The sequence below is a fragment of the Streptomyces tritici genome (assembly GCF_048500665.1).
GTDB lineage: Bacteria > Actinomycetota > Actinomycetes > Streptomycetales > Streptomycetaceae > Streptomyces > Streptomyces tritici.
In genome coordinates this window covers 2,131,506-2,246,848 of sequence record NZ_CP183183.1, presented here as the reverse complement: position 1 = coordinate 2,246,848, position 115,343 = coordinate 2,131,506, and the positions used below count along the sequence as shown (strand labels likewise).

Annotated in this window: 90 protein-coding genes and 3 tRNA genes (2 of these 93 cut by a window edge); 62 read left to right on the top strand and 31 right to left on the bottom strand. The window is 72.1% G+C overall.

Annotated features, from left to right (window positions below; translation table 11 throughout):
- From ACNJ93_RS10410 to ACNJ93_RS10380, 7 genes are all read right to left on the bottom strand, one after another.
- Positions 1–74 carry the start of a carbohydrate ABC transporter permease gene (locus ACNJ93_RS10410; protein WP_418957091.1) on the bottom strand. The gene continues 835 nt to the left of window position 1, outside the view, so only the first 74 of its 909 coding nucleotides appear in the window; its start codon is at positions 72–74; the stop codon falls past the left edge of the window.
- Positions 71–1,024 carry a carbohydrate ABC transporter permease gene (locus ACNJ93_RS10405; protein ID WP_418957090.1) on the bottom strand — a complete coding sequence of 318 codons (954 nt, stop codon included), beginning with the start codon at positions 1,022–1,024 and terminating at the stop codon, positions 71–73. Before ACNJ93_RS10405 ends, ACNJ93_RS10410 begins: the two co-directional genes overlap by 4 nt.
- A 7-nt stretch (positions 1,025–1,031) precedes the next feature.
- Positions 1,032–2,381, bottom strand: coding sequence for an ABC transporter substrate-binding protein (locus ACNJ93_RS10400; protein ID WP_418957089.1), 1,350 nt, complete (start codon positions 2,379–2,381; stop codon positions 1,032–1,034).
- Between the two features lie 61 nt (positions 2,382–2,442).
- Positions 2,443–3,651 (bottom strand): ROK family transcriptional regulator, encoded by a 1,209-nt coding sequence (locus ACNJ93_RS10395; RefSeq protein WP_418957088.1) that lies wholly within the window; start codon positions 3,649–3,651, stop codon positions 2,443–2,445.
- A gap of 79 nt (positions 3,652–3,730) precedes the next feature.
- Positions 3,731–4,252, bottom strand: a complete 522-nt coding sequence (locus tag ACNJ93_RS10390; RefSeq protein WP_418957087.1) for a hypothetical protein — start codon at positions 4,250–4,252, stop codon at positions 3,731–3,733.
- Positions 4,253–4,263: 11 nt separating this feature from the next.
- Positions 4,264–6,357, bottom strand: a complete 2,094-nt coding sequence (locus ACNJ93_RS10385; protein WP_418957086.1) for a PrsW family intramembrane metalloprotease — start codon at positions 6,355–6,357, stop codon at positions 4,264–4,266.
- Between the two features lie 347 nt (positions 6,358–6,704).
- Positions 6,705–7,742: a mechanosensitive ion channel family protein gene (locus ACNJ93_RS10380; RefSeq protein WP_418957085.1), complete on the bottom strand. Its 1,038-nt coding sequence runs from the start codon at positions 7,740–7,742 to the stop codon at positions 6,705–6,707.
- 246 nt (positions 7,743–7,988) lie between these two features.
- Here ACNJ93_RS10380 and ACNJ93_RS10375 point away from each other — a divergent pair, with 246 nt between their 5' ends.
- On the top strand, positions 7,989–8,564 hold the full coding sequence (locus ACNJ93_RS10375) for an HNH endonuclease (RefSeq protein WP_418957084.1): 576 nt from the start codon (positions 7,989–7,991) through the stop codon (positions 8,562–8,564).
- An 87-nt stretch (positions 8,565–8,651) separates the two neighbouring features.
- On the opposite strand, the gene ACNJ93_RS10370 is transcribed toward ACNJ93_RS10375, so the two are convergent.
- Entirely contained in the window at positions 8,652–11,705 is a 3,054-nt protein-coding gene (locus ACNJ93_RS10370; protein WP_418957083.1) for a beta-N-acetylglucosaminidase domain-containing protein, read from the bottom strand.
- 244 nt (positions 11,706–11,949) lie between these two features.
- On the opposite strand from ACNJ93_RS10370, the gene malQ reads away from it, so the two are divergent.
- Together malQ and ACNJ93_RS10360 are read left to right on the top strand one after the other, a co-directional pair.
- Entirely contained in the window at positions 11,950–14,010 is a 2,061-nt protein-coding gene (gene malQ / locus ACNJ93_RS10365; protein WP_418957082.1) for a 4-alpha-glucanotransferase, read from the top strand.
- 58 nt (positions 14,011–14,068) lie between these two features.
- On the top strand, positions 14,069–14,296 hold the full coding sequence (locus ACNJ93_RS10360; RefSeq protein WP_418957081.1) for a hypothetical protein: 228 nt from the start codon (positions 14,069–14,071) through the stop codon (positions 14,294–14,296).
- Between the two features lie 83 nt (positions 14,297–14,379).
- Here ACNJ93_RS10360 and ACNJ93_RS10355 read toward each other — a convergent pair whose 3' ends face one another.
- Entirely contained in the window at positions 14,380–14,901 is a 522-nt protein-coding gene (locus ACNJ93_RS10355; RefSeq protein ID WP_418957080.1) for a MarR family winged helix-turn-helix transcriptional regulator, read from the bottom strand.
- 117 nt (positions 14,902–15,018) lie between these two features.
- On the opposite strand from ACNJ93_RS10355, the gene ACNJ93_RS10350 reads away from it, so the two are divergent.
- The 4 genes from ACNJ93_RS10350 to alc are packed head-to-tail and all read left to right on the top strand — an operon-like array spanning position 15,019 to position 19,106.
- Positions 15,019–15,975, top strand: a complete 957-nt coding sequence (locus ACNJ93_RS10350; RefSeq protein WP_418957079.1) for an EamA family transporter — start codon at positions 15,019–15,021, stop codon at positions 15,973–15,975.
- A 4-nt stretch (positions 15,976–15,979) separates the two neighbouring features.
- Positions 15,980–16,963 carry a DMT family transporter gene (locus ACNJ93_RS10345; protein ID WP_418957078.1) on the top strand — a complete coding sequence of 328 codons (984 nt, stop codon included), beginning with the start codon at positions 15,980–15,982 and terminating at the stop codon, positions 16,961–16,963.
- Positions 16,964–16,986: 23 nt separating this feature from the next.
- Positions 16,987–17,907 (top strand): LysR family transcriptional regulator, encoded by a 921-nt coding sequence (locus ACNJ93_RS10340; RefSeq protein ID WP_418957077.1) that lies wholly within the window; start codon positions 16,987–16,989, stop codon positions 17,905–17,907.
- 59 nt (positions 17,908–17,966) lie between these two features.
- Complete coding sequence (gene alc / locus ACNJ93_RS10335; protein WP_418957076.1) at positions 17,967–19,106, top strand: allantoicase; 1,140 nt, start codon at positions 17,967–17,969, stop codon at positions 19,104–19,106.
- 132 nt (positions 19,107–19,238) lie between these two features.
- On the opposite strand, the gene pepN (ACNJ93_RS10330) is transcribed toward alc, so the two are convergent.
- The 5 genes from pepN (ACNJ93_RS10330) to ACNJ93_RS10310 form a co-directional block, all read right to left on the bottom strand.
- Positions 19,239–21,815 carry an aminopeptidase N gene (pepN, locus tag ACNJ93_RS10330; protein ID WP_418957075.1) on the bottom strand — a complete coding sequence of 859 codons (2,577 nt, stop codon included), beginning with the start codon at positions 21,813–21,815 and terminating at the stop codon, positions 19,239–19,241.
- A gap of 52 nt (positions 21,816–21,867) precedes the next feature.
- The gene (locus tag ACNJ93_RS10325) at positions 21,868–23,436 is read right to left on the bottom strand and encodes a TerD family protein (RefSeq protein ID WP_418957074.1); all 1,569 of its coding nucleotides are present in this window, start codon (positions 23,434–23,436) and stop codon (positions 21,868–21,870) included.
- A 157-nt stretch (positions 23,437–23,593) separates the two neighbouring features.
- Complete coding sequence (locus ACNJ93_RS10320) at positions 23,594–24,613, bottom strand: aspartate-semialdehyde dehydrogenase (protein ID WP_418957073.1); 1,020 nt, start codon at positions 24,611–24,613, stop codon at positions 23,594–23,596.
- Between the two features lie 156 nt (positions 24,614–24,769).
- On the bottom strand, positions 24,770–28,090 hold the full coding sequence (locus ACNJ93_RS10315) for a S8 family serine peptidase (RefSeq protein WP_418957072.1): 3,321 nt from the start codon (positions 28,088–28,090) through the stop codon (positions 24,770–24,772).
- A gap of 188 nt (positions 28,091–28,278) precedes the next feature.
- Positions 28,279–28,821: a CGNR zinc finger domain-containing protein gene (locus ACNJ93_RS10310; protein ID WP_418957071.1), complete on the bottom strand. Its 543-nt coding sequence runs from the start codon at positions 28,819–28,821 to the stop codon at positions 28,279–28,281.
- 139 nt (positions 28,822–28,960) lie between these two features.
- On the opposite strand from ACNJ93_RS10310, the gene ACNJ93_RS10305 reads away from it, so the two are divergent.
- From ACNJ93_RS10305 to ACNJ93_RS10285, 5 genes are all read left to right on the top strand, one after another.
- Entirely contained in the window at positions 28,961–29,416 is a 456-nt protein-coding gene (locus ACNJ93_RS10305; RefSeq protein ID WP_418957070.1) for a VOC family protein, read from the top strand.
- Between the two features lie 63 nt (positions 29,417–29,479).
- On the top strand, positions 29,480–30,388 hold the full coding sequence (locus tag ACNJ93_RS10300; RefSeq protein WP_418957069.1) for a pyridoxamine 5'-phosphate oxidase family protein: 909 nt from the start codon (positions 29,480–29,482) through the stop codon (positions 30,386–30,388).
- Positions 30,376–30,984 (top strand): HPP family protein, encoded by a 609-nt coding sequence (locus tag ACNJ93_RS10295; protein WP_418957068.1) that lies wholly within the window; start codon positions 30,376–30,378, stop codon positions 30,982–30,984. The genes ACNJ93_RS10300 and ACNJ93_RS10295 overlap by 13 nt, the downstream gene beginning before the upstream one ends.
- Before the next feature lie 23 nt (positions 30,985–31,007).
- Positions 31,008–31,466, top strand: coding sequence for an NUDIX hydrolase (locus ACNJ93_RS10290; RefSeq protein WP_418957067.1), 459 nt, complete (start codon positions 31,008–31,010; stop codon positions 31,464–31,466).
- Between the two features lie 91 nt (positions 31,467–31,557).
- Entirely contained in the window at positions 31,558–32,757 is a 1,200-nt protein-coding gene (locus ACNJ93_RS10285; protein ID WP_418957066.1) for a serine hydrolase domain-containing protein, read from the top strand.
- A 24-nt stretch (positions 32,758–32,781) separates the two neighbouring features.
- On the opposite strand, the gene ACNJ93_RS10280 is transcribed toward ACNJ93_RS10285, so the two are convergent.
- Together ACNJ93_RS10280 and pepN (ACNJ93_RS10275) are read right to left on the bottom strand one after the other, a co-directional pair.
- Positions 32,782–33,636 carry a hypothetical protein gene (locus tag ACNJ93_RS10280; protein ID WP_418957065.1) on the bottom strand — a complete coding sequence of 285 codons (855 nt, stop codon included), beginning with the start codon at positions 33,634–33,636 and terminating at the stop codon, positions 32,782–32,784.
- Positions 33,637–33,808: 172 nt separating this feature from the next.
- A complete protein-coding gene (gene pepN / locus ACNJ93_RS10275; protein WP_418957064.1) occupies positions 33,809–36,361 on the bottom strand; it encodes an aminopeptidase N in 2,553 nt (850 codons plus the stop codon).
- 148 nt (positions 36,362–36,509) lie between these two features.
- On the opposite strand from pepN (ACNJ93_RS10275), the gene ACNJ93_RS10270 reads away from it, so the two are divergent.
- Positions 36,510–37,142 carry a DsbA family protein gene (locus ACNJ93_RS10270; RefSeq protein WP_418957063.1) on the top strand — a complete coding sequence of 211 codons (633 nt, stop codon included), beginning with the start codon at positions 36,510–36,512 and terminating at the stop codon, positions 37,140–37,142.
- Positions 37,143–37,266: 124 nt separating this feature from the next.
- On the opposite strand, the gene ACNJ93_RS10265 is transcribed toward ACNJ93_RS10270, so the two are convergent.
- The 3 genes from ACNJ93_RS10265 to ACNJ93_RS10255 form a co-directional block, all read right to left on the bottom strand.
- Positions 37,267–37,911, bottom strand: a complete 645-nt coding sequence (locus tag ACNJ93_RS10265) for a superoxide dismutase (RefSeq protein WP_418957062.1) — start codon at positions 37,909–37,911, stop codon at positions 37,267–37,269.
- Between the two features lie 176 nt (positions 37,912–38,087).
- Positions 38,088–39,491, bottom strand: a complete 1,404-nt coding sequence (locus ACNJ93_RS10260) for an amino acid permease (protein ID WP_418957061.1) — start codon at positions 39,489–39,491, stop codon at positions 38,088–38,090.
- 166 nt (positions 39,492–39,657) lie between these two features.
- Entirely contained in the window at positions 39,658–41,043 is a 1,386-nt protein-coding gene (locus tag ACNJ93_RS10255; RefSeq protein WP_418957060.1) for an amino acid permease, read from the bottom strand.
- 266 nt (positions 41,044–41,309) lie between these two features.
- Between ACNJ93_RS10255 and ACNJ93_RS10250 the strand changes: the two genes are divergently transcribed.
- Positions 41,310–41,906, top strand: a complete 597-nt coding sequence (locus ACNJ93_RS10250; protein ID WP_418957059.1) for a biotin transporter BioY — start codon at positions 41,310–41,312, stop codon at positions 41,904–41,906.
- Positions 41,907–42,009: 103 nt separating this feature from the next.
- On the opposite strand, the gene ACNJ93_RS10245 is transcribed toward ACNJ93_RS10250, so the two are convergent.
- The gene (locus ACNJ93_RS10245; RefSeq protein WP_418957058.1) at positions 42,010–43,455 is read right to left on the bottom strand and encodes an amino acid permease; all 1,446 of its coding nucleotides are present in this window, start codon (positions 43,453–43,455) and stop codon (positions 42,010–42,012) included.
- A 171-nt stretch (positions 43,456–43,626) separates the two neighbouring features.
- On the opposite strand from ACNJ93_RS10245, the gene ACNJ93_RS10240 reads away from it, so the two are divergent.
- Both ACNJ93_RS10240 and ACNJ93_RS10235 read left to right on the top strand, forming a co-directional pair.
- Positions 43,627–44,121, top strand: a complete 495-nt coding sequence (locus ACNJ93_RS10240) for a ribose-5-phosphate isomerase (RefSeq protein WP_418957057.1) — start codon at positions 43,627–43,629, stop codon at positions 44,119–44,121.
- Positions 44,121–44,927, top strand: a complete 807-nt coding sequence (locus ACNJ93_RS10235; RefSeq protein ID WP_418957056.1) for an Fpg/Nei family DNA glycosylase — start codon at positions 44,121–44,123, stop codon at positions 44,925–44,927. Before ACNJ93_RS10240 ends, ACNJ93_RS10235 begins: the two co-directional genes overlap by 1 nt.
- Before the next feature lie 22 nt (positions 44,928–44,949).
- On the opposite strand, the gene ACNJ93_RS10230 is transcribed toward ACNJ93_RS10235, so the two are convergent.
- Positions 44,950–46,179, bottom strand: a complete 1,230-nt coding sequence (locus tag ACNJ93_RS10230; RefSeq protein ID WP_418957055.1) for a GNAT family N-acetyltransferase — start codon at positions 46,177–46,179, stop codon at positions 44,950–44,952.
- 107 nt (positions 46,180–46,286) lie between these two features.
- Here ACNJ93_RS10230 and ACNJ93_RS10225 point away from each other — a divergent pair, with 107 nt between their 5' ends.
- The 3 genes from ACNJ93_RS10225 (at position 46,287) to ACNJ93_RS10215 (ending at position 48,258) form a co-directional block, all read left to right on the top strand.
- Positions 46,287–47,432: a PP2C family protein-serine/threonine phosphatase gene (locus tag ACNJ93_RS10225; RefSeq protein ID WP_418957054.1), complete on the top strand. Its 1,146-nt coding sequence runs from the start codon at positions 46,287–46,289 to the stop codon at positions 47,430–47,432.
- A gap of 3 nt (positions 47,433–47,435) precedes the next feature.
- On the top strand, positions 47,436–47,894 hold the full coding sequence (locus ACNJ93_RS10220; protein WP_418957053.1) for an HD domain-containing protein: 459 nt from the start codon (positions 47,436–47,438) through the stop codon (positions 47,892–47,894).
- Between the two features lie 169 nt (positions 47,895–48,063).
- Entirely contained in the window at positions 48,064–48,258 is a 195-nt protein-coding gene (locus tag ACNJ93_RS10215; protein WP_393642633.1) for a hypothetical protein, read from the top strand.
- A 58-nt stretch (positions 48,259–48,316) separates the two neighbouring features.
- Here ACNJ93_RS10215 and ACNJ93_RS10210 read toward each other — a convergent pair.
- Positions 48,317–48,390: transfer RNA gene (locus tag ACNJ93_RS10210), tRNA-Gly, on the bottom strand.
- Between the two features lie 131 nt (positions 48,391–48,521).
- Here ACNJ93_RS10210 and ACNJ93_RS10205 point away from each other — a divergent pair.
- From ACNJ93_RS10205 to clpX, 5 genes are all read left to right on the top strand, one after another.
- Positions 48,522–48,598: transfer RNA gene (locus tag ACNJ93_RS10205), tRNA-Pro, on the top strand.
- Positions 48,599–48,771: 173 nt separating this feature from the next.
- A complete protein-coding gene (tig, locus tag ACNJ93_RS10200; RefSeq protein WP_418957052.1) occupies positions 48,772–50,154 on the top strand; it encodes a trigger factor in 1,383 nt (460 codons plus the stop codon).
- Between the two features lie 220 nt (positions 50,155–50,374).
- Positions 50,375–50,980 carry an ATP-dependent Clp protease proteolytic subunit gene (locus ACNJ93_RS10195; RefSeq protein ID WP_418961361.1) on the top strand — a complete coding sequence of 202 codons (606 nt, stop codon included), beginning with the start codon at positions 50,375–50,377 and terminating at the stop codon, positions 50,978–50,980.
- 44 nt (positions 50,981–51,024) lie between these two features.
- The gene (locus ACNJ93_RS10190; RefSeq protein WP_418957051.1) at positions 51,025–51,711 is read left to right on the top strand and encodes an ATP-dependent Clp protease proteolytic subunit; all 687 of its coding nucleotides are present in this window, start codon (positions 51,025–51,027) and stop codon (positions 51,709–51,711) included.
- Positions 51,712–51,870: 159 nt separating this feature from the next.
- Positions 51,871–53,154 (top strand): ATP-dependent Clp protease ATP-binding subunit ClpX, encoded by a 1,284-nt coding sequence (gene clpX / locus ACNJ93_RS10185; protein WP_318106826.1) that lies wholly within the window; start codon positions 51,871–51,873, stop codon positions 53,152–53,154.
- A 76-nt stretch (positions 53,155–53,230) separates the two neighbouring features.
- On the opposite strand, the gene ACNJ93_RS10180 is transcribed toward clpX, so the two are convergent.
- Entirely contained in the window at positions 53,231–54,202 is a 972-nt protein-coding gene (locus ACNJ93_RS10180; protein WP_418957050.1) for a hypothetical protein, read from the bottom strand.
- A 138-nt stretch (positions 54,203–54,340) separates the two neighbouring features.
- Between ACNJ93_RS10180 and ACNJ93_RS10175 the strand changes: the two genes are divergently transcribed.
- From ACNJ93_RS10175 to ACNJ93_RS10125, 11 genes are all read left to right on the top strand, one after another.
- The gene (locus tag ACNJ93_RS10175) at positions 54,341–56,965 is read left to right on the top strand and encodes a valine--tRNA ligase (RefSeq protein ID WP_418957049.1); all 2,625 of its coding nucleotides are present in this window, start codon (positions 54,341–54,343) and stop codon (positions 56,963–56,965) included.
- Positions 56,966–57,088: 123 nt separating this feature from the next.
- A complete protein-coding gene (gene folC, locus ACNJ93_RS10170) occupies positions 57,089–58,600 on the top strand; it encodes a bifunctional tetrahydrofolate synthase/dihydrofolate synthase (protein ID WP_418957048.1) in 1,512 nt (503 codons plus the stop codon).
- Positions 58,601–58,605: 5 nt separating this feature from the next.
- Positions 58,606–58,962 carry a DUF4233 domain-containing protein gene (locus tag ACNJ93_RS10165; protein WP_418957047.1) on the top strand — a complete coding sequence of 119 codons (357 nt, stop codon included), beginning with the start codon at positions 58,606–58,608 and terminating at the stop codon, positions 58,960–58,962.
- A 64-nt stretch (positions 58,963–59,026) separates the two neighbouring features.
- Positions 59,027–59,440, top strand: a complete 414-nt coding sequence (ndk, locus tag ACNJ93_RS10160; RefSeq protein WP_418957046.1) for a nucleoside-diphosphate kinase — start codon at positions 59,027–59,029, stop codon at positions 59,438–59,440.
- Positions 59,441–59,712: 272 nt separating this feature from the next.
- Positions 59,713–60,732: a rod shape-determining protein gene (locus ACNJ93_RS10155; protein WP_418957045.1), complete on the top strand. Its 1,020-nt coding sequence runs from the start codon at positions 59,713–59,715 to the stop codon at positions 60,730–60,732.
- A gap of 90 nt (positions 60,733–60,822) precedes the next feature.
- Complete coding sequence (gene mreC, locus ACNJ93_RS10150) at positions 60,823–61,845, top strand: rod shape-determining protein MreC (protein WP_418957044.1); 1,023 nt, start codon at positions 60,823–60,825, stop codon at positions 61,843–61,845.
- A 4-nt stretch (positions 61,846–61,849) separates the two neighbouring features.
- Complete coding sequence (gene mreD, locus ACNJ93_RS10145) at positions 61,850–62,512, top strand: rod shape-determining protein MreD (RefSeq protein ID WP_418957043.1); 663 nt, start codon at positions 61,850–61,852, stop codon at positions 62,510–62,512.
- 19 nt (positions 62,513–62,531) lie between these two features.
- Positions 62,532–64,742: a penicillin-binding protein 2 gene (mrdA, locus tag ACNJ93_RS10140; RefSeq protein ID WP_418957042.1), complete on the top strand. Its 2,211-nt coding sequence runs from the start codon at positions 62,532–62,534 to the stop codon at positions 64,740–64,742.
- Between the two features lie 4 nt (positions 64,743–64,746).
- Positions 64,747–65,946, top strand: a complete 1,200-nt coding sequence (rodA, locus tag ACNJ93_RS10135; RefSeq protein WP_418957041.1) for a rod shape-determining protein RodA — start codon at positions 64,747–64,749, stop codon at positions 65,944–65,946.
- A gap of 42 nt (positions 65,947–65,988) precedes the next feature.
- Positions 65,989–67,617 (top strand): CHAD domain-containing protein, encoded by a 1,629-nt coding sequence (locus ACNJ93_RS10130; RefSeq protein ID WP_418957040.1) that lies wholly within the window; start codon positions 65,989–65,991, stop codon positions 67,615–67,617.
- 68 nt (positions 67,618–67,685) lie between these two features.
- The gene (locus tag ACNJ93_RS10125; protein ID WP_418957039.1) at positions 67,686–69,614 is read left to right on the top strand and encodes a TIGR03960 family B12-binding radical SAM protein; all 1,929 of its coding nucleotides are present in this window, start codon (positions 67,686–67,688) and stop codon (positions 69,612–69,614) included.
- Here the strand turns inward: ACNJ93_RS10125 and ACNJ93_RS10120 are convergent.
- Complete coding sequence (locus ACNJ93_RS10120; protein ID WP_418957038.1) at positions 69,604–71,265, bottom strand: recombinase family protein; 1,662 nt, start codon at positions 71,263–71,265, stop codon at positions 69,604–69,606. The genes ACNJ93_RS10125 and ACNJ93_RS10120 overlap by 11 nt on opposite strands.
- A gap of 186 nt (positions 71,266–71,451) precedes the next feature.
- On the opposite strand from ACNJ93_RS10120, the gene ACNJ93_RS10115 reads away from it, so the two are divergent.
- The 9 genes from ACNJ93_RS10115 to ACNJ93_RS10075 all read left to right on the top strand — a co-directional run bounded on the left by ACNJ93_RS10115 (position 71,452) and on the right by ACNJ93_RS10075 (position 87,319).
- Positions 71,452–72,618 (top strand): hypothetical protein, encoded by a 1,167-nt coding sequence (locus tag ACNJ93_RS10115; RefSeq protein WP_418957037.1) that lies wholly within the window; start codon positions 71,452–71,454, stop codon positions 72,616–72,618.
- A gap of 127 nt (positions 72,619–72,745) precedes the next feature.
- Positions 72,746–73,525 (top strand): TIGR03936 family radical SAM-associated protein, encoded by a 780-nt coding sequence (locus ACNJ93_RS10110; protein WP_418957036.1) that lies wholly within the window; start codon positions 72,746–72,748, stop codon positions 73,523–73,525.
- A gap of 234 nt (positions 73,526–73,759) precedes the next feature.
- The gene (locus tag ACNJ93_RS10105; RefSeq protein WP_418957035.1) at positions 73,760–77,566 is read left to right on the top strand and encodes an Rne/Rng family ribonuclease; all 3,807 of its coding nucleotides are present in this window, start codon (positions 73,760–73,762) and stop codon (positions 77,564–77,566) included.
- Positions 77,567–77,984: 418 nt separating this feature from the next.
- A complete protein-coding gene (locus ACNJ93_RS10100; RefSeq protein WP_418957034.1) occupies positions 77,985–79,103 on the top strand; it encodes a DegT/DnrJ/EryC1/StrS family aminotransferase in 1,119 nt (372 codons plus the stop codon).
- Complete coding sequence (locus ACNJ93_RS10095) at positions 79,100–80,116, top strand: Gfo/Idh/MocA family protein (RefSeq protein WP_418957033.1); 1,017 nt, start codon at positions 79,100–79,102, stop codon at positions 80,114–80,116. The genes ACNJ93_RS10100 and ACNJ93_RS10095 overlap by 4 nt, the downstream gene beginning before the upstream one ends.
- 99 nt (positions 80,117–80,215) lie before the next feature.
- On the top strand, positions 80,216–82,804 hold the full coding sequence (locus ACNJ93_RS10090; protein ID WP_418957032.1) for a glycosyltransferase family 4 protein: 2,589 nt from the start codon (positions 80,216–80,218) through the stop codon (positions 82,802–82,804).
- Positions 82,805–82,824: 20 nt separating this feature from the next.
- The gene (locus ACNJ93_RS10085; protein WP_418957031.1) at positions 82,825–84,411 is read left to right on the top strand and encodes a glycosyltransferase family 4 protein; all 1,587 of its coding nucleotides are present in this window, start codon (positions 82,825–82,827) and stop codon (positions 84,409–84,411) included.
- Between the two features lie 44 nt (positions 84,412–84,455).
- Entirely contained in the window at positions 84,456–86,039 is a 1,584-nt protein-coding gene (locus ACNJ93_RS10080) for a glycosyltransferase family 2 protein (RefSeq protein ID WP_418961360.1), read from the top strand.
- Positions 86,036–87,319 (top strand): nucleotide sugar dehydrogenase, encoded by a 1,284-nt coding sequence (locus tag ACNJ93_RS10075; RefSeq protein WP_418957030.1) that lies wholly within the window; start codon positions 86,036–86,038, stop codon positions 87,317–87,319. The genes ACNJ93_RS10080 and ACNJ93_RS10075 overlap by 4 nt, the downstream gene beginning before the upstream one ends.
- An 80-nt stretch (positions 87,320–87,399) precedes the next feature.
- On the opposite strand, the gene ACNJ93_RS10070 is transcribed toward ACNJ93_RS10075, so the two are convergent.
- From ACNJ93_RS10070 to ACNJ93_RS10055, 4 genes are all read right to left on the bottom strand, one after another.
- Positions 87,400–88,995 carry a N,N-dimethylformamidase beta subunit family domain-containing protein gene (locus tag ACNJ93_RS10070; RefSeq protein WP_418957029.1) on the bottom strand — a complete coding sequence of 532 codons (1,596 nt, stop codon included), beginning with the start codon at positions 88,993–88,995 and terminating at the stop codon, positions 87,400–87,402.
- A 164-nt stretch (positions 88,996–89,159) separates the two neighbouring features.
- Complete coding sequence (locus ACNJ93_RS10065) at positions 89,160–90,323, bottom strand: acyltransferase family protein (protein ID WP_418957028.1); 1,164 nt, start codon at positions 90,321–90,323, stop codon at positions 89,160–89,162.
- Positions 90,324–90,540: 217 nt separating this feature from the next.
- The gene (locus ACNJ93_RS10060) at positions 90,541–91,137 is read right to left on the bottom strand and encodes an acyltransferase (RefSeq protein ID WP_418957027.1); all 597 of its coding nucleotides are present in this window, start codon (positions 91,135–91,137) and stop codon (positions 90,541–90,543) included.
- Positions 91,134–92,774, bottom strand: coding sequence for a glycosyltransferase (locus ACNJ93_RS10055; RefSeq protein WP_418957026.1), 1,641 nt, complete (start codon positions 92,772–92,774; stop codon positions 91,134–91,136). The genes ACNJ93_RS10060 and ACNJ93_RS10055 overlap by 4 nt, the downstream gene beginning before the upstream one ends.
- A 376-nt stretch (positions 92,775–93,150) precedes the next feature.
- Between ACNJ93_RS10055 and rplU the strand changes: the two genes are divergently transcribed.
- From rplU to ACNJ93_RS10025, 6 genes are all read left to right on the top strand, one after another.
- Positions 93,151–93,471: a 50S ribosomal protein L21 gene (gene rplU, locus ACNJ93_RS10050; protein WP_010476312.1), complete on the top strand. Its 321-nt coding sequence runs from the start codon at positions 93,151–93,153 to the stop codon at positions 93,469–93,471.
- A 14-nt stretch (positions 93,472–93,485) separates the two neighbouring features.
- Positions 93,486–93,740 carry a 50S ribosomal protein L27 gene (gene rpmA / locus ACNJ93_RS10045; protein WP_010476314.1) on the top strand — a complete coding sequence of 85 codons (255 nt, stop codon included), beginning with the start codon at positions 93,486–93,488 and terminating at the stop codon, positions 93,738–93,740.
- Positions 93,741–93,855: 115 nt separating this feature from the next.
- Positions 93,856–95,295, top strand: a complete 1,440-nt coding sequence (gene obgE, locus ACNJ93_RS10040; protein WP_418957025.1) for a GTPase ObgE — start codon at positions 93,856–93,858, stop codon at positions 95,293–95,295.
- A gap of 262 nt (positions 95,296–95,557) precedes the next feature.
- The gene (locus tag ACNJ93_RS10035; RefSeq protein ID WP_418957024.1) at positions 95,558–97,057 is read left to right on the top strand and encodes an SDR family NAD(P)-dependent oxidoreductase; all 1,500 of its coding nucleotides are present in this window, start codon (positions 95,558–95,560) and stop codon (positions 97,055–97,057) included.
- A gap of 151 nt (positions 97,058–97,208) precedes the next feature.
- A complete protein-coding gene (locus ACNJ93_RS10030; RefSeq protein ID WP_418957023.1) occupies positions 97,209–99,317 on the top strand; it encodes a hypothetical protein in 2,109 nt (702 codons plus the stop codon).
- 155 nt (positions 99,318–99,472) lie between these two features.
- Positions 99,473–100,636, top strand: coding sequence for a glycosyltransferase family 2 protein (locus tag ACNJ93_RS10025; RefSeq protein ID WP_418957022.1), 1,164 nt, complete (start codon positions 99,473–99,475; stop codon positions 100,634–100,636).
- A 189-nt stretch (positions 100,637–100,825) separates the two neighbouring features.
- On the opposite strand, the gene ACNJ93_RS10020 is transcribed toward ACNJ93_RS10025, so the two are convergent.
- A complete protein-coding gene (locus tag ACNJ93_RS10020) occupies positions 100,826–102,799 on the bottom strand; it encodes a hypothetical protein (protein WP_418957021.1) in 1,974 nt (657 codons plus the stop codon).
- Positions 102,800–103,033: 234 nt separating this feature from the next.
- On the opposite strand from ACNJ93_RS10020, the gene proB reads away from it, so the two are divergent.
- The 5 genes from proB (at position 103,034) to ACNJ93_RS09995 (ending at position 108,028) form a co-directional block, all read left to right on the top strand.
- On the top strand, positions 103,034–104,161 hold the full coding sequence (gene proB, locus ACNJ93_RS10015) for a glutamate 5-kinase (protein WP_418957020.1): 1,128 nt from the start codon (positions 103,034–103,036) through the stop codon (positions 104,159–104,161).
- 162 nt (positions 104,162–104,323) lie between these two features.
- Positions 104,324–104,806 carry a hypothetical protein gene (locus ACNJ93_RS10010; protein ID WP_418957019.1) on the top strand — a complete coding sequence of 161 codons (483 nt, stop codon included), beginning with the start codon at positions 104,324–104,326 and terminating at the stop codon, positions 104,804–104,806.
- A gap of 123 nt (positions 104,807–104,929) precedes the next feature.
- Positions 104,930–106,213 carry a glutamate-5-semialdehyde dehydrogenase gene (locus tag ACNJ93_RS10005; RefSeq protein WP_418957018.1) on the top strand — a complete coding sequence of 428 codons (1,284 nt, stop codon included), beginning with the start codon at positions 104,930–104,932 and terminating at the stop codon, positions 106,211–106,213.
- 76 nt (positions 106,214–106,289) lie between these two features.
- Positions 106,290–106,859, top strand: coding sequence for a hypothetical protein (locus tag ACNJ93_RS10000; protein ID WP_418957017.1), 570 nt, complete (start codon positions 106,290–106,292; stop codon positions 106,857–106,859).
- An 86-nt stretch (positions 106,860–106,945) separates the two neighbouring features.
- Positions 106,946–108,028, top strand: coding sequence for a hypothetical protein (locus tag ACNJ93_RS09995; RefSeq protein ID WP_418957016.1), 1,083 nt, complete (start codon positions 106,946–106,948; stop codon positions 108,026–108,028).
- 98 nt (positions 108,029–108,126) lie between these two features.
- Here the strand turns inward: ACNJ93_RS09995 and ACNJ93_RS09990 are convergent, their stop codons facing one another.
- Entirely contained in the window at positions 108,127–109,245 is a 1,119-nt protein-coding gene (locus ACNJ93_RS09990; RefSeq protein WP_418957015.1) for a M48 family metallopeptidase, read from the bottom strand.
- A gap of 244 nt (positions 109,246–109,489) precedes the next feature.
- Here ACNJ93_RS09990 and ACNJ93_RS09985 point away from each other — a divergent pair, with 244 nt between their 5' ends.
- The 6 genes from ACNJ93_RS09985 (at position 109,490) to ACNJ93_RS09960 (ending at position 113,396) form a co-directional block, all read left to right on the top strand.
- Positions 109,490–109,651 carry a hypothetical protein gene (locus tag ACNJ93_RS09985; protein WP_418957014.1) on the top strand — a complete coding sequence of 54 codons (162 nt, stop codon included), beginning with the start codon at positions 109,490–109,492 and terminating at the stop codon, positions 109,649–109,651.
- A gap of 53 nt (positions 109,652–109,704) precedes the next feature.
- Positions 109,705–110,322 carry a nicotinate-nucleotide adenylyltransferase gene (gene nadD / locus ACNJ93_RS09980; protein ID WP_418957013.1) on the top strand — a complete coding sequence of 206 codons (618 nt, stop codon included), beginning with the start codon at positions 109,705–109,707 and terminating at the stop codon, positions 110,320–110,322.
- Positions 110,323–110,341: 19 nt separating this feature from the next.
- Complete coding sequence (locus ACNJ93_RS09975) at positions 110,342–112,024, top strand: LCP family protein (RefSeq protein ID WP_418957012.1); 1,683 nt, start codon at positions 110,342–110,344, stop codon at positions 112,022–112,024.
- Positions 112,025–112,165: 141 nt separating this feature from the next.
- Complete coding sequence (gene rsfS / locus ACNJ93_RS09970) at positions 112,166–112,603, top strand: ribosome silencing factor (protein WP_418957011.1); 438 nt, start codon at positions 112,166–112,168, stop codon at positions 112,601–112,603.
- Positions 112,600–113,250: a histidine phosphatase family protein gene (locus ACNJ93_RS09965; protein WP_418961359.1), complete on the top strand. Its 651-nt coding sequence runs from the start codon at positions 112,600–112,602 to the stop codon at positions 113,248–113,250. The genes rsfS and ACNJ93_RS09965 overlap by 4 nt, the downstream gene beginning before the upstream one ends.
- 73 nt (positions 113,251–113,323) lie before the next feature.
- Positions 113,324–113,396 (top strand) — tRNA-Ala (locus ACNJ93_RS09960).
- A gap of 52 nt (positions 113,397–113,448) precedes the next feature.
- Here the strand turns inward: ACNJ93_RS09960 and ACNJ93_RS09955 are convergent.
- Complete coding sequence (locus ACNJ93_RS09955; RefSeq protein ID WP_418957010.1) at positions 113,449–114,300, bottom strand: helix-turn-helix transcriptional regulator; 852 nt, start codon at positions 114,298–114,300, stop codon at positions 113,449–113,451.
- A gap of 94 nt (positions 114,301–114,394) precedes the next feature.
- Here ACNJ93_RS09955 and ACNJ93_RS09950 point away from each other — a divergent pair, with 94 nt between their 5' ends.
- Positions 114,395–115,343, top strand: partial view of an MFS transporter gene (locus tag ACNJ93_RS09950; RefSeq protein ID WP_418957009.1) — the 5' portion only. 485 nt of this gene lie beyond the right edge of the window; the window shows 949 of its 1,434 coding nt (coding positions 1–949); it begins with the start codon at positions 114,395–114,397; the stop codon falls past the right edge of the window.

Sequence of the window (115,343 nt, the reverse complement as noted above, 5' to 3'; positions counted from 1 at the left end):
CGTACGGGCGCGGTGGGGCCGGCCGGGGCGCCGGGCGCGGCCGGGGCGGCTCGCTTCTCGGTCACGGCGGTCATGAGGTCGGGTCACCTGCCTGGATCAGCCCGCCGCGCCGCCGCATCAGCAGCGCGGTGAAGGCCATCGCGAGGGCGAACAGGACGAGGGCGAGCACGCACGCCGCCCCGTAGTCGAAGCGCTGGAAGCCCAGGTTGTAGACGAGCTGGGGCAGGGTCAGCGTGGACTTCTCCGGGTACCCCGGCTCGAACTGCTGGCCGCTGTTGCCGATGACGCCGGAGGCGACCTTCCCGGCCACCAGCGGCTGGGTGTAGTACTGCATGGTCTGGATCACGCCGGTGACCACGGCGAACAGCACGATCGGGGAGATGTTCGGCAGGGTCACGTACCGGAACCGCTGCCACGCCGACGCCCCGTCCAGCTCGGCCGCCTCGTACTGCTCCTTCGGCACGTCGAGCAGCGCCGCCATGAAGATCACCATCAGGTCCCCGACGCCCCAGACCGCGAGCGCGGTCAGCGCCGGCTTGGACCAGGCGGGGTCCGTGAACCAGCCCGGCGCCGGCAGGCCCGCCTCCGCGAGGAGCGCGTTGACCGGGCCGGTGCCGGGGTTGAGCAGGAACACGAAGGCGAGCGTCGCGGCCACGGGCGGCGCGAGGTACGGCAGGTAGAAGAGCGTACGGAAGACGTTCGTGCCGGTCCGGAGCTTGGTGACGAGCAGCCCGACGCCGAGGCCGAACACGACCCGGCAGGCGACCATCACCACGACCAGCCACAGCGTGTTGCGCATGGCGGGCCAGAAGGCCGGGTGGTCGGTGAAGACGTAGCTCCAGTTCTCCAGGCCGTTGAAGACGGGGGGCCGGAAGCCGTCGTACGCCGTGAAGGAGAAGTACACGGTGGAGACCAGCGGGTACGCGAAGAACACGCTGAACCCCACCAGCCAGGGCGACAGGAACGCCGTGGTACGGAGCGACGAGCGCCGGCGCTTCGCCCGCAGGGTGTGAGCGGCGGTCATGCGGCGCCTACTTGGCCTTCTCGATGTCCGTGTCGATCTGCCGCGCGGTCCGTTCGAGGCCGGCCTTCAGATCGCGCTCCTTGCCGGACTCGTAGAGGTAGCCGAACTCCTGCAGCGTCACCTGGTACACGCCGCCGTTGACGGACGCCGGGGTGGTGTTGGACTTCGGGTGCCGGGCGATGTCGAGGAAGACCTTGAACCGCGGGTCCAGCTTGAGCTTCGGGGAGGCGAGGGCCTCGTGGGTGGAGGGCACGTTGCGCAGCTCGTTGGCGAAGTTCACCACCGCGTCGGTGTCGGTGGTCATGTACTTCACCAGCTCCCAGGCGGCGTTCTGCTTCTTGCTGGTGGCGGCGATGCCGACGATCGTGCCGGACAGGTAGCCCTTGCCGTAGTCGGCGGCCTGGTCGTCCGGGACGGGCAGCGGGGCCACGCCGATCTCGAAGGGCAGCTCGGCGTCGACGGCCATGCCGAGCCGCCACTCGCCGTCGAGCTGCATGGCGACCTGGCCGGTGTGGAAGGGGTGCTTGGCGCCCCACTCGTCGCCGAAGGTGTTGCGGTACTTCTCCAGCCTGGCGAAGCCGCCGAGCTTGGCGATCAGGTTCTTCTGCCAGGTGAACATGTTCGCGAAGGCCGGGTCTTTGGCGATGTTGGACCTGCCGTTCGCGTCGAAGTACGTCGGGCTCCACTGGGCGACGAGATGGCCGGGCGTGGACTCGTAGCCGTGGAACACGGGCATGAAGCCCAGCTGCTCGTACGAGTCGCCCTTCGCCTTGGTCAGTTTGACGGCGGCGGCGTCGAACTCGCTCCAGGTGCGGGGCGGTGCGGTGATGCCGGCGGCCTTGAAGGCGTCCTTGTTGTAGTAGAGCCCGTAGGCGTCGCCGAGGAGCGGCAGTGCGCAGCGCCTGCCCTCGAACTCGGTGTAGTCGAGGCGGGGTTCGGGGAAGGTCTTCGCCAGGTCGACCTTCGACTTCTCGATGAACGGCTTGAGATCGGCGAAGGCTCCGGAGGAGCAGAACTTGCCGACGTTGTCGGTGGTGAAGGACGAGACGACGTCGGGGGAGTTGGAGCCGCCGGCGCGCAGGGCCTGCTGGATCTTGTCGTCGGTGACGTTGGGGACGACCTTGACGGTGATGTTGGGGTGGTCCTTCTCGAACCGCTTGATGTTGTCGTTGACGGCCTTCACCTCGGAGGGCGCGGACCAGCCGTGCCAGAAGGTGAGCGTGGTCCTCGCCTTCGGATCGTCGGTGGCGCCGCCGGAGGCCTGTCCGGTGCAGGCCGAGGCGAGCAGGGCGGTGGCGGTGGTCGCGGCGAGCAGGAGCGCGCTGCTGCGGGTGCGGTGACGTGCGCGTGCGGGCATGGCGAAGGCTCCCTTGGCGGGTGAGGGGCTGGAGGGGGACGGGGGTGCGGCCCTGGGGGTGTTACGAGCGGGAGGTGTCGAAGACTTCGTCGCGGGTGGTGGCGAGGGCGCTCTCCAGCGCCCCGCGCAGGACCGGCCGCCGGGGAACGGAGGCCAGGACGAGGGTCGGCCGCGCGGCGGCGAGCTCGGTCAGCTCGGCCTGGACGCGGGCGCGCAGCGGCTCGCCGCCGGGGACCACGGCCTCGCCGGACAGGACGACGAGCTCGGGGTCGAGGACGGCGACGAGGGAGGCGAGCCCGGTGGCGAGCCGGACGGCGTACGCGTCGAGCAGCGCGGCGTACCGGGGGTCGGTGCCGTGCCGTTCGGCGGCGGTGGCGAGCAGGGCGGAGGCGGTGGCGACGTACGGCTGGTCGGGCGTGTCGATGCCGGCCTCGCGGGCGAGCCCGGGGACGGTCTGGGCGCCGGCGAGCTCCTGGTAGCCGCCGCTGTTGGCCTTGGTGACGCCGCGGACGAGCGGGGCGCCGGGCACGGGCAGGAAACCGACCTCGCCGGCGCCGCCGGTGAAGCCGCGGTGCAGGCGGCCGCCGAGGACGAGGGCGGCGCCGAGGCCCTCCTGGTTCCACAGCAGCACGAAGTCGCCGTGGCCCTTGGCGGCGCCGAGGCGCTGCTCGGCGACGGCGACGAGGTTGACGTCGTTCTCGTACTCGAACGGCATCGGGAGGGCGGCGGCCAGCTCGTCGAGCAGCGTGGGCGAATGCCACCCCGGCAGGTGCGAGGCGTACCGCAGCCGCCCGGTGGCGGGGTCGAAGGCCCCGGGCGTCCCGATGACGAGCCGCCGCACCTCGCTCACGTCGATCCGAGCGTCCTTGACGGCCCCGTCGAGCGCGGCGCGCACCTGCCCGACGACGTCCTGGCGCTCGCGCCCGGGGGTGGGCAGCTCGAACTCCCCGACGACGGCCCCCGTCACGTCGGCGACGGCGGCGAGGATCCGCTCCGGGTTGACGTCGAGCCCGGCGGCGTACGCGGCGCGCGGGTTCAGCGAGTAGAGCTGCGCACTGGGCCCCGGCCGCCCCTCGGTGGCCCCCGTGACCACGACGAGCCCGGCGGCCTCGAGCCGCGCGAGGAGCTGCGAGGCGGTCGGCTTCGACAGCCCGGTCAGCTTCCCGATCCGCGTCCGGGACAGCGTCCCGTGCTCCAGCAGCAGATCGAGCGCCGCCCGGTCGTTCATTGCCCGCAACACCCGCGGCGTCCCCGGCACGACCCCACTCATCCCGCGCCCCCCTTCCCACCACTGTTAGGAAACTTTCCTACCAGGCTGCCGGGAAGGTAAGTCCGCACGGATGCCGTCGTCAACCCCCTGAGCGCCGCACCGCACCCCAGGGCCGGTCGCGGTCGCGCCGGATCAGAGAGTCGTAGGCCCCGAACTCCGGCACGGGCTCCCAGTGCAGCGAGACATCGAGCCCGTCCCGGCTTTCCTCGGTGACCTCGTCGTCCACGTCGACGGTGCGAGTGCCGACGCCGTCGGGAGCGAACGTGTAGGTCTCCACCCGCTCGGCCGAGGCGTACCCCCCGCGCTCCTTCGCGTCGCCGTAGTCGTAGATCGTCACTTCTTCGAGGAAGAGCGAGCCGTCGATGACGGAGAACGTGTAATCCAATGCGTCGCGGGCCAGCTCGTCCATGAAGATGACGGCGGCGTAATCCGTCTCCCACCGGACCTCCACCCGCAGCTCCGGGTGCGGCTCGTCCTCGGTGTACAGGATTGCGGTGTACAACTCCCCGCCGACGTGACGGGCCTGGGCCTCCGCGACCGTCAGCGGGCCCATGGGCCGTTCGGTGAGTTCGTTCCACTCTTCGCAATAGATCCAGGTCATGGTTGCTCAGGCTATCCCTTCGGGATGCGGTGGACGAGGCCGTTCACGTCCCTGATGATCACGCGGCTCTCCGCTGCCTGCTTGAGCGCCCATTCGGGTACCGGACTGTTCTGTACGGGAACTTCCAAATAGTAGTTTCCCCTGAGGCGTTGCCCGATGAGCTGTGGATATTCTCTGCGCGCCTTGTCGGTGTCCGGAATCCTGGTTCCCCTCTTGTACTTCGACGTGAATTCCCCCAGATACTTCTTGAAGGTGGCTTCACTTATCTCGGATATCTGCGTGTCCTTGCGGGACACGATCTCCTTCTTCGGACGGTACGAGTCCAGGTACTTGCCGTTCTCGAGATAGACCTCGTTGGCGGGGTAGCGGGGCCAGTTGTCCTCGTTGAACTGTCGTCCCTTCCTCCACTTCTCGCGCAGCCAGGGCGGCGCCTCTCCCTTGCCGCCTCCCGCGCCACCCGTGCTCGCCCCCTCCGCTCCGGCTGCCATGAGGACGACGCCTGCGGTGCCGAGGAGGGCGGCGTTGAGGGCCGCTTCGGCGGTGATCGCCGCGCCGACCGTGCCGACGCCGGCCAGGGCCAGCCCTGGCGGGAACAGGGCGACGAGGGACAGCAGGAGGAGGGCGAAGCCGAGGTGGACGAGGAAGGTGTCGAGCGCATCGATCAGGTAGGACGTGGAGATCGCCGCGCCGCCCGGGCCGGCGTCGCCGAGGCCGCGGGAGAGGAGGAACACACCGGTCGCCGCCGCGCCCAGGGCCGTACCGAGACGGAAGCGGTGGACGGCCAGCGGCTCGGCCAGGGGCTGAGCCGCCGCCCTCCGCCAGGTGCGGAGCAGCACTGCCGACAGCCAGGCGATCCACACCACTGCCCCGACGCCGAACCCCAGCAGGATCTTCGGGCCCGCGCCGGTGCGGAAGAACTCCTGAAGCGCGGCGGTGGAGGTGAACGAGCCGACGCCGAGGAACAGCAGGGACGGGAGCATGAGCACGCAGGGGACGACGAAGAGCCACTTCTGCCGGGCCGCCCGCGCCCGCGCCGCCTTCAGCCGCGCGCGGATGTGCTCCCTCTGCCAGGCCTGTGCGTGGTCGGACGCATCCATCAGCGCCGTGATGTCCCCGACCGCTCGGCGCAGTTGCTCGCTTTCCTCAGGCGGTCCCGCGGCGACCGCGTACCGCAGGGAGCGGCGTAACCGCACGTAGCGCAGGGCGATGACCAGGCTCCATGGCAGGTGCCAGGCCGCGTAGCGCAGGAGGGCGGCGAAGGAGTCCCCATCGGCCCGCTCCGCGGTGAGCAGCACGTCCGGCACGGCGCGTGTGCCCCGGTGGAGCCGGCGCAGGTCGACGGCCACGGCGATCGCCAGGCCGACGAGCGGCGCCACCCAGGCATGAGCGTCCAGCGTCTCGCTCCACCCGGTCGTCGGCTCGCCCGGATTCTGCGCGGCGTAGTTGCCCACCGCGTGGTGCACGGAGGCGGCCGCGAACGGCACCACCCCCAGCAGCCGCACCCAGCCCCGCGTCCGGAACAGCCATCCGACGCCCAGACCCACGACGGACGTCCACACCAGGTGGGAGGACGTCTCCGCCACCGCCCCGCCGATCAGCCGGAGTTGCCCGGACGGTGCGGGGAACCACGCCGTGAACACCTGGCCCGGCCCGGGTATGTACGGCGGGAAGAGACTGTCCGGGACGACCCAGCCCCCGGCGTCGTGCACGAGGGCGCGGTCGGCGTCCAGACCGTAGCGCAGCATCGACTCCAGAAGCCCGAACCCCGCGCCCAGCGCCCCGCCCAGCACCACGAAGTCGGCCAGCCCCCACTGCCGGCGGACCTTGAGGCTCAACCCGGCCAACAACAGGGGAGACACCTTGACGAGTTCCTCGACCCACGGCCCCACGGCGTAGCTCGTGGTCTCCGCCACCTCCGTCAACGACCGCCCGGAACTGCCGGCGTAGAAGCGCGTGTACGCGAGCTGGACCAGCGCCGTCGCCACGCCGCACCCGTACACGCCCACAACGATCGCCAGCAGCACCGTCGACAGCCGGACCGTGCGCGTCGGCCACGACAGGGCGAACAACTGCAGCACACCCCAGACGGCCGCAGCCGCCATCATCAACGCCACCCCTGCCCCCGAAGTCTGCAGCGACATTGCATTCGCTAAAGCGAACGAAAGCGTATGGCGCTCGACTCTGCTTCAGCAACGGGGTTTGCGGCAGATCGTCAAGTGGGCGAGGCGCAGCCTGTGCATTCGGGATGCGTGATGCACGCTGAAGCGCCCCGATCCCGGAGTGCCAGGCGGGGTGCTTCCGTGTGGGCGCAGGGCGGCCGGGCCGCCGGTCAGCCGAAGACGAGCGCGAGCCCGACGACCGCCAGGAGCAGCCCGCACAGCAGCGCCACGCCGCCCGTCAGCCGGCCGGCCAGGGTCGCAGAGCGCGCGGCATCGTGCACGCCTCAGGCGCGCTACTTGTTCAGTTCCGGCTTCGGCAGGGGGGTGGCCGCGGCGGACTGGGGGGAGGTGGTGCTGGCGAAGGCCGAGGGGGCGGACATTCCGGCGGTGGGGTCCGCTTTCGACTCCTCGGGCTGGGGCGGGATGCCGCCGACGATGCGGATGCCGGCCTGGTCCAGGGCGCGCTTGATGCGCCAGCGCAGTTCGCGTTCGACGCCCAAGGCCTTGCCCGGCATCGTCTTCGCGGAGACGCGGACCGTCATCGAGTCCAGCAGGACCTCCGTGAGGCCGAGGACCTCCACCGGGCCCCACAGGCGCTCGTTCCACGGCTCGTCCTTGGCCATCGAGGCGCCGACCTCGGCCACGATGCCGCTGATGCGGTCCAGGTCCTCCGTCGGGCGGACCGTCACGTCCACGCCCGCCGTGGCCCAGCCCTGGCTCAGGTTGCCGATCCGCTTGATCTCGCCGTTGCGGACGTACCAGATCTCGCCGTCGACCCCGCGCAGCTTCGTCACGCGCAGGCCCACCTCGATGACCTCGCCGGACGCCACGCCCGCGTCGACCGAGTCGCCCACGCCGTACTGGTCCTCGAGGATCATGAATACGCCGGACAGGAAGTCCGTCACCAGGTTCCGCGCGCCGAAGCCGATCGCCACGCCCGCCACACCGGCCGAGGCCAGCAGCGGCGCCAGGTCGATGTCGAAGGCGCCGAGGATCATCAGGCCGGCCGTGCCCATGATCAGGAACGACGTCACGGACTTCAGGACCGAGCCGATCGCCTCCGAGCGCTGGCGGCGCCGTTCCGCGTTCACCAGCAGACCGCCGAGGGCCGTGCCCTCCACCGCCTGCGCCGAGCGGTTCATCCGCTCTATCAGCTTCGTCAGGGCTCGCCGGACCGCCATCCGGAGCAGGAACGCGACCACCAGGATCAGCAGAATGCGCAGGCCCGTGTTCAGCCAGTCGGCCCAGTTCTGCTCGACCCAGCCCGCCGCGTTGCTCGCCTTCTGGGCCGCCTCGTCGAGGGTGCCCGTAGCGGGCGTCGGGTCGGACACGTGAAGACCTCCATGCTTCGTGTTCAGCCCCTCCACACTAACGGGGCGTCGGACGCGCCCCGGCCGCCCCGAGCCCCGGAGAGACCGACCTCACCCGCGCACGATCCCGCGCCCCGTCCTCCGTGTGGCCGAGAACACCCTCAGCCCGTTACCCGTACGTGGTGGCGCCGCGACCAGGCATGAGGAGAAACTGAGAGCAGATCGTCCCGGCGCGAGCCACGCGCCGCCGGCGTATAGGAGGCATCCGTGCCACATGTCCTGGTCCTCAACGCGTCGTACGAGCCGCTCGGCGTCGTACCGCTCCGCCGCGCGCTCGTCCTCGTCCTCGAGAACAAGGCCCTCTGCCTGGAGGAGTCCGGCGCCTTCCTGCACAGCGAGACCCGCGTCGTCCCCGCACCGAGTGTGGTCCGACTGAAGCGGTTCGTGCGGGTCCCCTACCGGGGGCCCGTTCCCTTGACCCGCAGAGCCCTCTTCGCCCGCGACGGCGGGCGTTGCATGTACTGCGGTGGCGTCGCAACCAGCGTCGACCACGTCGTTCCGCGCAGCCGCGGCGGGACGCACGCCTGGGACAACGTGGTGGCCGCCTGCCGCCGCTGCAACCACCTCAAGGCCGACCGTCACCTGCGCGAGCTGGGCTGGCGGCTGCGCCACCAGCCCGCGCCGCCGACCGGCCTGGCCTGGCGCATCATCGGCACGGGTCACCGGGACCCGCGCTGGTTGCCGTATCTCAAGCCGTACGGCGCGGACGACGCGATGGCCCGGATCGACGCCGTGAGCCCACCCCGTGAAGGGGCGGCCACGGTCTCGGCTCCGGGCCTTTGACGTAGCAGGGCCTGGGCACGGGGCCCGGGGCGCCCGCCCGCCGCGCGGCGCCCCGGCCCGTCACCGCCGCGCGGCGCCCCCGCACCGTCACTCGTCCAGGGCCTCCGGGTCCTGGCCCTCCCGGGCCTCCCGCGCCGGCGGCTCCTCCGGCGTGCCCTCCGGAGCCGGAGGCTCCTGAGCCGGGTCCTCCGCCACCGCGTACGCCTCCACCGACCACAGCGAGTACCCGTACTCCGTCGCGCGCGCGTCCCCCTGCACCCGCAGGAACCGGGTGTCCGGCGCGTCCATCCGGACCGACTCGCGCCCGCCGCGCCCGTCGCGTACGGTCGCCGCGGTCCGCCAGGTGCGGCCGTCCGCGGAGACCTGCACCCGGTACCGGCTCGCGTGCGCGTCCTGCCACTGCAGCACCACCCGGCCGATCCGGGCCGGCTCCGCCAGCTCCACCTGCCACCAGGCCCCGTCCTCCGCCGGCGAGGACCAGCGGGTCGCCGGGTCGCCGTCCAGGGCGTACGCGGCGGGGAAGTCCTCCGTCTCGTCGCCCGAGGACGACGCCGTGCCGGACCGCGCCAGGTCCGGGCCGTCGGTGCGCGGGTACGCCCGTACCGTCAGCACCCGCTCCTCGCCCGCGAAGGACACCGGCACCAGGTACGTGCCCGACGCCGCGCCGGGGGCCACCCGGACCTCCAGCGGCACCGTCGTGCCCGCGCCGCGCGGCACCCGGATCTCCTTCGGCAGCCGGACCGTCACGCCCTTGGGCGGACGCGCCGTCAGCGTGCCGCGCACCTCGTCGGGCCGCTGCGCCACCAGCCGCACCTGCAGCCGTTGCGCCGGGCCGCCGATCTCCGCGTCGGTCTCCGTACGGGCCAGCTCCAGCTCCGCGCGCGGCGCGTCGGAGAACCACGGCACCAGCGAGCGGATCACCGGGGCCACGCCGCCCGTCCACGCCACCCGCACCGCCTCGGCGCGCAGCCCCTTCGCGTCGGTCTGCGTCCAGCCGCTCGGCGACACCGGGCCCAGCTCCCGCCAGCCCCCGCCGGGCACCAGCGCCTCCAGCCGGGCCGCGTCGCCCGTGCCCGGCTCGGTCATCAGGGTCAGCGACTCCAGCGGCCGCGGCCGGTCCAGCCGCACCGTGTACGCGTCGGTCTCCGGCGACGCCGCCGCCGCGGTCCGGGCCCGGTCCGCGCCGGTCCAGGCCGCGGCCTCCTTCACGGCCCGCGCCAGGAACGGGTCGAGGACGCCCCGGCCGACCGTCGCCCGGTTCTTCGTCACCGCCGTGCGCAGCGGCTCCAGGCGCAGCTGCGCCTGCCAGGCGGCCGCGCCGTCGCCGCGCGCCTGCGCCTGCAGCATGTCGACGGCGGTCTCCCCGGCGAGCCCGTACCGCGACAGCTGCTCCAGCCAGGGCCGCACCTCGTCGTCGAGCACCCCGCCGGCCGCGCCGCCGAGCCGCTCGGGCGCCTCGCGCATCACGGTGAACGCGGCCCGCAGCTCACGCGCCGCGCGCTCCCGCACGGCCGGGTCGGCGGCGGCGCGGTCCCGCCAGTACGCCGCCATCAGCGGCTTGAGGTACGCGGACTCGGCCCCCGGGTCGAGGAGCGAGGAGGCCCCGTTGCCGGCCAGCGCGCGCAGGGCCTCGCGCGCCTCCGGGTCGCCGCCGGCCAGGTCGTCGACGGCGGCCCGCCAGGACTCCTGCGGGCGGTAGCCCTTGGGGTTCCAGGCGTAGTCGGCGGCGGTGAACAGCGGGATGCGGGAGGCGGCGGGCTGCTCCATGGCGTTGGCCAGGAAGGCGGCGGAGCCGGCGGCCACGGCCGGTTCGCGGCCGGTGTGCGGGCCGAGGAACAGCCGGTCCTGCGCGTAGTCGTTGACCGGGTAGTTGTCCATGGTGACCAGCGGGTGCCGGAACGCGTCCCGGGCGCCCGCCAGTTCGCGGCCGGTGATGGTGCGGGGCACCACGCCGACGCCCGTCCACGCCACCTGCACCCGCGGGTCGAGCCGGGCGGCGAGCGCCGTGCGGTAGGCGGTGGCGCCGTCCTGGTAGTACTCGGTCGGCATCAGCGTCAACGGCACGGCGTCCGGGTGCCGTTCGGCGAGGTGCCGGGCGACGGCGCCCGCGACCCGGGCGTGCGCCTCGGCGGCCGCCTCCGGACCCCGGCCGAAGGTGTCCGCGTCCCGGTCGCAGTGCCACTCGCTGTAGCTGACGTCCTGGAACTGCAGCTGGAAGGCGCGCACCCCGAGCGCCCACATCGCGTCGATCTTGCGGTTCAGCGCACGGACGTCCTCGTCGGAGGCGAGACACATGGACTGCGCCGGCGCGACCGCCCAGGCGAGGGTGACGTGGTGGGCGCGGGCGCGTGCGGCCAGGGCGCGGAAGGCGGTGCGCTCGGCGGCCGGGTACGGCTCGCGCCACAGGACCTGCCGGTACGGGTCGTCGCCGGGGGCGTAGAGGTAGCGGTTCTGCTTGGTGCGGCCGAGGAACTCGACCTGCGCGAGGCGCTGTTCGAGGGTCCAGGGCCGGCCGTAGAAGCCCTCGGTCATGCCGCGGACGGCCGAGCCGGGCCAGTCCCGCACCTGGACGCCGGAGATCACGGAGCCCTTGGCCTGCCGCACCACCAGCTGGCGCAGTGTCTGCACGGCGTGGAACAGGCCGTCCGGGCCGACGCCGTCGAGGGCGACCGTGTCGCGTCCCTGGTGGCGGCCGGTCGCCAGTCGGTAGCCGCCCCGGGGCAGATCGGCGCGCTCGGGGGCGCGCAGCGCCCGCAGTGCTTCCGTCGCTCCCGAGGTCCCCGCGCCGCCGGGTCCGCCGAGCCGGAACACCGGGCCCCGGCCGGGAAGTCCGGTGGCGAGGGTGCGCACGCCGGCCGCGCGCAGCACCTCGCGCAGCGCCGCCACCGCGTACGGATCGGCGTCCGCGTCCACGAGCAGCGTCGCCTCGGTCCCCAGGGGCACCGGCGCGCCGGCCGCGGCGAGCGACTGGGGGCGGGGCCAGACCGGGGGGATGCCGGGGCTCTGCGTGTCCGGTGCGTCCGGGGTGGCCACGGGGGAGACCGGGGCGGCCTGCGCGGGGCCCGCGGGGCCGCCGAGGAGTCCGCCGATGACGGCGGCCGCGACCGCCGTCGCCGTCCGCCTGCCGCGCCCCAGGTGCACGCCTTTCTCCCCTCGACGCACCTCACTCGTGTCCCGCCCGAACATCACGAGCGGGTTACGAGCCCACCACCCGGCCGGCGAGGGTGTCAATGCAGCCGGCCGAACTGTCGTTTTTGCCCGGCGGGGTGGCGTCCGTACGCCCCGTTCCGCGGGTACAACGGAGGGTGACCGGCGTCACGCGGCGCCCCGCGGCGACGCCCCGCCGCACCCGCTGTGTCCGCCCCGAGCCCCCGGGAGTGCAGAAGTGACCCTGGCCCGCCTCGCCGAACTCCACGGTGTCGCCACCGCGTACGAGCCCTCCGCGGGCGTCACGGTCCACGTCCCGGACGCCACCGTGGTGGCCGTCCTGGGGGCGCTCGGCGTCGACGCCTCGACGCCCGAGTCCGTCGCCGACGCCCTCGCCCGGGCCGAACGGGACGCCCGGGAGCGGCTGCTCCCCGCCACCGTGGTCCTCTGGCAGGGCGAGGCCCTGCCGGCGGCCCTCGCCGAACTCCCGCCGGACACCGCGCTGCTGGTCACCACGGAGGACGGCGAGAGCCTGCCGTGGCGGCCCGGCGACGCGCTGCCGCCCGGCGTGCACCGCATCGACGCGGAGGCCCCCGGCGGCCGCCGCTCCCGCGCCACGCTCGTCGTCGCGCCCGCCCGGCTGCCGCAGCCGCCGGAGCGGGTCCACGGGCTGCTCGTCCAGCTGTACTCGGTGCTGTCCACGCGCTCCTGGGGCATGGGCGACCTCGGCGACCTGCGGGAGCTGGCCGCCTGGGCGGGCCGCACCCACGGGTTCGGTTTCGTGCAGGTCAACCCGCTGCACGCGGCCGTCCCCGGAGCGCCCGTCGACCCGTCCCCGTACCGCCCGTCCTCGCGGCGCTTCCCGGACCCGGTCCATCTGCGGATCGAGGACGTCCCCGAGTTCGCCCACCTCGCCCCCGAGTACCGCGCCGAGCTCGACGCCGTCCTGCAGGATGCCGCGGACCTGCGCGAACGCGTACTGAACAAGGGCGCGTTGATCGACCGGGACGCGGTGTGGGCGGCCAAGCGGCGGGCCCTGGAGCTCCTTGCGACCGTGCCGCTCGGGCCGGGCCGGCGCGCGGACTACTGGGACTTCCTCGCCGAGCACGGCCGCGCCCTGGAGGACCACGCCACGTACTGCGCGCTCGCCGAGCGCCACGGCCACCACTGGCGGGACTGGCCGCGGGAGCTGCGCGACCCGCGGACGGCCGCCGCGGCGGTCCGGGAGGACGACGATCTGCCCGCCCTGGTCGACTTCCACTGCCGGCTCGCCTGGCTGACGGACCGGCAGCTCGCCGACGCCTCCCGGGCCGCCCGCGAGGCCGGGATGGCCGTCGGTCTGGTGCACGACCTCGCGGTGGGCGTGCATCCGGACGGGGCGGACGCCTGGGCGCAGCAGGACGTGTTCGCCGCCGGCATGTCGGTGGGCGCGCCGCCCGACGCGTTCAACGCCCGCGGCCAGGACTGGGGGCTGCCGCCGTGGCGGCCGGACGCGCTCGCGGCCTGCGGCCACGCGCCGTACCGCGGGCTGCTGCGGGGGATGCTGCGGCACGCCGGGGCGCTGCGGATCGACCATGTGATGGGCCTGTTCCGGCTGTGGTGGGTGCCGGAGGGGCTGGAGCCCACGGAGGGCACCTACGTCCGGTACGACGCCGAGGCGATGCTCGCCGTCCTCGTCCTGGAGGCGCACCGGGCGGGCGCGGTGGTCGTCGGCGAGGACCTCGGCACGGTCGAGCCGGGGGTCCGGGAGGCCCTGGAGCGGCGCGGGGTGCTCGGCACCTCCGTGCTGTGGTTCGAGCGGGACTGGGCGGGCGACGGCCGCCCGCTGCCCCCGGAGCGCTGGCGCTCCGGCTGCGTGGCCACCGCCACCACCCACGACCTGCCGTCCACGGCGGCCCGGCTGACGGGCGAGCACGTGCTGCTGCGGCACCGGCTCGGGCTGCTCACCGGGGACCTGGAGCGGGAGCGGGCCGCCGACCGGGCGGAGGTCGCCGAGTGGCTGGAGTACCTGGACGGGCTCGGCCTGCTGCCGGAGGGCGTCGGGGGCGAGGAGGCGGAGGTGCGGGCGGTGCACCGGTTCCTGCTGCGCACCCCCGCCCGGATGGTCGGGGTGTGGCTGCCGGACGCGGTGGGGGACCGGCGGCCGCAGAACCTGCCGGGCACCTGGGACCAGTACCCGAACTGGCGGCTGCCGGTCGCGGACCCCTCGGGCCGCCCGCTGACGCTGGAGGAACTGGCCGCCTCGCCCCGGCTGCACCGCCTGTTCGCGCTGCTGCGGGAGGAGCAGGGGCGCCCGTAGAAGCCCGTACGGCACCCCCGGGCGCGCGGCCCCTCCGGGCGTTCGCTACTTTTGCACCGTGGACAAGAAGAACGCCCTGCGCGCCGGCGCCGTGACGGCCGGTACGACGCTGATGATGCTGCTCATGTCGTCCCCCGCGCTCGCGCTCACCCGCGACGACGGTGACGACCCGGCTCCCAAGCTGAGTGTCGCGGAGACCCTCGGCCTGTTCGTGGGCGCGCCGATCGCGCTGTTCCTGGTGATCGCCGGTCTGGTGATGGTGCTCGACAGGTCCAAGAAGGCCTGAGCGGCCGCTGAATCCTCCGAGGGCGCCGTACGGTCCGACACGGACCGTACGGCGCCCTCGCGTGCGTCCGTACGGCCGTACGGTCAGGCCGTGGTGGCCAGCAGCTTGCGCAGCAGCCCGGCCAGCTGCTCCGCCTCCTCCCGGGTGAGCGCCGACTCCAGCGCCTCCCTCTGCCGTTCCACGCCGGCGGTCACCGCCAGGTCCACGAGTTCCCGGCCGCGCTCGCTGAGCGTCACGCGCAGGGCGCGGCGGTCGTTGGGGTCGGGGCTGCGACTGAGCAGCCCGGCCTTCTCCAGCCGGTCGAGCCGGCCGGTCATGCCCCCCGTGGTGATCATGAGCGTGGCGGAGAGCTCCCGCGGCGAGAGGGTGTACGGCTCGCCGGAGCGGCGCAGGGTGGCGAGCACGTCGAACTCCCCGAGCGCCATCCCGTACGGCGCGTACGCCTTGTCCACGCGCCCGCGCATCGCGAGCGCGAGCCGGTAGATCCGCCCGAAGACGGCCATCGGCAGCGTCTCCAGGTCGGGCCGGACGACGGCCCACTGGTCGGTGATGGCGTCGACGGCGTCGTGAGCGGGGCCGGGGCCCGGGTGCTTCTTCTCCTGCATGCCCTCAGTCTCCCTTCCGCGGGAATCGCTGACAAGAAAGCTGCTTGCGAGAAAGTAGCTTAGTGCTAAGTTAATTACCGCCAAGCCAGTCCGCGCCGCATCGCAGGGGGATCCGTCATGTCCCGCAAGGCCGCCGTCGTCGCTCTGACCGCCCTCGCCCCCGTCTCCTGGGGCTCCACCTACTTCGTGACCACCGAGTTCCTGCCGCCCGACCGGCCGCTGTTCACCGGTCTGATGCGGGCGCTGCCCGCCGGTCTGCTGCTCCTCGCGCTCACCCGGAAGCTCCCGACCGGGGCCTGGTGGGGCAAGGCGGCGGCGCTCGGGGCGCTCAACATCGGCGCCTTCTTCCCGCTGCTGTTCCTCGCCGCGTACCGGCTGCCCGGGGGAGTGGCCGCCGTCGTCGGCTCGGTCGGCCCGCTCTTCGTCGTCGGCCTCGCCGCCCTCTTCCTCGGCGACCGGCCCACCCTGAAGTCCCTGCTCGCCGCCGTCGCGGCGGCCTTCGGCGTCAGTCTCGTGGTCCTCAAGGCGGGCGCCGCGCTGGACGCGGTCGGCGTGTTCGCCGGACTGCTCTCCGCCCTGTCGATGTCCGCCGGCACCGTCCTCACCAAGCGCTGGGGCCGCCCCGAGGGGGTCGGCGCCCTCGCCCTGACCGGCTGGCAGCTCACCGCGGGCGGCCTGGTCATCCTGCCGATCGCCTTCCTCGTCGAGGGCGCCCCGCCGGCCCTCGACGGCACCTCGCTCGCCGGCTACGCCTACCTCGCCTTCGGCAACACCGCGGTCTCGTACTTCCTCTGGTTCCGCGGCATCGAGCGGCTGAGCGCCACCTCCGTCACCCTCCTCGGCCCGCTCTCGCCGATCAGCGCCGCCGTCATCGGCTGGGCCGCGCTCGGCCAGGCGCTCGGACCGGTGCAGCTGCTCGGCATGGCGATCGCCTTCGGCGCCACGCTGGCCGGGCAGATGGGCCCGCGGAAGCCGAAGGGCGCGGGTGAGCAGAAGGGTGGAACGTTCAGTTCAGCTGAAAGGAAGGCGCAGGAGATTTCGATGGACCTGAAGGTTGGCGCGGTGCGACGGTAGGGCGATGAGCCGCCCGATCACCGCCCGCCGCCCGACCACTCCGACCACTCCGACCACTCCGACCGCCCCGACCGCCTCCACCACTCCGACCGCCCGTCCGCCGAGGCCGGCGCCCGCCCGGGGCGCCGGCCTCGGGCTGCTCCTCGCGCTGCTCGCCACCGTCGTCTGGTCCGGCAGCTTCGTCGCCGCCCGCGCCCTGCACGACACCGTCCCGCCTGTCCAGCACGCCTTCTGGCGCTGGATCGTCGCCCTCGCCGCCGTCGCGCCCTTCGCCGCCCGCGCCGCCTGGCGGCAGCGCGCCCTGATCCGGCGTCACCTCGGCTTCCTCACCCTGGCCTCGCTGCTCGGCGTCACGGTTTACAACAGCCTCGTCAACCAGGCCGGACTCACCACCTCCGCCGCCAACATGGGCATGATCATGGCCGCCTCCCCGGTCCTCATGGCGGTGTACGAGCGGCTCGGCGGCGCCCGGCTCGGGGCCCGGCGGGTCGCCGGCATGCTGATCGCCTGCGCCGGCGTCCTGCTCCTCGTCGGCCGGGGCGCGCTGCCGACCCGGCTCGGCGCCGGCGACCTGTGGATGTTCGGCGCGGCGCTGAGCTTCGCCTCGTACAGCGCCCTGCTCAAGCGCCGGCCCGCCGAACTCGGCGGCGCCGTCCTGCTGTTCACCACCTTCGTGCTCGGCGCGCTGATGCTCGCCCCGGCCTTCGCGGTCAGTCTCGCCGTCCAGGGCGGCTTCGAGCCGACCGCCGCCGCCGTCGGCCCGCTGCTCTACGTCGGCGTCGCGTCCTCCGCCGTCGCCTACTTCGCCTGGAACAAGGCCGTCGCCCTGATCGGCGCCGGCCGCGCCGGGGTCGTCTACTACCTCCAGCCCGTCTGCGTCGCCCTGCTCTCGTACGTCCTGCTCGGCGAGGCGCTCGGCGTCCTCGGGGGCGCCTGCATGGCCCTGATCCTCGGCGGCGTCGCGCTGGCCTCCGCCCGAGGCCGGTGACCGCGCCCGGTAGGTTGCGGCCCATGACCGAGTGGGACATCAAGAAGCTCCAGATCCTGCGCACGCTGCGCGACCGCGGCACCGTCACCGCCGCCGCGGAGGCCCTGCGCATGACCCCCTCGGCCGTCTCGCAGCAGCTCACCAACCTCGCCAAGCAGCTGCGCGTGCCGCTCCTGGAGGCCCAGGGGCGGCGCGTCCGGCTCACCGACGCCGCCCATCTCGTCCTGCGGCACGCCGAGTCCGTCTTCGCGCAGCTGGAGCGCGCCGACGCCGAACTCGCCGCCTACCTGCGGGGCGAGGCCGGCGAGATCCGGGTCGCCGCCTTCTCCACCGCCGTGCCCGCCCTCGTCGTCCCCGCCGTGCAGCAGCTGCGCGCCGACCATCCCGGACTGGGCCTGCGCGTCCGGGAGGCCGAGGCCGCCGAGGCGTACGAGCTCCTCGGCGCCGGCGACGTGGACCTGGCGCTCTCCCTCGCCGCGCACGCCCCGCCGGAGCGCGACCCCAAGTTCAGCCGCGTCCCGCTGCTCGCCGACCCGCTCGACGTCGCCCTGCCCGCCGGGCACCCGCTCGCCGACGCGCCCGGCCTCCGGCTCGCCGACCTGTCCGCCGAGCCCTGGATCTTCGGCGGCTCGGGGCCCTGGTCGGAGATCACCATCGCCGCCTGCGAGGCCGCCGGTTTCGTGCCCGAGCAGGCGCACAGCGCCGCCGGCTGGACCGCGATCCTCGCCATGGTCGAGGCCGGGATGGGCGTCGCCCTCGTGCCCCGGATGGCCTCCGCCGAGCGCCGGGCCGGCGTCGTCATGCGGGTGCCGGCCGCCGACCAGCCGCGCCGCCACGTCGTCGCGGCCGTCCGGCGCGGCGCGGAGGAGGCCCCGGCGCTGGCCCGGGTGCTCGGGGCGCTCCGGCAGGCCGCCGTACGCCGGGAGACCGTTCAGCAGAACTGAATAGGACCGTCGAAAACATTCGATGGACCCGGGCGGTCCCGGCGCGGCACAGTCGGGACATGACCTTCGACGCCGAGAACGCCGCAGACCAGGACCCGCACGCCAACGACGCCGCCCCGTACTCCGGCGGCGACCCGTACGCCGACTACCGCTCCGGTGACTTCCCGTTCACCGAGCTGGTCGACCTGGCCGACCGCCGCCTCGGCGCCGGTGTCGTCGCCGCCAACGACGAGTTCTTCGCCGAGCGGGAGAACCTGCTCGTCCGCGAGCGGGCCGTGTTCGACCCGGAGCACTTCGGCCACAAGGGCAAGATCATGGACGGCTGGGAGACCCGCCGCCGTCGCGGCGCCGACGCCGAGAACGTCTTCCCGGCCCCCGAGGACCACGACTGGGCGATCGTCCGGCTCGGCGCCCCCGGCGTCATCCGCGGGATCATCGTCGACACCGCCCACTTCCGCGGCAACTACCCCCAGCGGGTCAGCGTCCAGGCCGCCTCCGTCGAAGGCTCGCCCAGCCCGGAGGAGCTGCTCTCCGACGCGGTGAAGTGGGAGGAGCTCGTCCCGCCGACCCCCGTCCGCGGCCACGCCGCCAACGGCTTCGCGATCAACGCGGAGCGCCGCTTCACCCACGTACGCGTCTGCCAGCACCCCGACGGCGGCATCGCCCGCCTCCGCGTGCACGGCGAGGTCGTCCCGGACCCCGAGTGGCTGGAGCTGCTCGGCACCCTCGACCTGATCTCCGTGCTCAACGGCGGCGTGTACGAGGACGCCTCGGACAAGTTCTACTCCTCGCCGACCCAGATCATCCTGCCCGGCACCTCCCGCAAGATGGACGACGGCTGGGAGAACCGCCGCCGCCGGGTCCGCGGCACCAACGACTGGGTGCGCTTCCGGCTCGCCGCCCAGGGCGCGGTCCGCGCGGTCGAGATCGACACCGCCTACCTCAAGGGCAACTCCGCCGGCTGGGTCGCCCTGCAGGGCCGCAACGGCGACGACGGCGAGTGGTTCGAGATCATCCCGCGGACGAAGCTCCAGCCCGACACCCTGCACCGCTTCAAGCTCCCCGCGCAGGCCGTCGTCACCCACGTCCGCCTCGACGCCTTCCCCGACGGCGGCGTCGCCCGGATGCGGCTGCACGGCTCGCTCACCGACGAGGGCGCGGCCGCCCTGCGCACCCGCTTCCAGCGGCTGAACGGCTGACGGCCGGCCCACCGACTCCCGCCCGGCGGCGCGGCGCGCACGAACGCCCGCGCCACCGGGCGGGCCTCAAGAACGGGCGAAGGGGCACCTCCGTGGGGGAGGGTGCCCCTTCGCCGTCTCGCCGTCCTACGGTCAGCGCGCCGCGGCCCGGTCCGCCGCCTGCGCCTTCAGCGCCCGCTCGACGCCCGCGCGCGACTCGGTCACCAGCCGGCGCAGCGCCGGGGCCGGGTCGTTCGCCGCGATCCACGCGTCCGTGGCGTCCAGGGTCTCCTGCGAGATCTGCAGCGTCGGGTAGAGACCGACCACGATCTGCTGGACGATCTCGTGGCTGCGGGTCTCCGCGACCCGCTTGATCGAGGCGAAGTACTTGTCCGTGTACGGGGCGAGCAGCTCGCGCTGGTCGGTCTGCACGAAGCCCCCGATCACCGCCTCCTGCACCGCGTTCGCCAGCTTGTCGTCGTCGACGACCGACGCCCACGCCTCGGCCTTCGCCGCCTCGCTCGGACGCGCCGCGCGCGCCGTGGCCGCGTGCCGCTCGCCCGCCGCCGTCGGGTCGCGCTTCAGCTCGGCCGCGATCTCCGGCTCGTCGTACCGGCCGGTGGCCGCGAGCCGCTGCACGAACGCCCAGCGCAGCTCGGTGTCCACGACCAGGCCCTCGACGGTCTCGCTCCCGTCGAGCAGACCGGCCAGCAGGTCCAGCTCCGCGTCGGTGCGCGCCGTGTCGGCGAACGCCCGCGCCCAGGCCAGCTGGTGGTCGCTGCCCGGGGCGGCGGCCTTCAGCTGCTCCAGGGACGCCTGCGTCCAGCGGGCCAGACCGGCCGGGCGCCAGGCCGGGTCGGCGTACAGCTCGATCGCCAGCTTCACCTGGCGCTGCAGCGACTGCACCACGCCGATGTCGGACTCCTTGGCGATGCCGGAGAGCACCAGCTCCAGGTAGTCGCGGGTGGCCAGCTCGCCGTCGCGGGTCATGTCCCAGGCCGAGGCCCAGCACAGCGCGCGCGGCAGCGACTCGGTGAAGTCGCCGAGGTGGGCGGTGACGTTCTTCAGCGACACCTCGTCCAGGCGGACCTTCGCGTACGACAGGTCGTCGTCGTTCAGCAGCACCACGGCCGGGCGGGCGCGGCCCACCAGCTGCGGCACCTCGGTCAGCTCGGCGGCGGCGATGTCCAGCTCGATCCGGTCGGTGCGGACCAGCTTGCCGTCCTTCAGGTCGTACAGGCCGATCGCGATGCGGTGCGGACGCAGCACCGCCTCGCCCTTCGCGCCGGTGGGCAGCGCCGGGGCCTCCTGCTTCACCGCGAACGCGGTGACCGTGCCGTTCTCGTCGGTCTCGAGCTCAGGGCGCAGGATGTTGATGCCGGCCGTCTCCAGCCACGCCTTCGACCAGGCCTTCAGGTCACGGCCGGAGGTCTCCTCCAGCGCGCCGAGCAGGTCCGACAGACGCGTGTTGCCGAAGGCGTGCCGCTGGAAGTACGCCTGGACGCCCTTGAAGAACTCGTCCTGGCCGACGTACGCCACCAGCTGCTTCAGGACCGAGGCGCCCTTGGCGTACGTGATCCCGTCGAAGTTGACGAGCACGTCCTCCAGGTCGTTGATGTCGGCCATGATCGGGTGGGTGGACGGCAGCTGGTCCTGCCGGTACGCCCAGGTCTTCTCCGAGTTGGCGAAGGTGGTCCAGGCGTTGGGCCAGCGGGTGCCCTCCACGGACGCCTGGCAGGCGACCGAGGTGAAGGTGGCGAACGACTCGTTCAGCCAGAGGTCGTTCCACCACTCCATGGTGACCAGGTCGCCGAACCACATGTGGGCCAGCTCGTGCAGGATGGTCTCGGCCCGGCGCTCGTACGCCGCGTCCGTCACCTTCGAGCGGAAGACGTACTGGTCGCGGATGGTCACCGCGCCCGCGTTCTCCATCGCGCCCGCGTTGAACTCCGGCACGAACAGCTGGTCGTACTTGGCGAACGGGTAGGCGTAGGCGAACTTCTCCTGGAACCAGTCGAAGCCCTGCCGGGTCACGTCGAAGATGTGGTCCGCGTCGAGGAACTCGGCCAGCGAGGGGCGGCAGTAGATGCCGAGCGGGACGACCTGGCCGTCCTTGCCCTCGTACGTCGAGTGCACCGCGTGGTACGGGCCGACGATCAGCGCGGTGATGTACGTGGAGATCCGCGGGGTCGGCTCGAAGACCCAGACGCCGTCCTTCGGCTCCGGGGTCGGGCTGTTGGAGATCACGGTCCAGCCCTCGGGGGCCTTCACGGTGAACTGGAAGGTCGCCTTCAGGTCCGGCTGCTCGAAGGAGGCGAAGACCCGGCGGGCGTCCGGCACCTCGAACTGCGTGTACAGGTACGCCTGACCGTCGACCGGGTCGACGAAGCGGTGCAGGCCCTCGCCGGTGTTGGTGTACGCGCAGTCGGCGACGACCTTCAGCTCGTTGCGGCCCTGCTTCAGATGGGGCAGCGCGATCCGGGAGTCCCGGAAGACGGCGGCGACGTCGAGGGCGTGCCCGTTCAGCACGACCTCGTGCACGGCGGGGGCGACGAGATCGATGAAGCTCTCGGCGCCGGCCTCGGCGGAATCGAAGCGGACGAGGGTGACGGACCGGTAGGTCCCGCCCTCCTGCGCACCGGTGAGGTCCAGTTCGACCTCGTACGCGTCCACGGTCAGCAGCTTCGCCCGCTGCTGCGCCTCTTCACGGGTCAGGTTCGTGCCAGGCACCCGGTCAACTCCTCAATTTCGTGACGTTTGGCCCATCCTTCCACGGGGTGCGTCACCTGCGCACGGTGCATTTCCAAGGGCCGTCGCCGCTGATCCGCAGCAGGCCGGGGCCGGGCACCGGGGCCCCCACCCGCAGCTCGCCGATCTCGTTGACCAGCAGCTCCTGGTCCTCCTCGTCGTACTCCGGGTAGGCGGGCGGGGTGTGCAGGTGGACGGTGAAGTTCGACTCGCCGTGGTGCCAGAAGTCCAGGACGCCGGCCGGGCCCTCGTAGATCACCAGATCGTGCGCATGTCCCTCGATGTGCCCGTCGAACCGGCGGGCGTGGGTGAGCGGCAGCACCCGCAGGGTCCAGGGGGTGTCGGCCTCCACGCGCAGGGTCAGCGGGCGGTCGCGGGGGACCACGGCGACGGTGCGGGCGCGCACGTCGTCCTCGTACGCGGTGAGCAGGAAGTCCTCGGCGCGGCCGTAGGCGTCGCAGGACTCGATGGTGGTCGAGATCGAGTGGTACGCCTCGACCTCCAGCAGCGCCCAGCCCGGCGGGATCGCCGGATCGCAGTGCACGGTCTCCCTGCCGCGCCCCTGATGCACGAAGGGCCGGAAGGAGGCGGCGTATGCATCCCCGGGACCTCCGGCGGCGGGTGCGGCGGGCGGCTGGTACGGGGCCGGGCCACCCGGCGGCGCGTACCCGCCGGGCGCGGCCGCCGATCCGTACCCGTCGCCCGCGTGTCTGCCCGCCTGCGGGGCGACCCCGGGCTGCGCCGGGTACGGCCCGGCACCCGGGGCCTGCGCGGGAGCGCCGTACGGAGCGCCGTACGGGCCGGGAGCCGGGGCCTGGGCGGGGGTGCCGTAGGGGCCGGTGGCCGGGGCCTGGGCCGGGGCGCCGTACGGGCCGGCGGAGGGGATCGGGGCGGGAGCGCCGTACGGGCGGTCGGCGGGAGCCTGGGCCGGAGTGCCGTACGCGTCGGCGGGGTGCGGGGCCGCAGTCCCGTACGGAGCCGCCGCGGGGTGACCGGTGGGGGGCGGAGAGCCGTACGGGGCCGGGGCCGGTGGGGGGACGTAGCCCGGGCCGGGGATCGGCGCGGGCGGGGGCTCGACCTCGATGCCGAAGTCCGTCGCCAGGCCCGCGAGCCCGGAGGCGTAGCCCTGCCCGACCGCCCGGAACTTCCAGCCGCCCGTCCGGCGGTAGAACTCGCCGAAGACGAACGCGGTCTCCGCCGTCGCGTCCCCGATCGCGAAGTACACCACCGTCTGCCCGGCCGGATCCGTCACCCGCACGTCCAGCCCGGGCACCCGCCCGAACGGCCCGCCGTCCGCCGAGGCGGCCACCACGACCCGCTCCACGCCCGGCTCGACCCGGGCGAGATCCAGCCAGATCCAGTCCGCGACCACCGTGCCCGGCCCGCCAGGGGCCGACTTGCCCAGATGCCGCACCGCGCCCGACGGATGCGTCCCGTGGTTGTAGAACACCAGGTCCGCGTCCCCGCGCACCCGGCCGCCCGCGTCGAGCAGCAGCGCCGACACGTCCACGTCCGGCACCCCGGGCCCGCCCTGCCAGGCCACCGCCACCTGAAGCGCCTGCGTGGGCACCGCGACGTTGGCGCCCTTCGGTATCTGGGTCATGACCGGATCCTCGCACCCGAAGTCCCCGGTTCGAACGCGTTGTCCGAATTCCGCCGGTACCCACCCCGGCAGGAACCCGGCACGAACCCGGCAGGAACCCGGCGGGAACGCCGAAGGGGCGGCCGCCCCGGAGAGCGGCCGCCCCTTCGGGAACAGCTCAGGCGCCCTTCAGCTCCTGCGCCACCAGCTCCGCGATCTGCACCGCGTTCAGCGCGGCGCCCTTGCGGAGGTTGTCGTTGGAGACGAACAGCGCGAGGCCGTTCTCGACCGTCTCGTCGACGCGGATGCGGCCCACGTACGAGGCGTCCTTGCCCGCCGCCTGCAGCGGCGTCGGGATCTCGGAGAGCTCGACGCCCTCCGCGTCCTTCAGCAGCTCGTACGCGCGCTCCACGCTGATCGGACGGGCGAAGCGGGCGTTGACCTGGAGCGAGTGGCCGGAGAAGACCGGGACGCGCACGCAGGTGCCGGAGACCTTGAGGTCCGGGATCTCCAGGATCTTGCGCGACTCGTTGCGGAGCTTCTGCTCCTCGTCGGTCTCGTGCGTGCCGTCGTCGACGAGGTTGCCGGCGAGCGGCACCACGTTGAAGGCGATGGGACGGCGGTACACGCCGGGCTCCGGGAAGGCCACGGCCTCGCCGTCGTGGGCGAGCTCGGTCGCGCGGTCGGCGACGGCCCTGACCTGGCCGTCCAGCTCCGCCACGCCGGCCACGCCCGAGCCGGACACGGCCTGGTACGTGGTGGCGACCAGCGCGGTCAGGCCGGCCTCCTGGTGGAGCGGCTTGAGGACCGGCATGGCGGCCATCGTGGTGCAGTTCGGGTTGGCGATGATGCCCTTCGGGCGGTCCTTGACCGCGTGCGGGTTGACCTCGGACACCACCAGCGGGACGTCGGGGTCGCGGCGCCAGGCGGAGGAGTTGTCGATCACGACCGCGCCCTGGGAGGCGACCTTCTCGGCGAGCGCCTTGGAGGTGGCGCCGCCGGCGGAGAACAGCACGATGTCCAGACCGGTGTAGTCCGCGGTGGCCGCGTCCTCCACGACGACCCCGTCCAGGACGGTGCCGGCGGAGCGGGCGGACGCGAAGAGGCGCAGCTCGTCGACCGGGAAGTTCCGCTCCGTGAGGATCTTGCGCATGACCGTGCCGACCTGACCGGTGGCTCCGACGATTCCGACCTTCACGAGGACTCCTCCGTACGTTTGTGCAGGGTGCTGCCGGTCCATGATGCGTATCACCCCGGGCGGCTTGTCCAATCGATTGTCCGAGGAACGGGACGCCAAAGGGGCGGACGCCAGTTCCGGCGCCCGCCCCCTCATGATCGCGGTGTCGGTCGGACCCTACGGGGTGACCGTGCCGATCACCACGCTGCCGGCGCCCGCGACGGTGCCGCGCGCGTTCACCAGCTTGACCTCGCCGAAGAACTGCCGGCCCGCCGGCGCCTCGCCGGAGACCAGCACCTCGGCGCCGACCTTCGCGCTCGCGCCGTTGGCCAGCGGGTAGGTCTTCGCCGCGTCGACCTGGACCTTGCCGAGCGACGCGGAGTAGTACACGTCCCGGTAGTCGTAGGTCGTGCCGCCCGCGGCCTGAACCGAGTAGCCGTCGATCACGACGGTGTAGGTGCCCGCGGCGGGCTTCACCAGCGAGACGGACTCCTCCGAGTCGCCGTCCGCCGACTGGCCGACCTGCTTGCCGTTGAGCAGCACGGTCAGGTCGAGGTCGGCGGCCTTGTCGGAGGTGTTGCCGATGGACACGTCGAGCCGCTCGACACCCTCACCGATGGTGACGGTCTTCGTCTGCTGCTCGTGGTGCTGGATGGTCGGGGTCTCGACCTTGGCCGAGCCGAGCGAGCCGCCCTGCAGCTTGCCCTCCAGGCCGGCGAAGGTGTTCTTCACCGTCCACTCGACCGCGGCGGGGGTGCCGACCTTCGCCTCGGCGACGGTCTGCACGGCCGGGTCGAAGTCGGCGCCCAGGACCGTCACGTCCAGCTTGTACGGGTTGTCCAGGTCGGGCGAGGTGCGGCGCGCCTCGACCTCGATCTCCCAGACGCCCGGCGTCGGGTTGGCGTACGAACGCAGGTCCGGACGGCAGGTGTTGGCCGGGTTGTAGTGCGGGTAGCACACGTTGGACGCGGTCGACTCGATGGCCACGCCGTACGGGTGGATCGCGATGAACCGGGTCTGGCTCTTCTCCTTCAGGCCGCCGAGGGCGACCTCGAGGGACTTGGCGCCGGCCGGGACCTTCACGAAGTACGACTTGTGGCTGTTGCGCTGCACCGTGCCGGAGGCGGAGGTGGTGAAGCCCGGGGCCACCAGGTTCTTCGCGACGACGACGGTCGACAGGATCTGCTTGTCGACGCCCTCGGTGCGCTCGTCGTCCAGCTCCAGGATGGCGCTGTGCACGCCGGCCGACTTGGGCGCGGCCTGGACCTTGACGGTGACCGGCTTGTTCAGCGGGAGCGTGATGTAGTCGTACGCGGTGGCGGCCTTGAAGGTGCCGTCGTTGTACTTCCAGTTCAGCTCGTGACGCACGCCGTACGACGGGCCGGAGGTCCGGGTGATCGTGACGTTGTACGACTTGGTCTGGCCGGCCTTGAGGCCGCCCTCGCGGTCGTACACACCGGTGCCGGTGTGCGGGGCCGGGAAGATGACCGTGTCGACCGGGGCCTCGACCTTGTAGGCGTGCGCGGTCGCGCCGGCCCGGACGGACTCCCAGGCCTCGACGATGTCGATGAGGCCCGAGCCCTGCTCGTGCGCCTTGACGCCGGAGATCGGCTTGGCGGTGGAGGTGAGGGCGGTGCGCAGGGTCAGCGGGGAGAGCTCGATGCCCTGCTGCTTCGCGGCGGAGAGCAGCAGCGCGCTCGCGCCGGCGACCTGCGGGGAGGACATCGAGGTGCCGTTGAGCATCCCGTAGCCCGCGGGCAGGGTGTAGCCCGCCTCGGGCACGCCCGAGCCGGCCTGCCAGGTCGGGATGGTGTTCACGGACGAGCCCGGACCGGAGATGGTCGGGGTGAAGCCGCCGTCCTCACGCGGGCCGCGCGAGGAGAACGGGAACATCGCGTACGGCTTCTCGACGGCCGAGCCGTAGTTGCTGGCCCAGGTCGCCTTGGAGATGGCCGCGCCGACCGAGACGACCTTGTCGGCCAGGCCGGGGTCGCCGATGGTGTTGACGCCCGGACCGGAGTTGCCGGCCGAGATGACCAGCTGGACGCCGTGCTCGTCGATCAGCCGGGTGTACAGGCGGGCGCGGACGTTGTCGCCGTCGTTCTGCGCGGGCAGACCGCCGATCGACATGTTGACGATGTCGACGCCGCGGTTGACGACGAGGTCCGTCATGCCCTCCATGAGGGCGGTGTTGGTGCAGCCGCCGGTCCACGTGCAGGCGCGCGAGGAGACGAGCTTCGCGCCCGGGGCCGCGCCGTCCATCTTGCCGCCGAACAGGCTGTTGGCGGCGGTGATGCCGGCGACGTGGGTGCCGTGCGAGGACTCGACGATGCCGATGTTGACGAAGTCGGCCTTCTTGCCGACCCACGAGCCGCCCGCCGGGTCCATCGGGACGTCCTTGCGGATCTCGATGACGAACGGCGTGCGCTCGGCGACCTCGGTGTCCGGGTTGTCGGTGCCGAAGTACCCGATCTGGAAACCGTCCTTGTACGGCTTCATCGGCTCGTTGTCCGTGAAGTCGTTGTCCTGGTCGGTGTCCACGCGGACGGTGCCGGCGGCCGGGTCGTACAGCATGCCGAAGACGTCGGTGGTGTCGCCGTCGCGGTTGATGTCACCGGCCGGGTCGCCGCCCGCGGTGATCGCCTCGGTGAAGCGGCTCCACTGGTACGCGCCCTCGGGGGCCTTCCAGCTCTGCGAGCCCGCGGTGAACGCGGGGCCGGCGACCGGGGTGATCTGCGCGCGCCAGGTGGCGTCGCCCTCGGTCAGCGGGTCGGTGGCGGTGACCCAGTCGACGATCTTGCGCTCGCCGGTGGTGGTCTTCTGCAGCGCCGGGTGCGCGAGGTCGACGCCGGAGTCGAGGATGCCGATGGTCACGCCGCGGCCGTCGGCCGTGGGGTTGTCCTCGACGAACTCGACCGCGCCGGTCTCGTGCGACGGGTTGTACGGGTTCTTCGCCGGCGTGTCCTTGCCCGGGGCCGGGTAGTTCGTCGCGACGGTGGAGCCCGCGGCGGAGCCCTTGGCGCCGGCGTCCGGGGTCGGGTCGTCGAGGACGATCTCGGCCTGGAGGTCGACGGCCTGGACGGAGGAGAGCTTGGTGGCGGCCGTGATGGCGGCGTCGGCCTTGCCGGTGGGCAGGGTGGCGCGGACGTAGCCGAGCTTGTCGTCGCGCTTGCCGACGGAGGCGCCGGGGACGGCGTCGAGCTGGCCGGCGACCTGCTCGGTCGCGCCGGGGGCGGTCGCCACGAGGATCGTGACGTTCTTCTGGCCGGTGGCCTCGGCCTCGTCGAGGCGCTGGGCGTCGGTGGCGCCGAGCTTGTCGGCGGGGTTCGCGGCCTTGACCGGGGGAGTGGACGCCGGGTCCTCGGCGGCCAGGACCGGAGCGGCGCCGGCCGCGATGAGCGCGGTCACCAGGCCGGCGGCCGCGGCGACGCGGGCGGCGCGTCTGTGCCCGGGGGTCGAGCGCCCGGGTATGGAGCTCTGGGTTTCGGGGGTGGTCATTTACATCCCTGTTGATGAAAGAAGAGGGTCCGGATTTCGGTACCGGATGACCGCTCAGCCTTTCGTAAACGACCAGGGTTTGTGGAGAGTTGTCGAGCCCCCAGATGCGGGAGTGGCGCAAATCCGCCACGGGGGGACCTGCGCCATGAGGGACGAATCGCCCCCAACGAGGGCGATTCGACGGATGGTTAGTTTTCCTTTGTACGGGCGTAGTGGCGCGAGGCCTTGGCCCGGTTTCCGCAGACCGCCATCGAGCACCAGCGCCGGGTGCCGTTCCGCGAGGTGTCGAAGAAGTGCAGGATGCACGCCTCGTGCGCGCAGGCGCGGATCCGGTCGGGCGCGGTGCGCAGCAGGTCCAGGTAGTTCCGGGCGGCGAGCCAGGCCGGCCCCCAGGCGGGATCGCGGAACTCGGGCCGCTCCCCGGGCCCGTCGACGGTCAGCGTGGCCCGGATGCGGCCGTGCCCGAGGATCGCGTCCAGGCGCTCGACGGCGGTCGGGTCGCCCGGCCGGTCCACCAGGGCGAGCAGCGCGTCGCGGGCCGCCAGGGTGTGCCGCAGCGTCGCGTCGTCCGCGGCGAACTCCGCGTCCAGCCCGTTGGCCGCCAGCCAGACGGCCAGCCCGTCCGGGCCGGTGAGCAGGTCCCGCCGCTCCCCCTCCTCCACCCAGCGGGTGTTGAGCAGGTCCAGGGAGACGGGCTCGCCGGTGAGCGGCCGGGGGTCGGGGACGGTCATGGCGGACTCCCTCGTGCGCGTCGGCGGCATTGCTAACCCCTCAAGAGTACGTGACCGGTTGCGCATGCCCGTTTCTAACCTCTAAAGTCGCAGTGAGAGGTTAGCCCGGAAGGGGCTGACCACATCCGAGGGGACAGTCATGTCTGCGATCGGCACGCTGCGCACGGGGCACGTCGGAATCAACGTCACCGACCTGGGGCGCGCGCTCGGCTTCTACGGGGAGGTCCTCGGCTTCGCGGTGCTGGCCGAGGGCAAGGAGGACGGCCGGCGCTTCGCCTTCCTCGGGCAGGGCGGCGCGCTCACCGTCGCTCTGTGGGAGCAGGCGGAGGGCGCGTACGACCAGGACCGCGCGGGCCTGCACCACCTGGCCTTCGAGGCCGAGTCGATGGACCGGGTCCGGGCGGCGGAGGCCGCGCTGAAGGAGCGGGGCGTCACCTTCGCGTACGAGGGCGTCGTCGCCCACGGCGAGGGCGCGCCGTCCGGCGGCATCTTCTTCCACGACCCGGACGGCACCCGCCTGGAGATCTACGCCCCCCAGGGCGCGGAGGGGGCCGAGGCCCCGACCCCGGACGCCCCCACCTGCGGCTTCTTCTAGCCGTACCCGGCCCGCGCCCGCGCCCGCGCCCGTACCCGTATCCCACCCGACAACGGAGGACCCATGGACCCCGTCCGCGCGTACCACCCCGGCTCCCTGGCCGTCCAGGAGCGCCTCGGGGTCCGCACCCTCGCCGACCACGTCGGCCGCTCCATCGGCCCGGCCATCAAGCCCGTCGCCGCCGCGTTCCTGGAACAGCAGCCCATGCTCGTGCTGGGCGCGGCGGCGCGGGACGGCCAGGTCTGGAGCACCCTGCTCACGGGCGACCCCGGCTTCGTGCGGGCCACCGCCCCGGACCGGATCGCGATCGGGGGCGGCGGCCCGGCCGGGACCGACCCCCTGGCCGGCGCCTTCGACGCCGGCGCCCCGGTCGGGACCATCGCCCTGGACCCCCGCACCCGCCGGCGCATGCGCCTCAACGGCACCACCGCGGACGGGCCCGACGGCCTCTCCGTCCACGCCGAGCAGGTCTTCGCCAACTGCCCGAAGTACCTCCAGAAGCGCACCCTGCACGGCGTCGAGCCCGGCGCCCGGCCCGGCGCGGTGCGCCGTGGTACGGCGCTCACCCCCGGCCAGGAGCGCTTCGTCCGTGCCGCGGACACCTTCTTCGTCGCCACCGCCGCGCCGGACGGCGTGGACGCCAGCCACCGCGGCGGCAACCCCGGCTTCGTCCGGGTGCACGCGCCGGACGAGCTGAGCTGGTTCGACTACCCGGGCAACTCGATGTTCCTGACGCTCGGCAACGTGGAGGCCGACGGCCGCGCGGGGCTGCTCTTCCTCGACTGGAGCACCGGCGACACGCTCCAGCTCTCCGGGACCGCCCGGACCGCCTTCGGGCCGGAGGGGAGGACCACGTACCTTAGGATTCAACAAACTGTTGAAACGGAGGGTGCGAGTCCGTTGCGCTGGTCGGCCCCCGACTACTCGCCGGCCAACCCTCCCCTGGACGAAGGAGCACGATGGCCGGAGTGACGCAGACGGCGGAGGCGACGGAGGCCGCGCCCCCCGCCCCGTCCGTCGAGACCCCCGGCCCGGCCGCCCCGGCTCCCGACGCCTCCGCCCCGGCCCGCTGGACCGCGCGCCTCGCGCGCGCCGTCGCCGCGGGCCCGCCGCGCCCCCGCCCGCGCGCCGTCCTCGCCGCCACCGCGCTCAGCGTCCTCGCGCTGCTGGCCCTCGTCGGCCTCGGCGCCGCCGTCCACCACCCGCTGCTGATACCGCCGCTCGCCGCCAGCATGGCGCTCGTCGCCGGCGCGCCCGACCTGCCGCTCTCCCAGCCCCGCTCGGTCGTCGGCGGCCAGCTGCTCTCCGCGCTCGCCGGCTTCGCCGTGCTCGCCGTCGCCGGACCGGGCCCGTGGAGCGCGGCGGTCGCCGGGGCGCTGGCGCTCGGCGCGATGATGCTGGCCCGCACCCCGCACTCGCCGGCCGCCGCCACCGCGGTGATCGTCGCGCTCGAGGACCCGCCCCTGTGGGCCTTCACCGGCCTGCTCGCGCTGGCCTGCGCGGTCCTGGTGGCCGCCGGACTCCTCGGCGCCCGGCTCACGGGCCGCCGGTACCCCGCCTATTGGTGACATCGGGACACTAACCTCGCTCCATGGTTGAGGAGTTGAGGGTGGCGGCCTACGCCGTGTGTGTGCGCGACGACGACCACGTGCTGCTGGCCCGCTGGGTCGCCCGGGACGGCACCCGGCAGTGGACGCTGCCCGGCGGCGGCATGGACCACGGCGAGGACCCGCTCGACACCGTGGTCCGGGAGGTGGCGGAGGAAACCGGCCAACTCGTTTCGCCCGTACGGCTGCTGGGCGTCGACACCATCCGCCGCCGCTGGTCCCGCCGGTTCGGCGCGGACGCCGACTGGCAGGGGCTGCGCATCGTGTACGAGTGCCGGCTCACCGGCGGCGAACTGCGCAACGAGATCGGCGGCTCCACCGACCTGGCCGCCTGGTTCCCGCTCGACGAGGTCGACCGGCTCGACCGGGTCGAACTGGTCGACACGGGCCTCGCCCTGTGGCGCGAGCGCCCCCCGCTCGGCAGGCTCGTCCGCAACGGCTGAAAGCCGCTCAACCCCGCGGTGCGGATCAACGCCGGACGGACCCGCCGGGTCCTGCCCCTCGACCACAGTCGACGAGCAGGGAGTGCCCCACATGTCCGTACGCCCGGTCCGCCCGGTCCGCACCGCCCTCACGGCGGCGACGCTCGCCGCCGCCCTCACCGCCGTCACCCTCGTGCCCGCCGGCGCGGCCTTCGCCGCCCCCGTGGCGGCGCCCGCGAAACCTGCCCACGACGCCACCCGGCGGGCGCTGGACGCGGCCGTCGCCGCCGGCGTCCCCGGCGCCGTCGCCCAGGCCCGCGAGGGCGACGCCCGCTGGACCGGCACCGCCGGCGAGCGCCGCGGCCGGGACCGGTACCGGATCGCCTCGATCACCAAGACCTTCACCGCCACCGTGCTCCTCCAGCTCCAGGCCGAGGGCCGGCTCGACCTCGACGACACGGTCGAGAAGCACCTGCCGGGGGTGGTCCGCGGCCACGGCCACGACGGCCGCAAGGTCACCGTCCGGCAGCTCCTCAACCACACCAGCGGCATCTACAACTACACCGAGGACCCGGCCTTCCAGCAGCGGGTCTTCGGCTCCGGCTTCCTCCGGCACCGCTACGACACCTGGACCCCGCGGCAGCTCGTCGGCGTCGCCATGGCCCACGAGCCGCACTTCGCTCCGGGTGCCTCCTGGCACTACTCCAACACCAACTTCGTCCTGGCCGGCATGGTGATCGAGAAGGTCACCGGCCGCCCGTACGGCACGGCGGTCGAGAACCGGATCGTCAAGCCGCTGAAGCTGCGCGCCACCAGCGTCCCCGGCACCGACCACCGGATGCCCCGGCCCCACTCCGCCGCGTACTCCAAGCTCGACGGCGGGGCCGACGGACCGACCCACGACGTGACCGCGCTCAATCCGAGCATCGCCGGCGCGGCGGGCGAGATCGTCTCCGACTCCGCCGACCTGCAGACCTTCTTCCGCGCCCTGCTCCAGGGCCGGCTGATCCCCGCGGCCGAGATGCGCGAGCTGACCACCACGCTCCCCGTCTCCGCCGAGCATCCCCGGCACCGCTACGGCCTCGGCATCTCCTGGCAGAAGCTCAGCTGCGGCAAGGAGATCTGGGGGCACGGAGGCGGCATCCACGGCTCGATCTCGGAGGCGTACACCACCCGCGACGGCGAGCACTCCCTCGCCGCGAACTTCAACGCCGACTGGACGGGCGACAGCCAGGCCGTCGTCGAGGCGGAGTTCTGCGGCACGGTCCCGTCGAAGCGAAGCGGGTCCGGCGCGGGTCCGGCGCGAGGCTGACGCGGGTCGGCGCGGGGCCGGCGCTCAGCGCGGCAGGACCACCACGTAGGCGGCCGGGTCGCGGTCGTTCGCGGCCATCAGCGCCGTACGGACCACGGTCGCCTGCTGCTCCAGGGAGTCGCGCAGCTTGCGCGGGGTGAGGTGGACGACGGTGATCCCGAGCCGTTCGAGCACCTCGCGCTTGCGCGTGTACTCCGTCCACAGCGCGTCGTCGTCGAGCCGCGGCGCCCGGGTGTCCAGCTCGACGGCGACCGCCTGGTCCGGCCAGTACGCGTCCAGGCCCCCGAGGTGCGGGCCGCCGGGCAGCCGCAGGTCCACGTTCCACAGCGGGTCGGGCAGCCCGTACGCGCGCACCATCTCGTACAGCCGCTCCTCCGCGACCGCCCGGCCCTCGGCGAGCAGCGAGTCCACCGCGTCCACCACGTGCGGCCGTGACAGCAGCCGGGCCCGGTTCAACTCCCGCACCACGGCGCCCGGTTCGCAGTGGCCGCCGCGCACCGCCTCGGTCAGCAGCCGGCGCACCGCGGTGGCGTCGGCCAGCCCCTCCACCGCGTCCGCGAGCGCCCGGGCGACCGGGGCGACCGGCACTTCGCCGATCCGCACCGGCTCCGGCAGCTCCGCCGTGCGCACCACCCGCACCTGGGCGGTGGACTTCAGTCGGCGCACCCGCGGGACGAGGACGTCGATCCGGTCGACGAGCGCGGTCGGGGGAGCGGAGGCGAAGCGGTGCAGGGCGAGCGCGGCGAGTCCGGTGATCATCGCGTCGGGGCCCTGCTCCGGCACGGCCCCGCGGCGGCGCGCGTGGTGGAGGGCCTCCCGGATCCGGTCGTCGCCGGAACGGGGGAGCGGGCGGGGGGAGATGGGGGTGTTGTGGTTCATGCCGGGGGTCTTCCGCCGTACGAACCTCTCCTAACCGCTGTTACACATCCGTCGACGAATGCGGACAACACCGTCCTAAAGTACGCGCGTTCGATGACCGAAGGGCGCGCCGCCGTTCGAGTGACGCCGCGCCCTCCGCCGTACCGGTCCCGCCGGGCCGGAGCCGTACCGGTCAGCCGGCCGCGGCGTCGCACTCCTGCGCGCGCAGCGCCCGCGCCAGGTCGTCCCGGGCCTCCAGGACCAGGCGGCGCAACGCCGGGGCCGCGTCCGCGTGTCCCGCGAGCCAGGCGTCCGTCGCCGCCAGCGTCTCCGGGGAGTCCTGCAGTGCCGGGTACAGGTCGCGGACCACGTCCATGCCGATCTGGATCGACCGCTCCGCCCAGACCCGCTCGATCGCCTCGAAGTACTTCGCCGCGTACGGGGCGGTCAGCGCCCGCTGCGAGGGCTGGGCGAAGCCCGCGATCGTCGCCTCCACCAGCGCGTTCGACAGCCGGTCCGACTCCACGACCGCCGCCCACGCCTGCGCCTTGACCGCCTCCGACGGCCGGGACGCCAGGCAGCGCACCGCGTGCCGCTTCCCGGAGGCCGTGTCGTCGCGGGCCAGCTCCGCCTCGATCCGCGCCTCGTCCGCGCGGCCGTGCGCGGCCAGCGGGCCCAGCAGCGCCCAGCGCAGCTCCTGGTCGACCTCCAGTCCGTCGATCCGGGCGGTGCCGTCGAGCAGCCCCTCCAGGAGCAGGAAGTCCGCGTCCGCGTGGGCGGTCGCCGCGACGAAGCGCGCCCAGGCGAGCTGCTGCTCGCTGCCCGGCGCGGCGAGCCGCAGCTCCCGCAGCCCGCCCTCGGCGAGCAGTCGCTCGCCCTCGGCGCGCCACGCGGGCGCCGCGTAGTGCGTGACGGCCGACCGCGCCCAGGCGTGCACCATCTGCAGCACGCCGATATCGGTCTCGCGGCCGGCGAAGCCCAGGGCGATGGCGACGAAGTCGCGGGCGGGCATCAGCCCGTCGCGGGTCAGGTTCCACAGCGCCGTCCAGCACAGGGCGCGCGCCAGCGGGTCGGCGATGTCGCCGAGGTGGGCCCGCAGGGTCTCCAGGGAGCGCGCGTCGAAGCGGAGCTTGGCGTACGTGAGGTCGTCGTCGTTGACCAGGACGAGGTCCGGCCGCTCGGCGCCCGCCAGCTCGCCGACCACCGTGCGCGGCCCCGTCACGTCCGCCTCGGCCCGCGCGTACCGCTCCAGCGCGCCCTCGGGCGACAGCCGGTACAGGCCCACCGCGGCCCGGTGCGGCCGCAGTTCGTCGCCGTCCTGGAGCACGGCCAGCTCGGTGATCCGGCCCTCGGCGTCGCAGGTGACGTCGGGGGTCAGGGCGTTGACGCCGGAGGTCTGCAGCCAGGACTTCGCCCAGGCCCGCATGTCCCGGCCGGAGGTCTCCTCCAGCACGGCCAGCAGGTCCGCCAGGGTGGTGTTCCCGTACGCGTGCCGCTTGAAGTACCGCCGCGCGCCCTCCAGGAACGCCTCCCGGCCCGCGTATGCCACGAGCTGCTTCAGCACCGCCGCGCCCTTGGCGTACGTGATGCCGTCGAAGTTCAGCTTGGCGTCCTCCAGATCGCGGATGTCCGCCGTGATCGGGTGGGTGGAGGGCAGCTGGTCGGTGCGGTAGGCCCACGCCTTGCGGTTGTTGGCGAAGGTCACCCAGCTGTTGGTGAAGCGGGTGGCCTCGGCCAGCGAGAACGAGCCCATGAAGTCCGCGAAGGACTCCTTCAGCCACAGGTCGTCCCACCACACCATGGTGACCAGGTCGCCGAACCACATGTGGGCCATCTCGTGCAGGATCGTGTTGGCCCGGCGCTCGTACGACGCCTGCGTGACCTTGCCGCGGAAGACGTACTCCTCGCGGAAGGTCACCATGCCCGGGTTCTCCATCGCGCCGAGGTTGTACTCGGGGACGAAGGCCTGGTCGTACTTGCCGAAGGGGTACGGGTAGTCGAAGTTGTCGTGGAAGAAGTCGAAGCCCTGCTTGGTGATCCGGAAGATCTCGTCCGCGTCGAAGTGCCGGGCGAGGCCCTTGCGGCACATCGCGCCGAGCGGGATCTCCAGGTCGCCGCGCCGGTAGGTGTCCGTGACGTAGTGGTACGGACCCGCCACCACACACGTGATGTACGTCGAGATCGGCGCCGTCTCCGCGAACCGCCACACCTTGTCGGCACCCTGCTCGCCGGCGCCGTTCGACCAGACCGTCCAGCCCTCCGGCGCGGTCACCTCGAAGCGGTACGGGGCCTTCAGGTCGGGCTGCTCGAAGTTGGCGAACACCCGCCGGGAGTCGGCCGGCTCGTACTGGGTGTACAGGTAGACCTCGCCGTCCTCCGGGTCGACGAAGCGGTGCATGCCCTCGCCGGTGCGGCTGTACGCGCACTGCGCGTCCACCGTCAGCACGTTCTCGTCCTCGAGGCCGTCCAGCGCGATCCGCGCGCCGTCGAAGACGACGGCCGGGTCCAGCTCCCGCCCGTTGAGGGTCACGGCGGTGACGGACGGGGCGATCAGGTCGGCGAAGGTCGCGTCGCCGGCGCCGGTGCGCCGGAAGCGGATCGTGGTGACCGAGCGGAAGGTGCGCGGGCCGCCCTCCTCGGACGCGCCGACCGCGGAGCGCAGGTCGAGGGCGACCTCGTACCCGTCGACGGACAGCAGCGCGGCCCGCTCGCGGGCCTCGTCGCGGGACAGATTCTCACCGGGCACGGACACTCCTTCGTGACTCGTCTGGACTGCAGCGATCCTGCCATGTGCGGCCGATACCGGGCACTCCGGACCGGCCCCGCCGGGAATGCCCGTGCCGGGCGGCGGGTTGGCCCCGGTGGTGCGTAGGCACGGATCCCCGAGGAGTGAGATGTCCGAGAGCAGGACCACCGCCGATTTCTGGTTCGACCCGCTGTGCCCCTGGGCCTGGATGACCTCCCGCTGGATGCTGGAGGTGGAGAAGGTCCGCCCGGTCGACGTGCGCTGGAAGGTGATGAGCCTGGCGGTCCTGAACGAGAACCGGCTGGACGAGCTGCCGGAGAAGTACCGCGAGCTGCTGGCCGAGGCCTGGGGCCCGGTCCGCGTCGTCACCGCAGCCAAGGAGCTGCACGGCGACGAGTACGTCGGCAAGCTCTACACCGCGCTCGGCACCCGCTTCCACAACAACGGCGAGGAGCGGTCCCGCGAGGTGCTCGTCGCCGCCCTGGAGGAGGTCGGCCTGCCGGCGTCGCTCGCCGACTACGCGGACAGCGACGCGTACGACGCGCAGCTGCGCGCCTCCCACAAGGAGGGCATCGACAAGGTCGGCCAGGACGTCGGCACCCCGGTCATCGCGGTGCCCGGCCCGGACGGCGACGAGGTCGCCTTCTTCGGCCCGGTCGTCACCCCCACCCCGCGCGGCGAGGCCGCCGCCCGGCTGTGGGACGGCACGCTGCTGGTGGCCTCGACGCCCGGCTTCTTCGAGATCAAGCGCACCCGGACGGCGGAGCCCAGCTTCGAGTGACGCCGCCCGCCGGTACGGAAGAACCCCCGCGATTCACGTCATCGCGGGGGTTCTTCTTCTTTCCGCCTGCCCGTCGAAGGCTGAGAAGACGATCACGAGCAGGACGACTGGGGGAGCGCGCCGGTCAGAGGGAGATCAGCGGGACGCTGGCCCGGGCGGCCCGGTAGCGCCGGTCCACGTCCTGCCAGTTCACGACCTGCCACATGGCCTCGACGAAGTCCACCTTCTGGTTCTTGTACTGCAGGTAGAAGGCGTGCTCCCAGGCGTCGAAGACCAGGATCGGGACGGAGCCCTGGCCCACGTTGCCCTGGTGGTCGTAGACCTGCTCGACGATCAGCCGCCCGCTGACCGGCTCGTACGCGAGCACGCCCCAGCCGGAGCCCTGGGTCGTCGCGGCGGCCTTGGTCAGCTGCGCCTTGAACCGGGCGAACGAGCCGAAGGACTCGGCGATCGCGTCGGCGAGCTCGCCCACCCCGTCGGCGGCCAGCGGCTCGCCGCCGCCGCCGTCCTTCGGGCTGTTCATGTTGTTCCAGTAGATGGAGTGGAGGATGTGGCCGGAGAGGTGGAAGGCCAGGTTCTTCTCCAGGCCGTTGATGAAGCCCCACTGCTCCTTCTCGCGGGCCTCCTCCAGCTGCTCCAGGGTGTCGTTCGCCCCCTTCACGTACGCCGCGTGGTGCTTGTCGTGGTGCAGCTCGATGATCTGCGGATTGATCACCGGCTCCAGCGCCGCGTAGTCGTACGGCAGCTCCGGAAGTGTGTAGATCGCCATGTGCCGAGCCCTCGCCCTTCGACTGCTTATTGCAACCTATGTGCAAGTGCAGGCTAACAGCAGATGCGTACGATGATGATCAGTCCTTCGCCCTAGGTCCCGTGCCCGGGCACGGCGGAACCCCCGGACCGACGGGCGGTCCGGGGGTTCCGGGGCGTACGGGCGGGCGTCAGGCGTCAGGCGTCCTGGCGGCCCGCCAGCTTCTGCCGGGCCAGGCCGATGCCGGCCAGGACGAGGGTCATCGCGCCGGTCGCGTACAGCTGGACGCGGGTGCCCTCCTCGCGGGCCATCAGGAAGAAGATGACCGCCATGCCGGCCAGCGCCACCCAGGTCAGGGCCGGGAAGGCCCACATCCGCACGACCAGCTTCTCCGGGGCCTCGCGCTCCAGACGGCGGCGCAGCACCAGCTGCGAGGCCGCGATGAAGATCCAGACGACCAGGATCACGCCGCCGATCATGTTCAGCAGCCACGCGAACACGGTCTCGGGGGCCAGGTAGTTCAGGCCCACGCAGACGAAGCCGAAGAAGCAGGACGCAAGCACCGCCAGGCGCGGCACGCCGCCGGAGACCTTGCCGAGGACCTTCGGGCCGAGGCCGCGCTGGACCAGCGAGAAGGCGATGCGCGAGGAGCCGTAGATGTTGGCGTTCATCGCGGAGAGCAGGGCGATCAGCACGACCACGTTCATGATCTGGCCGGCCGCCGGAATGCCCAGCTGGTCGAGGGCGGCGACGTACGGGCCCTTCTCCGTGACGGCCTTGGAGTTCCACGGGACCAGGGTCACGATCACGGCCATCGAGCCGATGTAGAAGAGCGCGATGCGCCACATCGCCGTGCGCACGGCCTTCGCGACGCCCTTGACCGGGTTCTCCGACTCGGCGGCGGCGATGGTCACGGTCTCCATGCCGCCGTAGCTGAACACCGAGGCGAGCAGACCGATGACCAGGCCCTCGCTGCCGTTCGGCAGCAGGCCGCCCTCGCCGAACAGGTGGGAGGTGCCGGGGGAGTCGGTGCCGGGCAGCAGGCCGAGGATCGCCAGCGTGCCGAGGCCGAGGAACAGCGCGATCGCGCCGACCTTCAGGGCGGCGAACCAGAACTCGAACTCGCCGAAGTTCTTCACGGCCGCCAGGTTGGCGCCGCAGAAGATCAGCATGAAGAGCGCGACCCAGGCCCACTCGGGCGTGCCGGGCAGCCAGCCGGTGACGATCTTCGCCGCGCCGATGCCCTCCAGGCCGACCGCGACGCTGAGCAGCACCCAGAACGACCAGCCGGCGGTGAACCCGGCCCAGGAGCCGAAGGCCCGCTCCGCGTGCGAGGAGAACGAGCCGGAGGACGGGTACGCGGCCGACATCTCGCCCAGCATCCGCATGACCAGCATGACCAGCAGGCCGGACAGCGTGTACGCGAGGACGATGGACGGGCCGGCAGCCGCGATGCCGGCGCCGGAGCCGACGAAGAGACCGGCGCCGATGACGCCGCCGAGGGCGATCATCGAGAGGTGACGCTGCTTGAGGCCGTGCGAGAGAACCGTCGCGCCGTCGTCCTTGCGGTCGACGGGCGCGGGCGCGGTGGTCCGGGACATGGGCCGCCCTGTTCGGAGAGTGAGACGCGGGACGCGCCACAGTCTGTGGGCGCACACCGCTCACAGGGAACGGATGTCCGCTATACGGTCACCAGCTTCACGCAACGTGAAGATCCGGTGTCGGTTCGTACGCCCCGGTGGCCGCAGGCGGCTCCCGCCCGCCCGACTACCGCCTGCGGTCCCGCAGTTCGCGCAGGCCGGCCACCAGCAGGACCGCCCCCGTCGCCGCGCTCGACCACAGCACCTGGGGCCGGGCCCCGTCGTCGGTGAGCATCAGTCCGAGGACGGCCGCCATCGCGGCCAGAGCCGTCCACGTCAGCCAGGGGAAGCCCCACATCCGCAGCGTCAGGGTCTCCGGCGCCTCGCGCTCGATCCGGCGGCGCAGCCGCAGTTGCGAGACCGCGATCAGGGCCCAGACGAACAGCAGCACCGCCCCGACCGAGTTGAGCAGGTACAGGAAGACCGAGTCCGGCCACTTCAGGTTGAGCAGCACGGAGACGAAGCCGAACGCCACCGACGCCAGCACCGCCCGCCGCGGGACGCCTCCGGCGGTGACGGCCAGCAGGCCCTTCGGGGCCTCGCCGCGCTCGGCCAGCGAGAAGATCATCCGCGAGGAGCCGTACAGGTTCGCGTTGAGCGCCGACAGCAGCGCCACGAACACCACCACGTTCATCAGCTGGCCGGCCGCCGGGATCCCGATGGCGTCGAGCACGGCCACGTACGGCGACTCGCCCGGCTCCATCGCGCTCCACGGCAGCAGCGTCACGATGACGAGCATCGAGCCGACGTAGAAGAAGAGGATGCGCCAGACCGCGCTGCGCACCGCGCGCGCCACGTTGCGCGCCGGGTCCTCCGACTCGGCCGCCGCGATGGTGACGACCTCCAGGCCGCCGAAGGCGAACACCACGGCGAGGACGCCGGAGACCACGCCCTCCCAGCCGTGCGGCAGGAAACCGCCCTGCCCGGTCAGGTTCGTCAGCCCCACCGGGTCGGTGTCGGGCAGCAGGCCGAGGATCGCGAGCGTCCCCAGCACCAGGAACAGCACGATCGCGCCGACCTTGAGCGCCGCGAACCAGAACTCGAACTCGCCGAAGTTCTTCACCGCCGCCAGGTTGGCACCGGTGAACACCAGCATGAACACCAGCACCCAGGCCCACTGCGGCACCCCCGGCGCCCACCCGTGGGCGATCCGCGCCGCGCCGGTCGCCTCCACCGCGAGCACCACGACCAGCAGGAACCAGTACAGCCAGCCCACCGAGAACCCGGCCCAGCGGCCCAGCGCCCGTTCCGCGTGCACGGAGAACGCGCCGGACGCCGGCATCGCGGCCGACATCTCGCCGAGCATCCGCATCACCAGCATCGCCAGCGCGCCGGCGATCAGGTACGAGAGCACGATCCCGGGCCCCGCGACCGCGATGCCCGCGCCGGAGCCCACGAACAGGCCCGCGCCGATCACCCCGCCCAGGCCCAGCATCGTCAGATGACGCTGTTTCAGCCCGTGGGAGAGCGGCTCGGTTTCGGCGGCCAGGGTGGACGGCGGTGCGTCGTGCATGTGCGGGCTCGTGCTCTCAGGAGGCGCTCGGGGCGTTTATGGAGACCCCACAGTCTCTCCGGTCCACCGGCCCCGGCGCAAAAAGGACCTCCTGCCAGGAGTTCCCCGTGACGAGCATCACGTGGTGCGAGGTGTGACCGGCGGGCTTTGTCCGAACTCAACCAAGCGCTCGACCGCCGCTTTGTCGGCGGCTGACGGTGATCGGGCGCTCACCCCTCGACTACGGTCGACCAGGCCCACCCGACCCCTCACCCCGCGGAGTACCGATGAGCACCGCCGTCGCCCCCGTCCGTCCCCTCCGCCCCGGCAAGGTCCTCGCCGACCTGCTGCCCTTCCCGACGCTGGCCCGCGAGGCCGTCCTGGTCGTCGGCGGCGCCGCGCTCACCGGCCTGGCCGCCCAGCTCACCGTGCCGGTCCCCGGCTCCCCGGTCCCGGTCTCCGGCCAGACCTTCGCCGCCCTGCTCGTCGGCACCGCCTTCGGCGCCCGCCGCGGTTTCCTGGCGCTCGGCCTGTACGCGGTGGCCGGCATGGCGGGCGTGCCGTGGTTCGCGCAGGCGACCTCGGGCTACACGATGCCGTCCTTCGGCTACATCCTCGGCATGCTGCTCGCGGCCACCGTCGTGGGCGCCCTCGCCCGCCGCGGCGCGGACCGCTCCGTGCTGCGCACCGCCGGCGCGATGGCGCTCGGCTCCGCGATCATCTACGCGGTCGGCGTGCCGTACCTGGCGCTGGCCACCGGCATGTCGTTCTCCCAGGCCGTCGCGGCGGGCCTCACCCCGTTCCTGATCGGCGACGCGCTCAAGGCCGCGCTCGCCATGGGGCTGCTGCCCGCGACCTGGAAGCTGGTCGGCCGCAACGGCTGACGCACGCCGGAGAACGTGCGCCGAAAACGCACGCCGAAAAAGCGCCAGGCCCCCGGGATCGCCGGGGGCCTGGCGCTTTGTCACGTACGGGACGGGGGACGGCTCAGTCCTCGGCGACCGGCTCCGGCGTCCTGCCGAGGCGGTCGCGCACCACCGAGACGGCCACGACCAGGCCCGCCACGAGGAGCGACAGGACGACCTGCTCACGCGCCGCGCCGCCGTTGTAGACCATGTAGCCCAGGACGAAGACGATCATGGCGATGGTCGCCCAGGTCAGGTACGGGAAGAGCCACATCTTCACGACCAGCTTCTCCGGGGCCTCGCGCAGGATGATCTTGCGCATGCGCAGCTGCGAGAAGCAGATGACCAGCCAGACGAAGAGCGCGATGGCGCCGGACGCGTTCAGCAGGAAGGCGAACACGGTGTCGGGCCACTTGTAGTTGAAGAACACGGCCACGAAGCCGAAGATCACCGAGCCGATGATGGCGGCCTGCGGCACGCCCTTGGCGTTGGTCCGGGCGAAGGCCTTCGGCGCGTCGCCGCGGCGGCCCAGCGAGTAGGCCATGCGGGAGGCCGTGTAGAGGCCGGAGTTCAGGCAGGAGAGCACCGCGGTCAGGATGATCACGTTCATGATCTGGCCGGCGTGCGGGATGCCGATCGAGTCCAGCGCCGCGACGTACGAGCCGTCCTCCTGCAGCGACGGGTCGTTCCACGGCAGCAGCGAGACCACGACCAGGATCGAGCCCAGGTAGAAGATGCCGACACGCCAGATCACGCTGTTGGTGGCCTTGGCGACCGCGCGCCGCGGGTCCGCCGACTCGCCGGCCGCGAGGGTGACGATCTCGCTGCCCATGAAGGAGAAGACGACCATCAGGATGCCGGTGAGGATCGCGCCGTAGCCGTTGGGCAGGAAGCCGCCGTGCTCGGTGAGGTTGCTCAGTCCGGCCTGCGCGGTGTCCGCGCCCGGCAGCACGCCGAAGACCGCGAGCCCGCCGACCACGATGAAGGCGGCGATGGCGACGACCTTGATGCCGGCGAACCAGAACTCGAACTCGCCGTAGGAGGCGACCGAGCCGAGGTTGGTGACGGTCAGCACGACCATCACGATCAGCGCCCAGGCCCACTGCGGGACGGCCGGGATCCAGCCGTTGAGGATGTCCGCGCCCATGGTCGCCTCGACGGCGAGCACCACGACCCAGAAGAACCAGTACAGCCAGCCGATCGAGAAGCCGGCCCAGCGCCCGAGCGCCCGGTCGGCGTGCGCCGAGAAGGAGCCGGAGGTCGGGTTCGCCACGGACATCTCGCCGAGCATCCGCATGACGAAGACGACCATCGCGCCCACGAGCGCGTAGGAGAGCAGGATGCCGGGACCTGCGGCCTTGATGCCGGCGGCGGAGCCGCCGAACAGTCCGGCGCCGATGACGCCGCCGATGGCGATCATCGAGAGGTGGCGGTTCTTGAGACCGGCCTGGAGACCGTCGGAGTGCTGGGAATCACCGGTGGTACCGGTGTTACCGCCTTCCTTCGTCAGGGTCGGTTGCGTGTTCATGAACGCTTCCTTGCTTGAGGGGAGGGCTCGGATCGCGAGCCCGAGAATGGAACCCCGGAGTCGGGGCATTTCGGAAGTGTCGATTCCGGATCGTTATCCGGGACAGAACGGCGCGGACCGTCCCGGACCCCGCTGACCGCTACCCCGCAGCCGCCGTGCCACACTCGGACCATGCGCGTCTACCTCGGCTCCGACCATGCCGGCTACGAACTCAAGAACCACCTCGTCGAGTGGCTGAAGGCCCACGGCCACGAGGCCGTCGACTGCGGTCCCCACATCTACGACGCCCAGGACGACTACCCGCCGTTCTGCCTGCGCGCCGCCGAGCGGACCGCCGCGGACGAGGGCAGCCTCGGCATCGTGATCGGCGGCTCCGGCAACGGCGAGCAGATCGCCGCGAACAAGGTCAAGGGGGTCCGCGCGGCCCTCGCCTGGAGCGAGCAGACCGCCGCGCTGGGCCGTGAGCACAACAACGCGAACGTGGTCGCGGTCGGCGCCCGGATGCACTCCGAGGAGGAGGCGACCAAGTTCGTCGAGATCTTCCTCAGCACCCCGTACTCCGGTGACGAGCGTCACACCCGCCGCATCGACATGCTGTCGGCGTACGAGACCGAGGGCGTCATGCCCCCCATCCCGGCCCACCACCCCCAGGAGCCGACCGCCTGATGCCCGAAGGGCACACCATCCACCGACTGGCCGCCGACCACCGGGAACGGTTCGGCGGCCGGTCCGTGCGGGTGACCAGCCCGCAGGGCAAGTTCGCCGACTCCGCCGCGCTGCTCGACCGCGGCGTCCTGGAGGAGGCCGACGCCCACGGCAAGCACCTCTTCCTCGGCTTCCCCGCGCTCGGCTGGGTCCACATCCACCTCGGCCTCTTCGGCAAGGTGACCTTCGGCGACGCCCCCGCCCCGCCGCCCACCGACACGGTGCGGCTGCGGCTGGCCGGCCCCGAGTCGTACATGGACCTGCGCGGCCCGACGACCTGCGCGCTCGTCACCGACGCCGAGAAGCGCGCGATACACGCGCGGCTCGGCCCCGACCCGCTGCGCCCGGACGACGACGGCGAGCGCGCCTGGCAGCGGATCAGCCGCTCCCGCACCACGATCGCCGCGCTCCTCATGGACCAGAAGGTCATCGCCGGCGTGGGCAACGTCTACCGCGCCGAGGTCCTCTTCCGCCACGGCATCGACCCCTACCGCGCCGGCAAGGACCTCACCCGGCGCCAGTGGGACGCGATCTGGGCGGACCTGGCGGCCCTCATGCGCGAGGGCGTCCGCAACAACCGCATCGACACCGTCCGCCCCGAGCACACCCCCGAGGCCATGGGCCGCCCGCCCCGCGTCGACGACCACGGCGGCGAGGTGTACGTCTACCGCCGCGCGACGATGCCGTGCCACATCTGCTCCACCGAGATCCGCACGGCGGACCTCGCGGCGCGCAACCTCTTCTGGTGCCCGCGCTGCCAGAAGTGAACGCGTCCCCGGGCCACCCCTGCTAGAACCCGTGCGGCAGCCACGGCGCGACCGGCCACCCGAAGGCCACCGCGGCCTCCGTCAGCGCCCCCGGCCGTGTCTCCCGCACCCGCCCCGCCGCCGCGAGCGACGTCAGCGACACGCCGCCCAGATACGCCGAGCCCAGCTCGCGCACGGACAGCGCCAGATCCGCCGCGCCGTCCGTCCGGGCGCACTGCGCCCCGTCCGGCCCGCCGCGCAGCCGCCACCGGCCCTCGTTCCACGGGCAGAACGCGTCCGCGACCTCGAACACCACGTCCACCGGCGCCTGGTACCGCCGCGCCGCCAGCGCCGCCCCCACGTCCACCAGCCGCACGTGCAGCCCGTCCCGCAGCGTCGGCTCGCAGCGCCGCACGTCGCTCACCAGGTGCTGCCACACGTCGTCCACCGGCCGGCTGCGGATCCGCACCGACGAGACCAGGTCGATCGAGCAGAGGAACCGCCACAGCGCCCCCTCCGCCGCCGGGTCCAGCGCCCCGATGTCCCGCAGCGTCACCGAGCCGTCGGCCCCGGCGTAGCTCCACTCCGGCTTGATCGCGTACCGGGCGTACCCGACGACCTCGCCGCCCCGCTCCGCCAGCACGCACTGCAGCGGCGAGGCCCCCTCCCGCCCGCCGGGCGGGTCCAGCAGCGGCAGCCGCTCCCAGCCCGGCTGCCGGGCGAGCATCCCCGGCCGCCCCGGGACCAGCCGCGCGTACACCGCCTCGCACGCCGCCGCGGCCTTCGCCGGGTCGGCCTGCCGCAGCACCACCTCGTCCGCGCCCTCCGGCGCCGTCAGCCGCACCCGCGTGGTGTCGATCGACGCATGGGCGGTGAACGCGCCGATGCCGTAGCCGAAGCGTCCGTAGATCTCCGGCTCCGAGGCGGTCAGCACGGCCAGCGGCTCGCCCCACGCCCGTACGTCGTCCAGCTGACGCCGCATCATCGAGGTGAGGATGCCGCGGCGGCGGTGCGTCGCGGCGACGCCCACCATCGTCACGCCCGCCACGGGCACCAGCGCCCCGCCCGGCACGGACAGCCGGAACGAGAACGCGCCCGCCGTGCCGACCACCCGCTCACCGTCCCAGGCCCCCACGGAACGGTCGCACTCGGTCAGCTCGCGCCAGAGCGCGCGCTCCTCCGGAGCCTCCGCGAGCCCCCCGAACGCCAGCTCCAGATTCGCGTACCAGTCGTCCCAGTCGGCCGGGTCGAGCACCCGCAGTTCCGTCGTCATATGCCATCGATACCAGCGCCCGCACGCACCGGGCGACCCGTTTTCGCGCGCAATGTCGGAGGGGTCCCCCTGCACGAGCGCCGATCGGGTGGATAGGGTCCAGGCCAATGAGAAGTCGCGCGGGAGTGGATACCTATGCGGCCCGGTTGCGCAGGCGCGCCCGCCGGGCCCGCACCGGCCTGCGCAAGTCCGGGGTCGACTACTTCCGCGGCGAGGGCTCCGACTGGCTGGCCATGGCCGCGCTGCTTCTGATGATCCCCGCGATCACCGCCGGCACGCTGCTCGACCCCACCTGGTGCGCCCCCGCCGCCCTGGTCCTGCCGATCGTCGCCGGCGGACTGCTGCTGCGCCCCGCCAGCCTGCTGGGCCTGTACGCGGCCGCCGCCGGCGCGCTGATCGTCGAGTCGCTGGTGCTCGGCCCGTACCCGCACGCCCCCGCCGCCGTCACCCCCGGCACGGTCCTGGTGGTCGCCGCCTGCGGACTGTTCGGACTGCTGCTCGCCCAGTTCCGGGCCCGGGTCGGCGTGCCCTGGCGACGCGGCGGCACCATGCTCTTCGACCTGCGCGAACGCATCCGCGTGCAGAGCGCGCTGCCCCGGCTGCCGCAGGGCTGGCACCAGGAGATGGCCCTGCGCCCGGCCGGCGGCCAGTCCTTCTCCGGCGACTTCGTCGTCGCCGCCCGCACCAACGGCGGCCGCACCCTGGAGGTCGTGCTCACCGACGTCTCCGGCAAGGGCATGGACGCCGGCTCCCGCGCCCTGCTGCTGTCCGGCGCCTTCGGCGGGCTGCTCGGTTCGCTGCCCCCGCACGGCTTCCTGACCGCCGCCAACGGCTACCTGCTGCGCCAGGACTGGGACGAGGGCTTCGCGACCTCCGTGCACCTGGTGCTCGACCTGGAGTCCGGCGACTACGAACTGCTGTCCGCAGGCCACCTGCCCGCGCTCCAACTGCACGCCGGCACCGGCCGCTGGGAGGAGAAGGCCGCCGAGGGCCCGCTGCTCGGCGTCTACGACGGGGCCGAGTTCCACCCGGTCAAGGGCTCCCTGCGGCCCGGCGACGTACTGATGCTGTTCACCGACGGCCTCGTCGAGGCCGCCGACCGCGACATCGCCGAGGGCATCGACCGGCTCACCGGCGAGGCCGACCGCTACGTCGCCTCCGGCTTCGAGGGCGCGGCCTGGCACCTCATCGAGGCCTGCGCCAAGGACGTCAACGACGACCGGGCGCTCCTCCTGATCACCAGGAAGGCGTGACCGATGCCGCAGCTCACCCTCGCCGAGGTCGAGGCCCTGGCCCGCGCGGCCCACGAGGGCCAGACCGACAAGGCGGGACGCCCGTACGCCGAGCACCTGCGGGCCGTCGCCGAGGGCGTACGCGCCCGGGGCGGCAGCGAGGACCAGATCGCCGCGGCCTGGCTGCACGACGCCGTGGAGGACGACGCGCTCACCGAGGAGCAGCTCCGGGCGCTCGAACTCCCGCCGCGGGTGGGGGACATGGTGCTGGCCCTCACCAAACGCCCGGGGGAGACCCCGGAGTCGTACGCGGAGCGCGTCCTCGCGGTCCCCGGCGCGCTCCTGGTCAAGGAGTCCGACCTCGCCCACAACGCGGACCCGGCCCGGCTCGCCGTCCTCGACGATCCGACCCGCCGCAGACTGACCGAGAAGTACGCCCGCATGCGCGCGCTTCTCGGTCTCGAACGGAACGATCAAGCCTAATTCGCGCGCCGCGCCGCCCAGATGTCGCCGAAGTGGCCCGATCCGTACGCCGACGATTCGTCACCGGGGGACTACGCGGCCGAGGTTGGTGGCACGATGGTGGGAGCGGGGGCGCGTGAGTCGTGTGTCCCCCGGCCGGCTAGCGGACCGACCAGGGGTGTGATCAGTTGTGGTCCTTTCACTGTCTGTGGTGCTTCTTTTGGGCATCGTCCTCGTCGTACTGATCCGGGGCGGCTCCCTCAAAGCGGGCCCCGCGGTCGTCGCCGCCCTCTTCGGCTTCTTCCTCGCCTCGACCGGCATGGCCGACGACATCCAGCGCTTCCTCGACTCGATAGCGATGACGATCAACTCGATCAAGTTCTAGGGCATGCCGAAACGGCTCCGGCCCGGTCAGCGCGTGCTGACCGGGCCGGAGCCGTGAGTGGAGCGGGCGACGGGAATCGAACCCGCGTAGCTAGTTTGGAAGACTAGGGCTCTACCATTGAGCTACGCCCGCAAGCGTCGCGCCGCAGGTCACGAGGGCCGCGGCACGTGGAGCATCCTAGCGGGTCCGGTGCCGCCGCCGCACGCCCCTTTCGGGCGGGGCGTCGGACCGTCCCCCAACATGTACCCTACGTGTCGCACCGACGGGGTGTGGCGCAGCTTGGTAGCGCGTCCGCTTTGGGAGCGGAAGGCCGTGGGTTCAAATCCCGCCACCCCGACCACTGGATTCCCCGAGATCACCGCTCGCGCCAAGATCGCGTTGTGGGGCGCATCCGGCATGGCGTTACTATGCAGGCTACGTGCCCGTGTGTCTTTTCTGACCGGGCCGACGGCAGGAACCGCCGCCGAGCGGAGCCCGCCACATCCCAGAATCAGCCACCAAGGAGACCGAACCGTGAAGAGCGCCGTGGAGACCCTGAACCCGACCCGGGTTCGGCTCACTGTCGAGGTGCCCTTCGAGGAGCTCAAGGACAGCCTCGACGCGGCGTACAAGAAGATCAACCAGCAGGTCACGGTCAAGGGCTTCCGCAAGGGCAAGATCCCGGCTCGTGTGATCGACCAGCGGTTCGGCCGCGGCGCCGTGCTGGAGGAGGCCGTCAACGACGCGCTCCCGAAGTTCTACACCGAGGCCGTGAACGAGGCCGAGGTCAACCCGCTCGGCCAGCCCGAGGTCGACATCACCGAGCTGAAGGACGGCGAGCTGCTGGCCTTCACCGCCGAGGTCGACGTCCGCCCGGCCATCGAGATCCCGGACTACTCCGGCATCGAGGTCACCGTCGACTCCGTCGAGGTCACCGACGAGGACGTCGAGAAGTCCGTCGAGCAGCTCCGTGAGCGCTTCGCCTCCACCTCTCCGGTCGAGCGCGCCGCCGCCGAGGGCGACGTCGTGACCGTCGACCTGGAGGCCAAGGTCGACGGCGAGGTGCTGGCCGACGGCGTCGCCAACGGCGTCTCCTACACCATCGGCTCCGGCGAGCTCCTCGACGGCATCGACGAGGCCGTCACCGGCCTGGAGGCCGGCGGCGAGGCCACCTTCACCTCCGAGCTGAAGGGCGGCTCGGCCGCGGGCAAGGAGGCCGAGGTCACCGTCAAGGTCACCGCCGTCGCCGCCCGTGAGCTGCCGGCGCTGGACGACGACTTCGCCCAGCTCGCCTCCGAGTTCGACACCCTCGACGAGCTGAAGGCCGACGCCCGCAAGCGCCTCGAGAACCAGAAGCAGTTCGAGCAGGCCACGCAGGCCCAGGAGCGCGTCCTCGACGCCCTCATCGAGCTGGTCGACGTCCCGATGCCGGAGAAGCTGCTCGAGGACGAGATCAACACCCGCAAGCACAACCTCGAGCACCACCAGCTCGGCCAGATGGGCCTCACCCTCGACAAGTTCCTGGAGCTCCAGGGCAAGACCGCCGAGGAGTTCCAGGCGGAGACCGAGGCCCAGGCCAAGAAGGGCATCAAGACCCAGTTCATCCTCGACGAGCTGGTCGCCCGGGAGAAGCTCAGCGTCAGCCAGGAGGAGCTCACCGAGCACCTGCTGCGCCGCGCCGCCTCCTCCGGCATGAGCCCCGACCAGTTCGCCCAGGCCGTCGTCGAGGGCGGCCAGGTCCAGATGCTGGTCGGCGAGGTCGCCCGCGGCAAGGCCCTCGCGGTCGTCGTCGAGGCCGCCAAGGTCGTCGACAGCAACGGCGAGGTCGTGGACCTCTCCGACGAGGACGAGGTCGAGGAGGCCGCCGAGGCCGTCGCGAACGCCGTCGAGGGCGACGCCGAGGCCGAGGCCAAGTAAGCCCGTCGGGAAGGGCCCGGACGCACGCGCGTCCGGGCCCTTCCCCGTTCCCAAACGGACCCGCGCACCTTGCGCTCCGAGCGAACAGTTCGGGAACCGGGATGGCGTTGTCCTACCAGGGCGTTAGGGTCCATGAATACGAGGGCAGTGCCCTCCGAACGAGACGCTGAGACGGCACGTACGCCGTCGGAGACGAGCAGGTGGATACGTGACGAATCTGATGCCTTACGCCGCGGGTGAGCCGTCCATCGGTGGTGGCCTCGGCGACCATGTCTACAACCGGCTGCTCGGCGAGCGGATCATCTTCCTCGGCCAGCAGGTCGACGACGAGATCGCCAACAAGATCACCGCCCAGATGCTCCTCCTGGCCGCCGACCCGTCGAAGGACATCTACCTCTACATCAACAGCCCCGGTGGCTCCGTGACGGCCGGCATGGCCATCTACGACACCATGCAGTACATCCCCAACGACGTCGTGACCATCGGCATGGGCATGGCGGCCTCGATGGGCCAGTTCCTGCTCACCGGCGGCACCGCCGGCAAGCGCTTCGCGCTGCCGAACACCGACATCCTGATGCACCAGGGCTCCGCCGGCATCGGCGGCACCGCCTCGGACATCAAGATCCAGGCCGAGTACCTGCTCCGCACCAAGAAGCGCATGGCCGAGATCACCGCGCTGCACTCCGGCCAGACCGTCGAGACGATCATCCGCGACGGCGACCGCGACCGCTGGTTCACCGCGGAGGAGGCCAAGGAATACGGCCTCATCGACGAGATCATCTCCGCCGCCTCGGGCGTTCCGGGCGGCGGCGGCACCGGCGCCTGAGCCGCGCCGTACCGCCCAGCCCCAGCCCGCAGAACGCCACCAGGATGGTGAACCCCATGAGCAACTTCCCCGGCTACTCCGGATCCGCGAGCGGCCTGTACACCGGCCCCCAGGTGGACAACCGGTACGTGGTCCCGCGCTTCGTCGAGCGCACCTCCCAGGGCATCCGCGAGTACGACCCGTACGCGAAGCTCTTCGAGGAGCGCGTGATCTTCCTCGGCGTGCAGATCGACGACGCCTCCGCCAACGACGTCATGGCGCAGCTGCTGTGCCTGGAGTCGATGGACCCGGACCGCGACATCTCGATCTACATCAACAGCCCCGGCGGATCCTTCACGGCCCTCACCGCCATCTACGACACGATGCAGTTCGTCAAGCCCGACATCCAGACGGTCTGCATGGGCCAGGCGGCCTCCGCCGCGGCCGTGCTGCTCGCCGCCGGCACCCCCGGCAAGCGGATGGCCCTGCCGAACGCCCGCGTGCTGATCCACCAGCCCTCCGGCGGCACCGGCCGTGAGCAGCTCTCCGACCTGGAGATCGCGGCCAACGAGATCCTGCGCATGCGCAGCCAGCTCGAGGAGATGCTGGCCAAGCACTCCTCCACGCCGATCGAGAAGATCCGCGACGACATCGAGCGTGACAAGATCCTGACGGCCGAGGACGCCCTGGCGTACGGCCTGATCGACCAGATCGTCTCGACCCGCAAGAGCACGGCCGCCTCGGCCGTCTGACGCTCGACCTTCCCCTGGCACGGTTCGCCCGGAGCACCCGCTTCGATGTGAACCGTGCCAAGGGGGGCCCGAACGGGGGGCCCGGCAAGGTACCGTCGGATATGAGGCACCAGGAGTCGGCTGAACCAATGCCGCTCCCAGGCGAAGGGGAAGCACCTCGTGGCACGCATCGGTGATGGCGGCGACCTGCTCAAGTGCTCGTTCTGCGGAAAGAGCCAGAAGCAGGTGAAGAAGCTCATCGCAGGCCCCGGTGTGTACATCTGCGACGAGTGCATCGACCTCTGCAACGAGATCATCGAGGAGGAGCTCGCCGAGACGAGCGAGGTGCGGTGGGAGGAACTCCCCAAGCCCCGCGAGATCTACGAGTTCCTGGAGGGGTACGTCGTCGGGCAGGAGCCCGCGAAGAAGGCCCTCTCCGTCGCGGTGTACAACCACTACAAGCGCGTCCAGGCCGGCGAGAACGGCGGCGCGCAGGGCCGGGACGACGCCATCGAACTGGCCAAGTCCAACATCCTGTTGCTGGGCCCCACGGGCTCCGGCAAGACGCTGCTGGCCCAGACGCTCGCCCGCATGCTCAACGTCCCCTTCGCCATCGCCGACGCGACGGCGCTGACGGAAGCGGGCTATGTCGGCGAGGACGTCGAGAACATCCTGCTCAAGCTGATCCAGGCGGCCGACTACGACGTCAAGAAGGCCGAGACCGGGATCATCTACATCGACGAGATCGACAAGGTCGCCCGGAAGAGCGAAAACCCGTCGATCACGCGTGACGTGTCGGGCGAGGGCGTCCAGCAGGCCCTGCTGAAGATCCTGGAGGGCACGACGGCCTCCGTTCCCCCGCAGGGCGGACGGAAGCACCCGCACCAGGAGTTCATCCAGATCGACACGACGAACGTGCTCTTCATCGTGGGCGGCGCCTTCGCCGGCCTGGAGAAGATCATCGAGTCGCGCGCGGGCGCCAAGGGCATCGGCTTCGGGGCGACCATCCGCTCCAAGCGCGAGATCGAGGCCAGCGACCAGTTCCAGGAGGTCATGCCCGAGGACCTGGTGAAGTTCGGCATGATCCCCGAGTTCATCGGCCGCCTCCCCGTGATCACCAGCGTCCACAACCTCGACCGCGAGGCCCTGCTGAAGATCCTCGTCGAGCCGCGCAACGCGCTGGTCAAGCAGTACCAGCGGCTCTTCGAACTCGACGGCGTGGAGCTGGACTTCGACCGGCCGGCCCTGGAGGCCATCGCCGACCAGGCGATCCTGCGCGGCACCGGCGCGCGCGGTCTGCGGGCCATCATGGAAGAGGTCCTCATGTCGGTGATGTACGAGGTCCCGTCCCGCAAGGACGTGGCCCGCGTGGTCATCACCGCCGACGTCGTCCACAACAACGTCAACCCGACGCTGGTGCCGCGGATCGTCAAGAACGACGGCCGGCACGAGAAGAGCGCGTAGCCGCACCGGACACGCACAGGGGCGCCCGGCCGGATCCTCCAACCGGCCGGGCGCCCCTGTGCGTTGCTCCCGCGGATCAGGCCTTGGTGCGGGCCGAGGCGTACAGCTTCGCCGCCATGTCGGCGACCTCCGTCTGCTGCACCGTCGCCTGCCCGGTCATCATCGTGGCCAGGTCCAGGATGTTGACCGCGCCGAGCGTGGAGTAGTCCGCCCAGGCGCAGGTCGGGACCTCCAGCGAGCTCGGGCCGCCGGCCGGGCTGCCCGGCGCCTTCACGCTGCTCATCTTCACCATCTGGCACTTCATCAGCGCGCCCGAGAAGCCGGCCGGCTTCACCTCCTCGGCGGTGCCGACCGGCTCGATCTTCAGACCGGCCTGCATGTCGGGGTTCTTGCCGATGCTGGCGAAGTAGTTGTCCAGCGCCAGCGCCGGGTCGGCGATCTCGCCGTACAGACCGCTCAGCGTCAGCTGCTTGCCCTTCAGCGGCTCCGGGCTGGTCTTGTACTGGGCGATGACCTGCGCCGGGTTCGCGATGCCCAGCGCCGTCGCCCGCGCCTTCTGCTCCGTGTTCAGCGGCTTCTCGCCGCCGCCCGGGTTCTTCTTGTACTCGCCGACGGTCTCCGGGGCCACGACCTTGTAGCCCTTGGTGTCGTCGCTCACGGCGCTGCCGCCGCCGAGGCCGCCGCCGTCGCCGCCGAACACGAAGTACGCGCCCACGCCGAGCGCGACGACCGCCGCGACCACGGCCACGACCGCGCCGGTGCGCTTCTTCGGCGCCGGCGGCGGGTAACCGCCGGGGCCCTGCCCGTACTGCGGCTGCTGCCCGTACGGCGGCTGCGGAGGCTGCCCGTACGGCCCGGGCTGCCCGTAGGGCGCCTGCTGCGGCGGCACGCCCGGCTGCGGGTACCCGTACCCGGGCTGCGGCGCCTGCTGCGGATACCCGTAGCCGGGCTGGGGGGCCTGCGGCGGCTGTCCGTAGGGACCCGGCTGCCCATAGGGCCCGGGCTGCTGCGGCGGACCACCGTACGGTCCCGGCTGGTTGTAGCTCATTAAGGGCTTCCCCTCACAGGATGTTTATGCGTACCCGTCATCCTGGCGGAACGATTGCCCCGCACGAGCGGTGGGGGGCACACCGTTACGGAACTATCTCGTTTCGGGCCGGGGCCGGGACACCTCTAAACTGACCCCGTGACCGAGAACACTCAGCAGCAGCCAGCAGCCGCCACCACCGAATTGCCGACCCAGTACGCGCCGGCCGAGGTAGAGGGGAAGCTGTACGAGCGCTGGGTGGAGCGGGGGTACTTCGAGGCCGACGAGAACAGCGACAAGCCTCCGTACACCATCGTCATCCCCCCGCCGAACGTCACCGGCTCCCTCCACCTGGGCCACGCCTTCGAGCACACGCTCATCGACGCGCTGACCCGCCGCAAGCGGATGCAGGGCTACGAGACGCTGTGGCAGCCGGGCATGGACCACGCCGGCATCGCCACCCAGAACGTCGTCGAGCGCGAGCTCGCCAAGGAGGGCAAGTCCCGCCACGACCTGGGCCGCGAGGCGTTCGTCGAGCGCGTCTGGCAGTGGAAGGCGGAGTCCGGCGGCCAGATCTCCGGCCAGATGAAGCGCCTGGGCGACGGCGTCGCCTGGTCCCGTGAGCGCTTCACCATGGACGAGGGCCTGTCCCAGGCCGTCCAGACCATCTTCAAGAAGCTCTACGACGACGAGCTGATCTACCGCGCCGAGCGCATCATCAACTGGTGCCCGCGCTGTCTCACGGCGATCTCGGACATCGAGGTCGAGTACCAGGACGACGACGGCGAGCTCGTCTCCATCCGGTACGGCTCCGGGGACGCGGAGATCGTCGTCGCCACCACCCGCGCCGAGACGATGCTCGGCGACACCGCCGTCGCCGTCCACCCGGACGACGAGCGGTACAAGCACCTCGTCGGCACCGAGATCGAGCTGCCGCTGACCGGCCGCCGCATCCCGGTCGTCGCCGACACCCACGTCGACCCCGAGTTCGGCACCGGCGCCGTCAAGGTGACCCCGGCGCACGACCCCAACGACTTCGAGATCGGCCAGCGCCACGGCCTGCCGAACCTCGCCGTCATGGACGAGCGCGCGGTCATCACCGCCCACGGCCCCTTCCAGGGCCTGGACCGCCTGGAGGCCCGCTCCGCCATCGTCGCCGCGCTGCGCGCCGAGGGCCGGATCGTCGCCGAGAAGCGCCCGTACGTCCACTCCGTCGGCCACTGCTCGCGCTGCAAGACCACCATCGAGCCGCGCCTGTCCATGCAGTGGTGGGTCAAGGTCGGCCCGCTGGCGCAGGCGGCCGGCGACGCCGTCCGCGACGGCAAGGTCAAGATCCACCCGCAGGAGATGGAGAAGCGGTACTTCGACTGGGTCGACAACCTGCACGACTGGTGCATCTCGCGCCAGCTCTGGTGGGGTCACCGCATCCCGGTCTGGTACGGGCCGAACGGCGAGGTCGTCTGCGTCGGACCGGACGAGCAGCCGCCGAGCGGCGAGGGCTGGCACCAGGACACCGACGTCCTGGACACCTGGTTCTCCTCCGGCCTGTGGCCGTTCTCCACGCTCGGCTGGCCCGAGCGGACCAAGAGCCTCGAGAAGTTCTACCCGAACTCCGTCCTGGTCACCGGCTACGACATCCTCTTCTTCTGGGTCGCCCGGATGATGATGTTCGGCCTCTACGCCATGGACGGCACCCCGCCGTTCCACACCATCGCCCTGCACGGCATGGTCCGTGACCAGAACGGCAAGAAGATGTCGAAGTCCTTCGGCAACGTGGTCAACCCGCTGGACTGGATGGACGAGTACGGCTCCGACGCCGTCCGCTTCACCCTGGCCAACGGCGCCAACCCGGGCGTCGACGTCCCGATCGGCGAGGACTGGGTCAAGGCCTCCCGGAACTTCGCCAACAAGATCTGGAACGCGACCCGCTTCGCGCTGATGAACGGCGCGACGATCGAGGGCGAGCTGCCCCCGGTCGAGCGGCTGTCCGCCACGGACCGCTGGATCCTGTCCCGGCTGAACAAGACGGTCGCGCAGGTCGACGCGTACTACGAGGACTACCAGTTCGCGAAGCTCAGCGACGCGCTGTACCACTTCGCCTGGGACGAGGTCTTCGACTGGTACGTGGAGCTGTCGAAGACGACGTTCTTCGCCGGCGGCGAGCAGGCCAAGGTCTCCGGCCGGGTCCTCGGCGAGGTCCTGGACGTCATGCTGCGCCTGCTGCACCCGATCGTCCCGTTCGTCACCGAGGCCCTGTGGACCACCCTGACCGGCCGTGAGTCCCTCGTCGTCGCCGAGTGGCCGAAGGACTCGGGCTTCCGCGACGAGGCCGCCGAGGCCGAGATCGAGAACCTCCAGCAGGTCGTCACCGAGGTCCGCCGCTTCCGCGCCGACCAGGGCCTGCAGCCCGGCCAGAAGGTCCCGGCCCGGCTGGAGCTGGACGGCACCGCGCTGGCGGCGCACGAGGCGGCCATCCGCCAGCTGCTGCGCCTCCAGCCGGAGGGCGAGGGCTTCGCGGCCACCGCCTCGCTGCCGGTCGCGGGCGCCACGGTCTCGCTGGACCTGTCCGGCACCATCGACGTGGCCGCGGAGCGCAAGCGCCTCGCGAAGGACCTCGCGGCCGCCGAGAAGGAGAAGGCCCAGGCGAACGCGAAGCTGGGCAACGAGGCGTTCCTCGCCAAGGCCCCGGACAACGTGGTCGAGAAGATCCGCACCCGGCTCGCCAAGGCGGACGAGGACATCGCCCGCATCCAGACGCAGCTGGACCGCCTGCCCCAGGCGTAGCGGCAGCCCGAGAGGCCCGGAACCTCCCCCAAGCTCTTGAGGAGCAGGGGGGACCCCACGGTTCCGGGCCTCTCGCGCACCCGCCTCCACGGCGCTGTCGGCCCTGCTCCGTAGACTGGTCCCGTGAGTGAGCAGCCCCGCGACGAGTCCGACGCATTCGACCGGTTCGACGAGATCGTCGACACCGAGACCGACAGAGACCCCGATCTGGCGGTGATCGAGGCCGGCAGCCGCACCCTGCGCGCCCAGGCCGGTCCGCCGCAGGCCGACGCCGTGCCCGCCCGCCCGGAGGATCCGGAGGTCGACCGGGCGCTGCGCGAGGTGGAGAGCGAGCTGGCCACCCGCTGGGGCGAGACCAAGCTGGACCCGTCGGTGACGCGGATCGCGTCGCTGATGGACGTGCTCGGCGAGCCGCAGCGCGCGTACCCGTCGATCCACATCACCGGCACCAACGGCAAGACGTCCACGGCCCGCATGGTCGAGGCGCTGCTGACCGCCTTCGACCTGCGCACCGGCCGCTACACCTCGCCGCACGTCCAGTCGATCACCGAGCGGATCAGCCTGGACGGCGCGCCGATCTCGGCGGAGCGGTTCATCGAGACGTACCAGGACGTGAAGCCGTACGTCGAGCTGGTCGACGCCCGGCAGGAGTACCGGCTGTCGTTCTTCGAGGTGCTCACCGCGATGGCCTACGCGGCCTTCGCGGACGCGCCGGTGGACGTGGCGGTGGTCGAGGTCGGCATGGGCGGCACGTGGGACGCCACCAACGTGATCGACGGCTCGGTGGCCGTCGTGACCCCGATCTCGCTGGACCACACGGACCGGCTGGGCGGCACGCCCGGGGAGATCGCCGCCGAGAAGGCCGGCGTGATCAAGCAGGACGCGACGGTCATCCTGGCGCAGCAGCCGGTGGACGCGGCGCAGGTGCTGCTGAAGAAGGCCGTGGAGGTGGACGCCACGGTGGCCCGCGAGGGCATGGAGTTCGGCATCGTCTCGCGCGAGGTGGCGGTCGGCGGGCAGTTGCTGACGCTGCGCGGGCTGGGCGGCGAGTACGCGGACGTGTTCCTGCCGCTGTACGGGGCGCACCAGGCACACAACGCGGTGGTCGCGCTGGCGGCGGTGGAGGCGTTCTTCGGCGTCGGCGCGGCGCACGCCCGGACGCTGGACCTGGAGACGGTCCGCCGGGCCTTCGCCTCGGTGGCCTCGCCGGGCCGCCTGGAGGTGGTCCGCAAGTCGCCGACGGTGATCCTGGACGCGGCGCACAATCCGGCGGGTGCGGCGGCGACGGCCGAGGGCGTCTCGGAGTCGTTCGGCTTCTCGCGGCTGATCGGTGTGGTGGCGACCAGCGCCGAGAAGGACGTGCGCGGCCTTCTGGAGGCCTTCGAGCCGATCTTCGCGGAGGTCGTGGTGACCTCGAACTCGACGCATCGCGCGATGGACGCCGACGCGCTGGCGGCGATCGCGGTGGAGGTGTTCGGCGACGAGCGGGTGGTGGTCGAGCCGCGGCTGGACGACGCGATCGAGGCGGCGATCACCCTGGCGGAGGAGGAGGGCGAGTACGCGGGCGCGGGTGTGCTCGTGACCGGCTCCGTGTTCACGGTCGGCGAGGCCCGGCTGCTTCTCGGGAAGGGCTGAATCCGTTGCGTACTCTCTGTGCCTCCACCCTGATCGGCGAGTTCTTCGTGATCGGGTTCGCCGGTCTGGTCGCCATGAAGGACGAGACGCTGGCGATGTCGACCGTGTGGACGGTCTGCGGGGTGGCGATGCTGCTGTCGCTGCTGCTGTGCGGGATGATCACCCGTCCGGGCGGCGTGCAGCTCGGCTGGGCGCTGCAGCTGGCGCTGGTCGCGAGCGGTTTCGTCCTGCCGGTGATGTTCGTCCTCGGGATCCTGTTCGCGGTGCTGTGGTGGTGCTCGGTGCACTACGGGCGGCGGATCGACGAGGTGAAGGCCCGCTGGGCGGAGTCCCAGGGCTCGGCAGGGCCTGACGCTGCGTGACGGCGGCGCCGGGGGGCCCTGTAGCCTCTGAGGTCCGCACACCGTACGTGAAGGAGTTTTCCCCGTGAGCCAGCGATCGCTCGTCCTGCTCAAGCCCGACGCGGTCCGCCGTGGCCTGATCGGCGAGATCATCGGCCGTATCGAGCGGAAGGCGGGCTGGACCATCGCGGCCCTGGAGCTGCGCGAGCTGGACCAGGACACGCTGGAGCAGCACTACGGCGAGCACAAGGGCAAGCCGTTCTACGAGCCGCTCATGGGCTTCATGCAGTCCGGTCCGGTGGTCGCGATGGTCGTCGAGGGCGAGCGGGTCATCGAGGGTCTGCGGACCCTGGCCGGCCCGACCGACCCGATCGCCGCGGCGCCCGGCTCCATTCGGGGTGACTACGGCACCATCGTCCGGGAGAACCTGATCCACGCCTCGGACTCGGAGGAGTCCGCCGCCCGGGAGCTGAAGATCTTCTTCCCGGGTCTGGTCTGACCCGGTATCAACCGATCGCAGCAACGCCCTGGGGGCGACCGAAGGAATTCGGTCGCCCCCAGGCATATGAGCGGAAGAACCGGGAACGGTTGGCTGCGTCATCTCGTCTGCTGTACAGAGGTGGTCCACCGCGCCGGATCCCTGCGGGCGGCACTACGATGGAAACCTCCACGCCACCGCACACGCGTCACCACCACCTCGCCGACCTGAGCAGCCGTCAAGCTCCAATTGGGAAGGCCCGACGCATCCTCATGGGAAACAAGGGGAACTCTATGTCGTTCATCGGCCGTGACATGGCTGTCGACCTCGGGACCGCCAACACGCTGGTGTACGTCAGGGGTCGTGGCATCGTCCTGAACGAGCCCTCGGTCGTCGCCATCAACACGAACACCGGCGGCATCCTCGCCGTCGGCTCCGAGGCGAAGAAGATGATCGGCCGGACCCCCGGCAACATCGTCGCCGTGCGCCCGCTGAAGGACGGTGTGATCGCCGACTTCGAGATCACCGAGCGCATGCTGCGCTACTTCATCCTGAAGATCCACAAGCGCCGTTACCTGGCCCGCCCGCGTGTCGTCGTCTGTGTCCCCAGCGGCATCACCGGAGTCGAGCGCCGCGCGGTCATCGAGGCCTCCACGCAGGCCGGCGCGCGCCAGGTGCACATCATCGAGGAGCCCATGGCCGCGGCCATCGGCTCGGGCCTCCCGGTCCACGAGGCCACCGGCAACATGGTCGTGGACATCGGCGGCGGCACGACCGAGGTCGCCGTCATCTCCCTCGGCGGAATCGTCACGGCACAGTCCATCCGGGTGGCCGGCGACGAGCTGGACAACGCGATCATCCAGCACATCAAGAAGGAGTACTCGCTCCTCCTCGGCGAGCGCACCGCCGAACAGATCAAGATCACCATCGGCTCGGCGTACGACCTCCAGAAGGACGAGCACACCGAGATCCGCGGCCGCGACCTGGTCTCCGGTCTGCCCAAGACCGTGGTCATCTCGGCCGCCGAGGTCCGCAAGGCCATCGAGGAGCCGGTCAACGCCATCGTCGACGCGGTGAAGACCACCCTCGACAAGTGCCCGCCGGAGCTCTCCGGTGACGTGATGGACCGCGGCATCGTTCTCACCGGGGGCGGCGCGCTGCTGCGCGGCCTGGACGAGCGGCTGCGCCGCGAGACCGGGATGCCGATCCACATCGCCGAGGACCCGCTGGACTCGGTGGCGCTGGGCTCCGGCAAGTGCGTGGAGGAGTTCGAGGCCCTCCAGCAGGTCCTCGACGCGCAGCCGCGCCGCTAGTCCGCACCGCTCCTCCCCCCGGGGCCGCAACGCCCCGGGGGTCAACCGCACCGAACAATCGAACCAATCGGAAAGGCACGGCCGCCGCACGTGAGGGACACACGAGAGAGCCGGCTACTCCTGGTGTTGCTGGTCGCCATCGCGTTCGCACTGATCACGGTGGACATCCGCGGCGGCGAGGAGTCACCGGTCGACGGCGCCCGGCGGGCCGCCGCCGCGGCCTTCGGGCCGGTCGAGAACGGCGTCGCGGCGGCCGTCGACCCGATCGGCAACGCCATAGGAGCCGTCCGCGACTCCGGCGAGCGGCACACCCGGATCGCCGCCCTGGAACGCGAGAACGCGGCCCTCAAGGCCAAGCTCGGCAGCGACGACCGCAACCGCAGCCGCCTCGCCGAACTCGACGCGCTGCTGAAGACGGCGGGCGCCGGCCAGTACGGCATCAAGGCCGCCCAGGTCATCGCCATAGGAGCCGCGCAGGGCTTCTCCTGGACCATCACCATCGACGCCGGCGCCGACGACGGCATCCAGCGCGACATGACCGTGCTCAACGGCGCGGGCCTGGTCGGCCGCGTCACCACCGTCGGCCCGTCCACCGCCACCGTGCTCCTCGCCAGCGACCCGGACTTCACCGTCGGCACCCGCATGGAGAAGAACAACGAGCTCGGCTTCGCCACGGGCCAGGGCAACGGCCCGCTGCTCGTCCAACTCCTCAACGGCAAGGCCAAGGTCAAGCCCGGCGACCGCCTGGTCACCTTCGGCTCGCACGGCTCCAAGCCGTTCGTGCCCGGCGTGCCGGTCGGCGAGGTGGTCCGCGTCGACCCGGCCGGCGGCGACCTGACCCGCAACCTCTACGTCCGCCCGTACGCCGGCTTCACCAAGCTGGACATCGTCGGCGTCGTCGTCCAGGCCCCGCGCACCGACCCGCGCGACACGGTCCTGCCGCCCAAGCCCGCCAAGCCCCGGCCCGTGCCGACCGTCACCGTCACGGTCACCCCGCCGCCGCCCGGGCAGGAGCAGCAGGGCGAGCAGGCGGGGCAGGCGCAGCAGCCCGGCGAGACGCAGGCGCCCGGACAGGCGCCCGCCGACGGACAGAACGACCAGCAGGGGGACTGAGGCCATGAAGATCAACCGGATCCTGCTCTCCGCGGCCCTGGTCGTCGTCGCCCTCGTCGTCCAGGTCTCCGTCCTGTCCCGGCTCCAACTCCCCGGCGCCGTGCCCGACCTCGTCCTGCTCACCGTCATCGCCCTGTCGCTGGTGTACGGGCACGTCAGCGGCGCGCTCATCGGCTTCGGCGCCGGACTGCTCTCCGACCTGGCCCCGCCCGCCGACCACGCCGTCGGCCGCTACGCCCTCGTGCTCTGCGTCGTCGGCTACGTCGTCGGCCTGTTCCGGCCCGAGAAGGGCCAGATCCGGTCCGCCACCGGCCCGATGGCCGTGGTCGTCGTCGCCGCCGTCGGCTCCACGCTGCTGTACGCGGCCGTCGGCGCGCTCGTCGGCGACACCGCCGCCCGCCATGTCGGCCTCGGCTTCCTGCTGTTCACCGCCGCCCTGTACGACCTGCTGCTCGCCCCCTTCACGGTGCCGGCGATCATGGCGCTGGCCCGCCGCGTCGAGAACGACCCGCTGGCCGAGACCGGCACCGCCACCGACGTGGCCTCCGGCTGGCTCTCCTCCGGCACCGGCCTGCGGATCGGGGCCCAGCGCAGCGGCCTGCGCGTCAAGGCCGCCCGTTCCCGGGCCTCACGGGCCGGACGCATCAAGGGAGTCAAGCGACTGTGACCGAGGGGGCAACGGCAGCATGAGCAACATCCCGGAGACCGGACGGACCCCCAGGGTCCAGACCCGGCTCGTCATCATCCAGGTCCTCGTCTTCTCCCTGCTGCTCACACTCGGCGGGCGGCTGTGGTACCTCCAGATCCGCCAGGGCAAGGAGTACACCGACGAGGCGAAGGGCAACCACGTCCAGCAGGTCGTCCAGCCCGCCGTGCGCGGCTCGATCCTCGACGCCCGCGGCGTCCCGCTCGCCGACAACGAGACCCGGCTCGTCGTCTCCGCGTCCCGCACCGAGATGCTGAAGATGAAGGACGACGGCAAGGCCGTCCTCACCCGGCTCGCCGGGGTCCTCGGCATGAAGCCGCAGGACGTCATCAACAAGATCCGGCTCTGCGACTCCGAGACCCCCAAGCCCTGCTGGAACGGCTCGCCCTACCAGCCGATCCCCGTCACCGACGAGGCCACCACCCAGCAGGCGCTGACCATCCGGGAGAGCGCCGAGGACTTCCCCGGCATCACCGCCGAGCCCACCGCCGTACGCCGCTACCCGGCGCTCGGCGGCGCCCGCACCGCGCAGGTCCTCGGCTACCTCTCGCCGGTCACCGACGAGGAGATCGAGAAGGCCAAGGACACCGACTCGCCGTTCCTCCGCTCCGACCAGGTCGGCCGCTCCGGCATCGAGCGCACCTACGACAAGGAGCTGCGCGGCAAGGCCGGCGTCACGCGCTACGAGGTCGACAAGCTCGGCCGCGTCATGGGCCAGACCGAGTCCGACCCCGGCATCGCCGGCGCCACCCTCGTCACCAGCATCGACGCCCGCGTCCAGGCCGTCGCCGAGTACGAGCTCGCCCAGGCGATGAAGACCGTCCGCGGCGAGACCGACAAGATCACCGGCCGTAAGTACGAGGCCGACGCCGGCGCCGTCGTCGTCATGGAGTCGAAGACCGGCCGCGTCGTCGCCATGGCCTCCCAGCCCGACTACGACCCCAACGCCTGGGTCGGCGGCATCTCGGCCAAGGACTACGCCGCGATGACCAGCAAGAGCTCCAACTACCCGCTGCTGAACCGGGCCATCCAGGGCCAGTCCCCGGCCGGCTCCGTCTTCAAGGTCGTCTCCGCGAGCGCCGCCGTCCGCGCCGGCAACAACTTCAACGACAAGTACAACTGCAGCGCCTCGTACAGCATGGGCAACCGCAGCTTCGCCAACTTCGAGTCGCAGGGCCACGGCCCCATCACCCTCGGAGACGCCCTCAAGTTCTCCTGCAACACCGTCTTCTACCGGCTCGGCCACCAGGAGTGGTCCCGCGACGGCGGCCTGAAGCCCAAGAAGAACGCCAAGGACTGGTTCTACCGCACCGCCCACGACTTCGGCTTCGGCTCCGAGACCGGCATCGACCTGCCCAACGAGGTCAAGGGCCGCATCCCGGACCGCCGCTGGAAGCAGAGCTTCTGGGAGGCGAACAAGGACGCCTGGTGCAAGCAGGGCAAGAAGGGCGGCACGTACGTCGAGCAGATCGCGTACGAGAGCTGCCTGGAGGGCAACCAGCTGAAGGCGTACGACAGCATCAACTTCGCCATCGGCCAGGGCGACGTGCTCATCACGCCCATCCAGCTCGCCACCGCCTACGCGGCCATCAGCAACGGCGGCACCCTCTACAACCCGACCATCGGCAAGGCCGTCATCAGCCCCGACGGCAAGAAGATCCAGGAGATCAAGCCCAAGGCCCACGGCCGGCTGCCGGTCGACGCCCAGACCATCCGCGACCTCGACAAGGGCCTCAAGTCCGTCGTCGAGCCCGGCGGCACCGCCGCCTGGCGGTTCGGCGGCTGGCCCCAGGACAAGATCCCGATGCACGCCAAGACGGGCACCGCGCAGGTCTACGGCAAGCAGACCACCTCGTGGTTCGCGACCTACACCCGCGACTACACCATCGTCATGACGATCTCCCAGGGCGGCACCGGCTCCGGCGCCTCCGGCCCCGCCGTGCGCAACATCTACGACGCCCTCTACGGCCTCGACGACGCCGGCAACCAGGACCTCAAGCGCGCCCTGCTGCCCCAGCCGCAGAAGGACCTGCCGAAGATCCAGCCCGACGGCAGCATCGACGCGCCCACCATCAAGCCGTACGACCCCGACGCCCAGAAGGTCGCGCCCGAGCAGGCCGGCCAGCAGCCGGGCGAACGGCAGCCGGTCACACCACCGCTTCACGGGCCCCAGCCCATCTGGAGGGACTGACCCGATGAACGCCCGCACCGGCTTCTCCGTCTCCCGGTACGCCCCCGAACGCGGGACGCTCGCCCGGCTCACCGCCCGCGACTCCGTCCTGCGCCGGCTCGACTGGCCGATCCTGCTGTCCAGCCTCGTGCTCTCGCTGCTCGGCGCGCTGCTCGTCTGGTCCGCCACCCGCGGCCGCACCGAACTCAACCAGGGCGACCCGGAGTACTTCCTCTGGCGGCACCTGCTCAACACCGGCATCGGGCTCGTCCTGATGATCGGCACCGTCTGGCTCGGCCACCGCACCCTGCGCGGCGCGGTGCCGGTCCTGTACGGCATCTCCCTCGTGCTGATCCTCGCCGTGCTCACCCCGCTCGGCGCCACCATCAACGGCGCCCACGCGTGGATCGTCATCGGCGGCGGCTTCTCGCTCCAGCCCAGCGAGTTCGTGAAGATCACGATCATCCTGGTCATGGCGATGCTGCTCGCCGCGAAGGTCGACGCCGGCGACCAGCTCCATCCCGACCACGGCACCGTCGCCAAGTCGCTGCTGCTCGCCGCGCTCCCCATGGGCATCGTCATGCTGATGCCCGACCTCGGCTCGGTGATGGTCATGGCCGTCATCGTGCTCGGCGTCCTGCTCGCCTCCGGAGCCTCCAACCGCTGGGTCCTCGGCCTCATCGGCGCCGGCATCGGGGGAGCGGTGCTCGTCACCGCGCTCGGCATGCTCGACGAGTACCAGATCAACCGCTTCGCCGCCTTCGCCAACCCCGAGCTCGACCCGGCCGGCGTCGGCTACAACACCAACCAGGCGCGGATCGCGATCGGCTCCGGCGGCCTGTACGGCGCCGGGCTGTTCAACGGCCACCAGACCAGCGGCCAGTTCGTGCCCGAACAGCAGACCGACTTCATCTACACCGTCGCCGGCGAGGAACTCGGCTTCCTCGGCGCCGGACTGATCCTGGCCCTGCTCGGCGTCATCCTGTGGCGCGCCTGCCGCATCGCGCGGGAGACCACCGAGCTGTACGGCACGATCGTCGCCGCCGGGATCATCGCCTGGTTCGCCTTCCAGTCCTTCGAGAACATCGGCATGACCCTCGGCATCATGCCGGTCGCCGGCCTGCCGCTGCCGTTCGTCTCCTACGGCGGCTCGTCGATGTTCGCGGTGTGGGTGGCGATCGGACTGCTGCAGTCGATCCGGGTGCAACGTCCCATGTCGGCCTGACACGTACTCCCCTCGCGTTCACATCCCGTCTAGATTCGATTCATGGCGGAGACGAAGCGTGAGATCGAGCGGAAGTACGAAGCCGGAGACGGAACGGCGCTGCCGGACCTCACCGAGGTGCCCGGCATCGCCTCGGTCCAGGACCGCGGCGTCACGGAACTCGACGCCGTCTACTACGACACCCCCGACCTGAGACTGGCCGCCGACGCGCTCACCCTGCGCCGCAGGACCGGCGGCGAGGACGCCGGCTGGCACCTGAAGTTCCCCGTCGCCTCCGGCATCCGCGACGAGATCAGAGCCCCGCTGTCGGACACGCTCCCGCGTGGCCTGGCGGGGCTCCTGCGATCCCGCGTCCGCACCGGCCAGGTCCTCCCCGTCGTCCGCCTCCGCTCCTCGCGCGCCGTACGCCACCTGCGCGCGAAGGACGGCGCGCTGCTCGCGGAGCTCTCCGTCGACACGGTCAGCGCCGAACGGCTCGGCCGCCGGGACGGGGCCATCGCCGGCTGGACGGAGATCGAGGTCGAGCTCGCCGACGGCGCGGACGAGAAGGTCCTCGACGCCGTGGAGAAACGCCTGAAGAAGGCCGGCATCCGCCGCTCCGACTCCCCTTCGAAGCTCGCCCGGGCCCTGCAGGAGACCGCCCCCGGCCCGGACGGCCCCGCAAAGACCACGATCCGGCGCGCGGCCGAAGCGGCCCGCCGCGCCGGCGAGGCGGAACCGCACGACGACGAGCCGGCCGGCAAGCTCATCGCCCAGCAGGCCCGCCGCGCCGCCGGCGACCAGGCCCCCGAGACCCTCCCCGAGGGCAGCGCCGGCGCCGCCGTACTCACGTACGTACGGGCCCAGCGGGACGCCCTCGTCGCCCTCGACCCCGCCGTCCGCCGCGACCTGCCCGACGCCGTGCACCAGATGCGCGTCGCCTGCCGGCGCCTGCGCAGCGCCTTCAAGACGTACCGCAAGGTCCTCGACCGCACCGCCACCGACCCCGTCGGCGAGGAGCTCAAGTGGCTCGCCCGCGAACTCGGCCACGCCCGCGACCACGAGGTCCTCGTCGCCCGCCTGCGCCGGCAGCTCGACGACACCCCCCGCACCCTGCTCCTCGGCCCGGTCCGCAACCGGCTGCGCATCTGGGACACCCGCCGCTCCGGCAGCGCCCGCCGCAGCGCCCTCGCCGCCCTCGACTCCCCCCGGCACCTCGCCCTCCTGGACGCCCTCGACGCCCTGCTCGCCGACCCCCCGCTCCGCAAGCGCGCCGCCCGCCCCGCCCCCGGCGTCCTGCGGAAGGCCGTGCTCAAGGACCACGGCCGCCTCGCCGCCGCCGTCGAGCACGCCCTCGCCCTCGAACCCGGCCGGGACCGCGACCTCGCCCTGCACGAGGCCCGCAAGGCCGCCAAACGCGCCCGCTACGCCGCCGAGGCGGCCGTCCCCACCCTCGGCAAGCCCGCGAAGAAGCTGGCCTCCCGCGTCAAGGCCGTCCAGAGCCTGCTCGGCGACCACCAGGACAGCGTCGTCGCCCGCGAGGCCCTGCGCACCCTCGCCGCCCAGGCCCACGCGGCCGGCGAGTCCGCCTTCACCTGGGGGCTGCTGCACGGCCGCGAGGAGGCCGCCGCCGCCCGCACGGAGCGCGAGCTGCCGGAGGTCTGGGCCGAGGCCCGGACCCCCGATCTGTAGCGGACAGGACTTCCCGAGCACCGGGGTACGCTTGAGAGTCGCCCCACGCCAGCTCACGAAGGTTCGAGATGTCTGCTGCCGAGTCTGTCTTCCCGCAGCTCGAAGCTCTGCTCCCGCACGTGCAGAAGCCGATTCAGTACGTCGGTGGAGAGCTGAACTCCACGGTCAAGCCGTGGGAGTCCGCCGACGTCCGCTGGGCTCTGATGTACCCGGACGCGTACGAGGTCGGCCTGCCCAACCAGGGCGTCATGATCCTCTACGAGGTACTGAACGAGCGCGAGGGCGTCCTCGCCGAGCGCACCTACAGCGTGTGGCCGGACCTCGAGGAGCTGATGCGCGAGCACGGCGTCCCGCAGTTCACGGTCGACTCGCACCGCCCCGTCGGCGCGTTCGACGTCTTCGGCCTGAGCTTCTCCACCGAGCTCGGCTACACCAACATGCTCACGGCCCTGGACCTCGCGGGCATCCCGCTGGAGTCCAAGGACCGCACGATCGACCACCCGATCGTCCTCGCGGGCGGCCACGCGGCCTTCAACCCCGAGCCGATCGCGGACTTCATCGACGCGGCGATCATCGGGGACGGCGAGCAGGCCGTGCTCGACATGACCGAGATCATCCGCCAGTGGAAGGCCGAGGGCTGCCCCGGCGGCCGCGAGGAGGTCCTGCTCCGCCTCGCCAAGACCGGCAGCGTGTACATCCCGGCGTTCTACGACGTCGAGTACCTCCCGGACGGCCGCATCGGCCGCGTCGTCCCCAACCGCTCCGGCGTGCCGTGGCGCGTGTCCAAGCACACCGTCATGGACCTCGACGAGTGGCCCTACCCGAAGCAGCCGCTGGTCCCGCTCGCCGAGACCGTCCACGAGCGGATGTCCGTCGAGATCTTCCGCGGCTGCACCCGCGGCTGCCGCTTCTGCCAGGCCGGCATGATCACGCGCCCCGTGCGGGAGCGAAGCATCACCGGCATCGGCGAGATGGTCGAGAAGGGTCTCAAGGCCACGGGCTTCGAGGAGGTCGGCCTCCTCTCCCTCTCCTCCGCCGACCACTCCGAGATCGGCGACATCGCGAAGGGCCTGGCGGACCGCTACGAGGACGACAAGATCGGCCTCTCGCTCCCGTCCACCCGCGTCGACGCCTTCAACGTCGACCTGGCGAACGAGCTCACGCGCAACGGCCGCCGCTCCGGTCTGACCTTCGCCCCCGAGGGCGGCTCCGAGCGCATGCGCAAGGTCATCAACAAGATGGTCTCGGAAGAGGACCTCATCCGTACCGTCGCCACGGCCTACGGCAACGGCTGGCGCCAGGTGAAGCTGTACTTCATGTGCGGTCTGCCGACGGAGACCGACGAGGACGTGCTGCAGATCGCGGACATGGCGATGAACGTGATCGCCAAGGGCCGCGAGGTGTCGAAGTCCAACGACATCCGCTGCACCGTGTCCATCGGCGGCTTCGTGCCCAAGCCGCACACCCCGTTCCAGTGGGCCCCGCAGCTCTCCGCCGAGGAGACCGACGCCCGCCTGGAGAAGCTCCGCGACAAGATCCGCGGCGACAAGAAGTACGGCCGCTCCATCGGCTTCCGCTACCACGACGGCAAGCCCGGCATCGTCGAGGGCCTGCTCTCCCGCGGCGACCGCCGCGTCGGCGACGTCATCCGCGCGGTCTACGAGGACGGCGGCCGCTTCGACGGCTGGCGCGAGCACTTCAGCTACGACCGCTGGATGGAGTGCGCCGCCAAGACCCTGCCCGCCCACGGCGTCGACGTCGACTGGTACACCACCCGCGAGCGCGGCTACGAGGAGGTCCTGCCCTGGGACCACCTGGACTCCGGCCTCGACAAGGACTGGCTCTGGGAGGACTGGCAGGACGCCCTCGACGAGACCGAGGTCGAGGACTGCCGCTGGACCCCGTGCTTCGACTGCGGCGTGTGCCCCGCCATGCAGACCGAGATCCAGGTCGGCCCGACGGGCAAGAAGCTGCTGCCGCTGACGGTCAAGAAGTAGGCGAGCAATCGACGAGAGGCGTCCGGACACGACCGTCCCGACGCCTCTCGGCGTGCCGGACACCACCGTGCTGCCTCAGTCCGGCGTCGAAGGCGTCGCCTCTGACAACCAGACGGTCACGTACCTCGTCGGGGATCCTCAGGCTCAGGTGCAGGGACGGAGCCCTCACCCCTTTGATCTTCGTGCGCCTCACCTCGCACGTGACACCAGCACGGCGCAGATCTTCGGCCATGGCCTCGCTCCCGCCGGCCTCCCACCGTTCCCGGAAGGTCTTGCCGTCGTGGAAGAGGACCCACCGGTCCTGCGTGGTTTCCGGCGCGATGGCATTCAGCTCGCCCGTGAGGTCGTCGAGGGCCCTCCTCGCCCGCTCGCGAGCGAACCGTGACCCGGAGTGGGGACCGCCGCCGGGTTCGAGCCCTGTCCTGTACGCGGCGATGGAGGCTTCGAGCCGTGCCCCTTCGCCGCGCGCCTCGGCGCCCGGCGCGTAATCCCGCACCTGTACGGGGATGTCGCCGAGAGCTTGGAGCACCTTCTCCGCCAGGTCGTCGAAGACGGACTGCGGGTCGGGGGCGCCGCGCCCGCCGCCTCGGCACTTTCCACAACGGAGGTAGGCGTAACTCCGGCCGTTGCTCGTCGTCCTCTGCACAGTCATGTGGGTCGAGCAGTCGGCGCAGACCAGCACCCCCAGGAACTGCGTCGCTCCACCGCTCCGCCGCGTGGGCTGACTCTTGGACCGGCGGTCGAGTGCCGCCTGGAGCGTCTCGAACTCCTCCTCGGTGAAGATCGGAGGAGCGACGCGCACGGGCGCTCCGTCCTTGCGGAGGACGACTCTGCTCCGTCGCCTCCCGCCGTGCTTCTCCTCCTCGACGCGATACCCCATCAGCGCCGGATTGCGAAGCCGCCGGAGGAGGGTCGACGTGGTGAGACCGGGCGACATGAGCCCGGACCTGACGAGGCAGAGGGACATGCGTCGGGCGGACACATTCCTGAGCGCCATGCTCCGAGCCCAGTGCAGGGCCTTGCGGGCGTTCGGTTCGACGGCCAGCGCCGTCGAACCGTCCGCCTTCGTGGTGGTGTAGCCGTACACCGGCTTGCCGACGACCCACGCCTCCCGCGTCCTTGAGTGGTCCCAAAGGGACCTGACCCGGGTAGAGGTGTTGGCCGCTTCGATCTCGGCGATACGGCCGATGATCGTCACTACAGCCCGGCCTGCGGGGGTGCTGAGGTCGATCTCGTCGTGCTTCGACACGAGGTTCTTCCCGTATCGATCACACCACTCGATCATCGCGGACAGGTCCGTCGTGCGTCGGATGAGGCGGTCGAGCTTCCAGAAGAGGAGAACGTCGAACTCCGGGGCACGGTTGTTGAGCCACTCCCCGAGCTCTTTCCGTCTCCAGGGCGGAACCTTCGTCGCCGACACGTTGAAGTCGGAGGCGACCCCCACCACGCGGTAGCCCCGTTCTCTCGCGAGGAGGCGCAGGTCGAGCTCCTGCCGCACCGGCGACGTCGTCTCCTTCGTCAGCACGGACAGGCGGACGGAAAGAAGTGCGCGGGGCGCGTCCTCGGGGAGATGGGCCTCCGCCTGCTTCAACTCGTCCAGAACAGCCAGGTCGCAAGCGGTCCACGTGCGCCTGGCGTCGTACTTCGCCATGGGGGCGGAGCGTAGTCACCAGATGTGGATGTATCTCGTTTTTCAAGAAAAAACCCATATCACAGGTTTGGCCTGGCTCAATGGGGCGGAACGCGCGGCCCAAGGGTCAGGGGGAGTAGCGCGTATCCGGGTGACGGCCCGGTCCGGGGTGAGAACCCCGGGCCGGGCCGTTGCGTCATCTCAGGCATGAGCATGGAGAAGCCGCAGTCCGGGGCCGGTCACGAGCCCGAAGGGTGTCTGACGGCGTTCGTCCGGATCCCGGTGCGGATCGTGGTGCTGGTGGTCGTGGTGCCGCTGCGCATGGTGTGGGACGTGCTCGTCGTCGTGGGGCGGTTCCTGGAGCGGACGGTGCTGCGGCCGGCCGGGCGGGCGCTGGCGTGGTTCTTCCGGTACACCGTGGGGATTCCGGCCGGCTGGCTGTACCGGCAGGTGCTCACGCCCGTCGGACACGCCCTGGCCTGGTTCTTCAGCGGCGTCACCCAGGTGGTCGAGTGGACGCTCGGACACCTCGGGCGGGTGCTGGGATGGCTGCTCAGGGCGGTGTTCGTGTGGCCGTGGGTGGGCCTGTGGCGGTACGTGGTCGTGCCGGTCGCCCGGTACGGGATCGCCGTCCCGGCCGTCTGGCTGTACCGGAACGTGCTCACCCGCCTCGGCACCGGCCTGGCCTTCCTCTTCGCGCTGCTGGTCCTCACCCCGGCGGCCGCGCTGTGGACGTACGTCGTCGTGCCCGTGGTGACGTACGGGATCGCCGTCCCGGCCGTCTGGGTGTACCGGAACGTGCTCGCGCCGGCCGGGCGGGCGCTGGCCGTCGCCGCCGGGTGGCTGGGCAAGGCGTTGTTCGTGTGGCCGTGGGTCGGCCTGTGGCGGTACGTGCTCGTGCCCGTGGGGCGGTACGGGCTCGTCGTCCCGCTGTCCTGGCTGTACCGGCGGGTCCTCGCGCCGCTCGGGCGGGAGCTGGCCGACGCGCTCACCGTCTGCTGGCGGATCGCCGGGTACGTCTCGCGCGCCGTCGGCCGGGCGCTGAAGTGGCTCGCCCGGAACCTCGTCGGCCGGCCCGTCGCCTGGTTCTGCACGTCCGTCGCCCGGCCCGTGGGGCACTGGATCCGCGACAGCGTCTGGGCCCCGGCCCGCGCCGCCGCCGTGGAGGCCGGCCGCGCCGCCCGCGCCGCGCTCGCCTCCGCCCGCGACACGGTGCGGGAGGCCCGCCGCGACGCGTGGCGCGCCCTGGTCGGCGGGGCCCGGGCGGCCGAGGTCGCGGAACCCCCGGTGAGCCGTGCGCGTACTCTGGGTAGTACAACTGCCGTCCCCGGCGTGGCGCCCGCCCCCGAGATCTCCCTGCGCAAGCGGGGGTGAGTCCGGGCGCGGACCCCCCAGGGACTCACCCGAATTTCGTGGGCGGCGCGCCACCGCGCCCGCCCCGCACCGAGGAGAAGAACCACTGGGCAAGCGACAGCCCGAAGGCCCGCCGCCCGCACCTGCGGTGCAGCGCATCCGACTGCGCTACACCAAGCGCGGCCGCCTCCGGTTCACCAGCCACCGTGACTTCCAGCGTGCGTTCGAGCGTGCGCTGCGCCGCGCCGAGGTGCCCATGGCGTACTCGGCCGGCTTCACCCCGCACCCCAAGGTGTCGTACGCCAACGCCGCCCCGACGGGTACGGGGTCCGAGGCCGAGTACCTGGAGATCGCGCTCACCGAGCAGCGCGACCCGGAGACCCTCCGGGCCCTGCTCGACGAGTCGCTCCCGGCCGGCCTCGACATCACCGACGCCGTCGAGGCCCGGACCTCGGGCCTCGCCGACCGGCTCACCGCCTCCGTGTGGGAGCTGCGGCTCGACGGCGTGACCGTCGAGGAGGCGGAGAAGGCCGTCGCGGCCTTCCTCGCCGCCGAGACGGTCGAGGTGCAGCGCAAGACGAAGAACGGCCTGCGCACCTTCGACGCCCGTTCCGCCGTCGCGGACCTCACCGCGGCTCCGGCCCCGGCTGATAGGCCGGTGCAGGGGCCCTGTGCGATACTGCGGCTGGTTGTTCGGCACGTGACACCTGCCGTGCGACCCGACGACGTCCTGTCCGGTCTCCGAGCTGTGGCCGACCTGGCGCCGCCGGTCCCCGCAGCGGTGACCAGGCTGGCGCAGGGGCTCTTCGACGAGGAGTCCGGCACGGTGACCGACCCGCTCGCGCCCGACCGCGAGGCAGTCACGGCCGCTCCACCCACGGCCGCCGCGACCGCCCCGGCGACGGCGCCGGGTACCGGTTCCGCGTAGGGACGGTCGTCGTAGCGCAGCCCTGGAACTCGGGAGCCACCTGGGTCGGGCCGCGCACTGACCAGGAGACTTTCGCCAGGCCGTACGCATGGGGCGTACGGAACCGGCGAGCCAGACACTCAAGCTCCCGTGCGGCGCCCGCGCCCCGGGCGGCGGCACCGCGGCAGACCCGCGATGTGCCGCCGGACCGGAACAAGGCGCGGCGCCCGGGAGCGTGACGGGAGAACCGCCCGCATGCTCGAGCCCACCGAAGACAACAACGCCCCCGGAGACAAGCTGCCGCCGCGCCGCAGGCGCCGCGCCGCTTCCCGTCCCGCGGGCCCGCCGGTCGCCGCGGAGACGGCCGCCGCCGAGACGGCCGCCCCGGCCGTCGAGCCGGCCGCGCCCGCCGCCGAGGAGACCCCCGCGGCCGAGGCCGCGCCGGCGCGTCCGCGCCGCCGCGCGACCCGTAAGGCCACCGCTCCCGTGACGTCCCCGGCCCCGGCCGACGAGGCCGTGATGGAGACCCCGGCCGTCGTCGCCGAGGAGCCCGTCGTCGCCGAGGAGCCCGCCGCCGAGGAGCCGGCGCCGCCGGCCCGGACCCGGCGCCGCGCCACCCGCAAGGCGACCGCGCCCGCCGCCGAGGCCGCCGCGCCCGCCGCCGAGCCGGTCGTCGAGGAGACCCCGGCCCCCGTCGAGGAGGCCCCCGCGGCCGAGGCCGCTCCGGCGCGTCCGCGCCGCCGCGCGACCCGTAAGGCGACCGCTCCGGTGACGTCCCCGGCCGCGGCCGAGGAGGTCGTGGTGGCTCCGGCCGCCGCCGTCGAGGAGCCGGTCGAGGCTGTGGAGGCGGTGGAGGAGCCGGTCGTGGAGGCCGCTCCGCCGGCCCGTGGCCGCCGTCGTGCCACGCGTAAGGCGACCGCTCCGGTGACGTCCCCGGCCGCGGCCGAGGAGGTCGTGGTGGCTCCGGCCGCCGCCGTCGAGGAGCCGGTCGAGGCTGTGGAGGCGGTGGAGGAGCCGGTCGTGGAGGCCGCTCCGCCGGCCCGCGGCCGCCGTCGTGCCACCCGTAAGGCGACCGCCCCGGTGGCCTCCCCGGCCGTCGCCGAGGAGGAGACCGCCGGCGAGAGCCTGCCGCAGGACGTCGTGGAGCAGATCGCCCCCGAGGCCCCGGCCGCCCCCGAGGTGGCCGCCGCGGAGAAGGCCGCCACCCGTGGCCGTACCCGCCGCCGGGTGACCGCTCCGCAGTTCACCTCCACCCCGGCGCCCGCCCCGGCCGAGAAGGCCGAGGAGCCCGAGGAGGAGAAGCCCGCGCGCGGCCGCCGTGCCGCCCGCCCCGCCGTCGCCGTGTTCCAGCCGCCGGTCTTCACCGAGCCGATGTTCCAGACGCCGGAGACCGCGGCCGCCGCGGCCGCTGCCGCCGCCGCGGAGCAGGACGAGGACGAGGAGACGGCCGAGGCCGTCGAGCCCGTCGAGTACGCCGAGCGCGAGACCGGCCGCCGTCGCCGTCGCCGCCGCGGCGAGCCCGTCGCCGTCGAGCCGGTGCCGAGCACCGTCGCCGACGAGCCCGAGGTCGAGACCGAGGAGCCCGAGACCGCCGAGGCCGAAGCCGAGGAGACGGACGAGTACGAGGAGCGTCCCTCCCGCCGCCGTCGCCGGGGCGGCCGTCGCCGTCGCCGCGGCGGGGACGCCGAGGCCGACGAGACCGAGGAGACCGGCGTCGAGGCCGGCGCCGAGGAGTCCGAGGAGGAGCCCGAGGAGGGCGACGAGGAGGAGTCCGAGGAGGGCGAGGGCTTCGCCGCCTCCGGCAGCAGCAGCTCGCGCCGCCGTCGCCGTCGTCGCCGCCGCAGCGGCGAGGCCGCCGGCGAGGCCGAGCCCGCCGAGGAGGACGGTGTCCGCACCGTCGTCAAGGTCCGCGAGCCCCGTCCGAAGGCGGAGCCGTCCGACGAGGTGCAGTCCATCAAGGGCTCGACCCGTCTGGAGGCGAAGAAGCAGCGCCGCCGCGAGGGCCGCGAGCAGGGCCGCCGCCGGGTGCCGATCATCACCGAGGCCGAGTTCCTGGCCCGCCGCGAGGCCGTCGAGCGCGTGATGGTCGTCCGCCAGAACGGCGAGCGCACCCAGATCGGCGTCCTCGAGGACAACGTGCTCGTCGAGCACTACGTCAACAAGGAGCAGGCCACCTCGTACGTCGGCAACGTCTACCTGGGCAAGGTCCAGAACGTGCTGCCGTCGATGGAGGCCGCCTTCGTCGACATCGGCAAGGGCCGCAACGCGGTCCTGTACGCCGGCGAGGTCAACTTCGAGGCGCTCGGCATGGCCAACGGGCCGCGCCGCATCGAGACCGCGCTGAAGTCCGGCCAGTCCGTCCTCGTCCAGGTGACGAAGGACCCGATCGGCCACAAGGGCGCGCGTCTGACCAGCCAGGTCTCCCTGCCGGGCCGCTACCTCGTGTACGTGCCCGAGGGCTCGATGACCGGCATCAGCCGCAAGCTCCCCGACACCGAGCGCGCGCGTCTGAAGACCATCCTCAAGAAGATCGTCCCCGAGGACGCGGGCGTCATCGTGCGCACCGCCGCCGAGGGCGCGAGCGAGGACGAGCTGCGCCGTGACGTCGAGCGTCTGCAGGCGCAGTGGGAGGACATCCAGAAGAAGGCGAAGAGCGGCAACGCCCCGACCCTTCTCTACGGTGAGCCGGACATGACCGTCCGGGTCGTCCGCGACATCTTCAACGAGGACTTCTCCAAGGTCATCGTCAGCGGCGACGACGCGTGGGAGACCATCCACGGCTACGTCGGCCACGTCGCGCCCGACCTGGTCGACCGGCTGTCGAAGTGGACCAGCGAGGTCGACGTCTTCGCCACGTACCGGATCGACGAGCAGCTGATGAAGGCGCTGGACCGCAAGGTCTGGCTGCCGTCGGGCGGTTCGCTGGTGATCGACAAGACCGAGGCGATGGTCGTCATCGACGTCAACACCGGCAAGTTCACCGGTCAGGGCGGCAACCTCGAGGAGACCGTCACCCGGAACAACCTGGAGGCGGCCGAGGAGATCGTGCGCCAGCTGCGGCTGCGCGACCTGGGCGGCATCGTCGTCATCGACTTCATCGACATGGTCCTGGAGTCCAACCGCGACCTGGTGCTGCGCCGCCTCCTCGAGTGCCTGGGCCGGGACCGGACCAAGCACCAGGTGGCCGAGGTCACCTCGCTGGGCCTGGTGCAGATGACCCGCAAGCGGGTCGGCCAGGGTCTGCTGGAGTCCTTCTCCGAGACCTGCGTCCACTGCAACGGCCGCGGCGTCATCGTGCACATGGAGCAGCCGACCGCCCCCGGCGGCGGTGGCGGCGGCAAGCGGGCGAAGAAGCGCGCCCGCGGCGGCGCCGAGCACGTCCACGAGCACGAGCACGTCGAGGCGGTCGAGCCGGAGACGGCCGAGGCGGAGACCGAGGCCGAGGTCGCGGCGGAGCTCGCCGCCCCGGTGGCCGTCGACGAGCCGATCGCCGCGGACGAGGAGCTGTACGGCTCCGCGGCCGAGGCGGAGGCCGCCGCGGCCGGTGGCCGTGGCCGTCGCCGTCGCCGGGTGGTCCGTGAGGTGTCCCGTCCGGCGCCGGTCGTGGCCGAGCCGGCCGTCGAGGTCGTCGAGCCCGCGCGGGTCGTCGCCGAGGCGCCCGTCGAGGCCCCGGCCGAGGAGGCTCCCGTCGAGGAGGCCCCCGTGGCCGCCCCGCCGCGGGCCCGCCGCCGGGTCGTCCGCAAGGCCACCGCGCCCGCCGGCGCGCCGGCCGGTGCGGAGGAGGCCGCCGTCGTGGTGGTGACCGCCACGCCGGAGCCGCAGGCGGAGCGCCCGGAGCCCGAGCCGGACACGGCCGGGGCGCCGGAGGCCGAGGTCGGGACCGAGGCCACCGAGGCGGAGGGCGCGCCGGCGAAGAAGACCGCGCGCAAGACCGCCAAGAAGGCCACGGCGAAGAAGGCCGCCGTCAAGAAGACGGCGGCGAAGAAGACCGCGGCCAAGAAGACCACGGCGAAGAAGGCCACGAAGACGGCGGCCAAGAAGACCGCCGCGGCCGAGCAGTAGCAGGGCCGGACCGACCGGGTCCGCAGCGCAGGGGAGTGGCGTCCGTCGGGTGACGGTCGTCACTCCCCGCTGTTGTTCGGTCGAACGTTGTGTGGCCGCGAGCTGAACACCCTGTGTGGTCGTGAGGGGGGCGTCCGACCGGCCCGGGACTTTGTTTCAGAATTGATGCCTGGCCACGTAAACGGCCCAGAAATTGACTAGGAAATTCCTGATAATGTGACGCCCGGTCGCCGCCGACTCGGGCCTCCGCAAGGGACTACGGTCGGTGACCGACCCGGATCGGGGACAGACTCGGTCCCAGCATTCCTCGGTAGGGCGTCGGCATCGCGCCGGAGGGGTACGCGCGGCCTCGCGAGACGCCCGCCGCACCCCAGACCTCTGCCACGTAGAGCTCTTGCGGTGTTCAAGGAGGACGTCCATGGCGAGCATCAACGAGCAGCCCATTCCCGCTGCCCGCCCGGTCATCGGTGAAGAGGAGATCGAGGCCGCGGTCCGCGTACTGCGCACCGGCCGCGTCGTACAGGGCCCGGAGGTGGCCGCCTTCGAGGAGGAGTTCTCGGAGCTCGTCGAGGGACGACACTGCGTCGCCGTCAACTCCGGTACCTCCGCGCTGCATCTCCTTCTGATGGCCATGGGCATCGGCCCGGGCGACGAGGTGATCGTCCCGTCCTTCTCGTTCGCCGCTTCGGCGAACGCGGTCCGCCTGGTCGGCGCGGACGTCGTCTTCGTCGACATCGAGGCCGACAGCTTCAACATCGACCCGGCCGCCGTCGAGGCCGCGATCACCCCGCGCACCGCCGCGATCATGCCGGTGCACATCTACGGCAACCCGGCCGCCATGGACAAGATCATGGCGATCGCGGACAAGCACAAGCTGGCCGTCGTCGAGGACGCCTGCCAGGCGCACGCGGCCGCCCTGAACGGCACGCCGGTCGGCGCCTTCGGCACCGGCGGCACCTTCAGCTTCTACCCGACGAAGAACATGCACTCCCTCGAGGGCGGCATGATCTCCACGGCCGACGCCGAGATCGCCCGCACCCTGCGCCTGCTGCGCAACCAGGGCATGGAGCAGCGGTACGCGAACGAGATCGTCGGCGCCAACATGCGCATGACCGACGTGAACGCCGCCATCGGCCGCGTCCAGCTCGGCAAGCTGAACGGCTGGACCGAGCAGCGCATCGCCAACGCCGCGTACCTCTCGCAGCACATCACCGCGGAGAACGTGGTCACGCCGATCGTCGCCGAGGGCGCGCGGCACATCTACCACCAGTACACGATCCGGGTGAAGGGCGACCGCGACGCCGCGATGGCCCGGCTCACCGAGGCGGGCGTCGGCAACGCGGTCTACTACCCGACGCCGATCCACCGCCTGAAGCCGTACTGGGAGCCGGACCAGAAGGCCGGCCGCACCTGGGACCTCCCGCAGACCGAGAAGGCCGCCGCCGAGGTCGTCTCGCTGCCGGTCCACCCGTCCCTGTCCGAGAACGACCTCGAGCGCATCGTCGCCGCCGTGAACGCGCTGGGAGAGAACCTGTGACTGCCGCTGCACTGCGAGCCGGCCTGATCGGCCTCGGCTCCATGGGACGCCACCACGCCCGCGTACTGGCCGGGCTCGACGGCGTCCAGCTCGTCGGTGTCGTCGACCCGATGGGCGACAAGAACGGCTGGGCGCAGGGCGCCCCGGTCCTGTCGACCGTCGAGGAGCTCATCGCGCTCGGCGTCGACTACGCCGTCGTCGCCTGCCCGACCGCCCTGCACGAGGAAGTCGGCCTGAAGCTGGCCGAGGCCGGCGTGGGCGCGCTCATCGAGAAGCCCGTCGCCGACACCGTCGAGGGCGCCCGCCGCCTGGTCGAGGCGTTCGAGACCCGCGGCCTGGTCGCCGGCGTCGGCCACATCGAGCGCTGCAACCCGGCGCTGATCTCGCTGCGGCAGAAGCTGGAGGCCGGTGAGCTCGGCGACGTCTACCAGGTCGTCACCCGCCGCCAGGGCCCGTTCCCGCACCGCATCGCGGACGTCGGCGTGGTCAAGGACCTCGCCACCCACGACATCGACCTCACCGCCTGGGTGACCGGTCAGTCGTACACCTCGATCGCCGCCCACACGGTGTCGAAGTCCGGCCGCCCGCACGAGGACATGGTCTCCGCCGTCGGCCAGCTCTCCGACGGCACCATGGTCAACCACCTCGTCAACTGGCTGAGCCCGCTGAAGGAGCGGTTCACCTCGGTCACCGGCGAGCGCGGCTGCTTCATCGCCGACACCCTCACCGCCGACCTCACCTTCTACTCCAACGCCGCGGTGGCGACGGAGTGGGAGGCGCTGCAGGCCTTCCGCGGCGTGTCCGAGGGCGACATGGTCCGCTACGCCATCCCGAAGCGCGAGCCGCTGCTCGTCGAGCACGAGCTGTTCCGCGACGCGATCCTCGGCAAGGACGCGGACATCTGCACCCTGCGCCAGGGGCTGCGTACGGTGGAGGTCGCCGCGGCGGTTCTGCAGTCCGCTGCCGACCGGACTACTGTCCGTCTGGACGACAACGCGGGTGGAGCTGCCTGACCCACCTCGGCGGCGGGTAGCCGCTGCCCGCCGGTCCCCGGTCTCCCGTGTGCGGAGGCCGGGGACGCCGAACGTAAGTCTTCCCGGAGGAAGTAGCTCATGGAATCCCACGCCCGCCGGCCGCGGCTCGCGGTGATCGTCGCCAACGGAATCACCGGCGACTCGCGGGTACAGAAGACCGCCGTCGCCGCCGCGCGCGACGGCTGGGACGTGACCCTGATCGGCAGGAGCGACACCCGGCGTGTCCAGCACTCCAAGATGGGTCCGATCGATGTGATCCGGGTGCCCGTGGGCTCCGACTACCTCCGGGCGGTGAACGCGCGCAAGCCCCATCCGGTGCGCGCCGCCGCCACCCAGTTCCACCTCCAGGACCAGGCCGCGCTGAATCGCTACAGCGCGGCCTACCGCGCCTGGGTGCGGCAGAAGTCCGCCGAGTCCGCCTGGGCCGGCGGACCGCGCCGTACCTCGCTGAAGGCGCTGCTGCGCGCCCGCCGGGCCGTGCACCGCTTCCGGGTGCGGGCGTTCAAGTGGGAGCAGCGGCGCAAGCCGAAGGACCCGGCGCCGGTGCGCGACTGGCGCCGCGACTGGCCGCAGGTCGTCGACCTCGACCTGGCCTTCGGCCCGGTGATCGAGAAGCTCAAGCCGGACGTCATCCACGCCAACGACGCCACGATGATCGTCACGGCCGCCCGCAGCGCGGCGCGGCTGAAGGCCGCCGGGCACAAGTGCGCCTGGCTGTACGACGCGCACGAGTACATCAAGGGCGTCGAGTGGCCCAACAAGCGGCAGGCGTACGCCCTTCCGGCGATGGAGGCCGAGTTCATCGGCCGCGCCGACGCGGTCGTCACCGTCTCCACGCAGATGGCCGAGCTGCTGAAGAACGACCACAAGCTGCCCAAGCTGCCGCTGGTCGTGGGCAATTCGCCGGTCCGCGAGGTCATCGGCGGCGGCAAGTCCAGCAGTTCGGTGCGCAAGGCCTGCGGTCTGGGCCCCGAGGTCCCGCTGATGGTGTACTCCGGCTGGATCGGCCGTGAGCGCGGCGTCGACGCGGTCATCGACGGACTGCCCGAACTGCCCGACTTCCACCTGGCGCTGGTCGTCGGCCGCACGACGCCGCTCCTGGAGGAGCTGCTCGCCCAGGCCGAGGCGCTCGGTGTGCGCGACCGCGTCCACCTCGTGCCGTACGTGCCGCAGCACGAGGTCGCCGACTACCTGTCCTCCGCGGACCTGGGCCTCACGCCCTTCAAGAAGGTCCCCAACTGCGAGGTCTCCCTTCCCACGAAGGTCTCCGAGTACCTCCAGGCCCGGCTGCCGCTGGTCACCAGCGACGTCAAGGTCATCAAGGCGTACGTCGAGGAGCACGGCCTCGGCGAGGTGTGGACCTGGGACGACCCCAAGACCTTCGCCGCCGCCGCGGACCGCGCCATGAAGAACCGCGACAAGCTCGCCGAGGCGATCACCGAGGACGTCCTCACGGACCTGTCCTGGGAGGCCCAGAGCGGCAAGCTGCTCCAGCTGTACCGCGAGCTTTCCGGCAAGACCCCGCCCGGCCCGCGCCCCGAGGTGTCCTGGACCGTCCAGGAGACGCCCGGCGCGGTCCGCGAGGTGGAGATCACCACCGCCGACGGGCAGCCGGTCTGGAAGAAGCTCGGCAACACGAAGATCAAGCTCGGCCTCGGCCCGGCCAACTACGCCGGCCAGGGCGCCGCGTACGCGCAGGCCATCACGCGGCTCAACCCCGACGTCTCCGTCGAGGTCGTGATGTACAAGCGGCCGGAGTCCTTCGACTACCCGGCCGACGTGTACGTCGACGCCACCCGGCTGCGCGAGCTGGAGGTCCAGTTCCAGCAGGTCGAGCGGGTCGTCGGCCGCTACACGCACATGCTCGTGGACGCGTTCCTGCCGGTCTTCGGCTACCTCAACGGCGCGACCGTCGCCGGTGACCTGGACGCGCTCAAGCAGGCGAAGATCAAGGTCGGCCTGATCGCCCACGGCAGCGACATCCGGCACCCCGGCGAGCACATGAAGCGGCACACCTGGTCGCTGTTCCACGACGCCCCCGAGGGCATCGTGGAGAAGCTCCAGGCCAAGGCCGAGCTCAACAAGAAGATCGCCGACGAGGCCGGTCTGCCGCTGTTCGTCACCACCCCGGACCTGCTCGACGACCTGCCCACCGCGAAGTGGGCGCCGCTCGTCGTCGACGTGAAGTCCTGGGCCAGCGAGCACCCGGTCATGGAGCGCGAGCGCCCCGTCGTGCTGCACGCCCCGTCCAAGCGCTGGACCAAGGGCACCGACCGGATCATGCCGGTCCTCACCGAGCTGCACGACCAGGGCCTCATCGAGTTCAAGCTCGCCGAGGGCATCCCGTGGGCCGAGATGCGGGAGCTGGTGCAGAGCTGCGACCTCGTGCTCGACCAGTTCACCACCGGCAGCTACGGCACCTTCGCCGTCGAGGCGATGGCGGCCGGCCGCCCCGTCGTCGGCTACATCAGCGACGAGGTCAAGGCGGTCACCGAGGGCGCGCTGCCCATCGTCAACGCGACCCCCGACACCCTGCGCGAGGTCGTCCAGTCGCTGCTCGACGACCGCGAGGCCGCGGCCCGCATCGGCCGCGCGTCGGTCGAGTTCGCGCACACTTACCACGACGGAACCTGGACCGCCCAGGTCCTGAGCGGCTTCCTCAAGTGATCGGTCAAGAAAGGCTGTTCATGGAATCGCAGAATGCCGGCGCGCCCCGTCCCCCGAAGGGACGCGTCGTCATGCTGGTCGACAACAAGGTCGAGGGCGACTCGCGCGTGCAGAAGGCCGCGGAGTCCGCGGCCGCGGCCGGCTGGGACGTCACCCTGCTCGGCCTGGTGCGCTCCGGCAACGGGCGCACCTGGAAGCTCGGCGACGCCGAGGTCAAGCTGCTTCCGCTGAAGACCCCGCTGGCCAAGCGCCACGCCGAGCGGCACCGCTCGCTGCTGCGCCGCCCGTTCGCGTACCCGCCGGGCCCCATGTCCGCCTACCGGCAGCAGTGGGTCAAGGCCTGGCGCGCCGACGTCGCCACCCGCCGCGCGGCGCTGAAGGTCGTCCCCGAGGCCGTCGGCTCGCCGCTGTTCCGCAAGAGCGAGCAGGCCCGGCTGGTGATCGCCGGACCGGTGTCGAAGTTCATGCAGAAGTGGGTCGGCTTCCGTGCCCGCCAGACCCGGCAGGCGCAGAAGGCCGGCAAGGCGCTGCGCGGCCCGGTCGACCGCGCGTTCACCGCCACCTGGAAGACCGTCAAGGGCAAGCGCGCCTGGCGCCGCCTGGAGCCGGTGCTCTGGGACTACGAGCTGACGTACGGCCCCGAGATCGACGCCCTGAAGCCCGACCTGATCCACGCCAACGACTTCCGGATGCTGGGCGTCGGCGCCCGCGCCGCGGTCCGTGCCCGCGCCCAGGGCCGCACCGTCAAGCTGGTCTGGGACGCCCACGAGTACCTGCCCGGCGTCCGCCCGTGGGAGGACAACGCCCACTGGATCCCCGGCAACACCGCGCACGAGAGCGAGTTCGCCCCGTACGCCGACGCCGTCGTCACCGTCTCCGAGGGCCTCGGCGACCTGCTGCGCGAGCGCCACGGCCTCAAGGAGCAGCCGACCGTCGTGCTCAACGCCCCGGACCGCCCGGTGGAGACCGACCCGGCCCTGGAGGACGCCGAGCCCGTCCCGGACCTGCGCGCCCTGTGCGGCATCGGCCCCGACGTGCCGCTGGTCGTCTACAGCGGTTCGCCCGGCCCGCAGCGCGGTCTCGGCGACATGGTGGAGGCGCTGCCGAAGCTGGACGGCGTGCACATGGCGTTCGTCGTGCCCGCCCCGGCCGCCGGCTACATCCAGGGGCTGCTCAAGCGCGCCGCGGAGCTCGGCGTCGGCGACCGGCTGCACGCCGTGCCGTACGTGCCGCACTACCAGGTGGTGCGCTTCCTGTCCGCCGCGAACGTCGGCTGCATCCCGATCCACCACTGGCCGAACCACGAGATCGCGCTGATCACGAAGTTCTTCGAGTACTCGCACGCCCGGCTGCCGCTGGTCGTCAGCGACGTGAAGACGATGTCCGAGGTCACCCGGTCCACCGGCCAGGGCGAGGTCTGCCGGGCCGAGGACGTCGACGACCTGGTGCGCGCGATCAAGACCGTGCTCGCCGACCCGGAGAAGTACAAGGCCGCCTACGACAAGCCGGGGCTGCTCGACACCTGGACGTGGGAGGCGCAGGCCGAGGTCCTCGACCGGCTGTACACCCGTCTGGTGCCGGGTGCCGCCGAGAGGGGCAGAATGTGACGACCGTCCCCGACGTCACGGTCGTCGTCGCCGTCTACAACACGATGCCGTACCTGACCGAGTGCCTGAACTCGCTCCTCGGCCAGAGCATCGGACGCGACCGCCTGGAGATCGTCGCCGTCGACGACGGCTCCACCGACGACAGCGGCAAGGAGCTGGACCGCTTCGCCGCGAAGTACCCGGACACGGTCAAGGTCGTCCACCAGGCCAACTCCGGCGGCCCCGCCGCGCCCAGCAACCGGGCCCTGGAGCTGGCCACCGGCCGCTACGTGTACTTCATAGGCTCGGACGACTACCTCGGCAAGGACGCGCTCAAGCGGCTGGTGAAGTGCGCCGACGAGAACGGGTCGGACGTCGTCGTCGGCAAGATGGTCGGCACCAACGGCCGCTACGTGCACCAGGCGCTGTACAAGAAGAACGACCCGGACGTGAGCCTGTACGACTCCGCCCTGCCGTTCACCCTGGCCAACACCAAGCTGTTCCGGCGCGAGCTGATCGAGAAGCTGGGCCTCAGGTTCCCCGAGGACATGCCGGTCGGCAGCGACCAGCCGTTCACCATCGAGGCCTGCGTCAAGGCCCGCAAGATCTCCGTGGTGGCCGACTACACCTGCTACTACGCGGTCAAGCGCGGCGACGCCAGCAACATCACCTACCGGGCGAACCACCTGGCCCGGCTGCACTGCGTCGAGCGGATCATGGCGTACGCGGCCGAGCTGATCGAGCCCGGCCCCAAGCGCGACTGGGTCTTCAAGCGCCACTTCACCTGGGAGCTGGCCAAGCTGATCCAGGACGACTTCCCGTCCGTGGACCGGCCCACCCAGATCGAGGTCTGCGCCGGCATCGCCAAGCTCGCCGACGAGTACTTCACCGAGCCGCTGCGCGACTCCATGGACGTGCAGCGCCGCGTCCGGATCGGGCTCGCGCAGGCCGGGGCCGTCGACCGGCTGGTGGAGGCCATCAAGGGCGACACCGAGGGCGAGGGCTGGCCGCTGCTCCTGGAGGACGAGCGCGCCTACGTCCGCTACCCCGGCTTCCGCGACCCCGAGCTCGGCCTGCCCGACCGCCTCTTCGAGGTGATCGGCGAGGCCGTCCCCCAGCACCTGTCCACCGGCACCGGCCTGGTGTCCGCCGAGTGGGACCAGGACGGCCAGGACCTGGCCGTACGGCTCGCCGTGCGCGTCCCGGTCGCCGGACACACCGGTACGGCGGTGCTGCGGCTCGCCGACAAGGCGATGCCGAAGAGCGCCGACAAGCCCGGCGGCCGCCGCCTCCCGGTGGGCACCGAGCCGGCCGCCCCGGGCGGTGAGCAGCGCAGCGAGCCCACCGAGGACGGTCTGGGGACGGTGCTGCACGCCCGGTTCCCGCTCCAGGTGAAGCGTGCCACCCTCGGCGTACGCGCCTATCTGGATGTGGCAGGCTCGACGTACGAGATCCCGGTACGGACCAAGGGCCGTCCCCTGCCGCTGGCGCGGCGCTGGCGGGACACCGTCCCGTACCGTGTCTCGGCCACCGCGAACTCCAAGGGCCGGCTCGTGATCACCACGGCCCCGCTCTGGGAGCCGGCGCTCGGCGTGGGCAAGCGACTGCGCCAGACGATGTCCCGTGTGAAGAGGAAACTGACCCGATGAAAATCTGTGTAGTCGCGCTCGGCAAGATCGGCCTGCCGCTCGCCGTCCAGTTCGCCGCCAAGGGCCACCAGGTCATCGGCGCGGACGTCAACGAGAAGGTCGTCGAGCTGGTCAACGCCGGCACCGAGCCCTTCCCGGGCGAGTTCGACCTCGACCGTCTCCTCAAGGAGACCGTGGGCGCCGGCCTGCTCTCCGCGACCACCGACACCGCCGCGGCCGTCGCGCAGTCGGACGCCGTCGTGGTCGTCGTCCCGCTGTTCGTGGACGCCGAGGGCGTGCCGGACTTCGGCTGGATGGACGCCGCGACCCGCGAGATCGCCAAGGGCCTGAAGCCGGGCACCCTGGTCTCGTACGAGACCACCCTGCCGGTCGGCACCACCCGCACCCGCTGGGCGCCGATGCTGGAGCAGGGCTCCGGCCTGAAGGCCGGCGAGGACTTCCACCTGGTGTTCTCGCCGGAGCGCGTCCTCACCGGCCGCGTCTTCGCGGACCTGCGCCGCTACCCGAAGCTGGTCGGCGGCATCGACGCGGCCTCCACGAAGGCCGGTGTCGAGTTCTACGAGCAGGTCCTCGACTTCGACGAGCGCGACGACCTGCCGCAGCCGAACGGCGTGTGGGACCTGGGCACCGCCGAGGCCTCCGAGCTGGCGAAGCTGGCCGAGACCACGTACCGCGACGTCAACATCGGCCTGGCGAACCAGTTCGCCAAGTTCGCCGACAAGAACGGCATCGACGTCAAGAAGGTCATCGAGGCCTGCAACTCGCAGCCGTACAGCCACATCCACCAGCCGGGCATCGCCGTCGGCGGCCACTGCATCCCGATCTACCCGCGGATGTACCTGTGGAACGACCCGGAGGCGACCGTCGTGCGCTCGGCCCGCGAGGCCAACGCCGCGATGCCCGAGTACGCGGTGGACCTGCTGGCGGCCGCGTACGGCGACCTGACCGGTGTGCACGTGCTCGTGCTCGGCGCCGCCTACCGCGGCGGCGTGAAGGAGACCGCGTTCTCCGGCGTGTACGGCACCGTGGAGGCCCTCAAGGCCCGCGGCGCGGTCCCGTTCGTGTCCGACCCGATGTACACCGCCGAGGAGCTGGAGGCGCACAAGCTGCCGGCCCACCGCGGCGAGACGGTCACGGCCGCGATCCTGCAGGCCGACCACGCCGAGTACCGCACCCTGGCCGCCAAGGACCTGCCGGACGTCACCGTCCTGGTCGACGGCCGTCGCACCACCGACCCGGCCAACTGGGAGGGCGTGCGCCGCGTCGTCATCGGCGGCTGACGCGCACCGAACGCACAGGGGCCCCGCTCCCCGGCTCACGGCCGGGGGCGGGGCCCCTTCGTACGCCCGCGCTCCGCGCCCTAGCCGAGCATGCGGTCCACCAGGTTGGCCGTGGCCCGGCGGATCTTGGCCCGCGCGGCACGGTCCTTGATCTTCGCCTCGGCCCACGAGTCGCCGTCGACCAGGGCGAGCGGCCAGTGGAAGGTGCCGGCGACGAACACCGAACCGCCGCCGGGGAACTCGGTGTGGGCGGTGTGCTGGAGGGAGCGCTTGCGCGCGCCGGGGCGCGAGTCCTTGTAGGGGGACTCGGCGAGCAGGGTGCGGACGGCGCCTGCGGGCTCGACCGCCCGCGGGTCGTAGGCGTCCGCCTCGATGCCGACGAGCCCGGGGAGCCGCTCGCCGTCGCGGACGCCGGTGCCCTCCCAGAGCCAGTGGGAGGCGTTCTTCACGACCAGCGGGAACGGCTTCTCGGTGGGCACGATGCCGTTGAACTGGATGCCGAGCAGCTGCTGTTCGGCCCGGCTGCCGTCGCGCAGCACCTCCCGGAAGCGCGAGGTGCGGCCGTGGACGTCCGGGGCCGGGTCGTGGCTCGACTTGTAGCAGGCCATGAGCCGGTCCTTCACGCCCGTGGGGGAGGGTTCCATCCGGACGTGGAAGTACACGTTGTTGGCGCCCAGGAAGGCGAGCTTGCGGCCCTGGTGGACGGCGTTGAGGGAGGCGTCGAACATCGCCTGCGACCAGTACTCGTCGTGGCCGGGGAAGACGACGGCGCGGTACGCGGCCGGGTCGATCGTCCCGTCGTGCAGGTCGAGGCTGCTGGCGTAGGTGACGTCGTACCCGGCGGCCTCGGCCCAGCGCACGAAGCCGGTGTCCATGTTGAACCAGCTGGGGACGCCGCTGCCGGAGTAGGGGCGGTCGAACGAGACCTTCATGGCGCGCTGTTCGGTGCCGCCGAGCCTGCCGTTCGGCAGATAGCCGCGGTAGAGGTTCTTGCCCGTCCGCTTGTCCTTGGGCCACATGTTGTACGCCTGGTAGGTGGCGAACGGGATCACGACGAGCAGGGCGGAGGCGCGCTGCGGCTCGCGGACCACGAAGGGCGTGCTGCTGCGATGGCCGTCGGCGGCGGTGAACACCGCCTGGTACAGGCCGGAGAGCCAGCCCTGGGGGACGGTCAGGCTCCAGGAGACCGGCCAGTCGCACGCGACGGCGCCGGTCCTCGGGTCGCCCTCGGGTATCTCCCGGCGTATGCCGCGCAGCGGCTCGCTGGTGGTCATCAGGCGGGCGCCGGTGCCGCCGTAGTCGCCGATGCGGTAGATCGCGATGCGGTAGGTCTGGTTGTCGCGCACGGAGAGGTGGAAGTCCACGCGCTCGCCGTGGCCGGCCGAGGTGGTGGACGCGTACCCCATGATCTGGCCGCGCGCGTCGTTGGTGCACAGGGCGTTGTCGCGGTACTGGATCCAGTCCTTCGAGCCCGGCAGCCGGTTCTCCGCGAGGATCGAGGCGGAGGGCACGGGCTCGGCCGGCGCGGTGGGGCTGGGCGAGGTGCTGGGGGCGGGCGTGCCGCTCCCGAGCGTGACGGACGTCGCCGCCGTGTCGCGCAGCGCGTACGCCGAGGCGCCGGCGGCCCCTGCCAGACCCAGCAGGCCCAGTACGGCGCGGCGTGATCGATTGCCCATTTCCTCTGCCTCCCCAGACGTTCCGAGGAGGTAGATGGATTTCGATCTTCGGAGGTTGTACCCGCGCGTCGACTTTTTCAGCGAATCCTTACCGAGTGTTCGACGTCACGTGGTGGACGCCCGAATTCCACTCTGATAACGGCCGCCGGCGGACCGCCCGCGGTTCAGGAGCGGACCAGCTCCTTCGGCTCGCCCGCCTCACGCGCCAGCCGCGCCTTCAGCCACCGCACGGAGGGCTTCTCGACGAAGACGTGCGTGAGCCACGCCAGCACCAGCAGACTCACCGTCACCACGGCCAGCGTCGGCCACGGCCCGACCCCGCGCTCGTACAGCTCGCGGATCGCGGCCCACCCGAGCTCCTCGTGCAGCAGGTACAGCGGGTAGACGAGCGCCCCGGCCGTGGTCAGCCACTTCCACGACACCCACTCCAGCTTCCGCAGGGCGACGGCCAGGACGAGCACGTAGAAGAGGGTGACGAGGGCGAGCGCCACGTAGGGGGAGCGGTCGTAGCCCTTGGCGAGCTGGCCGTCCGCGTGCTCGATGAGGTCGCTCTGCATCACCAGCCAGCTCGCGAACAGCAGGCCCCACAGCTTCAGATCCGGACCGAACCGGTACATCAGGTACATCGCGATACCGCCGACGAACAGCGCGGTGTTCAGCGGCTGCGCGAAGATCCCCACCAGCGGGATGTCCTGGTCCTGCTGCCCCAGCACGCTCGCCAGCAGCCACAGCCAGCAGAACACCGAGACCCGCTTGTAGCTGAGGCCCTTCCAGATGACGACCAGGAACAGCAGGTAGAAGGTGAGCTCCACCCACAGCGTCCAGTACGCGCCCACCAGATGCGCCGCCTTCAGCGGCACCTGCAGCATCGTCACGTTGGTCAGCGCGTCGCTGTACGAGGGCACCGCGCGCTCGCCGTCCGGCAGTCCGCGCCACACCAGCAGCGCCACCACGAGGGAGAACCAGTACGCGGGGAACAGCCGCAGGAAACGCGCCTTCACGAAGTCGCCGGGCGTCCGGCCCCACGCCGACAGGCAGATGACGAAACCGCTGATGATGAAGAACAGCTGCACGCCGTACGAGCCGTACTTGGTGACCGGGAACAGCCACGGGAACAGCTCCCGCGGGTTGACGCCCCAGTTCGCCGCGGTCGCCGCGTCCACGCCGGTGAAGTGGAACAGCAGCACGGACAGCGCGGCGACGACGCGCAGCGCGTCCAGGGCGTAGAGCCGGACCGGCGCCGCCTTCGGTGCGGCCGGCTGCTCGCCGGGCCGGGGCCCGTCGCTCGCTTCCCTGCGCGGGGGGACCTGGACGTCGGTCTGGGACATGTGTCGGCCTCGCATCGTCGGGGCGCCGGGGGCGGGGGGAATCCCGACATCCTATGCGCCCGCTGTGAGGCGGACGAGCGAGGGGACGGGCGTTCGGAACGCGACGGGCGTCACGGCCGCACGCGAGAGGGGACCGGCGGAACCGGTCCCCTCTTTCAGGTGCGGATGCGGCGGCTGAGGCGTCCGCCGGGCGCCTTCAGGCCTCCGCCGTGTGCCGTCAGGCCTCCGTCAGGGTGCCGTCCGTCTCGCGGTACAGCTCGCCCGTCCTCGGGCACTCCCAGACGCCCGGCTCGCCGTCGCGCTCGACCAGGCGGACGCCGGACTTGCCGACCCAGCCGATCTGTCGCGCCGGCACGCCGACGACCAGCGCGAAGTCCGGGACGTCCTTGGTGACGACCGCGCCGGCCGCGATCATCGCCCAGCGGCCGATCTCCAGGGGGGCCACGCACACCGAACGCGCGCCGATGGAGGCGCCGTCGCCGATCTTCACGCCCACGGCCTCCCAGTCGCCGCCCCGCTTCTGCTTGAACTCCGGGTCAACCGAACGGGGGTTGTGGTCGTTGGTGAGCACCACCGCGGGGCCGATGAAGACACCGTTGCCGAGCTCGGCCGGCTCGTACACCAACGAGTAGTTCTGCAGCTTGCAGTTGTCGCCCATCCGCACGCCCGTGCCCACGTACGCGCCGCGGCCGATCACGCAGCCCTCGCCGAGCCGGGCCTTCTCACGGATCTGCGCGAGCTCCCAGACGCTGCTGCCCGCGCCGATCTCGGCGGACTCGTCGACCTGCGCGGTGGGCTGGACCCTGTAGTTCACTCTGCTGCCTTTCCCAGTGCCTCTGCGGGCAGTGCCGCTGCGGGCTCTTCGCCGTCTGCGGGCGCTTCGCCAGCTGAGCATACGTCCCGGCGGGCGGGCAGCAGGAGCCGGTCGAAGTCGCCCCGGACCCGCGGCCAGTCCCACGCCGCCCGCGCGTGCTCCGCGGCCTGCCGGCCGGCGGCGCGCCAGCCGTCCTCGGTCGCCGTCAGCTCCAGGATCCGCGCCGCGGCGGCGGCCGGGTCCGGCACCACCCAGGACTCCGGGAAGAGCGCCTTCGCCCCACGCGGCCGGCCCGCGAAGAACGGCCAGTCGCGCACGACCGGCACCGCGCCGCTCGCCGCGCCCTCGACCAGGCCGAGGTGCCAGCTCTCGCGCACCGAGGAGCTCAGGATCACGCCGATCTCGCGGAGCGCGCCCGGCACGTCCGGCGTCTGCCCGATGTGCCGCACCGCGCCGGCCGCTTCCAGGCGGCGCAGCTCCCGGGCGTACGCCTTGTGATAGCGGGCGGCCGCCGGGCCGACGCCCGGGTCCAGCGGGGAACCGATCAGATGGAGCGTGTAGCGCTCGTCCTTCTCCCGCAGCAGCCGCAGCACCTCCAGCGCCCAGCGCGGGTCCTTCGCCACCTGGCCGACGCCGACGAGCCCCAGCGTGAACCGGGCGTCCGGCTTCTTGGGGCGGTCGAAGGGCGCCAGCTCGACGGCGTTGTCGATCACGTGGAGCCGGGGCGCGTTCTTCTCCTTGAGCCGCGGGACCGCCGCGAGGCACAGGTCGCGCAGGTGCTCGCTGACGAACACCAGGTCGTCCACCCGGGAGAAGTCCACGACGTGCGGCCAGAGGCTGAACGCCTCGTAGCTGTGCAGCCGGACGACGATCCGGGTGCTGGCCGGGTCCACCAGGGTGAACAGCGCCGCGCCCATGGCGCACCAGTCGATGAAGACCGTGTCGGCCCAGTCCAGGTGCGGCCGGAGCGCCGCCTCCAGGTCCTTGCCGTACGCGACCTGCCCGCCCAGCGCCCGCTGCACGATCCGGGTGACGCCCTTGGCCAGCGGCCCGACGACCTCGTCGTGGGCGGTGTCCAGGACCCGCGTCTCCACGTCCGGGTGCGCCTCGTACCGGGCGAGGACCGGGCGCAGGAAGTTGTCGTTGTCGTGGTGCACGAACAGCAGCCGCTGCGGCCGGTCCACCGGCGGCTCGGCCGCGGCGCCCGTCCGCCCGCGCGGCCGGCGCAGCGCGGCGGCGGCCCGGCTCTTGCGCAGCGGGCCGGTGTAGCGGCCGGGGTGCTCGGCGAGCGGCGAGGTGAGCCCGTCGACGTGCAGCACCCGGTGGTACGCGAGCAGCAGCGCCCGCGTCGTCTCGCTGCCGGCGGCCGCCCAGCGGCCCGCCTCGTGCTCCTGGTCGGCCCGCTCGAGCCGCGCCACGTACGCCTTGGTCAGGTGCCGCGGCACGTGCCCGCGCGCGAGCCGCGCCTCGGCGCCGTCGATGAGGATGTCCGCCCTGACCCGGGGATCGCGCACCCGCTGCCCGGCCGCACCGAGAATGCGCTCGGCGACCGGCGCCCGGTCGGCACGCGCCATCCGGGCGATGGCCCACTGCGCGATGTTCGCCAGCCGTTCATCGGGTATTTCGGGTGCAGGCACGGTGCAGCTCCACGGTCGAGGCAGGAACACGGACCGTACGGTCATTCGGATCTCAGCGGAACCCCCCGTCGAGACTACCGTCAGACGAGAGGCGCCGATGTCCGTCTCTGTGCGGAAGTGTGAGCGAGCGCGAGGGCGTCGGCACTGCTCGCACAAGGTGCACGCGGGGTCGCGCAGGGCACCGCGGGGGGCGTGCGGGGGGCCGGTTTGACCCGTAGGGGTGTGGCTCGTAACCTTGACCGTCGGCGTGTCTCCGTACACGCCAGCCACTGAGCACCTCACCTCCCGGTCGCATCGCGGCATGGGGGAGGCCTCCCGTGCATTCGGCCGGGACGGCTGGCTTCAGGGGTCCCCTACGAGCGAGAGAGAGATCCGCGTGTACGCCATCGTGCGCAGCGGTGGTCGCCAGCACAAGGTTGCTGTCGGCGACATCGTTGAGGTTGACAAGATTTCCACTGCCAAGGTGGGCGACACGGTCGAGCTCTCGACCCTGCTCGTCGTCGACGGCGACGCCGTGACCAGCGACCCGTGGGTCCTGGCGGGCATCAAGGTCCAGGCCGAGGTCGTGGACCACCACAAGGGCGCCAAGATCGACATCCTGCGCTACAAGAACAAGACCGGCTACCGCCGTCGCCAGGGTCACCGTCAGCAGTACACGGCGATCAAGGTCACGTCCATCCCGACGGCCGCGAAGTAAAGAGGGACTGAGCAATGGCACACAAGAAGGGCGCATCGTCCACCCGGAACGGTCGCGACTCCAACGCCCAGCGGCTCGGCGTGAAGCGCTTCGGCGGTCAGGTCGTCAACGCGGGTGAGATCCTGGTCCGCCAGCGCGGCACCCACTTCCACCCGGGCGCGGGCGTCGGTCGCGGTGGCGACGACACCCTGTTCGCCCTGCAGGCCGGTTCGGTGCAGTTCGGCACCTTCCGCGGTCGCAAGGTCGTGAACATCGTTCCGGTCGCCTGATCGGATCTCTGCGGAGGCGGACCTCTCTTCCCGCACGGTTCTTCCGTGCGGGAAGCAGGTCCGCCTTTCGCGTGTTAAGCAGTAGACATTCCCGTTCGTATCTGGAGGAACCACCATGACCACCTTCGTGGACCGCGTCGAGCTGCATGTCGCCGCGGGTAACGGAGGCCACGGCTGCGCCTCCGTACACCGGGAGAAGTTCAAGCCGCTCGGCGGCCCGGACGGCGGCAACGGCGGCCGCGGCGGCGACGTCATCCTGACCGTCGACCAGTCCGTGACCACGCTGCTCGAGTACCACCACTCGCCGCACCGCAAGGCCACCAACGGCAAGCCCGGCGAGGGCGGCAACCGCTCCGGCAAGGACGGCCAGGACCTGGTCCTGACGGTCCCGGACGGCACGGTCGTCCTCGACAAGCGGGGCAACGTGCTCGCCGACCTCGTCGGCCAGGGCACCACCTACGTCGCCGCCCAGGGCGGCCGCGGCGGCCTCGGCAACGCCGCGCTGGCCTCCGCCCGCCGCAAGGCCCCCGGCTTCGCGCTGCTCGGCGAGCCCGGCGACCTGCAGGACATCGTCCTGGAGCTCAAGACCGTCGCCGACGTCGCGCTCGTCGGCTACCCCAGCGCCGGCAAGTCCTCGCTGATCTCGGTGCTCTCCGCCGCCAAGCCGAAGATCGCGGACTACCCGTTCACCACGCTGGTCCCCAACCTCGGCGTGGTCACCGCCGGTTCGACCGTCTACACCATCGCCGACGTCCCCGGCCTCATCCCCGGCGCCAGCCAGGGCCGCGGCCTGGGCCTGGAGTTCCTGCGCCACGTCGAGCGCTGCTCGGTGCTCGTGCACGTCCTGGACACCGCCACGCTGGAGTCCGACCGCGACCCCGTCTCCGACCTCGACGTCATCGAGGAGGAGCTCAAGCAGTACGGCGGCCTCGACGACCGCCCCCGCGTCGTCGTCCTCAACAAGATCGACATCCCGGACGGCAAGGACCTCGCGGACATGATCCGCCCCGACCTGGAGGAGCGCGGCTACCGCGTCTTCGAGGTCTCCGCGGTCGCCCGCACCGGCCTGAAGGAGCTGTCCTTCGCGCTGGCCGACATCGTCGCCAAGGCCCGCGCGGCCAAGCCGAAGGAGGAGGCGACCCGCATCGTCATCCGCCCGAAGGCCGTCGACGACGCCGGCTTCACCGTCACCTACGACGAGCACGAGGACCTGTACCGCGTGCGCGGCGAGAAGCCGGAGCGCTGGGTCCGCCAGACCGACTTCAACAACGACGAGGCCGTCGGCTACCTCGCCGACCGCCTCAACCGCCTCGGTGTCGAGGAGGAGCTGATGAAGGCCGGCGCCCGCGCCGGCGACGGCGTCGCCATCGGCCCCGAGGAGAACGCGGTCGTCTTCGACTGGGAGCCCACGATGATGGCCGGCGCCGAGATGCTCGGCCGCCGCGGCGAGGACCACCGCCTCGAAGCCCCGCGCCCCGCGGCCCAGCGCCGCAAGGACCGCCAGGCCGAGCGGGACGAGGCGGAGCGCGAGTACGACGAGTTCGACCCGTTCTAGGACGCCCGGCCGGGACCGCGGGGTCCCGGAGCGAGCAGTCCGAGACGTACGGGAAGGGGGCCGGTCGCCCCGCGCGGCGGCCGGTCTCTTCCTGTGTCTTCCGTCACGGCCGCCGCTCCCGGCGCACCCCGCAACTGCCCTGGCGACGCGGTGAACAGAGCATGACCTGACGATGTGGGACCGTCGCCGTCCGCCTTGCGAGACGGTCACGGAGAGTGCGACCATCACACGGTCCCCCGTCGTCGCAAGGTAGGTCGTTTTCGTGTCTGTGCCGCATGAAGCCAAGCTCCGCACCACGGCTGTCGTCCTGGCCGGCGGCACCGGCCAGCGCGTCGGGCTCGCCATCCCGAAGCAGCTGCTGAAGATCGCGGGCAAGGCGGTCATCGAGCACACCCTGACGATCTTCGAACAGGCCGACTGCGTCGACGACGTGATCGTGCTGATGGCCCCCGGCTTCGTCCCCGACATCGAGAAGATCGTCGCCAAGGCCGGCCTGACCAAGGTCACCCGCATCATCGAGGGCGGCGCCACCCGCAACGAGACCACCGAGCGCGCCATCGCCGCCCTCGGCGAGGGCCTCGCGGACGGCGAGGACCTCAACCTCCTCTTCCATGACGCGGTCCGTCCGCTTCTGTCACAGCGCGTGATCAAGGACTGCGTCGACGCCCTCGACCGCTACCAGGCCGTCGACGTGGCCATCCCCTCCGCGGACACGATCATCGTCACCCGCACCCACGGCGAGGACGGCGAGTTCATCACCGACGTCCCCGACCGCTCCCGGCTGCGCCGCGGTCAGACTCCGCAGGCGTTCAAGCTCTCCACCATCCGCCGCGCGTACGAGATCGCCGCCGGCGACCCCAACTTCCAGGCCACCGACGACTGCAGCGTCGTGCTCAAGTACCTGCCCGACGTGCCGATCCACGTCGTCGCGGGCGACGAGTACAACATGAAGGTCACCCAGCCCGTCGACGTCTTCATCGCCGACAAGCTGTTCCAGCTGGCCTCCACCGCCGCCCCGCGCCCCGCCGACGAGGGCCGCTACCGCGAGCTCCTGGAGGGCCGCACCCTCGTCGTCTTCGGCGGCTCGTACGGCATCGGCGCGGACATCGCCGCGCTCGCCGAGCGGTACGGCGCCAAGGTCTACGCCCTGGGCCGCTCCACCACCGGCACCCACGTCGAGAACCCCGAGCACGTCGAGAAGGCGCTGGCCACCGCGTACGCCGAGAGCGGCCGCATCGACTACGTGATCAACACCGCCGGAGTGCTCCGCATCGGAAAGCTCGCGGAAACCGACAACGCGACCATTCAGGAAGCGCTGCACGTCAATTACCTGGCACCGGTCCAGATTGCCCGTGCCGCGTACAAGTATCTGGCGGAGACCAAGGGCCAGCTGCTGCTCTACACCTCCTCCAGCTACACCCGCGGCCGCGCCGAGTACAGCCTTTACTCGTCGACCAAGGCCGCGATGGTGAACCTCACCCAGGCCCTCTCCGACGAATGGGCCGCCGAGGGGATCCGGGTCAATTGCGTCAACCCGGAGCGCACCGCGACGCCCATGCGCACCAAGGCGTTCGGCCAGGAACCGGCGGGCACCCTGCTCTCCTCCGAGGCCGTCGCCCGCACCTCGCTGGACGTCCTGCTGTCCGAACTGACCGGGCATGTGATCGACGTCCGGCAGCAGGATCCCACCCGCGAGGCCACCGAGGCCTCGGGGTTCGAGCAGGCGCTGGCCGCCGTGCTTGACCGCCAGGAAGATGTGTAATACTCGCCAGATGTGTTTTTCGGGCCTCTTCAGTCGCCAAAGCGCCACTGCAGAGGCCCGAGTTCATGAACGTCCGGTTCATCGGATCCCCCCACGTTCTCCCCATGTTTCATGTGAATAAGCTGCACCCCCCCTCTGGAGCAGGTTCTTCGTGATTTCGACCGCCATTCGCCTGGCGCGCGTGGGCAGCAGGTCAGAACTGGCCGCCGCTCTGCTCATGGCGCTGGGGTATCCGGCCGTGCTCGCCGGTGCCCTGATGCCCAACATCTGGCTGTTCGCCGGCGCGAGCGCCGTGACCTACGCCTCCGACCGGTATCTGCACCACAAGGGCAGTTATCTCGTCGACCGGCTGGCCAAGGTCCGGGCCGGACTGCCGATCCGCTTCCTGGTGCGCCAGCTGCTGCTCGTCCTGCTGCTGGCCCGCGAAGGACTCGCCGAGCAGCCGGTCTTCTACGCGGCGGTCGCCTGCTTCCTCCTGTTCTACGCCCTCCAGGCCCCGCAGGGCGCGCTCGCCACGCTGATCCGGCTGCGCCGCACCATGCCGGTCGTCACCCGCAACGTCGACCTGCACGCCCTGCGCATCGCGGACGCCCCGCCGAAGGCGCTGCTCCACCGCTCCGGCGAGAAGATGCTGCACCTGGACATCCCGGCCGTCGCCGGTCTGCTCTGGGCCGCCGCCACCGGCCGCACCCTCGCCGGCTACATCGGCATCGGCGTCACCCTCGGCCTCGGCCTGCTGTACGTGCTGCTGCTCGTCCCGTACCTGCGCCGCAGCCGGCTCGTGCCCTCCGCGGCCGCCGTGATGAAGGGCGTCGGCAACTGGCTGCGCGAGTACCAGCCCACCGTCGTCCTGTACTTCTCCGGCGCCGACGCCTCCGCGTACCAGGTCAACATGTGGCTGGACACCCTGGAGCACGTCGACGGCCGCCCGCTGATCGTCATGCGCGAGCGCAGCCTCGTCCCCAAGCTGGGTGCCACCGACGTGCCGATCATCTGCGTGCCCGGCGGCACCCACATGATGAACCTCGACCTGTCGTCCGCGCGGGTCTGCCTGTACCCGGCGAACGTCGGCAAGAACATCCACATGCTGCGCGTGCCCACCATGAAGCACGTGTTCATCGGCCACGGCGACAGCGACAAGCTCGCCAGCGTCAACCCGTTCTCCAAGGTGTACGACGAGGTCTGGACGGCCGGCCGGGCCGGCCGCGACCGGTACGCGCTCGCCGACGTCGGCGTCCGCGACGAGGACATCGTCGAGGTCGGCCGCCCGCAGCTCGCGCCGATCAAGAGCTGGACCGGCGCCCCGAAGAACCCCATCCCGACGATCCTCTACGCCCCCACCTGGGAGGGCTGGGACGCCAACCCCGGCAACACCTCCCTGCTGCTGGCCGGCGAGAACATCGTCCGCGCGCTGCTCACCGCGAAGAACCCGGTGCGGGTCGTCTACAAGCCGCACCCCTTCACCGGCCTGGTGAACAAGAAGGCCAAGGCCGTCGACGAGCGCATCCAGAAGATGATCGCCGAGGCCGCCGCCGCGCGCGCCGCCGAGCCCCGCTGGGCCGAGGAGGCCGCCGCCGCCCACGCCGACCAGACGGCCGCCAAGGCCGAGCTGGCCCGGCTCGAAGCCCGGCTCGCCGAGCTGGAGAACCCGTTCCGCAAGGGCGGCGACGAGGCGGAGGAGTCGCGGGTCTCGCTCGCCGACCCCGAGCGGCTGGCCGAGACCCGGCGGCTGCGGGCCGCGTGGAACGAGGCGTACTGGCGCTCCTTCGGCTGGTGGGAGCACAAGGTCGTGACCGGTTCCAAGCCGCACCTGTACGACTGCTTCAACGAGGCCGATGGAATGGTTTCGGACATTTCCAGTGTGGTCTCCGACTTCATCGCCAGCGGCAAGCCGTACGCGGTGACCGACTCGGCCGGGGTCGGGGCGGACGAGTTCAAGCGCCAGAACACCGCCGTCCGCGCCGCCGTCATCCTGACGAACTCGGCCGCCGAGATCGGCGGACTGCTGGACGCGGTCGCCGACCCGGCCGCCGACACGCTCGCCGACGCCCGCCGTGACCTGCGGCGCTACCTGCTCGGCCCTGACTCCCCGGCGTCCATCGACCGCTTCAACGAGGCCCTGCGGAACCTCGCCGCCAAGGCCGAGGCCCGCAACACCGGCTTCGCCCAGCGGCTTGCCGAACAGCCGACCGCCCCGGAGATCGACCGGGAGGCCGACGACGCCGTGGAACCCGAGGAGCGCACCCCGGCGACCACCTGACCGCGGCGCACACGGCGTCCGCGCACGTGACACGGCCCGCACACACTGTCCGACAGTGTGTGCGGGCTTTGTGCGTCTCAGTACGTACATGTCAGACTGCGTGCTCCGCCCCCGTTGGCGCCCCACCGCCCCGAGAACCGCAGCAGCAGGTGCCGATGACCGAACATCCCAGCCCCGACGTGACCGTGATCATCGGGGCGTACGAGGCGATGCCGTACCTCGTGAAGTGTCTCGAATCCGTCGAGAACCAGACGATCGGCGCGGACCGTGTCGAGATCGTCGCCGTCGACGACGGCTCCACGGACGGCACGGGGGAGTACCTCGACGCCTTCGCGGCCCGCAGCAAGGTCCCCACCCGTGTGATCCACCAGCCCAACTCCGGTGGCCCCGGCGGCCCTCGCAACACCGGCCTCGCACAGGCCCGGGGCCGCTACGTGTTCTTCCTCGACGCCGACGACCACTTCGGCGAGGAGGCCCTGGAACGGCTGGTCGCCATGGGCGACCGGGCGGGCACGGACGTGATCCTCGGCCGGATCGAGGGCGTCAACCGCAACGCGGCCAAGTCGATGTGGGGCGCCACCGTCGAACGCGCCGACGTCTACACGTCCAACGTGAAGTTCACGCTCAGCGCGCAGAAACTGTTCCGCCGCGACCTGCTCATGCGGTACGGCATCCGCTTCGACACGTCGATGCGGACCGGCGAGGACGCCCTGTTCACCATGGAGGCGTACCTGCGCGGCAACGGCGTCTCCGTCGTCGCCGACTACACCTGCTACTACCTGGTGGGCCGCGACGACGGCAAGCACCTCACCAAGTCCGGCGACTACGACATACGGTTCCTGTCCGCGCGGCGGCTGATGGAACTGATCGCCGCGCACGAACGGCCGGGCGAGAAGCGGGATCTGCTGATGATCCGCCCGTTCGTGACGACGCTGCTGCCGCAGTTCGGCCACGTCCTGCTGCGCCAGGACGACGCGACCCTGGCGCACAAGCTGGAACTGGCCGCCCCGCTGATGCGCGCGTACTGGACGAAGGGCGTCGCCGGCCGCCTCAAGCCGCAGGAGCGGCTCCGCCTGGCCTGCGTCGCGCTCGGCAAGGCCGAGGAACTGAAGGCCGTCGTCGAGTACGAGCGCACGAAGCGGAAGCCGGAGACGGTCAGCCGCAGGGGCCGGCGCTACCTGGCCCTGCCGTACTTCGGCGACCGGAGCGCGGGCATCCCGGACTGGGTCTACGAGATCGCCGGCCCCACCCCGTCCCAGCGCCTGTGGCGCGCGGCACGAAGGCGAGCGGGCGCGCTCCTGCGGAGGCGGAAGGGCTAGCGGGCGGGGGCGGGGCGGCGGCGTACGGCGCGGCGAGGACTCGGGCGCACGGCGCCGCGGCGAGGGCGGGGGCGCTCGGCCCCCGGTGAGGTCCCCCGTACGTACGGGGGCGAGGGTGCGGGGCCAGGTCCCGTACCTACGGCGGGGGCGAGGGCACGGGGCATGTCCCCGTACATACGGGCGCCACGCCTACGCGTCCCGCACCGCTCTCGGGTCCGGCTCCGTACGGGGCCGTGGCACCCGCGCGCCGCGCTCCGCCGCGCGGGCGGCCAGCGCCTCGACGGCGGCCGCGAAGCGCACCGGCGACGGCGGATCGGCCGGTCCGAGCAACTGCTCCTTCAGCTCCGCCCGCACCGCCGCCAGCCGGTCCTTCGACGGATCCCGCACCGCGTCGAGCAGCTCCGGCACTCCCCGGGCGTCCGGCGTCAGGACCGTCGCCGCGCGCACCGTGGGGAACGCCGCCCGGAACTCCTCCTCCGACAGCCCGCCGGTGTTGGCCACCGCGTACGGCTTGCCGCTCGCCAGGAAGTCCGAGACCACCGACGACACGTCGCCGATCAGCAGGTCCGCCTGGTTGAAGCAGGAGTACAGCGACGGTCTCGCCCCGGTCACCACCCGATGCTCGGCCGGGCCGAGCGCCGCCCAGTACGCGGCCTCCCGGGCCGCCTCCCGCGCGGCCACCGCCGCCGCCCGGCCGGACTCCGGCACCCCCTGCAGCAGCATCCTCTCCGCGTCGTCGGCCCGCGCCGGGAACACGCGCCGCACCTTCTCGGGCTTGCCGCCCCGCGTCCGCGCCGGCACGCCCGACGCGTCCCCCACCAGCCGCCGGATCCGGGCGTCCGCGGCCGCCGCCCGCGGGTCGACCGAGCCGGTCAGGGGATGCGGTCTGTAGAGCAGCCGCACCCCGGGATCGGCGAGCAGCGCCCGCACCAGGTTCTCGCCCGCGAGAACCACGGAGGTGTTCCCGGGGTCGTCCGTCCAGCCCTCCCACGTGGGCGCGTACAGCACGGTCACGGGTCTCGCTGCGGGCGGGCCTGCGTACGGCAGGATCGGGGCGAGCTGCGGCCGCCCGATCTCCACCACGTCCCGGTTGTCCACGCCCACCTCGGCCCGCGCGTACCGCTCGCGGGCCGCCGGACCGGCCACCCACACCTCGTCGTACGCCTTGGCGTAGGGATTGCAGCTGGAGAGCTTGTCGCTCTCGCCGTGGTTGACGAAGGCGTGCTTGATGGACGGGATCCGCAGCACCTGCGAGGTCTTCCCGGAGTTCGCCGGGTGGATCAGCACACGGAGCGTCGACCGCTCCAGGCGCATCAGGTGCGCGACCTTCGGCACGCAGACCACCGGGAGGTCCGTCGGGCCGAGCTTCTGCATCATGAACCGTTCGCGCAGCACGATCACCGGCCGGCCGCCCAGCGCCGCCAGCGGCTCCAACCACATGTTCGCCTGGTACGCGGAACTGGTCCCGCCCGAGAAGTACATGCCCACCGTGGGCCGGTACTCCGCCAGCCAGGCGTCGAACCAGGCCAGCACCTCCGCCTCCCCGGCCGGCCGCCGTCCCGGCAGCAGCCAGGCCAGCAGCACCGCGAGCCCCGCACCGGCCAGCAGCACCGAGAGCGCCACCCCGGCGACCGCCCAGCGGCCGTCGCCGGTCAGCGCCGCCGCCATCAGGCCGGAGGTGGCCGGCAGTCCGGAGCCGAGCAGCCGGACACCGGGCCGCCGGGCGGCCAGCGCGGGCGGAGCGGGACGCAGCCGCAGCGCGGAGGCGTCGATGTTGCGTGTGAGGACCGGCAGCGTACGGCTACGGCGCACCTTGCCCACCGCGCCCTGGCAGGCGACGTACAGGGCGTAGCAGGCCAACAGGCCGTAGCAGAGCGGCAGATAGTGTCGGCCGGGGCCGTGCGGCTCCAGGTTCATCAGCCCCGCCACCAGCAGCAGGTCCCGGACCAGCTGCCGCACCATCACATCGGCACGAGCCTTGGACAGCACCCGGCTGAGCCGGCGGTGCCGCCGGTGCAGCAGCAGCTCCAGACCCAGCCCCGCGGCGGTCGAGGCGGCGAGCAGCCCCGCGTCGGGGCGGACCGCCCCCGCGACCTGTCCGGCGAAGGCGACGCCGAGCGCAGCGAGCGGGCCGAACCGGCGGAAGCGGGAGAGAGGGCGCACGTCAGGACTCCAGTCGGGCAGGACCGGCGGAGCACGGGCCCGGTCAGGGGAGCCGGTCAGGGGGAGAACGAGCCGCTCCCGCCGCTTCGTCCCCGACCGGTGCCAAGTTCACCTGAACCGGCCGTTCCGGTGCGCGGGGTTTACGCGAGCAGGCCTGCCGGCCTTTGTCCAGCCCCTGTCCAGCGACTGGAATACGGAAGCGACCCGGCTCGCACCTGACATAGATTCGGACTCGTGACAGTGGCAAGGCAGTACGTAACGGAAGCCCGAAGGATCGTCGTCAAGGTCGGCTCGTCCTCGCTGACCACAGCGGCCGGCGGCCTCGACGCGGACCGCGTCGACGCCCTCGTCGACGTCCTCTCCAAGGTCCGCAGCGGCGGTGAGAAGGAGATCGTCCTGGTCTCCTCCGGTGCCATCGCCGCCGGCCTGGCCCCGCTCGGACTGACCCGCCGTCCCAAGGACCTTGCCCGGCAGCAGGCCGCCGCCAGCGTCGGCCAGGGCCTGCTCGTGGCCCGCTACACCGCCTCGTTCGCCCGGTACGGCATCCGCGTCGGCCAGGTGCTGCTCACCACCGACGACACCAGCCGCCGCGCCCACTACCGCAACGCCTACCGGACGCTCGACCAGCTCCTGGAGATGGGCGCGCTCCCGGTCGTCAACGAGAACGACACCGTGGCCACGGACGAGATCCGGTTCGGCGACAACGACCGGCTCGCCGCCCTCGTCGCCCACCTCGTCCGCGCCGACCTCCTCGTCCTGCTGTCCGACGTCGACGGGCTGTACGACGGCGACCCGTCGAAGCCCGGCACCTCCCGGATCGCCGAGGTCACCGGACCCGAGGACATCGCCCACGTGGAGATCGGCTCGGCCGGCAAGGCCGGCGTCGGCACCGGCGGCATGGTCACCAAGGTCGAGGCCGCCCGGATCGCCGCCGCCGCCGGCATCCCCGTGGTGCTCACCTCCGCCAGCCGCGCCGCCGACGCCCTCGCCGGCCGCGACACCGGCACGTACTTCCGCCGCACCGGCCGCCGCTCCGCCGACCGGCTGCTGTGGCTCGCCCACGCCTCCACGCCGCAGGGCGCGCTCACCCTGGACGACGGCGCGGTGCGGGCGGTGGTCGAGGGCCGCAAGTCGCTGCTGCCGGCGGGCATCGCGGGCGTCGAGGGCGAGTTCGTCGCCGGCGACCCCGTCGAACTGCGCGACGCCGAGGGGCGGGCCGTGGCCCGCGGACTCGTCAACTTCGACGCCAAGGAGATCCCGCAGCTCATCGGCCGTTCCACGCGCGAACTCGCCAAGGAGCTCGGCCCGGCCTACGAGCGCGAGGTCGTGCACCGGGACGATCTGGTGGTCGTCCGCAGCTGATCGGACCGGATCGGAGCCGAAAAGGCTGAAACTCCGGTCATCCGTTGGAGAGGTTCACCAAAACCGCCCCATGTGCGGCCCGGGACTGGTCAACTTTGTTTCGGGGGCAAGACAAGGCGGGGTACAGCACAGCAGCACACGCATCACAACAGGAGGCCGCCGGTGAGACGAGCGCGCCCAGGGGCTGCGCCCCGCGGGACGTCCGAACGCGCCCTGACGAGCGTCGAGGCCGGAGCCGACTTCGGTGCGGCGAAGGACGACGGCAGCACGGCCACGGCCGAGGCACGCGCCGAGGAGCAGGTGGTGTCCAAGCTCTGGCACATCACGCTCACGGTCTCGGGGGCGGAGGCCCCGCTGAAGGAGGTCAGGCGCGGGCTCGAACAGCTGGCCCACGACCACCCCTTCCTGCTGACCAGCCGCTACGCCAACGACCACGCCGAGATCCGGTACTGGGAGGAGGCCCGCGACCTGCACGACGCGGCCGCGGTCGCGCTGCGGCTGTGGGGCGAGCACCGGCAGACCGCGAAGCTGCCGCCGTGGGAGATCGTCGGCCTGGAGGTCATCGACCGCGAGACGTACCACCTGCGGATCGCCGAGGGGTACGGGCCACCGCCTGCCGCGCCGGTGGGGGTGCACCCCTACTGACGGGCGGGCGCCGTCGACCGGTGACCGGCCGGCGGGGCGCCGGTGTGTCCAGGTGTCCACGGGCACGTCTCGCAGTGCGGGATGTGCGAGGGATGTCCGCAGTGGTGCCAGTACCCTGCGGACATGACCTCGCTCACGCCCCTCGACAATCTGTCCCCCGTCGCCCGGGCCGCCTACCGCGCCCGCGCGGCCGCCGCCGAAATCGCGCCACTTCCGCGCGCGGCGAAGGACGACGCCCTGCTGGCGATCGCGGACGCCCTCGAGGTGCGGACGAACGAGATCGTCACCGCGAACGGCCGGGACATCGAGAAGGCCCGCGCCGCCGGCACCAGCGAGTCCGTCGTCGACCGGCTCACCCTCACCCCCGAGCGGGTCCGCGCCATCGCCGCCGACGTCCGGCACGTCGCCGCCCTGCCCGACCCGGTCGGCGAGGTGGTCCGCGGCTCCACCCTCCCCAACGGCATCGACCTGCGCCAGGTCCGCGTCCCGCTGGGCGTCGTCGGCATCATCTACGAGGCCCGGCCCAACGTGACCGTCGACGCCGCCGCGCTCTGCCTGAAGTCCGGCAACGCCGTCCTGCTCCGTGGTTCCTCCTCCGCGTACGAGTCGAACACCGCCCTGGTGGAGGTGCTGCGCGACGCCGTCGGCGGCTCCGGCCTGCCCGCCGACGCGATCCAGCTCGTCCCCGGCGAGTCCCGCGAGTCGGTCCACGAGCTGATGCGCGCCCGCGGCCTCGTCGACGTCCTCATCCCGCGCGGCGGCGCCTCGCTGATCAAGACGGTCGTCGAGGAGTCCACCGTCCCCGTCATCGAGACCGGCACCGGCAACTGCCACGTCTACGTGGACGCCGACGCCGACCTCGACATGGCCGTCGAGATCCTGGTCAACTCCAAGGCGCACCGGGTCAGCGTCTGCAACGCCGCCGAGACGCTGCTCGTCCACCGGGACATCGCCGACGCCTTCCTGCCGCGTGCCCTGGACGCCCTCGCCGAGGCCGGCGTCACCGTCCACGCCGACGAGCGGGTCCTCGCCCACGCCGAGGGCAGCAAGGCCACCGTCGTCCCCGCCACGGCGGACGACTGGGAGACCGAGTACCTCTCGTACGACATCGCCGCCGCCGTCGTCGACTCCCTCGACAAGGCCGTGGAGCACATCCGGCTGTGGTCCTCCGGCCACACCGAGGCGATCGTCACCACCTCCCAGGCCGCCGCCCGGCGCTTCACCCAGCTGGTCGACTCGACCACGGTCGCTGTGAACGCCTCCACGCGGTTCACCGACGGTGGCCAGTTCGGCTTCGGCGCCGAGATCGGCATCTCCACGCAGAAGCTGCACGCCCGGGGCCCGATGGGCCTTCCGGAGCTGACCTCCACGAAGTACATCGTCACCGGCGACGGTCACGTTCGGTAGTCGGCTCTTCTCGAACGGGCAGGGATGGTTCGCACTCTCCCTGCCCAAAACCCCCTCCCAGGTCTACTCTGAACCCGTGCCGGACGACGTGGGGGGCAAGCCGTTCCAGGACGGCGGGGACCCCGAGGACTCTGTCGACCGCGGAGGCGCAGCCGAGGACTTCGCCGCCGTGGTCTTCGACGAGGACTTCGTCCGGGCCGCCGCCTTCCACGAGCCCAGCGCCGTCGAACGGCTGCTCGCCGCCGCCCAGGCCCGTGCCGAGGCCGATGCCGCCCGGGCCCGCGCCCGCCGTCGTGCCGCCGAGGACGAGCCCTACGGGGACGGCCACGGCCCCGCGTACGGCGCCGACGGCTACGACCCCGACGACTACGACGAGGCCGGCCCGTACGGTCCCCACGGCGGCGCCCTGCGCCCCTACCGCGGCACCGCCCGCTGGCACCGCCCGGTCGCCTGGGTGCTGGCCGTGGTGATGGGCGTCGGCATGGTCGCCCTCGCCTTCACCGCCGTCTACCGCGGCGCGACCGCCGGCCGCCAGGCCCCCGCACCGGCCCCGACGACCTCCGGGATCGACCTTCCGTCCCCCGGCGCCACCTCGGCCGTGGCCCCCGTCGTCGCCCCCACGGCCTCCCGTCCCGCCGTCCCCTGATCACCTCGGGGCCGAGGTCGGGATTCTTCCGAACTTGTCGTGTACCTGGGCGTTTACGGATGTCCGTGCCGACCTACTCTGAAGGTATGGCAGGCCGTGGCGACCCGCCTGAGGGGACCCCCGAAGGGCTCTCCGGCGGTGGAGAGGACGAATACCGATCCGTCGTCTTCGACGAGTCGTTCGTCCGCGCTGCCCGCCTCCAGGAGTATTCCGCGCAGGAACGGATGGGGGAGCACGCCCAGGCCGTCCGCTCCCTTCCCGGCTGGGAACCCGGCCGCCGTTCCCGGCAGCCCCTCGTCCTCGTGCTGCTGATCCTCCTCGCCTTCGGCACCGCCATCTACCTCGGCGTCCGCAACCCCTACCAGCCGCCGGCCCTCCACCGCGCCGAACCGCTCTGGAGCACCGTCACCCCCCTCGCCCCGCAGGGCCCCGTGCCCGGCGGCGAACCGGCCGAGCTGATCGCCCACAGCCCGGCCGCCGAGTACCGCACCGGGGCCGCCGGCATCAACCTCCCCGACACGGGCCGCACCGAGCACTTCTCGGAGAGCCAGGTCGTCACGGCCCTGTCCGTCGCCAAGGACTACCTCGTCGCCTCCTCCCTGGAGCCCGAGGTGCTGTCCGGGACCACCACCCGCCCGGTGCGCCTCCTGATCGACCCGGACCAGCAGGCCCAGTTCGACCGGAGCATGGACGCCCCGCGGGCCGACGGCCGGCACGCCCTCGCCGGCTGGCTGGTCCGCATCGACCCGGCCCGCGCCACGGTGATCGAGCCCGCCACCCGCGTCCAGGGCACCCTCCGCTTCGCGGAGATCGACGCCGACCTGCTCCAGGTGACCGCGGACCACACGTTCACGTACGCCCTGCGGCCCGTCGCCTCGGGCTCCGGCCCGGCCCGCGCGGCCTCGCTGTTCACCGTCCACCGCCAGCTGCAGTTCCGCTTCGACCGCGAGGACCTGCGGATGCACCGGGCCGAGCTGCTGACCAGCCGCGTCGCCGCCGGCCCCCAGTCCTGCGCCCCCGATGCCGGGGGCGCCCTGCGGCCCCTGCTCGCGGGCGAGCGGACACCCGCCACGGACGCACCCGCCGTCACCGACCCGTACGCCACCGGCGACCGCACCGTCGCGCCGCTCTGCGGCACCCTCGCCCCGAAGTCCCTGCCCCGGCTCTAGGACCCTCCGAAGTCCCTGCCCCGGCTCAAGGACCGGCGTCCTTGCGCCTTCGGCCCGTCCTCCCGGATTCCCGCAGGTCTCGCGGCGGCGTCCCGGCCTCAGCCCTCGCCGCGACTCGTGCTCTCGCCGGGGCCGGTGCTCTCACCGCCCTCGCTCCTGCCGTCCGCGGGGCCGCTCTTGCCGCCGAAGCGGTTGAAGAGCTTGCCGCTCAGATCGCCCGCGAGGTCGCCCGCGCCGCCGGCTATGTCGCCGACGAGCTTCATCAGCGGATCCTTGCTGGCCTTCACCGACTCGGCGTAGTGGTTCGCCGACTCGCGGAAGGAGTCGGTCACGGAGGTGTCCCTGTCCTCCGAGCGCTTCGGGTAGTGCCCGTCCAGGATCCGCTGGTAGTCGCGGGTCTCCGACCACTTCTTCAGCTCCGCCGCCCGCACGGTGGTGAAGGGGTGCGTCCGCGGCAGCAGGTTCAGGATCTTCAGCACGGAGTCCCGCAGATCGCCGCCGGCCTCGTACTCCTCGGCCTGCGCCAGGAACGCGTCCACGTTCATCTCGTGCAGGTGGTTGCCGCCGGCGATCTTCATCAGACCCCGCATCGAGGCCTGGAGGTCCTGGCCGACGAGCAGCCCGGCCCGGTCGGCGGAGAGCTCCGACTTGCGGAACCACTCGCGCAGCGCCGTGACGATCGCCATGATCGCCACGTTCCCCAGGGGGATCCAGGCGACCTTCACCGCGAGGTTGGTGAGGAACAGCAGGATCGTGCGGTACACGGCGTGGCCGGAGAGCGCGTGGCCCACCTCGTGGCCCACGACGGCCCGCATCTCCTCCTCGTCGAGGAGCTCCACCAGCCCGGTCGTCACCACGATGATCGGCTCGTCGAGACCGATGCACATCGCGTTCGGCTTGGGGTCCTGCGTGACGTACATCGGCGGGACCTTCTTCAGGTCCAGGATGTAACAGGCGTCCCGCAGCATGTCGTTGAGGTGTGCGAACTGGGCGTCGCCCACGCGCACGGAGTCCGAGAGGAACAGCAGCCGCAGGCTGCGCTCCGGCAGCAGTCCGCTGAGGGTCTTGAAGACCGTGTCGAAGCCGCTGAGCTTGCGGAGCGCGACCAGGGCCGAGCGGTCCGCGGGGTGTTCGTACGCGCGCGAGGAGATGTCCGGGAAGCGCTTGCGCTGCCTGCTCGGAACGTTGCCCCGGGCGTTGTCGGTGCCGTCGGTCATGGATCCCCCTGTTTCCGTACGAGTTCTCGCTCGTCCCCCTGACTGCCCCCAGCGTAGGTCCTGACCGGAAACTCCGCCGGAGCCTGTGGACAACCCCGGCGTTGTGGAAAACCGGGGAGCGAGGGTGCCGCCGAGGTGACGACGACTACGACAACGACTGAGTCGGCGTGAGCGTGCCCGGACCGCCCGCATACGATGTGCGCGAAGTCTCGCTCCCATCCCCGATCGATTGGTCCTGTCGAAGATGAGCCTGCACAGCACCGCACTCAACCTGGTCAGCCTCGCGGAGGGCGCCGAACACGGCGGCAACCACGACAGCCTGAACCCGTACGTCACCGGCGGCGGCGCCCTGCTCGCGCTCCTCCTGCTGCTGTGGGTCACCACCCGCTTCAACCGCGACCGCTGATCCGGCGGACCGCCCCGAGGGAGCGCGCCGACGTGCCAGTAGGCTCTGCACGCATGGGAGAGCAGGAAGTGCCTACTGGCCGCGGCAAGCGCCGCCTCGGCGTGATGGGCGGGACGTTCGACCCGATCCACCACGGACACCTGGTGGCCGCCAGCGAGGTGGCCGCCCTGTTCCACCTCGACGAGGTGGTGTTCGTGCCGACCGGGCAGCCGTGGCAGAAGAGCCACAAGGCGGTGTCGCCCGCCGAGGACCGCTATCTGATGACGGTCATCGCGACGGCGTCGAACCCGCAGTTCTCGGTCAGCCGCATCGACATCGACCGCGGCGGTCCGACGTACACCATCGACACGCTGCGGGATCTGCGCACGCTCAACACGGACGCGGACCTGTTCTTCATCACCGGCGCCGACGCGCTCTCCCAGATCCTCACCTGGCGGGACGCGGAGGAGCTGTTCTCGCTCGCCCACTTCATCGGCGTCACGCGGCCCGGCCACGACCTGACCGACGACGGTCTGCCGAAGGGCGGCGTCTCGCTCGTCGAGGTGCCGGCCCTCGCCATCTCCTCCACCGACTGCCGGGCGAGGGTCGCACAGGGCGACCCGGTCTGGTATTTGGTGCCGGACGGTGTGGTGCGCTACATCGACAAGCGCCAGTTGTACCGCGGCGAGTGAGCCTCGGAGAGGGGCACCGGTGAACGATCAGCACAATCCGTACGACCCGTACTATCCGCAGCAGCCGCAGATCATCGGCTACGACGCGTACGGGCAGCCGGTGTACCAGCAGCCGCAGCAGGGCCAGGGGTACGACTACGACCCGTACGCCCAGCAGCCCCCGCAGACGCAGACGCAGGGGTACGGCTACGACCCCTACGCCCAGCAGCAGCCGCCCGCCCAGGCGCCGTACGACCCCTACGGCGGCCAGGCCGCCCCGTCGCAGGCCCCTCAGCAGCCGTACGACGCCTACGGCCAGGCGTACCAGCCGCACGAGCCCCAGCAGCCGCACCAGACCCACCAGGCCCCGCAGCCGCCGGCGGCTCCCGTCGCCGCACCCGCCGGCGTCCCCGGTCAGCGCCGCGCCGCCCCGGCCGGACCGGGCGGCGAGGACCGCGAGTACCGCACCGAGCAGTTCTCGTTCATCGACGAGCCGGACGAGGACTCCGAGGACGTCATCGACTGGCTCAAGTTCACCGAGAGCCGTTCGGAGCGCCGCGAGGAGGCCCGCCGCCGCGGCAAGCGCCGCCTCGTCGCCCTGGTCGTCGTCCTCGCCCTCGTCGCCATCGGCGGCGTCGGTTACCTGTGGTCGGCCGGCAAGCTCCCCGGCCTCGGGGACACCGTCGGCCCCAGCAGCGACACCGCCACCGGCCCGCAGCGGCGGGACGTGATCGTCGTCCACCTGCACGACACCAAGAAGGGCGGCACCTCCACCGCCCTGCTCGTCGACAACGTCACGACCAAGCAGGGCACCACCGTCCTCCTGCCGAACGAGCTCTCCGTAGCGGACGACGAGGGCGCGGCGACCACCCTCGGCAAGTCCGTCGAGGACGACGGCTCCACCGGCACCCGCGAGGCCCTCGGCAACCTGCTCGGCACCAAGATCACCGGCACCTGGCGGCTGGACACTCCCTACCTGGAGAACCTGGTCGAACTGGTCGGCAACGTCGACCTCACCACCGACGCCCAGGTGCCCGGCGAGAAGAAGGGTGAGCCGCCGCTGGTGCAGCGCGGCGAGAACCAGACGCTGAACGGCCGCGCGGCCGTCGCCTACGCCACCTACCGGGGCCCCGGCGAGGCCGAGGCCAAGCAGCTCCAGCGGTTCGGCCAGGTCATGCAGGGCGTGCTGCGCAAGATCTCGTCCGACGCGAAGAGCGCCACGACGACCGTCCAGACGCTCGCCCAGATCCTCGACCCCTCCCTCCCGGAGAAGGACCTCGGGGCCTCTCTCGCCAAGCTCGCCGAGCGCGCCAAGGGCGGCGACTACACGACGGCACTGCTGCCGGTCGGCCAGGACGGCACCCTGAAGGAGTCCGCGAGCGGCGGAGTCGTCAAGGAGGTCCTGGGCGGCAAGGTCAGCCCTCCGGAGCAGGGCGCCGCGGTCCGCGTCGCGATCCGCAACGGCACCGGGAACGCCGACGCCACCGAGGCGGCCCGGATCGTGCTGATCAACGGCGGCTACGCGTTCGTCGGCGGGGCCAAGGCCGACCGGGAGGCGAAGTCGCAGGTCGTCTACCGGGACGACCTGCAGAAGATCGCCGCCGCCGAGGTCGCCAAGACCCTGGGTCTGCCGGCCGGTGCGGTCGAGAAGGGCACGCCCGCCGGCAACGCGGACGTCATGGTCGTTTTGGGCAGGGACTACAAGGTCGAGAACGGCTCCTGAGCCGGCCGCCGGGGCCCCTGCGGTGCGGCGGGCCGGCCCTTCGGGGACCGGCCCGGCCGCACCGCCGTGTATTCGCTTGCCGCGCGGTCCGCCGTCCGTGAGACCCTGGAAGTGTTCCCGACCGCCGACGAAAGCCTGCTTGTGACCGCCACGGACCGCTCCATCGAGCTCGTCAACGCCGCCGCCCAGGCGGCGGCCGACCGCCTCGCGCACGACATCATCGCGTACGACGTCAGCGATGTGCTGTCGATCACCGACGCCTTCCTGCTCGCCTCCGCGCCCAACGACCGCCAGGTCAAGTCGATCGTCGACGAGATCGAGGAGCGCCTTCTCAAGGACCTGGGCGCCAAGCCGGTCCGCCGCGAGGGCGACCGCGACGCCCGCTGGATCCTCCTGGACTACGTCGACATCGTCGTCCACGTCCAGCACAGCGAGGAGCGGGTCTTCTACGCCCTCGAGCGGCTGTGGAAGGACTGCCCCGAGCTGCCGCTGCCGAAGGACGCCGTGCAGACCCGCGGCAAGATGGCCGAGCACGCCGCGCTCACCGGCGCCGACGAGACGGACGGTGAGCTGAGCTGAGCACCGCCAAGAGAGGCGGCCGCCGGATCGTCCTCTGGCGGCACGGCCAGACCTCCTGGAACCTGGAGCGCCGCTTCCAGGGCACCACGGACATCGAGCTGACCGAGACCGGCGTGGCCCAGGCCCGCCGGTCCGCCCGGCTGCTCGCGGCCCTGAAGCCGGACGCCATCGTCTCCTCCGATCTGAAGCGGGCGGCCGCCACGGCCGCCGAGCTGGCGGCTCTCACCGGGCACACGGTCGCCCACGACTCCGCGCTCCGCGAGACGTACGCGGGGGAGTGGCAGGGCCTGACGCACGACGAGATCACCGCCCGGTACGGCGAGCAGTACGCCGCCTGGAAGCGCGGCGAGCCCGTGCGCCGCGGCGGCGGGGAGCTGGAGACCGAGGTCGCCGACCGGGCCGCCCCGGTGGTGCGCGAGCACGTCGAGAAGCTGCCGGACGACGGCACGCTCGTCGTGGTCAGCCACGGCGGCACGATCCGTACGACCATCGGACGGTTCCTCGGCCTGGAGCCCCAGCACTGGGAGTCCCTGGGCGGGCTCTCCAACTGCTGCTGGTCCGTCCTCGGCGAGGGCGCCCGGGGCTGGCGGCTCCTGGAGCACAACGCCGGCACCCTGCCCGAGCCGGTGCTCGGCGACGACGACTGACCCGGATTTCACTTTCTGGCGGGTCGCAGGCTAAAGTTCTTCTTGTTCGCAGCGCGGAGCGCGAAGAACACGAGGGGCTATAGCTCAGTTGGTAGAGCGCCTGCATGGCATGCAGGAGGTCAGGAGTTCAATTCTCCTTAGCTCCACAGCCTCGAAGATCCCGTCCCCACCAGGGGGCGGGATCTCGCGTTTCCGGGGTCAGTTCCCGCAGATCACGTCCATGCCCCGGCGGCTCTCCTCGTCGTTCGGGGTGTAGGTCACGACCCGGCACTCCGGCATGCCGTTGATGCTCAGCGAGACCGACGTCATGCGCAGCTCGCCCACGGCCTCGTGGCGGAAGGTCTTCACCCGCGCCCCCGGCGGCACCACGTCCCCGCTCGCCCAGAGCCGGGCGAACTCCGGGCTCGCCTCCGACAGCCGCCGCACGAACGACTCCCAGGCCGGCTCGCCCACGTGCCGTCCGTACGTGCCGCGTAGCTGGGCCACCATCAGCGGCAGCTCCCGCTCCCGGTCGGCGACCGGGCAGGTCGCCTCCGGGACGGTGAACAGCGTCCACAGCACGTTGCGTATGCGGGCGAGCCGGTGGTCCGGGCCCATGAACAGTCGCCGGTACGCCTCGTTGGTCGCCAGGACGTCGTAGCGCCCGTTGTAGACCACCGCCGGATGCGGGTGCAGCGCGTCCAGGACGCCCTGGATCTCCGGGCTCACCGCCTGCGCGCCGTCCTGCGCCTCGGGCGCGTACGCCACCTCGGCCAGGTGGTAGAGGTGCTCCCGCTCCGGCGGGTCGAGCCGCAGGGTGCGCGCCACGGCGTCGAGCACCTGCGGCGAGGCGTTGATCGGCCGGCCCTGCTCCAGCCACGTGTACCAGGTCACGCCCACCCCGGAGAGCTGCGCGACCTCCTCGCGCCGCAGCCCGGGCGTGCGCCGGCGCAGGCCCGGCGGGATGCCGACGTCCTGCGGGGTCACCCTCGCCCGGCGGCTGCGCAGGAAGCTCGCGAGCTCCGGTCGCCGGCGCTGTGTCGGTACTGCCATCGTGGTCACGCCCCCCATGGTCGAGTCGCCGAGCCGCCGTTGCCAGGTGCTGTCACTACCAGTATCGGCGGGCTCTCGTTACCCGTATCCGTTCGCCGTCAGGCTGCATCGCATGACGACGACCACCACACGTCCCGCATCCAGTAAAGCCGGAGGGTCCGACAGCGGCCCCCGGCTGCTTCTCGGCGTCGTGCTCGCCGCCCAGTTCATGGCGCTGCTCGACGTCTTCATCGTCAATGTCGCCGCGCCCACGATCCGCGCCGAGCTCGGCTCCTCCGGGGCGGGACTCCAGCTGATCGTCGCCGGCTACACCGTCGCGTACGCGGTGCTGCTGATCACCGGCGCGCGGCTGGGCGAGCGGCTCGGGCACCGCAGGATGTACCTGGGCGGCCTGGCGCTGTTCACCCTGGCCTCGCTGGCCTGCGGACTGGCCGCGGCGACCGGCCAGTTGATCGCCTTCCGGGTGGCGCAGGGGGCCGGGGCGGCCCTGATGATCCCTCAGGTGCTGAGCCTCATCCAGCGCAACTTCACGGGAGCGGGCCGGGTACGGGCGCTCGGCGCCTACTCCGCGGTGCTCGCCACCGGAGCCGCCGCGGGCCAAGTGGCGGGCGGAGTGCTGGTGAGCGCCGATCTGTTCGGCACCGGCTGGCGGCCGGTCTTCCTGGTGAACGTCCCGCTCGGGCTGTTGCTGCTGGTGCTCGGGTTCCGGGTGCTGCCCCGGGACGAGCCCGCCGGCCCCGGCCGCCGGCGCCCGCTCGACCCGCCCGGGCTCGTCCTGCTCGCCGCCTCCGTGTCGCTCCTGACCGTGCCGCTGGTCCTCGGCCAGGAGCAGGGCTGGCCCCTGTGGTCCTGGCTGTCCCTCGTGGGTTCCCTCGCCGTGTTCGCGGTGTTCTTCGCCCACGAGTCCCGGCTCGCCCGCCGGGGCGGCGCCCCGCTGGTCGCGCCCCGCGTGCTGCGTCACCCCGGCATGGGGCGGGCGGTGCTGCGGATCGCCGTGGCGATGGCCGTCAACGCGGGGTTCCTGTTCACCCTCACCCTGCACATCCAGGGCGGGCTGGGGT

Bases quoted from the DNA above. Each gene is read 5' to 3' on its own strand.
- ACNJ93_RS09995 (WP_418957016.1), top strand. From the start codon at position 106,946: ATGGCAGGCCGTGGCGACCCGCCTGAGGGGACCCCCGAAGGGCTCTCC.
- ACNJ93_RS10005 (WP_418957018.1), top strand. From the start codon at position 104,930: ATGACCTCGCTCACGCCCCTCGACAATCTGTCCCCCGTCGCCCGGGCC.
- ACNJ93_RS10315 (WP_418957072.1), bottom strand. From the start codon at position 28,090: ATGACCACCCCCGAAACCCAGAGCTCCATACCCGGGCGCTCGACCCCC.
- ACNJ93_RS10405 (WP_418957090.1), bottom strand. From the start codon at position 1,024: ATGACCGCCGCTCACACCCTGCGGGCGAAGCGCCGGCGCTCGTCGCTC.
- ACNJ93_RS10390 (WP_418957087.1), bottom strand. From the start codon at position 4,252: ATGACCTGGATCTATTGCGAAGAGTGGAACGAACTCACCGAACGGCCC.
- ACNJ93_RS10180 (WP_418957050.1), bottom strand. From the start codon at position 54,202: ATGAGCTACAACCAGCCGGGACCGTACGGTGGTCCGCCGCAGCAGCCC.
- ACNJ93_RS10295 (WP_418957068.1), top strand. From the start codon at position 30,376: ATGGCCGGAGTGACGCAGACGGCGGAGGCGACGGAGGCCGCGCCCCCC.
- ACNJ93_RS10075 (WP_418957030.1), top strand. From the start codon at position 86,036: ATGAAAATCTGTGTAGTCGCGCTCGGCAAGATCGGCCTGCCGCTCGCC.
- ACNJ93_RS10250 (WP_418957059.1), top strand. From the start codon at position 41,310: ATGAGCACCGCCGTCGCCCCCGTCCGTCCCCTCCGCCCCGGCAAGGTC.
- ACNJ93_RS10085 (WP_418957031.1), top strand. From the start codon at position 82,825: ATGGAATCGCAGAATGCCGGCGCGCCCCGTCCCCCGAAGGGACGCGTC.
- nadD (WP_418957013.1), top strand. From the start codon at position 109,705: ATGGGAGAGCAGGAAGTGCCTACTGGCCGCGGCAAGCGCCGCCTCGGC.
- ACNJ93_RS10080 (WP_418961360.1), top strand. From the start codon at position 84,456: ATGCCGTACCTGACCGAGTGCCTGAACTCGCTCCTCGGCCAGAGCATC.
- ACNJ93_RS09990 (WP_418957015.1), bottom strand. From the start codon at position 109,245: ATGACCGACGGCACCGACAACGCCCGGGGCAACGTTCCGAGCAGGCAG.
- ACNJ93_RS10120 (WP_418957038.1), bottom strand. From the start codon at position 71,265: ATGGCGAAGTACGACGCCAGGCGCACGTGGACCGCTTGCGACCTGGCT.
- ACNJ93_RS10190 (WP_418957051.1), top strand. From the start codon at position 51,025: ATGGTGAACCCCATGAGCAACTTCCCCGGCTACTCCGGATCCGCGAGC.
- ACNJ93_RS10265 (WP_418957062.1), bottom strand. From the start codon at position 37,911: ATGGCGATCTACACACTTCCGGAGCTGCCGTACGACTACGCGGCGCTG.
- ACNJ93_RS10260 (WP_418957061.1), bottom strand. From the start codon at position 39,491: ATGTCCCGGACCACCGCGCCCGCGCCCGTCGACCGCAAGGACGACGGC.
- ACNJ93_RS10340 (WP_418957077.1), top strand. From the start codon at position 16,987: ATGACCGAGTGGGACATCAAGAAGCTCCAGATCCTGCGCACGCTGCGC.
- ACNJ93_RS10355 (WP_418957080.1), bottom strand. From the start codon at position 14,901: ATGCAGGAGAAGAAGCACCCGGGCCCCGGCCCCGCTCACGACGCCGTC.
- ACNJ93_RS10220 (WP_418957053.1), top strand. From the start codon at position 47,436: ATGCCGCAGCTCACCCTCGCCGAGGTCGAGGCCCTGGCCCGCGCGGCC.
- ACNJ93_RS10300 (WP_418957069.1), top strand. From the start codon at position 29,480: ATGGACCCCGTCCGCGCGTACCACCCCGGCTCCCTGGCCGTCCAGGAG.
- ACNJ93_RS10130 (WP_418957040.1), top strand. From the start codon at position 65,989: ATGGCGGAGACGAAGCGTGAGATCGAGCGGAAGTACGAAGCCGGAGAC.
- ACNJ93_RS10025 (WP_418957022.1), top strand. From the start codon at position 99,473: ATGACCGAACATCCCAGCCCCGACGTGACCGTGATCATCGGGGCGTAC.
- mreD (WP_418957043.1), top strand. From the start codon at position 61,850: ATGAAGATCAACCGGATCCTGCTCTCCGCGGCCCTGGTCGTCGTCGCC.
- ACNJ93_RS10125 (WP_418957039.1), top strand. From the start codon at position 67,686: ATGTCTGCTGCCGAGTCTGTCTTCCCGCAGCTCGAAGCTCTGCTCCCG.
- ACNJ93_RS10235 (WP_418957056.1), top strand. From the start codon at position 44,121: ATGCCCGAAGGGCACACCATCCACCGACTGGCCGCCGACCACCGGGAA.
- ACNJ93_RS10305 (WP_418957070.1), top strand. From the start codon at position 28,961: ATGTCTGCGATCGGCACGCTGCGCACGGGGCACGTCGGAATCAACGTC.
- ACNJ93_RS10225 (WP_418957054.1), top strand. From the start codon at position 46,287: ATGAGAAGTCGCGCGGGAGTGGATACCTATGCGGCCCGGTTGCGCAGG.
- ACNJ93_RS09955 (WP_418957010.1), bottom strand. From the start codon at position 114,300: ATGGGGGGCGTGACCACGATGGCAGTACCGACACAGCGCCGGCGACCG.
- mrdA (WP_418957042.1), top strand. From the start codon at position 62,532: ATGAGCAACATCCCGGAGACCGGACGGACCCCCAGGGTCCAGACCCGG.
- ACNJ93_RS10155 (WP_418957045.1), top strand. From the start codon at position 59,713: ATGTCGTTCATCGGCCGTGACATGGCTGTCGACCTCGGGACCGCCAAC.
- ACNJ93_RS10310 (WP_418957071.1), bottom strand. From the start codon at position 28,821: ATGACCGTCCCCGACCCCCGGCCGCTCACCGGCGAGCCCGTCTCCCTG.
- ACNJ93_RS10345 (WP_418957078.1), top strand. From the start codon at position 15,980: ATGAGCCGCCCGATCACCGCCCGCCGCCCGACCACTCCGACCACTCCG.
- ACNJ93_RS10400 (WP_418957089.1), bottom strand. From the start codon at position 2,381: ATGCCCGCACGCGCACGTCACCGCACCCGCAGCAGCGCGCTCCTGCTC.
- ACNJ93_RS10115 (WP_418957037.1), top strand. From the start codon at position 71,452: ATGAGCATGGAGAAGCCGCAGTCCGGGGCCGGTCACGAGCCCGAAGGG.
- ACNJ93_RS10105 (WP_418957035.1), top strand. From the start codon at position 73,760: ATGCTCGAGCCCACCGAAGACAACAACGCCCCCGGAGACAAGCTGCCG.
- rpmA (WP_010476314.1), top strand. From the start codon at position 93,486: ATGGCACACAAGAAGGGCGCATCGTCCACCCGGAACGGTCGCGACTCC.
- ACNJ93_RS10385 (WP_418957086.1), bottom strand. From the start codon at position 6,357: ATGATGGCGGCTGCGGCCGTCTGGGGTGTGCTGCAGTTGTTCGCCCTG.
- ACNJ93_RS10100 (WP_418957034.1), top strand. From the start codon at position 77,985: ATGGCGAGCATCAACGAGCAGCCCATTCCCGCTGCCCGCCCGGTCATC.
- ACNJ93_RS10255 (WP_418957060.1), bottom strand. From the start codon at position 41,043: ATGCACGACGCACCGCCGTCCACCCTGGCCGCCGAAACCGAGCCGCTC.
- ACNJ93_RS10070 (WP_418957029.1), bottom strand. From the start codon at position 88,995: ATGGGCAATCGATCACGCCGCGCCGTACTGGGCCTGCTGGGTCTGGCA.
- ACNJ93_RS10065 (WP_418957028.1), bottom strand. From the start codon at position 90,323: ATGTCCCAGACCGACGTCCAGGTCCCCCCGCGCAGGGAAGCGAGCGAC.
- ACNJ93_RS09985 (WP_418957014.1), top strand. From the start codon at position 109,490: ATGAGCCTGCACAGCACCGCACTCAACCTGGTCAGCCTCGCGGAGGGC.
- ACNJ93_RS10230 (WP_418957055.1), bottom strand. From the start codon at position 46,179: ATGACGACGGAACTGCGGGTGCTCGACCCGGCCGACTGGGACGACTGG.
- alc (WP_418957076.1), top strand. From the start codon at position 17,967: ATGACCTTCGACGCCGAGAACGCCGCAGACCAGGACCCGCACGCCAAC.
- rodA (WP_418957041.1), top strand. From the start codon at position 64,747: ATGAACGCCCGCACCGGCTTCTCCGTCTCCCGGTACGCCCCCGAACGC.
- ACNJ93_RS10350 (WP_418957079.1), top strand. From the start codon at position 15,019: ATGTCCCGCAAGGCCGCCGTCGTCGCTCTGACCGCCCTCGCCCCCGTC.
- ACNJ93_RS10280 (WP_418957065.1), bottom strand. From the start codon at position 33,636: ATGAACCACAACACCCCCATCTCCCCCCGCCCGCTCCCCCGTTCCGGC.
- ACNJ93_RS10395 (WP_418957088.1), bottom strand. From the start codon at position 3,651: ATGAGTGGGGTCGTGCCGGGGACGCCGCGGGTGTTGCGGGCAATGAAC.
- ACNJ93_RS10285 (WP_418957066.1), top strand. From the start codon at position 31,558: ATGTCCGTACGCCCGGTCCGCCCGGTCCGCACCGCCCTCACGGCGGCG.
- ACNJ93_RS10290 (WP_418957067.1), top strand. From the start codon at position 31,008: ATGGTTGAGGAGTTGAGGGTGGCGGCCTACGCCGTGTGTGTGCGCGAC.
- ACNJ93_RS10240 (WP_418957057.1), top strand. From the start codon at position 43,627: ATGCGCGTCTACCTCGGCTCCGACCATGCCGGCTACGAACTCAAGAAC.
- ACNJ93_RS10325 (WP_418957074.1), bottom strand. From the start codon at position 23,436: ATGACCCAGATACCGAAGGGCGCCAACGTCGCGGTGCCCACGCAGGCG.
- ACNJ93_RS10090 (WP_418957032.1), top strand. From the start codon at position 80,216: ATGGAATCCCACGCCCGCCGGCCGCGGCTCGCGGTGATCGTCGCCAAC.
- ACNJ93_RS10245 (WP_418957058.1), bottom strand. From the start codon at position 43,455: ATGAACACGCAACCGACCCTGACGAAGGAAGGCGGTAACACCGGTACC.
- ACNJ93_RS10195 (WP_418961361.1), top strand. From the start codon at position 50,375: ATGCCTTACGCCGCGGGTGAGCCGTCCATCGGTGGTGGCCTCGGCGAC.
- ACNJ93_RS10270 (WP_418957063.1), top strand. From the start codon at position 36,510: ATGTCCGAGAGCAGGACCACCGCCGATTTCTGGTTCGACCCGCTGTGC.
- obgE (WP_418957025.1), top strand. From the start codon at position 93,856: ATGACCACCTTCGTGGACCGCGTCGAGCTGCATGTCGCCGCGGGTAAC.